The organism is Burkholderia cenocepacia, assembly GCF_014211915.1.
Taxonomy (GTDB): Bacteria; Pseudomonadota; Gammaproteobacteria; order Burkholderiales; family Burkholderiaceae; genus Burkholderia; species Burkholderia orbicola.
The window spans coordinates 1,729,354-1,844,696 of sequence record NZ_CP060040.1; the positions used below are offsets into that span (position 1 = coordinate 1,729,354).

The window sequence follows — 115,343 nt, forward strand, 5'->3', positions numbered from 1 at the left end:
CAGCGCGCGCCCGAGATCGCGCTCGCGCTGTCGCGCTCGCTGTCGGGCAACCTCTACATCCGCGACTGGACGCGGCAGAACCGCACGTGGTTCGAAGCCGAGCGGCTGCAGAAACGGATGCTGTCGCTGATCCTGATGCTGATCGTGGCGGTCGCCGCGTTCAACCTCGTGTCGTCGCTCGTGATGACGGTCACGCAGAAGCAGGGCGACATCGCGATCCTGCGCACGCTCGGCGCGCCGCCCCGCTCGATCATGAAGATCTTCGCGATCCAGGGGATGACGATCGGGCTCGCCGGCACGCTGGCAGGCGTCGCGCTCGGCTGCGCGATCGCGGTGAGCATCCCGGTGGTGCTGCCGGCAGTCGAGCAGTTGCTCGGCATCCGTTTCCTGACGCCGTCCGTGTACTTCCTCAGCGCACTGCCGTCGAAGCTGTCGGCAATCGACGTGATCGAGATCGCGTCGGCCGCGTTCCTGATGTCTTGCGTCGCGACGCTGTACCCGAGCTGGCGCGCCGCGCGGGTGCGGCCAGCCGAGGCGCTGCGCGACGAGTAGGCGCAATCGGCGCGAATGGCGCGGCGTTACGCGATCTCGTGGAAGCCGACGCTGTTGCCGCCGTCCGGCGTGTAGCCGGCGAGCACGTCGAAGCCGACGTTGACGAGTTCCGTGCGCATGCCGTAGGACTTGTTGCCGGACGAGTCGACGAAGATCGCCGCGCCCGACGATAGCTGGCGCGCGGTGTTCAGCAACGCAAGCGTGCCGCGCGCGGTGCCGGCCGACGGCTCGATCATCAGCGTCGTGCCGTCCTGCGTGGTGAAGTGCCCGCCGGGCGCCACGGGCGGCGGGTTGTCCGCGACCGACCGGTTGAGCAGGCTCATGAAATGAAAGCGCGCGTCGGCGCCCTGACTAGCCGCCGCGCGATCGCTGTCCGTGAACGTGTCGCCGCGCACGGCCGCACCCTGCGCGGCGATATCGACGGCCTGCTCGTGAAAATCGCGCGTCGCGAGCACGAGACCGGCGTTCGAATTCAGCGTCGACTCGATCCATGCGCGATCGCTGTCCGTCATCGTCTTCGACACGACCTTGATCCGGCCGGCGTCGGTCACGAAGTCGAACTGCGCATCGGCCAGATCCGGCCGCTTCGCGACGATGTCCTGCAGGCTCGTCGCGAGCGCGTCGGTCACGCCGCGCAGCTTCATCGACAGGTCACCCACCATCGACAACTGTTTCGTCATCGCCGCCTGCTGCGCTTGCGGATCGATTGCCCGGACGCTGATCGGCGCGTCTTGTGGTGCGCCGGACGCCGTCGCGTCCGTCGTCTGGCGCCCGTCCAGCGCCGCCTGCGCCATTTGTGCGAGCGTAAGGCCGCCCGCCGCCGTGACCGTAATCGTCATTGCCCTCTCACTCGTTTTAAGCGTGTTTTTCATTGTTTACGGACGGATTGCCGGGAAGTTGAGCGCGCATGTCACACACGCGTCGAAACTTTGTTTGATTTGAACTAAAAAAGTTTGACACGAACATTTCACTGAGATAACTTTTGCGCAAGCTTCCGGAAAGCAATCCGGCCGGCGTGCCGACTCGCGTCGCGCTTTCCTGCCGTTGCAGCACCGCCGTTCGCAACACTCCCGCCTCATCGCATCGCGCCGTTCCGTTTCATCCGAAACCTGAAGGAAGCCCGGGCATGCCCGCATTTGATTCGCAGTCCTGCATTCGTAGCGCACCGCCGCACTGACGATTTCCGTTCGGGGCGATCACTCGCCTCGACGCCGGCCGGATGCGCGCCGCCTGACGCGCGCCGGCACCGGGCGAGACGCTCATCCATCTCCCCCGCCGTTTTTGATGGTGCAGTTCCGCTTCAACCGACGCAGCACCCGGCCAGGCCGCAGGGGGCGTATCGCGAGCCGGCCGGTTCCAGACAAACACAAGAGACGAGGTCGATTCAATGAACATTCATCGAACCGGAGTGCGGCGCGCATGGCTGCCCGCGCTCGTGGCGGCCGCGACGCTCGCCGCGTGCGGCGGCGACGACGGCGGCAGCGTGGCGGGCGTGTCAGCGCTCGCGCAGGGCCAACAGGAGGGGGCCGCCGCCGCGGCCGATACAGCCGGTGGGCCATCGCTCGCGTCGCGCTTTTCGCCGTCCGGCGTGCCGTACGCGAACCCGGCGAGCGGCGGACGCTACAAGCCGGTGATCAGCAACGGCCAGGTGCAGCCATCGCTGTCGGGCGGCACGATCGAGGAAAACGCGTGGGTCGACACGCCGGTCGATTCCGACGGCGACGGCACGCGCGACCGCATCCACGTGCGCATCGTGCGGCCGTCCGAAACCGCGAACGGCGCGCGCACGCCCGTCATCGTGCTCGCGAGCCCGTATTACGCGGGGCTCGCCGACAGCCCCAACCACGACGTCGACGTCGAACTCGACGGCACGCCGCATCCGGCCGCGACCGCCGGTGCCGCGGCATCGGCGTCCACGCGCATCCTGGCCGCCGCGCCGCAGTCGCGGATGCTGCAGCAGGTCGAGGCGGCCGCCGCCGGCCGCTCGTGGATCGAAAGCTACTTCGTGCCGCGCGGCTTCACGATCGTCTACGCGGATTCGCTCGGTACCGCCGGCTCGGACGGCTGCCCGACGATCCTGACGCGCGACGAATCGGTCGCGATGGCGTCGGTGATCCGCTGGCTCGGGCGCGACGCGACCGCGAAGGACGCGAACGGCAAGACGGTCGTCGCGAACTGGTCGACCGGCCACGTCGGCATGTACGGCGTGTCGTACGACGGCACGCTGCCGAAGATGGTCGCGAGCCTGCGCACGCGCGGGCTCGACGCGATCGTGCCGATCGCCGGGCTGTCGAACATGTACGGCTACTACCGCTCGGGCGGCCTCGTGCGTGCGCCGGAAGGCTATCAGGGCGAGGATGTCGACGTGTACATCAAGGCGCTGCTGACCAACGCGCATCCGGAGCGCTGCACGCACCTGATCGACGAAGCGCTGCAGCAGGAAGACCGCAAGACCGGCGACTATTCGCCGTTCTGGGCCGCCCGCGACATCCCGACCGCATTCGCGGTCGCGCCGGCGCTCGTCGCGCAGGGTCTCACCGACGACAACGTGCGCGTCGACCAGTCGACGTCGTGGTATCTGGCGATGCGACGCCAGGGCGTGCCGACCCAGCTGTGGCTGCATCGCCTGAAGCACACCGATCCGACCCGGGTGCCCGGGATGGCCGACGCGTGGACCGCGGAGGTGAACCGCTGGTTCACGCGCTACCTGATCGGCTATGACAACGGCGTCGAGCAGGATCCGCGCGCGGTGGTCGCGCAGGCGGACGGCACGCTGCTGAAGGAAGCGGACTGGGCCGCGCGCCACGCGACGCCGGTCACGTACTTCGCGGGCGGCGACGGCGCGAGCACCGGCACGTTGCTGCGGCTGCCGAGCGGCGGCCCGCTCGCGCGCTTCACCGACGATGCGCGCATTCCCGCGCTCACGTTGGCGAACACGGCGACCGGCGAGAACCGCAGCCGCTTCGAGACGGCCCCGCTGACGGCCGCGGCACGCCTGTCCGGCGCCGCGACCGCACGCGTCAGGCTGACCTTCACGGGCGTCGCGAACGTGACGGCCTTGCTGGTCGACCGCGCGCCGGACGGCACGGCGACGATCGTCACGCGCGCATGGACCGACCCGCGCAACCGGCTGTCCGAGTGGGTGTCGCAACCGGTGCTGCCCGGCATGCCGTACGACCTGAAGCTGACCTTCATGCCGCGCGACTACAAGCTGGAAGCCGGCCACCGGCTCGGGCTCGTCGTCCTCTCCAGCGACTACGAGGCGACACTGCGGCCGACGCCCGGCACGGGCCTGACGCTCGATCCGGCCGGCACGTCGGTAACGGTGCCGCTGGCTTCGCCGTCGACCGGCGCGTAGTCGTGCGCCGGCTGCCGGCGTAACGGCGCCGCGTTCCCCGCCCGCATGCCCGTCGATGCGGGCGGGGAATCACTGCAAGAAGGGAACACCTGCGCTAGGCTGCAGAAATCGAATGCCCACGGTGAGCCCCCATGATTCCCCTCAGCGCCAAAGCCATCGTCCGCGATGGCCGTTCCGTCCTGTTCCTGCGCAATCCCCGCGACGAGTGGGAGCTGCCGGGCGGCTGGCCCGAAGCGGGCGAATCGCTCGAAGACGCCGTCACACGCGAAGTGCAGGAGGAATGCGGAATCGTCGCATCGGCGATCCGCTACGTGGGCAGCCGTTCGTGCGAGGTCGTGCCGGGCAAGCGCGTCCTGATCGTGTGCTTCCGGTGCGAGGTCGATCGCCGTGAAATCGTGCTGAGCGACGAGCACCACCAGTTCGGCTGGATCGACCTCGATGCCGCCAAGCCGGCGAACCTGCCGGATTTCTACTGGGCATTCTGCAAGCAGGCGGACTGATTCGACGCCGCCGCCCGGCGCTCACACCGGCGTCAACACCGGCTGCCCCGTGAAATGCCGCGCCGCGTTGTCGAGAAATTGCCGCACCGAGCGATCGAGCGCCTCGGGCGACCAGCCGCCCATGTGCGGCGTGAGCACGACGCTGTCGAGATCGGTCAGCGCACGCGGCGGCTCCGGTTCCCCTTCGTACACGTCGAGCCCCGCGCCCGCGATGCGCTCTTCGCGCAGTGCGTCTGCCAAAGCAGCGGTATCGACAACACTGCCGCGCGATACGTTGACGAGAAAGCCGCCCGGGCCGAGCGCATCGAGCACGGTGCGATCGATCAGATGCCGCGTGCCCGCGCCGCCAGGCGTCGCGACGATCAGGAAATCGGCCCACTGCGCGAGCGCGTCGACCCGGTCGAAATAGCGGTACGGCACGGGCTTCTCCGAGCGGTTGTGATAACCGATCTCGATGTCGAAGCCGGCCGCGCGGCGCGCGCACTTCTCGCCGATCTTGCCGAGCCCGACGATGCCGAGCTTCTTGCCCGACACGTTCGGCGGCATCGACAGCCCGTCGCGCCACACGCCCGCGCGGGTCTTCGCATCGAGCTGCACGACGTTGCGCACCGCCGCGAGCAGCAGCGCGAACGCGTGATCGGCGACGCAATCGTCGTTGGTGCCGGCGCCCGTGACCACGGTGATGCCGCGCGCCTTCGCGTGCGCGACGTCGATGTGCTCGTAGCCCGCGCCGAGCGCGCTGACGAACGTGAGCCGCGGCAGCCGGTCGATCTCGGCGGCGGTCAGCCCGGTGCTGCCGTTGGTCAGCACCGCACGAATCGTGCTGCCGTGTTCGGCGATCGCGCGTTCGCGCGCATCGGGCGTCGGGGCATAACGCACGTCGAACGACGCGGCGATCTCGCGATGCGCGTCGCCGCGCAGCGCGATGAGGACCAGCAGCTCGGGCTTCATGTCAGCAAATGTCCGCAGGCAGGGAACGAATTTCAGTGTAACAAGCCCGCATGACGGATGCGGGTTATCCCCACACCGGCTGTGGACACGCCGCCGCACGCGGTTTGCCAAAGCCGGCTCAGTCAAGTAACTTTCGGCGTACGCCCCCGTCCTGGAGATTGGCCCCGATGAAGCTCGCCCTGCCCGCCCGGATCCTGGGCCTCGCGTTCGCCGCCGCCATCGTGGCGCCCGGCGCGCACGCCGACACGCCCGTCGTGGTGTCGTCGAAGATCGACACCGAAGGCAACTTGCTCGGCAACCTCATTTCACAGGTGCTGAAGGCCCACGGCATTCCCGTCACCGAAAAGATCGCGCTCGGCACGACACCGATCGTGCGCAAGGCGCTCACGAGCGGCGAGATCGACGTCTACCCCGAATACACGGGCAACGCCGCATTCTTCTTCAACAAGGCCGACGACCCGGTCTGGAAGAACGCGAGCCAGGGCTACGACACCGCGAAGAAACTCGACTACGCGGCGAACCATCTCGTGTGGCTCGCCCCGGCGCCCGCGAACAACACGTGGGGCGTCGCGCTGCTCGCGCCCGTCGCGCAGTCGCAGCACCTGAAGACCTTCTCCGATTTCGGCAAGTGGGTGGCCGGCGGCGGCAAGGTGAAGCTCGCGGCCTCGGCCGAATTCGTGAACAGCGCGTCGGCGCTGCCGTCGTTCGAGAAAGCGTACGGCTTCAAGCTGAAGCCCGAGCAGCTCGTCGTGCTGTCCGGCGGCGACACGGCCGCGACGATCAAGGCCGCCGCGAACCAGACCGACGGCGTGAACGCCGCGATGGTCTACGGCACCGACGGCGGCATCGCATCGAGCGGCCTCGCGGTGCTCGACGACGACAAGCACGTGCAGCCCGTCTACGCGCCGGCGCCGGTGATCCGCGAAGCCGCGCTGAAAGCGCATCCGCAGATCGCCGACTTGCTCAAGCCCGTGTTCGCGAGCCTCGACCTGAAGACGCTGCAATCGCTGAACGCCCGCATCCAGCTCAACGGCGAGCCGGCGGCCGGCGTCGCGAAAAGCTACCTGAAAGCGAAGGGTTTCGTGAAATGACGGAGCGTGCGGCCGCGTCCGCGCGGCGCGTCACGCTCGACAAGGTCGGCATCCTGATCGGCATCCTGACGATCGTCGCCGTGTTCGGCCTGTCGTTCGCGGTGCTGCGGCCGAACCGGATCGCGGCCGGCACCGGGCTGTCGGTGTTCGCCGCGCTGCCGCCGATGCAGGGCGCCGCACTCGCCGCGCTATGGACCGTCGGCGCGCTATGGGCGATGACGGCGAGTCGCCCCGCGTGGCGGCTCGCGGCCGGCTGCGCGGGGCTCGCGACGCTCGCGTATGCGGTCGGCGCGGCCGCAACGCATGTCGTCGCGCCCGACGACATGCTGGCCCGCGTGTCGCCCGACGCCGGCGTCTGGCTGCTGCTGTTCGCGTGGGCCGTGCTGATCGCCGACGCGCTCGCGCGCCTCGCGTTCGGCCCGTGGCGGCGCCTCGCCGCGCTCGCCGTCGCGATAGCAGCGGTTTCCGTGCCGCTCGCGAGCGGCTGGTGGGACGGCCTCTCCGTGATGCGCGAATACGCGGTGCGTAGCGACGATTTCTGGCGCGAGGCGATCCGTCACGTGTCGCTCGCGGGCGGCTCGGTCGCCGCCGCGCTCGTCGCCGGCGTGCCGCTCGGCATCGCCTGCGCGCGCATCGCGGCGGTGCGCACCGTCGCGATGCCCGTGCTCAATATCGTGCAGACGATCCCCAGCATCGCGATGTACGGGCTGATGATGGCGCCGCTCGGCCTGCTCGCCGCGCACGTGCCGCTCGCGGCCGCGCTCGGCATTCGCGGGATCGGCGTCGCGCCGGCCGTGCTCGCGCTGTTCCTGTATTCGCTGCTGCCGATCGCCTCGAGCGTCGTGGTCGGGCTCGAACAGGTGCCGCCGCACGTGACCGAAGCGGCCCGCGCGATGGGCATGACGCGCGTGCAGCGGCTGCTGCGCGTCGATCTCGTGCTCGCGCTGCCGGTGATCCTGAGCGGCGTGCGCATCGTGCTCGTGCAGAACATCGGCCTGACCGCGGTGGCCGCGCTGATCGGCGGCGGCGGGTTCGGCACCTTCATCTTCCAGGGGATCGGGCAATCGGCCGCCGATCTCGTGCTGCTCGGCGCGATCCCGACGATCGCGCTCGCACTGGCGTCCGCGGTCGTGTTCGAAGCCGCGACGTCGCTCGCGAAAGGGCGTGCAGGATGATCGAGATCGAACGGATCGGCAAACGCTTCGGCGACGCGCTCGCCGTCGACGACGTATCGCTGACGGTGCAGCGCGGCACGATCACCGCGCTCGTCGGCGCATCGGGCAGCGGCAAGTCGACGCTCCTGCGCATGATCAACCGGCTGATCGCGCCCACCAGCGGCACGATCCGCATCGACGGCGTCGATACGGCAACCGTCGCGCCCGAGCAATTGCGGCGCGGCATCGGCTATGCGATCCAGGGGCATGGATTGTTTCCGCACTGGAGCGTCGCGCGCAACATCGCGACCGTGCCGCGCCTGCTCGGCTGGCCCGCCGAGCGCATCGACGCGCGCGTGAACGAACTGCTCGACCTGTTCCATCTCGCGCCGGCCGAGTTCGCGGGCAAGCTGCCGCACGAACTGTCGGGTGGCCAGCAGCAGCGTGTCGGCGTGGCGCGCGCACTCGCCGCCGAGCCCGCGATCCTGCTGATGGACGAACCGTTCGGCGCGCTCGATCCGATCATCCGCAACAAGGCGCAGGACGACCTGTTCGCGCTGCAGCGCCGCCTCGGCATCACGGTCGTGATCGTCACGCACGATATCGAGGAAGCGCTGAAGCTCGGCGACACGATCGCGGTGATGGACGGCGGGCGACTGCTGCAGGTCGCGTCGCCGGCCGAGATTCTCGGCGGCCCGGCACCGGGTGTGGTCGAACAGCTCGTCGCGGGCGTCGACCGGCCGCTGCGCCTGCTCGCGCTGACACCGATCGACACCGTGGCCGAAGCCGGCCACGTCGATGGCGAACCGATCGCCGCGACGCGCACGCTGCGCGATGCGGTGTCCGAATTGTTGTGGCGCGGCGTCGATGCGCTGCCCGTGGACGATACGGCCAACGGCACGCCCAACGCACGCGGCCCCCGCCACATCACGCTCGACGCGATCCGCGCACACGCGAGGAAGCCCGCATGACGACCCGCGGCAGCGTGCAGTTCAAGCAGTCGTCACTTTCCGCGTACGTCGCCCGCGCGGCCGCGCTCGCGCTGCTGCTCGTGCTGCTGTTGCGCCCCGCGTGGCTGCAGGGCCTGTTCGCGCCGTTCGCGGACAACGGCGCGCCGGTGATCTACGATCGCGCGAGCCTGCTCGATCTCACGCTCGCGCATCTCGGCACGGTCGCGCTGTCGAGCCTGATCGGCACGATCGTCGCGGTCGCGGCCGGCATCGCGGTCACGCGGCCGTTCGGCGCGGATTTCCTGCCGGTCGCGCGCAGCGTCGTCGATATCGGCCAGACCTTCCCGCCGGTCGCCGTGCTCGCGCTGGCCGTGCCGGCCGTCGGCTTCGGCTTGAAGCCGGTGCTGATCGCACTCGTGCTGTACGGGCTCCTGCCGATTTTCGAAAGCACGATCGCGGGGCTCGAGGACGTGCCGCGCGACGTCGTCGACGCCGCGCGCGGGATGGGCATGAGCGGCTGGCAGCAACTGGTGTCCGTCGAGCTGCCGCTCGCGTTCCCGGTGATCGTCAACGGCATCCGCCTCGCGGTCGTGATCAATCTCGGCACCGCGACGATCGGCTCGACGGTGGCCGCGCGCGGGCTCGGCGACGTGATCATCGCGGGCCTGCAGACGTCGAACACCGCGTTCGTGCTGCAAGGCGGCGTGATCGTCGGCTTGCTCGCGGTGCTCGTCAGCGATGCGATCGGCGCGATTGCGCGGGCGGCGAGCGCGCGGCGCGCGTAGAAGCCGTCACGGAATTTTTCGAAGGAGCAACCATGGCTGTGCTCGACACCGGCCCGTTTTTTCATGGCACGAAAGCGGATTTGCGGATCGGCGACTTGCTGACGGCAGGCTTCCGATCGAATTATCGGCATGACGTCGTGATGAATCACATTTATTTCACGGCCCTGCCCAAAGGCGCCGGCCTGGCTGCGGAAATGGCCAAAGGCGACGGCCGGCCGCGGGTCTACATCGTCGAGCCCACCGGCGAATTCGAAAACGACCCGAACGTCACGGACAAGAAATTCCCCGGCAATCCGACGCGATCGTATCGAAGCACATCGCCTTTGAAGATCGTTGGCGAACTCGATAGCTGGGAACCCTACGATCCGGAGTTCATCGAGCAGCTCAGAATCCGCATCGAAACCGGTATCGGCGAGATCATCAACTAGCGTTCATCCGGACTCCGATGCGTGTCCGCGCAACGATCGGCGCGTCGATCATCGCGAATGTGACAAGCCTACACGTCGCTTTCATTCGAACCCGCCCTCGACCACCCGCCGCGATTGGTCGATATACTATGCGCCTCCCATTTCCCTGCACTCCACCATGCGACGACGGTTCTTCTGGCTGATCGTGCTTTCGCTCGGCATTGCGCAGCACGCCGCGGCGCAGCAGGCGCCCGCCTTGCCTGCCTCTGCGCCCGAAGCAGCCGCATCCGCGCCAGGCGACGCATCCGCACCGCTCGCCAACGATCAGCCCAACGAAGCAAACCGCCGCATCACGTCCTACCTGACGAAGAAATTCGGCGTCGCGAAGGAACGCGCCGCGAAGCTCGCCGATATCGTGAGCGTCACTGCGACGAAATATTCGCTGCCGCCGGCACTCGTTTACGCGATTATTTCGATCGAATCGCGCTTCCAGGAAAAGGCGCGCGGCCAGCATGGCGCGACCGGGTTGATGCAGGTCGTGCCGTCCGCGCACCGCGGCATGCTGCGCAACGTGAAGGATCTGACGGAGCCGAATGCGAACGTCGAAGTCGGCTCGCGCATTCTGTCGGGCTACGTGAAGGCGGCCGGCGGCAACGTGCAGGCCGGGTTGAAGAGCTACAGCGGCGGATCGAGTGCGTATGCGGCGAAAGTGATGCAGCGGGTCGATTCGTTCCGGTTCGTACTCGAACCCGAGGACGATGCGAAAAGCGCGAATACCGCGAACGACGCGAACAACGCGAAGGCGCACATGGTGCCGGTCAGCGATCCGTCACCGGCGCCCACCGCGAACCGCAACGCGAAGTAAGCAATGGGCTCCCGCGTTCGCGCGGCTCCGGCCCGACGCTGTGCGGCCCGGCTGCTTGCCATGGCTGCGCTGTCGGCCAGCCCTGTATCGGCTTTCGCTGTCGTCGACTGCGAACGGGCCGACGATGGAAGCCGTGCGGCGCTGCGTGCTCGATCAGCAGCTGCAGCAAGTCGACAGCGCGTACCGGTCGCTTGCTCGCAAGCTGCGCCAACGCAACCCCGACGCTGCCGCCCAACTCGCGAAATCGCAGACGGGTTGGGCCGGTTTTGCCGGCGATACTTGTGACTACGTGAAGACCACCAATCCGCAGCAGATGATTCCGAGTGACGCCTGGCTCAACTGTTGGGTGGATTTCAGTCGGGCACGCGGGCGCATCCTGAAGAAGTGGGAAGCCCAGTTGACGCAGCCGAACTGAACTGCCGCCCATCCCATATCACCCGTCATTCCTGCACGCAACGCGGGCGCAGACGTGGCGTGCCGATGGTCGGTGAAGCACACGCTCAGAGCAGCGTAACGTCGACCTTGGGCACCATGGGCGCAATACGCGTGATGCGTTCCGCCTGCACTCGCACGTACTCGGCGATACGATGCACCCACGCACGCTCGTCGCCCATATAGACGCCCGACTCCGTCAACCCGGGAACCAGTTCCGCAGCCAGCGTCGCCATCCGCGTCATTTCACGCGCAACGAGCGCCGGCCGGATCTGCACGCGATGCGCGAAGTCCGCGAGCGCGAAAGCGGTCAGTTCCTCGGTCCGGAATACATCTCCGTACGCCATCGCCATGTCCTGCACGTAAGCGTCGCCGTACACGTTCACGCATACCAGATCGTAAAACGGCGCCGGCTCGAGCCCGGTGCTGCTGACAAAAAACGAAATGTTCTTGCCATGCGCGTCGCTGTTGCCGATCAGCAGTTGCAGCAACGCCCAGCGCAGCATGACTGTGCGCGCGACGGCCGGTGTCTCCAGAGACGATGTCAGCGAAAACAGCTTCTCGAAGCTCACGCCTTCGCGAATATTGCGCACGTCCGCGTTGTTGCCGAGATTGCGTTCGTATTTGAGCGTCGCCGGCAAGTCGAGGGCCTGGCATCCATCGATGACATGAAGCCGTCGCACAGCGCTCACGCGCTGCGGGTCGTCCGGGTCGGTCGTCACGAGCCGGTCGAATCGCTCGATCAGCAGAATCGGCTCGGGGATGCGTCGAATCTCGACATGCGCGACCGGCAAACCCATGCGGGCTGCCAACGTCATGCAGAAATGCTCGTTGGCGACCATGAATGGCGCGTTCGGGCTGCGCGACTCGGGCTTCAGAATATGCGAGCTGCTCAGTGCCCCGTCCACAAGCGCGATATGCTCGCCTTCGACGAGCACCTGCAGCTTGTCCTGATGGCCGGCGATCGACAGGCGCACCCGATCGTCCCAGACGGGAAACGGGATCGCATCGCGCTTGCGAATACGGTCGGCCAGTTCCTCCGCGGAGATCGGTCGGCGCACGGGTTCGAGAGGTTCGGATGCCCGCCCGGCCTCATCGTCGTCCGGAATGAAGCTCAACGCACCAACGGGCTCCTTGCCGAGCATCCGGATCAGGCCGAATACGTTGTCCTTCGATATCTGATACATCGATGCGGCCACGTCGAGTGCGCGGCCCTCGGGAAGCAGATTGCCCACGAAGCGCTGGATCGCGCCCGCCGGCGGCTTGCCGCCATCGAGCGGAATGCACGGCGACAACGCAAACGCGTCTGCCCGCGCGAGCCACGCCGGATCGTAGGAAAAACCGTAGTCGTCGCGGCGGGCATCATAGGTCAGTTGTCCGACCGGCAAGCCGTCAGCCGAAATCCGCAGGCGATGGATCATCACGCGCCCTCGGACGAACGGGACGTGCTAGGCGAAACGGCACGTATCGTCGCGTGATCGCGCACTGCCTTGCGCGCCACCTGAACGTCGCGTTTCGGCACGACGAGCAAATTCAGGCCAAAGCCGTCCAGCACCTTGAACAACTTGTCGAGACTCACCGCGCGCCCGTTTTCGAGGCGTGACAGTACGTCCTTGGAGACGCCGAGCATGTCGGCTGCATCGTCGATCCGCATCTGGTTCTGCGCGCGCCGGTTGCGCACGAGCGCCCCCAAGGTGGCGAGATCCGGTGCGAGCGGGTCAGGTATCGCGACGGGTTGCGGTAAGGTGCGGGCCATAATTCCGAAATTTCAGGAACAAAGCGCCATCGAAGGGCGATCGACAGCATAGTTACGAGAATATCGGAATTATAGTGATTCGTCGGCCGGATCGCCAATTATTCCGATATTTCAGGAACAAAAATACAAAGTCCGGCGACGACTCATTATTCTCATATTTCAGGAACTATAAACGAGTGCGGCGGCGCATTCGCGCCGCCGCCCCATGGAATCGCCGGATCACCTCCCTCGTGCCTTGATCCGGCCCCCTCCGATCAAAGCTGCCCCGCCGCCCCCGTCCACCGCAGGTAATCCCCGCGCGTCCAGTCGAGCGACACGCCGACGCGCTTCGTCCCCGGCCGGATCTTCGGCTTGTACATCGACAGCGTCAGCGATTCCAGCGCCGGCCATTCGCGGAACGACAGCACCGCGAGATCCGCGACGAGCGTCTCCAGCAGCCGCGTATGCGGCTTGTGCGACAGGAACGACGCCACGCGCGCGCAATAGCCGTCGTAGTCGATCCACTCGCCCTGCTCGCTCGGCTCGCACCGATACCCGAGCCGCGCGTCGATCACGACCGGCTGCGGCGCTTCATGCTCGTGCGCATGAATGCCGATCCGCGCGGGCACCTTCAGTTCGTCGACGAACACGCTCCAGCCGCGCCCGCGCAGGCGCGGCGCGTCGATCGCCACGAACGGTTCGTCGAACGGCTTCATGAGACGAGCGGCGCCGCGGCGTCGAGCATGATGCGCACGAAATAATCGGCGAAGCTGCGACGCAGGACGATCTCGAACGTGTCGTCGCCGGTCGGGATCAGCGTGATCGGCGACTTGAAGTAGTGCGACTGCGCGCACTGGCCCGGCTTGAACACGCGCGGATGCAGATCGAGCGGGCAGCCGCGCGCGATCACGTCGCGCACGCGTTCGCCGCTGATCTCGACCACCGTGTAGCCGCTGCCGACGTCGACGGCCGCCGCATACGAGCCCTGCACGGCCTCGGCCAGCTTCGCCTCGAGCACGCCGGCCTGGACCGGCCCGTTCGACCGCACGAGCCATTCGTCGGGGCCGAGCCACAGCACGTCGTATTCGGCACCACGCGCCACCGTGTTCGGCGCCGCGGGCGGCAGGCAGCCGACCACGCGCTCGAACGCGGCGACGAAGGCCGGATCGCTCAACTCGCCGCGCACGTTGACGAGATCGAGGAACGGCCGCTCGCGCAGCGTGAACTTCTTCGACGCGCGCGCCTGGTGCGCCTTCAGCACGTCGGCCGCGCCGACGAACGGCGATTCAAGCGTCACGCCGCCCGCACCCGCCACCTGCGTCTGGTTTCTCGTTTCATTCCACATGCTGACGCACCCCTTCGGTATCGTAGAAAACCGGGCTGGAGATCTTCGCGGTGATGCGCCGGCCGTTGGCCAGCGGAATCACGACGCTCTCGCCCATCTTGTTCAGGCCGCCCTTCACCACCGCGAGCGCGATCGAGCGCTTCAGGATCGGGCTGTAGTAGCTCGACGTCACGTGGCCGATCATCGGCGTCGGATCGGTGGCCGACACCTGCGTGTCCTTCGCGATGATCTGCGCGCCTTCCGGCAGCACGAACTGTTCGTCTTCGGTCAACAGGCCGACGAACTGCTTGCGGCCTTCCTTCGCGGTATCCGAACGCGACAGCGAACGCTTGCCGAGGAAGTCCTTCGACTTCGCGACGACGCCGCCCATCCCGAGGTCGAACGGCGTGATCGAGCCGTCGGTGTCCTGGCCGACGATGATGTAGCCCTTCTCCGCGCGCAGCACGTGCATCGTCTCGGTGCCGTACGGCGTGATGTCGAACTCGGCACCGGCCGCCATCAGCGCTTCCCACACCGCGCGGCCCGCATTCGCCGGCACGTTCACTTCATAGGCCAGCTCGCCCGAGAAGCTGATCCGCATCACGCGCGCCTTCGCGCCGGCAACCGTGCCGTTGCGGTAGCTCATGAACGGGAACGCTTCATTGCCGAAGTCGATGTCCTGGCACACCTTCTGCACGACCTTGCGGCTCTTCGGGCCGACCACCGCGAACGTCGCCCAGTGATCGGTGACGGACGCGAGCCGCACCTTCATGTCGGGCCATTCGGTCTGCAGCCAGCGCTCGAGCCACGTCAGCACGCGCGCCGCGCCGCCGGTGGTGGTCGTCATCATGAAATGCTGGTCGGCGAGGCGCACGGTCACGCCGTCGTCGAACACCATCCCGTTTTCGTCGAGCATCAGCCCGTAGCGGCACCTGCCCACTTCGAGCTTGTTCCATGGGTTCGTGTACATCCAGTTCAGCAGCTTCACCGCGTCCGGGCCCTGGATGTCGATCTTGCCGAGCGTCGACGCGTCGAGAATGCCGACGCCGTTGCGCACCGCGAGGCATTCGCGCTTCACGGCCGCATGCAGATCCTCGCCGTTCTTCGGGAAGTACCACGGGCGCTTCCAGTTGCCGACGTCCTCGAACATCGCGCCGTGCTCGACGTGCCATTCGTGCACGGCCGTCTTGCGGATCGGGTCGAGGAAATCGCCGGTCTCGCGGCCCGCGAACGTGCCGAACGACACGGGCGTGTAGTTCGGGCGGAACGTCGTCGTGCCCGTTTCCGGAATCGTCTTGCCGAGCGCACCCGCGAGGATCGCCATCCCGTTGATGTTGCCGAGCTTGCCCTGGTCGGTGCCGAAACCCATCGCCGTGTAGCGCTTCACGTGCTCGACCGACTCGAAGCCTTCACGCGCGGCGAGCAGGATGTCGGCCGCCGCGACGTCGTTCTGGAAATCGACGAACTGCTTCGGTCCGCGCGCGGCTGCCTCGCGGCTCCCGACGAGCCACAACGGTTGCAGCGCGCCCTCGACGGCTTCGGCGACCTGCGGTGCGGCCGGACGTTGCGCGGCCGTGAAGCCCGCGGCCTTCGCCGCTTCCACGCCCGCATCGACCGCGAGCCGCAGCGCACGAGCCAGCCCGAATTCGCCGGCCGCCGCACCGATGCTCGCTTCCGCCTGCACCGGCTTGCCCGGCAGGAAACACGCCTTCTCGTCGTTCCAGCACGCCTTGCCGCCCGATTGCGCGAACAGGTGCAACACCGGGCTGAAGCCGCCCGACATCGCGACGAGGTCGCACGGCAGCGTCTGCAGCTTGCCGCCAGTCTGGCCGTTCGAGTAGGACGCGACGTCGACCGACGATACGCGCCACTTGCCCGAAGCGGCCGTGACGACCGCACCGCTCATCACCGTCACGCCCTGCCGCTTGGCTGCGGCCGGCAGCGCGCCGTTCGACGATGCGCGGGAATCGACGACCGTCACCTTCGCGCCGCACGCCTTCAGGTCCAGCGCGGTCTGGTATGCACGATCGTTGTTCGTGAACACGACCACGTTGCGGCCCGGCAGCACGCCGAAGCGATGCACGTAGGTGGACACCGCGCCCGCCAGCATCACGCCCGGCAGGTCGTTGTTGCCGAACACGATCGGCCGCTCGTGCGCGCCGGTCGCGAGGATCACGCGCTTCGCGCGGACCTTCCACAGCAACTCGCGCGTGCCCTTGCGCATCGATACCGGCAGGTGATCGGTCAGGCGCTGCGTGACCGTCACGAGGTTGTGGTCCTGATAGCCGAACGCGGTGCTGCGCGACAGGATCGTCACGTCGGGCAGCTTGCGCAGTTCGGCCTCGATCTTCTCGACCCATTGCAGCGCGGGCTTCGCGTCGATCTCCGCGCGGCACGACAGCAGGCTGCCGCCGAGTTCGCGCTGGTCGTCGACGAGGATCACGCGCGCGCCGGCCGTGGCGGCCGCATGCGCGGCGGCGAGGCCCGACGGGCCACCGCCGACCACGAGCACGTCGCAGTGCGCGTAGCACTTGTCGTAGCGATCGGCGTCGAGCACTTCGGGCGCCTTGCCGAGGCCGGCCGCTTCACGGATCTTCTCTTCGTACTTCGGCCACATGTTGCGCGGCCACATGAAGGTCTTGTAGTAGAACCCGGCCGGCATGAAGCGCGAGAACTTCTGGTTGATCGCGTACTTGTCGTTCTCGAGCGTCGGCTCGGCGTTCACGCTCGTCGCGACGAGGCCCTGGTACAGCTCGATCTCGGTCGCGCGCGCGTTCGGCACCGTGTACGGGCCGGTTTCGAGCTGCACGACGGCATTCGGTTCGGCCACGTCCGCCGTGACGATCCCGCGCGGGCGGTGATACTTGAAGCTGCGCGCGACGAAATGCACGCCGTTCGCGAGCAGCGCGGACGCGAGCGTGTCGCCCTGGAAGCCCTGGTACGTGCGGCCGTTGAACGTGAACGTCAGCGGAATCGCGCGATTGATGCGGCCACCGGTGCCGAGGCGGTCTTTCTGGCTCATTTGCTCGTGCCCTCTTCGTGTGCGTTGCCGGCAGCGGCGCCACTGATGGCAGCCCCGCCGAACTTTTCGTAGCCCTTGATATCGTAGGTGACCGTGTCGCGCGTCACCTTGAACCAGCGGCGGCAGCCCTGCGTGTGCAGCCATTGCTCCTTGTGCAGCCCGCGCTTGTTCTCGCGCATGAACACGTATTCGCCCCATTCGCGGTCGGTCATGGTTTCGTTCGCCACCGGGCGCACGATGTCGGCTTCACCGCCGCACGTGAACTCGGATTCGGCGCGCGGCCCGCACCACGGACATTCGATCAGCAACATGTTTCTTTCTCCAATGGTGACTGGGTTAGTGCGCGACGGCGGCGGCGCCGTGCTCGTCGATCAGGTGGCCCGTATAGAAGCGGTCGAGTGCGAACGGCGCGTTCAGCGGATGCGGTTCGTCGCGGGCGATCGTGTGCGCGAACACCCAGCCCGAGCCGGGCGTCGCCTTGAAGCCGCCGGTGCCCCAGCCGCAGTTGAAATAGAGGCCCTTCACGTCGGTCTTGGTGATGATCGGGCATGCGTCCGGCGACACGTCGACGATGCCGCCCCACTGGCGGTTCATCCGCACCCGCGAGAACACCGGGAACATCTCGACGATCGCCTGCAGCGTGCTCTCGATGATGTGGAAGCTGCCGCGCTGGCCGAAGCCCGTGTACTGGTCGATACCGGCGCCGATCACGAGGTCGCCCTTGTCGGACTGGCTGATGTACGCGTGCACCGCGTTCGACATGATCACCGAGTTCACCACCGGCTTGATCGGCTCGGACACCAGCGCCTGCAGCGGATGGCTTTCGATCGGCAGACGCACGCCGGCCATGTCGGCGAGCGTCGTCGTGTTGCCGGCGGCCACCACCGCGACCTTCTTTGCCTTGATGAAGCCCTTCACCGTATCGACGCCGACCACCGCGCCGCCTTCGCGGCGAATGCCCGTGACCTGGCAGTTCTGGATGATGTCCACGCCGGCGCGATCCGCGCCGCGTGCGAAGCCCCAGGCCACCGCGTCGTGACGCGCGACACCCGCACGGCGCTGGATCGATGCGCCGAGCACCGGGTAGCGGCTGTTCAGGTTGATCGTCGGCTCGATTTCCTTGATCTGTGCGGGCGTCAGGAATTCGGCATCGACACCGTTCAGCCGGTTCGCGTTCACGCGGCGCTCGGTGTCGCGCACGTCCTGCAGCGTGTGGGCCAGGTTCATCACGCCGCGCTGGCTGAACATCACGTTGTAGTTCAGGTCCTGCGACAGCCCTTCCCACAGCTTCATCGCCTTCTCGTACAGCGCGGCCGATTCGTCCCACAGATAGTTCGAGCGCACGATCGTCGTGTTGCGCGCGGTATTGCCGCCGCCGATCCAGCCTTTCTCGAGGATCGCGACGTTCGTGATCCCGTGCTCCTTCGCGAGGTAGTACGCGGTCGCGAGGCCGTGGCCGCCGCCGCCGACGATCACGACGTCGTATTCCTTCTTCGGCTCCGGGCTCTTCCACTGCTTTTCCCAGTTCTCGTGATACGAGAGGCCGTTGCGGAACAGGCTGAATATCGAGTAGCGGCTCATGTTTGGATCCTTCGTTAGCATTCGATGACGTTCACGGCGAGGCCGCCGCGCGACGTTTCCTTGTATTTCGTCTTCATGTCGGCGCCGGTTTCGCGCATCGTCTTGATCACGGAATCGAGCGATACGTAGTGCTGGCCGTTGCCCTTGAGCGCCATGCGCGACGCGTTCAGCGCCTTGATCGCGCCCATCGCGTTGCGCTCGATGCACGGGATCTGCACGAGCCCGCCGACCGGGTCGCAGGTCATCCCGAGGTTGTGCTCCATGCCGATCTCGGCCGCGTTCTCGACCTGGTCGGGCGTGCCGCCCATCACGGCGGCGAGCGCGGCGGCGGCCATCGAGCACGCGACGCCCACTTCGCCCTGGCAGCCGACTTCCGCGCCGGAGATCGACGCGGTTTCCTTGTAGATGATCCCGATCGCCGCGGCCGTCAGCAGGAATTCGACGATGCCGGCTTCGTTCGAGCCCGGCACGAACTTCACGTAGTAGTGCAGCACCGCGGGGATCACGCCGGCCGCGCCGTTGGTGGGCGCGGTGACGACCCGGCCGCCGGCCGCGTTCTCTTCGTTGACGGCCATCGCATACAGGTTGACCCAGTCGAGCATCGACAGCGGGTCGCGCAGCGACTCTTCCGAACGCGAACGCAGGCGGCCGTTCAGCTCGGCCGCGCGGCGCTTCACGCGCATCGGCCCCGGCAGGTCGCCCTCGACCTTGCAGCCGCGCTCGACGCAGGAGGCCATCGTGCGCCAGATCGCGAGCAGCCCGGCGCGCACTTCGTCGGCGGGACGCAGCGCGCATTCGTTGCGCAGCATCAGTTCGGCGATCGACAGCCCGTGTTCGCGGCACTGGCGCATCAGGTCGTCGCCGGTACGGAACGGATACGGCACCTCGACCGCCGCACGCACGCCGTTCACGCGATCGCCGTCGCGGTTCACGACGAAGCCGCCGCCGACCGAGTAATACTCTTTCTCGACGAGCAGCTGGCCGTGTTCGTCGAATGCCTGGAAGCGCATCCCGTTCGGATGCACGATGCTCGTGCCGCTCATCAGCTTGCGATAGAAGCCGATGTGTTCCTTCTCGTCGAAGCGCACCGTCTGCTTGCCGAGCAGCGACAGCGACTTCTCCGCGCGGATCGCGGCGAGCCGCGGCTCGATCAGGTCCGGATCGATCGTGTCGGGCAGGTGGCCCTCGAGGCCGAGCAGCACCGCCTTGTCGGTGCCGTGGCCCTTGCCGGTCGCGCCGAGCGAGCCGTACAGCTCGACCCGCACGCGGCGCACGAAGCCGAGCAGGTTCGCGTCCTCCACGTGCGACGCGAAGCGGCACGCGGCGATCATCGGGCCGACCGTATGCGAACTGGACGGGCCGATGCCGATCTTGAACAGGTCGAACGCGCTGACGTTCATCTGGCTTCCTTTGGGTTGCATGCGTGAAATGTCGTTGGGCCCCAGTACATCAAAGCGTAAAATCGGCCGATAGAACAAAAACGGCATCGGCGTGGGATAGCGCCGCCAAGCGCCGCGCCGGCCGGCCCGAAAGTGCGTTTTGGCGATGGTTCGCGACGGAAAACCACAAGTCCGGCCACGGCCGATCGGCGACGCTGGCTGCATCCGCGCCGCCTCCGGCCGCCGCAACCCGCAAACCGAGTGAAACGAGTGAGACCGCCTGCCCGGCGTGAAGAGATTGGCCGCGATGACCCCCGACGTACCCGCTTCCCCCTCGCAGAACCCGCGCCGCGGCGCATCCGCTTCGGCATCGTGCTGCTGCCGAACTTCACGCTGACGGCCTTCTCCGGCTTCGTCGACATGCTGCGGCTGTCGGCCGACGACGGCGACTACAGCAAGCCGGTGCGCTGCGCATGGAGCGTGATCGGCGAGACGCTCGCGCCGGTGCGCGCGAGCTGCGGGATCCAGATCACGCCGTGGGAGACGTTCGACGCGGCCGAGCCGTTCGACTATGTGGTGGTGGTCGGCGGGCTGCTGCATTCGGGGCCGCAGGCCGGCCCTGAAACGCTCGACTTCATCCGCCGCGCGGCGACGGGCGGCGCGACGGTCGTCGGCATCTGCACCGGCGTGTTCACGCTGATGCGCGCCGGCGTGCTCGACGGCTACCGCACCTGCGTGAGCTGGTTTCATTACTGGGATTTCATCGAGCGCTTTCCGTCGGCCGATCCCGACCTGCTGATCGCCGACCGGCTGTTCGTGATCGACCGGCGCCGGATCACGTGCTCGGGCGGCCGCGCGTCGATCGACGTCGCCGCCGCGATCCTGCTGCGCCATTTCGATCATGCGACCGTGCAGAAGGCGCTGCGCATCCTGCTGGTCGGCGAGATGCAGAAAGGCAACGCGCCGCAGCCGCATCCGCCGGGCCTCGAGCCGGCGACGCATCCGAAGGTCAAGCGCGCGATTCTTCTGATGGAACAGCACGTCGGGCGTGCGCTGCCGCTCGAGGAACTGGCGTGCAAGCTCGACCTGTCGACACGGCAGCTCGAGCGGCTGTTCAAGGCGGAAACCGGCAAGAGTCCGCAGGCCTTCGCGAAACAGGTGCGGCTGCGCACGGCCGCCTGGCTGCTGACGAGTTCGGACCGCACGGTCGCCGATATCGCGTCGAGTTGCGGATTCGCCGATGCGTCGCACCTCGGGCGCGAATTCCGCAAGCAGTTCGGCGTGCCGCCGGCGACGTATCGCGAGCGCGGCGGCGACGTGGCCGAAGTCGATGCGGCGCTCGATGCGTCGGCCGACCCGGTCGAGGACATCGCCGACTGACGCCCCCGGGGCACTCGCCCCTTTCTTGGCCAACCGCAGGAACGGCGCACGTTCGCATCGGTTTCGAATCTTTTGGAACCGGTTCCAATCCACTTAGCCGACGTTGACTTCCGTAAACGAGGGTTATTCCGGATGCTGTCATTCGCTCAAATTTGTATGATGACCACATCACCTTACAAACCTGAGCATCATGTTCGAGAAAATTCCCGCCCGCGCGATGAGCGACCATGTCGCGCAGCAACTGCTCAAGCAGATCGAAGTGGGCAGCTTCTCGGCTACCGGCAAGCTGCCGACCGAAGCCGTGCTCGCGCAGGAATTCGGCGTGAGCCGCACCGTGATCCGCGAGGCGATCTCGCGGCTGAAGAACGAAGGCGTGGTCGAGCCGCGCCAGGGCAGCGGCGTATTCGTGAACCAGCACGGTGCGATCCGGCCGCTGCGGATCGACTACGCGGAAGCCGTCGAGGCGAGCTCGCTGCCGCACCTGCTCGCGGTGCGCCGCGCGATCGAAGCTGAAGTCGCGGCCGAAGCCGCGCTGCACCACACCGCCGACGACATGGCCGACATCGACGACGCGCTGCGCAAGATCGACGCAGCGGTGGCCGAAGGGCGCGACGGCGTCGCGGAAGACGTCGCGTTCCACCGCACGATCGCGGCCGTCACCGGCAACCCGTATTTCCTGAAGACGCTGCAATTCCTGAACCAGTACCTCGAAGCCGGCGTGAAGGTCACACGCAGCAACGAAGCGACGCGCGAGGATTTCTCGCGGCAGGTGCGCGAGGAGCACGCGGCGATCGCCGACGCGATCCGCGCACGCGACCCGATGGCCGCCCGCAACGCGGCGCGCACGCACATGTACAACGCCGCCCGCCGTCTCGCGGAAGCCGGCATCTGCTGAAGCCGGCGGCGCCCGCCGCCGTTGTCCAGAACCTCTCTCGAATCGATCAAGGTTGACCATGTCACGAAATGTTGGAGTCATCGGCCTCGGCGCGATGGGCCTCGGCGTCGCACGCTCGCTGCTGCGCGCCGGCCTGCGCGTGCACGCATGCGACGTGCGCGACACCGTGCTGCAGGCGTTCGCCGCCGAAGGCGGCATCGCGTGCGCGACGCCAGCCGAACTCGGCGCGCAGTGCGACGTCGTCGTCACGCTCGTCGTCAATGCCGCGCAAACGGAAACGGTGCTGTTCGGCGAACACGGCGCGGTCGCGGCGATGCAGCCGGGCGGTGTCGTGATCGCGAGCGCGACCGTCGCACCCGAATTCGCGGTCGCGCTCGGCGCACGCATCGAGGCCGCGGGCCTGCAGATGCTCGACGCGCCGGTGTCGGGCGGCGCCGCGCGCGCGGCCTCCGGCGAGATGACGATGATGACGTCGGGCCCGGCCGCCGCGTATGCGGGCTGCGAGGACGTGCTCGCCGCGATCGCCGGCAAGGTGTACCGCCTCGGCGACGCGCACGGCATCGGCTCGAAGGTGAAGATCATCAACCAGCTGCTGGCCGGCGTGCATATCGCGGCGGCCGCCGAAGCGATGGCGCTCGGCCTGCGCGAGGGCGTCGACGCCGATGCGCTGTACGACGTGATCACGCACAGCGCGGGCAATTCGTGGATGTTCGAGAACCGTGTGCCGCACATCCTGAGCGGCGACTACACGCCGTTGTCGGCCGTCGACATCTTCGTGAAGGATCTCGGCCTCGTGCTCGATACCGCGCGCCGCAGCAAATTCCCGCTGCCGCTGTCCGCCACCGCGCACCAGATGTTCATGAGCGCGTCGAGCGCCGGCCACGGCGGCGAGGACGATTCCGCCGTGATCAAGACTTTCCCCGGCATCACGCTGCCGCCCGCCCGCTGATTCGAACGACGTTCCCGCCATGACCGCTTCCGCTTCCCGTCCCCTGCTCGGCTGCATCGCCGACGATTTCACCGGCGCGACCGATCTCGCGAACATGCTCGTCAAGAGCGGCATGCGCACCGTGCAGACGATCGGCGTGCCCGCCGACGGCGCCGCTGCCGACACGATCGTCGACGCCGACGCGATCGTCGTCGCGCTGAAGTCGCGCACGATCCCCGCCGCCGACGCCGTCGCGCAATCGCTCGCCGCGTATGAATGGTTGCGCGCGCAAGGGTGCCGCCAGTTCTTCTTCAAGTACTGCTCGACGTTCGATTCGACCGACGCGGGCAACATCGGGCCGGTGGCCGACGCGCTGCTCGATGCGGCCGGCGGCGACTTCACGATCGCGTGCCCGGCGTTCCCCGAGAACGGCCGCACGATCTACCGCGGCCACCTGTTCGTCGGCGACGTGCTGCTGAACGAATCGGGGATGGAAAATCATCCGCTCACGCCGATGAAGGACGCGAACCTCGTGCGCGTGCTGCAACGGCAGACGAAGTCGCCGGTCGGCCTGATCCGCTACGACACGATCGCGCTCGGCGCGGCGGCCGTGCGCGCGCGGATCGACCAGCTGCGCGCGGAAGGCGCCCGTTTCGCGATCGCCGACGCGCTGTCGGACCGCGATCTCTACGTGCTCGGCGAAGCGTGCGCGGGCCTGCCGCTCGTCACCGGCGGCTCGGGCATCGCGCTCGGCCTGCCGGCGAATTTCCGCCGCGCGGAGCAATTGCCCGAGCGCGACAACGCGGCGTCGCTGCCGCGCATCGACGGCCTGTCGGCCGTGCTCGCCGGCAGCGCATCGAAGGCCACCAACGCGCAGGTCGCCGCATGGCGCGCGACGCGGCCGAGTTTCCGCATCGACCCGCTCGCGGCCTCGCGCGGCGAGCCCGTCGTCGATCAGGCGCTCGCGTTTGCGCGCTCGCACCTGCCTCAGCCCGTGCTGATCTACGCAACGGCCACGCCCGACGAAGTAAAGGCGGTGCAGCAGGCGCTCGGCGTCGACGCGGCCGGCCATCTCGTCGAAAGCACGCTCGCGGCGATCGCCCGCGGGCTGCGCGAACTCGGCGTGCGCAAGTTCGTCGTCGCCGGCGGCGAGACGTCCGGCGCAGTCGTGCAGGCGCTCGACGTGAAGTCACTGCAGATCGGCGCGCAGATCGATCCGGGCGTACCGGCCACGGCCACCATCGACGCGCAGCCGCTCGGCCTCGCGCTGAAATCCGGCAACTTCGGCACCACGGACTTTTTCGACAAGGCGCTGCGCGCGCTGGACGGAGCCGCACGATGAGCGACGAAGCGAAACTGCGCGAAGAGATCTGCGTGGTCGGCGCGAGCCTGTATGCGCGCGGCCATGCGGTCGGCAGCGCCGGCAACATCAGCGCGCGCCTGCATGACGGCTGGCTGATCACGCCGACCGACGCCTGCCTCGGCCGGCTCGACCCGAACGACATCGCGAAGGTCGGCACCGACGGCCAGCCCGTATCGGGCGGCAAGCCGTCGAAGACGCTCGCGCTGCATCGCGGCATCTACGCGCGCAACGCGGAAGCGAACGGCGTCGTCCACACGCATTCGACGCATCTCGTCGCGTTGACGCTCGCCGGCGTGTGGCGCGACACCGACGTGCTGCCGCCGATCACGCCGTACTACGTGATGAAGGTCGGCCACATCCCGCTGATCCGTTACCGCCGCCCCGGCGACCCGGCCGTCGCGGCCGAAGTCGCGGCGCTGGCCGACCGGGTGCGCGGCGTGCTGCTCGATCGGCTCGGCCCCGTGATGTGGGGGCCGTCGGTATCGCACGCGTCGTACGCGCTCGAGGAGCTCGAGGAAACGGCGCGGCTGTGGTTGATGACGCAGCCGAAGCCCGAACCGCTGACCGACGCGGCGCTCGACGAACTGCGCCAGACCTTCGGCGCGCGCTGGTAACGCGTCGCATCCTGATCGCACAGTAGTCCATACCGATTTCCATGCCCGCCGTGTGCGCGGGCCTTTCCGTCAGCACACACACGATCCGGCGGCGTACGCGCCGCCGGCACACCATAGTCCTGGAGACGACGATGACTGCTCTCGACGCGGCCGCAAGCCGCTCGCCCGCCGCGGCCGCCCAATCGGGCGAACTCGACCGCACCTACAAGAAAGTGTTCTGGCGCATCGTGCCGTTCCTGATGCTCTGCTATGTGGTCGCGTATCTCGACCGCGTGAACGTCGGCTTCGCCAAGCTGCAGATGTCGCAGGATCTCGCGTTCAGCGAAACCGTGTTCGGACTCGGCGCCGGCATCTTCTTCCTTGGCTACTTTCTGTTCGAACTGCCAAGCAACCTGCTGATGCACCGCATCGGCGCGCGCATCTGGATCGCGCGGATCATGATCACGTGGGGCCTGCTGTCCGCGCTGTTCGCGTTCGTGCAGACGCCGACGCAGTTCTACGTGCTGCGCTTCCTGCTCGGCCTCGCGGAAGCCGGCTTCTATCCGGGCGTGATCCTGTACCTGACGTACTGGTTCCCGTCGCATCGCCGCGCGAAGATCATCGCGGTGTTCATGTCCGCGATTCCAGTGTCGGGCATCTTCGGCAACCCGCTGTCGGGCTGGATCATGGAGCGCTTCCACGGCGGCTCGGGCTTTCACGGCTGGCAATGGATGTTCATGATCGAGGCCGTGCCGGCCGTGCTCATCGGCATAGCGACGATCCTGTATCTCGACAACAGCATCCGCGGCGCGAAGTGGCTCGACGAGCGCGAGAAGCAGCTACTCGAGGACGAAATCGCCGCGCAGCCGCAGGAACAGCAGCAGCATGGCCATTCGCTGAAGGCCGTGTTCTCCGACCCGCGCATGTGGTGGATGTCGCTGATCTACTTCGCGTTCGTCACCGGCCAGTACGGCCTCACGTTCTGGATGCCGACGCTCGTCAAATCGACCGGCATCACCGATACGCTGCAGATCGGCCTGCTGTCGGCGATTCCGTTCGTCGTCGCGATCGTCGTGATGAACCTGTTCGGCCACAGCGCGGACAAGCGGCGCGAACGCCGCTGGCACCTGATCGTGCCGGCGCTGATGGGCGCGATCGGGTTTGCGGTCGCCGCGTCGTACTCGCACAATACGGCGGTGTCGATCGTGTTCCTGTCGCTCGCGGCAGGCGGCGTGCTGACCTGCGCGCCGCTGTTCTGGTCGCTGCCGACCGCGTTCCTCGCGGGCTCCGCGGCCGCGGCCGGGATCGCGATCATCAACTCGGTCGGCAACCTCGCCGGTTTCGCGAGCCCGTACGTGATCGGCTACCTGAAGGACGCCACGCACAGCATCGCGTCCGGCATGTACGTGCTCGCGGCAATGCTCGTGATCGGCGCGATCGCCGTGTGGCTCACGCCCGCCAAACTCGTGAACCGCTGATTCACCGCTGGACGACTCATCATTCGACGCGGGGCGCACGGCGCCCCGCCCCATTCATGCACAGGACCCGCTGCCATGCCACGCTTCGCCGCCAACCTCTCGATGATGTACACCGAGCATGCGTTTCTCGAACGCTTCGCCGCTGCCGCCCATGACGGCTTCAAGGCCGTCGAGTACCTGTTCCCGTACGACTTCGCCGCCGAGGACATCCGCGCGCGCCTCGACGCGCACGGCCTCGAACAAGCGCTGTTCAACGCGCCGCCGGGCGACTGGGCCGCGGGCGAACGCGGCATCGCATCGCTGCCGGGCCGCGAGGACGAGTTCCGCCGCGGCATCGACCAGGCGCTCGACTATGCGCGCGTGATCGGCAACAAGAAGCTGCACGTGATGGCCGGCATGGTGCCGCCGGGCGCCGACCGCGCGCGCCATCGCGATACGTATCTGGCGAACCTGCGCCATGCGGCGCAGGCGGCCGCCGCGCACGGCATCACGCTCCTGATCGAGCCGATCAACCAGCGCGACATGCCCGGCTACTTCCTGAGCCGCCAGGACGACGCACAGGCGATCCGCGCGGAAGTCGGCGCGCCGAACCTGAAGGTGCAGTTCGACTGCTACCACTGCCAGATCGTCGAAGGCGATCTCGCGATGAAGCTCAAGCGCGATTTCGCGGGCATCGGCCATATCCAGATCGCGGGCGTGCCGGAACGCCACGAGCCGGATGTCGGCGAACTCAACTACCCGTACCTGTTCGCGCTGATCGACGCGCTCGGCTACGACGGCTGGATCGGCTGCGAATACCGGCCGAAGGCCGGTACGTCGGAAGGCCTCGGCTGGCTCAAGACATATCTGTAATTCCCGTATTTCCCAGAGGGTCAACAACATGAAAGTACTGATCACCGGCGGCGCCGGCTTTCTCGGCCAGCGTCTCGCGCGCAAGCTGCTCGAGCGCGGCGAACTGACCGGCCCCGACGGCCGTATCGAGAAGATCGACGAGCTGGTGCTGCTCGACGTCGTCAAGGGCAGCGATTTCGGCGATGCGCGCGTGACGTCGATCGTCGGCGACATCGCCGATCGCGCGGTGCTCGACAGCGCGATCGACACGCAGACGGGCGCGATCTTCCACCTCGCGGCGATCGTCAGCGGGCAGGCCGAAGCCGATTTCGATCTCGGCATGCGGATCAACCTCGATGCATCGCGCACCCTGCTCGAAGTGTGCCGCGCGCGCGGCCACCAGCCGCGCGTCGTGTTCACGAGCTCCGTCGCGGTGTACGGCGGCGCGCTGCCCGACGTCGTGCAGGACGACACCGCGCTCAACCCGCAGTCGTCGTACGGCGCCGAGAAGGCGATCGCCGAACTGCTGCTGTGCGACTACGCGCGGCGCGGTTTCGTCGACGGCCGTGTGCTGCGGCTGCCGACCATCAGCGTACGGCCCGGCCGCCCGAACGCGGCGGCGTCGTCGTTCGCGAGCGGCATCATCCGCGAGCCGCTGAACGGCGAGGAAAGCGTGTGCCCGGTGCCCGGCTCGACGCGGCTGTGGCTGCTGTCGCCGCGCGGCGCGATCGACGCGCTCGTCGCGGGGTGCGAGATCGACGGCGCGAAGCTCGGCAACAAGCGCGTGATCAACCTGCCGGGGCTGTCGGTATCGGTCGACGAGATGATCGCGGCGCTGCGCGAAGTCGCGGGCGACGAGGTCGTGAAGCTGATCCGTCATGCGCCCGACGAACGCGTCGAGAAGATCGTCGGCAGTTGGCCTGGCCGCTGGGATACGTCGCGCGCGGAAGCGCTCGGGCTGAAGGGCGACACGTCGTTCGTGGACGTGATCCGCAGCCATATCGCGGACGAACAGCGCTGATTTGAACCGGATCGGGCCGCGTCGACGCGGCCCGGCCGAATGTGGCCCGGCGTGGCCCGACCGATTCCCCGACGCGCAACGACGCGCGTTGCGTCCCGGCCACCTGCCTGAAGTGCGCATCGACGCCGGGACAACACCGCACCACCGCTCCACACGATTCGTCTCCGCGCGACACGCCGCGCGCGTGCCTCGCTCTGCCGCGATGCCGACGGTCGCGCGCAACACGGGTACATAACGGCACCTAGTTGCCGACCTGCGCCGGCATGCCGGGCTCGGCCGCCCGCGTCGCCGACGCCGCCATCCGCGCGCCATCCTGCTCGGCGAGCTTCGCTTCCGCGGCCTGGATATCGGCCGGATACTCGCCGTCATCGCCCTTCGCCGGGTCGTACCCGGCCGCTTCGAGGCGCATCAGTTCGTCGCGAACCTGCGCACGCGTCAACGGTGCGGCCGATTGTGCGAATGCCGACTGACCGACGATCGCAGCGATCATCGTCAGTAGTGCGATATATATTTTCATCATGAACTCCTTCAATGTGACGTATCGATCAACCACGGGATTTGCGTGACCTGAGAATGCAGGCCCGCGGCTCAGCTTCCGAAATAGACCGTGCAGAAGCTCGCGGGGCCGACGCATGCGGCTGCGCCTCGACGCGGCGACATCGAAGCCGGCTTGCCCGCGTCGGACGACACGGCCGGATCGCTGCCGACCGCCGTGCTGGCCTGCCGCTGCGGCATCCGCTCGGCCTGCTGCTGGAACAGCGGGCTCACGTCCGGATACGACGTATCGGTCACGAAGCGCAGCCCATTGTTTTGTGCATCGATCAGTTCCTGCCGGACCTGTTCGCGCGTGAGCGCCTGTGCCGACGCTTGCGTCGCGACACCTGCGAGAGACATCGCCGCCACCGTGGCGGCTACCAGCCAGTGCGTGTTCATGTTCCACTCCTTCATCAGTCAACGAGACGACGTGCTACACCCGTATGACGACGGAGGGGCCGGGTTTATTCCCGCCTTTCCATACGCGCCTGCCGAACGTTCATCGAACTGTCATTCATTCGTCAGCCGGCGTAACCTGACGTAACGCAATGCCCGCCGTGCTTCGGGCAGACTGACCCCCACTTCATCCGGGCCGCCCATCGATCGACATGTCCGCCGCTTACGACCATGCAGCCGCCCTGCTGCGCACGCTGTACGACCGCCATATCGACAGCGGTGCGGTGCTCGACGCGTCCGCATTCCCGGATGCCGAGCGTTTCGTGCGCGCGTGGCCGGCGATCCGCGCGGAGGCGCTGGAGGTAGCACGCGACATGCCGCGCATCCCGCGTTTTCACGAAATCATGCGCGAGCAGTACGACATCTCGGCCAACGATGCACGCGACTGGCGCATGTTCATCATGCAGGCGTACGGCCAGCCGTTTCCGCGCAACCTGTCGCGCTGCCCGACCGTCGCGTCGCTCGTCGCGGCGTCGCCGGACGTGCTGTCCGCGTCGCTGTCGTTCCTCGCGCCCGGCAAGCACATCCCGCCGCATCGCGGGCCGTTTCGCGGCATCCTGCGCGGTTATCTCGTGCTGTCGATGCCGAAGCGCGCCGACGGCACGCCGGCGGCCGTGCTGAAGGTCGACGGACACGAATACCGGCTCGACGAAGGCCGCTTCCTGCTGTGGGACGACACGTTCACACACGAGGTGTGGAACGACAGCGACGCCGTGCGGATCGTGCTGCTGCTCGATATCCGTCGGCGCGGAATGCCGCGCTGGCTCATGTGGCTGTCGAATGCGGTGATCGGGGTCGTGCGGCTCGGCATCCGGATCAGGGGGCGGTCGATTCCGGTTTAGCCGCCGCCAGCCCGCGCAGACGCCATGGCAAACGCCATCGCTTGCGGCCGCTCCGTTCCGCCTTTCGACACCCGCCGGATCGCCTAAACTACAAGCCGTCCCTTCGTGCGGCTCCTGCCAGCTACCGCCATGGCGCATCTCTTCTTCGCCGCGTCGATCCAGCGGCATGTCGAAACGCCCGAGCGCGACGTCGACGCGCATACGGTCGGCGAGGCATTCGACACCATTTTCAGCGAGCAGCCGCGGCTGCGCGGCTACATCGTCGACGACCAAGGTGCGCTGCGAAAGCACCTGTCGGTGTTCATCGACGGCCAGCCGATCCGCGACCGGCAGCGCCTGTCCGATGCGCTCGGGGCCACCAGCCGCGTGTATGTCGTGCAGGCGCTGACCGGCGGATAAAGGGACCGATGCCCGAGCACCTCCCCATACCAAGTGCCGTCGCACCAAGGCGGACCATCAGGAGACATTGCGCATGAACGATCGACTGCTCGTCGCCACCCGCAAGGGCCTGTTCGTCCTGCAACCCGACGGTCATGGCGGCTGGACGCCCGGCGAACCGCATTTCATCGGCGAGCCCGTCAGCATGGCGCTCGCCGACCCGCGCGACGGCACGCTGTATGCGGCACTCAATCTCGGCCATTTCGGCGTGAAGCTGCATCGCCTGCGCGCCGGCGCCACCGACTGGGAGGAATGCGCAGTCCCGGTTTATCCGCCCCAGCCCGCCGACGCGTCGCCCGCCCGCGCCGACACGCACGCAGGCAGCGGCGACACCGCCGACGCGCCTGCCGGATCGCCGCAGCCGCCGTGGACCCTTCAGCAAATCTGGTCGCTCGAAACCGGCGGCGCGGACGAACCGGGCGTACTGTGGGCCGGCACGATTCCCGGCGGCCTGTTCCGCTCCGACGATCACGGCGATTCGTGGGTACTCAACCGCGCGCTGTGGGATCGCCCCGAACGCGCCGAATGGGGCGGCGGCGGGTACGACGCGCCGGGCATCCATTCGGTGATGGTCGATCCGCGCGACAGCCGGCACGTCACCGTCGGCATCTCGTGCGGCGGCGTCTGGCAGACCACGGACGGCGGCGCGACGTGGCGCGTGACCGCGGAAGGCATGGAGGCCGACTACATGCCGCCCGAGCGGCGCGGCGAGCCGAACATGCAGGACCCGCACCGCGTCGTGCAGTGCGCGGCCAACCCGGACGTGCTATGGACGCAGCATCATTGCGCGATCTTCCGCTCGACGGATAGCGGTGAGCACTGGCGGCGCATCGAAGCCGAGCCGTCGAGCTTCGGTTTCGCGGTGGCCGTGCATCCGCACGAACCGGATACCGCGTGGTTCGTGCCGGCCGTGAAGGACGCGTGCCGGATTCCGGTGAACGGCCGGTTCGTCGTCACGCGCACGCGCGACGGCGGCCGCAGTTTCGAAACCCTGTCGAACGGGTTGCCGGCCGCGCCCGCGTACGACCTCGTGTACCGGCACGGGCTCGCGGTGGACGATTCCGGCACGCGCCTCGCGATGGCGTCGACGACCGGCGGGTTATGGACGTCCGCCGATGGCGGCGAGCACTGGCAACAGGTATCGGCGCACTTGCCGCCGGTGTATTGCGTGCGCTTCGGTTAATCACACGCGGACACCGAACGAAACGCAACCATCCGCACGTTGCCGAACGGAATTCGCGCGCCGGCGTAACCGACCGGCGCTTCACGCAGCCGGCGCTATCCGCCCGACCGACGCACGCGTCCGTGCGATTTCCGCTTCGAGCCAGTCGAGAAACCGCCTGACCTGCGGCTCGCGCTCCCGCCCCGGCCGGCACAGCGCGACGAAGCGCGCACCGGCGAGCCGCACCGCGGACTCGATCGGCTTCAACGCACCGCGCTCGACATGCTCGGCGGCCAGCACGGAGCTGAGCAGCGCGATACCCTGCCCGTGCAGCACGGCCTGCAACGCGTAATGCTCGTCGTCGTAATGGCGAAACACCGCGCGTTCGAGCCACGCTTCCCGGCCCGCCGCGCGGCACCACGAAGCCCAATCGACCGACACGGGCAGCGGCGTATCCCACATGGTCTCGATCAGGTCGAGCGGCTCGTCGGTACGATGCGCGTCGAACCCGACGGCCGCATACGCACCGAAATATTCGTCGATCAACGCAATCTCGTGCAGCGCGGGAAACTTTCGCGACGTCGCGCGAATCGCGAGATCGATCCGTGCATCCCGTTCGAGATCGACGAGCGCGTTGCCCGTTTCGACCTTGATGTGCAGATGCGGATCGACGCGCCGAAACGCGCCGAGACGCGGAATCAGCCACATCGCCGCAAAGGCGGGCGTGGTGGTCAGCACGAGCGGGCGCTCGTCGGCCGCATCCGGACGCACCGCATCGAGCCCGCGACTCAACGCCAGCAACGCATCGTGACTCGCGCGAAACAGCCGCTCGCCTTCTTCCGTCAGCCGCACGCCGCCCGCGCCGCGCTCGAACAGCAGCACGCCGACGCGGCTCTCGAGCGACTTGATCTGGTGCGACACGGCGGCCGGCGTCACGGACAGTTCATCGGCTGCGGCCTTGAACGTGCCGAGCCGTGCCGACGCTTCGAATACACGCAATGCGGTCAGGGGAATTTTCGAGAACACGGGGCCTCGCGCGCCAGATGCGGCCGGGTTGAATTCGATTCAATCGGGGTGAGATTAGGTGAATTGAAGCGGGTGCGCAACGCGGCTAGCCTTGCGGGACGTCGCGGCATGGCGCCGCGGCGGTTGCCCTCGAACCGGAGGAACCCGTGCAAGGCCTACCGCGCAGGATCACGCAGGCGGTGCTCTACGAAGCGATCGCCATTTCCTGCATTTCGCCCGTGATCGCGGCGATCTTCAAGCAGGATCTCGTCTATTCAGGCGCGCTGTCGGCGACGATGTCGGCGATCGCGATGCTGTGGAACCTGATCTTCAACGCGCTGTTCGAGCGCTGGGAAGCGTCGCGCCGGCAGCCGGCGCGTACGCTCGGGCGGCGCATACTGCACGCCACCGGATTCGAGGGCGGGCTGATCTTCATCCTCGTGCCGGTCGTGTCGGGGTGGCTCGACATCTCGTGGTTCGACGCGTTCGTCGTCGATATCGGGCTGTTCGCGTTCTTCTTCTGCTACGCGTTCGTGTTCCAGTGGGCGTTCGACCGCGTGTTCGACGTGCCGGCGGCGACGAAGCAGTCGTGAGCCGGGCGCCTATGCCCCCACGGCGATTTTAGGCAACTGCCAGCCGAAGCGTACCGCCGCCATCCGCAGCGCAAAGCACGCGATGCCGCCCAGCACGGCCGCGACGACGGGCGGGCAACCGAGCCGCCGGCACGACACGACGACGACCGCGCCGAGCAGTGCCGCGCTCGCGTAGATGTCCGTGACCAGCACGACGGGAATCCGCGCGAGCAGCAGATCGCGCACCACGCCGCCCCCGCAGCCGGTCACGGCGCCCATCAGCGTCGCGATGAACGGGTGGACGCGGAATTCGAGCGCCTTCACCGCGCCCGCAACCGCGAACAGCGCGAGGCCGGCCGCGTCGAGCGCCGTCAGCAGCGACGGCGAGAACGACGCGACCCGCGCATGAAACACGAAGGCGAACAGCCCGGCAGCGAACGCGAGCGCCGGATAACGCCAGTCGCTCACGGCGCTCGGCGGGCGCGCGCCGATCAACAGGTCGCGAATCACGCCGCCGCCGAGCGCGACGACGAGCGACAGCACCATCACCCCGAACAGGTCGAGGCCGGCGCCGATCGCCGCATTGGCGCCCTCGATCGCGAACACCGCCGTGCCCGCGAGATCGGCGGCGAGCACGACTTGCTCGATGCGCTTCATGCGAGTGAATGGCCGATGTTAAGCATCGTCCGGTTGCTGCGTGCGCCGACCGAAGCCGACGGGTTGTTCGGCCGCGTGCCGGCTGCGTGTTGCCGTCCGGATGCATCGAGCGGGTTGCGGGTCATCGTCGTCTCCTCGATCGGGGATCGAGCAGTCTAGCGTATCGTCCGGCGACCGTCGGGCCAAGCGTGAAGCGGGCAGCAAAAAGCCGGCGCAAGCAGGTCATCCTGCTTGCGCCGGCTCGAAAATTCACGTCAGGCTTCGCGCCGCATCCGCACGGCCCGACACGTCACGCTCAATGCACGCCGAGGTACGCCTTCACCGCCGGCAGGCCCGGCTTGCCGTCGAGCGTCGTCACGCCGGCCAGCCACTTGTCGAGCGCTTGCGGGTTCGCCTTCAGCCAGTCGGCGGCAGCCTTGTTCGGGTCCTGCTTGTTCATGATCGGCACCATCACGTGGTTCTCGATCGACGTCGTGAACTGCAGGTTCGACACGAACTTCGCGACGTTCGGGCAGCGTTGCGCGTAATCGGGCGGGGTCGCCGTCAGCACCTTCGCTTCGCCGTAGTTCGGGCCGAACACATCGTCGCCGCCGGTCAGGTAGTCGATCTTCATCTGCACGTTCATCGGATGCGGTTCCCACCCAAGGAACACGATCCACTGCTTGTCGCGGGCCGCGCGATTCACTTCGACCAGCATCCCGGCCTCGCTCGACTCGACCAGCTTGAACTTGCCGAGGCCGAACTGGTTGCCGTCGATCATCTTCTTGATCAGCGCATTGCCGTCGTTGCCCGGCTCGATCCCGTAGATCTTGCCGTTGAGCTTGTCCGCGTACTTCTGGATGTCCGCGAACGACTTCAGGCCGCCCTGGTACACGTAGTCGGGCACCGCGAGCGTGTATTTCGCGCCGGTCAGGTTCGGCGTCGCGAGCACCTTGATCGTGCCGGCCTTCGTGAACGGCTGGATGATCGGGTCCATCGTCGGCGACCAGTAGCCGAGGAACACGTCGATCTGCTTGCTCTTGATCCCCGCGAACGTGATCGGCACCGAGGCGATCGTCTTCGTCGGGTTGTAGCCGAGCCCCTGCAGCATCGTCGACGCGAGGCCCGTGGTCGCCGCGATGTCGGACCAGCCGACATCGGCGAAGCGCACGTTCTTGCATACGGGCGGATCGGCCGCATAAACGGCCGACATCGGCGCGGTCACCCCGATCCCGCACACCGCTGCGATCAATAGGCGCTTCATCTTGCTTCTCCTCAAAGTGATGTCGTTTGCTTGAATGCGGGATCGTTTATTGAAGCCGCGCGCCGCGATCCCGGCGACGTCGCGGACCGACGGATTGCCGCGGCTCAGCGCCCGGGCAGCCGGCGCTCGTAGCTCGGCGCATGGCCGAACTGCGCGCGGTATGCCTTGCTGAAATGACACGGCGAATGAAAGCCGCAGACCGTCGTCACGCGTGCGATCGATGCATCGGTCGTGCGCAGCAGGTCGCGGGCGCGTTTCAGGCGCAGCGTCAGGTAATAGTGGGTCGGCGATACGTTCAGGTACACCTTGAACATGCGCTGCAGATGCCGCTGCGACAGCCGCACGAGCCGCGCGAGCTCCTCGAGCGACAGCGGCTCCTCGATGTTCGCCTCCATCAGCCGCACGACCTCGATCAGCTCCGCGCGCGAGAAGCCGACCCGCGCATCGACCGGAATCGGCTGCGTATCGGTCGAGCTGCGAATGCGCTCCAGGATGAACTGCTCGGATACCTGCGCGGCCAGTTGCTGGCCGAACCGCATGCCGACGAGGTTCAGCATCAGGTCGAGCGGCGCGGTGCCGCCCGTGCAGGTCAGCCGGTCGCGATCGACGACGAACAGCTCGTCGGCGAAGCCCACTCGCGGAAATTCGGAATGCAGCGCGGACAGGTTTTCCCAGTGCACGGTGCAGCGATAGCCGTCGAGCAAGCCGGTCGACATCAGCGCATAGGCGCCCGTGCAGATGCCGCCGAGCGGCAGCCCGCGTTCGGCGAGCGCCGCGAGCGTATCGCGCGCGCCCTCGTCGACCACGTCGCGAATGCGGATGCCGCCGCACACGATCATCACGTCGGGCAGGTTGTCGTAGTCGAGCGCCTGCGTGGGCCGCACCGCAATGCCGTTGCTGGCATGCGCGGGCGCGCCGTCGAGCGAGTAGATCGACCACTTGTAGTGATCCGCCCGCCCGACGTAGTTCGCCATCCGAAGCACTTCGACCGCGCTCGAGAACGCGATCATCGAGAAGTTCGGCAGCGTCAGGAAGCCGAAATGGGCGAGGGACGAAACCGGTGAAACGCAGGCGGCGGGCGCGACAGCGACGGCGGACGTCACATCGGTCTCCTAGGGTCTGTTTCCAGATGGAACGCACATGCGTTGCCACGAGAACGGCCGCTCGCGAGGCGCGCGACGCCGCGAATACTCAGCGTATTCGCAAGGAGTGCAACGCGGCGAGCGGCCGTTCTCGTGGCAACCCCAAACTTGAAATGTATTCCACGGGAATGCCCGAAATCGCCCGCATGGCGGCGTCGCTCGTCGCTTGTTTGGCTAGGCCAAACGGCGCTCCTCACTTCTTGCCCTGCGAGCGATTTCGGGCATTCGCATGTGCGTTCCATCTGGAAACAGACCCTAGAGGAGGTTGCAGGGGGCCAGCCCCGCGGCCGAAGCCGCGGGAACCGTTATCCATTCAGGGTGTGCGGCCAGGTCGCTCCTGGCCGCCGAAGATCAGGCCTGCGCGGGCGCGGCCTTCACGCGAAACAGCTGCTTGAGGCCCGAGAACAGCGGCGCCTTCACGGTGCCCGGTGCGCGGCCGAAGCTTTCGGTGATGCGGTCCAGAATGATCGCGAGCAGCACGACCGACAGGCCGCTCTCGAAGCCGAGGCCGATGTCGAGGCGCTGGATACTCGCGAGCACGTCGTTGCCGAGGCCGCCCGCGCCGACCATCGACGCGATGATCACCATCGACAGCGCCATCATGATCGTCTGGTTCACGCCCTGCATGATCGACGGCAGCGCGTTCGGGAACTGCACCTTGTACAGCAGCTGCCACGGCGTGCAGCCGAACGCCTGGCCGGCTTCGACAATCTCGCGGTTCACGTGACGGATGCCGAGGCTCGTGAGACGCACCGCGGGCGGCATCGCGAAGATCACCGTCGACAGGATCCCCGGCACGCGGCCGAGACCGAACAGCATCGCGGCCGGAATCAGGTAGACGAACGCGGGCATCGTCTGCATCAGGTCGAGAATCGGGCGCACGATCGCGGCGACCCACTTGCTCTTCGCGGCCCAGATGCCGAGCGGAATGCCGAGCACGAGGCTGATGATCGTCGACGACAGCGTGAGGCCGAGCGTGATGACCGTCTGATCCCAGAAGCCCGTCGCGAAGATCAGCAGCAGCGAAAGCGTGGTGAACAGCGCGAAGCGCCAGCCCACCCGCCACAGCCCGACGCCGATGAAGATCGCCATCATCAGCCACATCGGGATCGCCTGCAGGCCATGCTCGACGAACGCCGCGAGCCCTTCGATCGCTTGACCGATCGCGTCGAACGTCTTCGCGTCGTGGTCGAGCAGGTAGTGAACGGACTGGTCGACCCAGGTACCGAGCGGAATCATTTCAGACATGGGAGCCTCGCGAACGCGTGATGGCCTTCAGGATGAGCGCACGATCGACCGAGCCGCAGTAGCAGCCGTCGTCGTCGACGACGGGCAGTGCATTCGGGCTCGCGACCACGCGCGCGACGACATGTTCGAGCGACGCATCGCGCCGGATGCTTTCGATCGGCCGCACGGACGGCGTGTCCTGGCCGAGCGCCTCGCGCGTGACGAAGCCGCGAATCTTGCGTGCGGCGTCGAGCACGAACGCGTATTCGGCGCTGCCGTTCAGCGAAGCCGCGACGTTCGCGGCATCGCACTTCGATACGAGCGGCACCGCGCCGGTCTGCATCAGGTCGCCGGCGGTGAGGTAGCGGCTGGTGTCGATGCCGTCGAAGAACGCGCGCACGTAATCGTCGGCCGGGTTCGCGATGATGTCCTGCGGCGTGCCGACCTGCACGAGGCGGCCGCCCTCCATGATCGCGATGCGGTTGCCGATGCGCAGCGCTTCCTCGAGATCGTGCGACACGAACATGATCGTGCGGCGCTGCTCCTTCTGCAGTTGCAGCAGCACGTCCTGCATTTCGCGGCGCTTGAGCGGATCGAGCGCGGAGAACGCCTCGTCCATGATCATCAGCGAAGGGTTCACGGCCAACGCGCGGGCGAGGCCGACGCGCTGCTGCATCCCGCCCGACAGCTCGGACGGCAGCTTGTGCGAGAACGGCGCGAGACCGACCTGCTCGAGCACTTCCATCGCACGGCGCTCGCGCTCCTTCTTGCCCATGCCGCCGACTTCGAGCCCGAACGCGGCATTCGACACGACGGTGCGATGCGGCATCAGCGCGAACGACTGGAACACCATGCTCATGTCCTTGCGGCGCAGCGCGGTCAGCGCCGAGCGGCGCGCCGACGCGACATCGAGCCCGTCGATCAGCACCTTGCCGGCGCTCGGATCGACCAGCCGGTTCACGAGGCGGATCAGCGTGGACTTGCCGGAACCGGACAGGCCCATCAGCACGAAAATTTCGCCTTCCTGCACATCGAAGGAGACGTTGTGCACGCCGACGACCTGGCCGGTGCGCTTGAGCACATCGTCCTTCGTCGCGCCGGCGGCGAGCATGTCGAGCGCCTGCTGCGGATTGCTTCCAAACACCTTGCACAGACCTTCGACCACAACCTTGGGGGCATCCATCGAAACCTTCTCCTCGTGTAGCGGGGACTCGCGCTTGTCATAGCGTGCCTACATAGTTGCCAGAAAAAACCCCGGCCTGCCGACGAATTACGACAAACGCTTGCGCAAATACGACACGGCCGGCAGCCCCGCCGGGCGGGCCGCGCAGCCGATTGCGGCGGCGCAAAACGCGCACGGCCAGCAACGACGGGCATCACCCGGCGGCCTTGTGCGCAGCAACGCGCCAAACGGCACATGAGGTTTTGCGCCAGGCCGCCTCCGGCACGCGTCGCTTTACGACAAGTTCACGTCCGTTCCGGCGCCGATCTATTCAGACGAAAGCGCGCGCCGCATTCGCCAATAAAAAGCATGACCGTGCAAAAAACCGGATGGCGACACCGGACGGCGCACGCCGCGATACCGCGTCAAACCCGGGAATCGGCGCACGGACGCTGTGATACATTCGCCGCAAACACGCCGATCGCGACGTTGCCGCGAGCCCTTCGCACGCAGGCTCAGCCGCACGACGCGCGCATGCCGGGTCGCCTGCCGGCCGTGCTGAAACCGCCTCGATCCGGTGCGAGCCGCGATCGAAGGACGATAACGACAGTGAGAGGGAGCAAGGCGTTGAACTGGGCATTCGCCGTAATCGGTTTCATCGTGGGCGGCATCGCCGCATTGATCGGGGATTTCTCGGCCGGGAGCGGCTCGCTGCTCGGGGCAGCCGTCGGATTCTGCATCGGGCACGCGCTGCGGCAACGCAAGCAGCAAAACCAGCGGGCCGCGGCCGACGCGTTCGCGATCTCCGCGACGCCGCCGCCGACCCCATTACCGCTCGCCGATCGCGTCGCCCGCCTCGAGGCAACCGTCGACACGCTCACGCGCGAACTCGACGTGCTGCGCGCCCAACTGGCGGGCGCGAAGGCCGGCGCGGCGACCTCCGGCGACATCGCGCAAACGGCTTCGGCCGGTGCCTCCGCCGCGCCGCTGCCAGCCCACGTTCCGGCCACGCCCACGCCACGACCTGTCGCCGCACGGGCCGACACACCGGCATCCACGTCGACGTCGGCACCTGCCGCGGCACCCGCACCGGCAACCGCAGCCCGCACCGCCGCTGCGTCCGCTCAGGCCAATACCACCGCCAGTCCACCCGCCACTCCGACCCGCCCTGCCCCGCCCGCACCACCCGCGCCACGCGAACCCGGTTTCGCCGAACGCGCGTTCGGCGCCGCGCGCGACTGGCTGCTCGGCGGCAATACGGTCGTGCGTGTCGGGATCATCGTGCTGTTCTTCGGCGTCGCGTTCCTGCTCAAGTACGCGGCCGACAACGACATGCTGCCGATCGAATTTCGCCTCGCGGGCACGGCGCTCGCCGCGGCCGCGCTGCTCGCGATCGGCTGGCGCGCGCGGGCGCGCCGCGCCGCATACGGCCTCGTGCTGCAAGGCGGCGGCGTCGGCATCCTGTACCTGACGATCTTCGCCGCGACCAAGCTGTATGCGCTGCTGCCCGTCGGCGCCGCGTTCCCGCTGATGGTCGCGGTCTGCGCGCTGGGCGCATTCCTCGCGGTGCGGCAGAACGCACTGCCGCTCGCGTTCATGGGCAGCGCGGGCGGCTTCCTCGCACCGATCCTGCTGTCCACCGGCCAGGGCAACCACGTCGCGCTGTTCAGCTACTACGCACTGCTGAACGCGGGCATCTTCGCAATCGCGTGGTTCAAGGCGTGGCGCCCGCTGAACCTGCTCGGCTTCGTGTTCACGTTCACGATCGGCTCCGCGTGGGGCGTGACCGCCTATCGTCCCGCGCTGTTCGCGAGCACCGAGCCGTTCCTCATCCTGTTCTTCCTGATGTATGTCGGCATCGCGCTGCTGTATGCGGTGAAACGCGAACTCGCGCTGCGGCACTATGTGGACGGCACGCTCGTGTTCGGCACGCCGATCGTCGCGACCGCGCTGCAGGCGTCGCTCGTGAAGGGCATGCCGTTCGTGCTCGCGTGGAGCGCGGTCGCGCTGTCGGCGTTCTACGTCGCGGTCGCCGCATGGCTCGCGGGGCGCCGCGATCGCCTCGGGCTGCTGTTCGAATCGATGCTCGCGCTCGCGGTCATCTTCGCGACGCTCGCGGTGCCGCTCGCGTTCTCGGGGCCGACGACCAGCGCCGCGTGGGCCATCGAAGGCGCCGCCGTCGTGTGGCTCGGCGTGCGCCAGAAGCGCCTGCTCGCGTTCGGCTTCGGGCTGCTGATGCAGGTCGCCGCGGCCGGCGCGTTCTTCACGAGCCTGCTCGGGCCGGCCGACCCGGCTGCGCTGCCGGTGCTCAACGGCCCGACTATCGCGATGCTGCTGATCGCGCTCGCCGGCCTGTTCACCGGCTGGTGGCTGCACGGGCGCGGTGAAGCCCGCGCATGGCACGCGTGGATGCCCGAGATCGGTGTCGCGGCCGCCGCGTGGGGCCTGCTGTGGTGGATCAGCGGCGGGCTGCACGAGATCCTCGTCCATGCGAGCCGTCACGTCGATCTGCATGCCGACCGCTTCGTCGTCGATACGACCGCGCTGTTCGCGGCCGGCACCGCGTGGCTCGCGCACGTCGCGCGCCGCCGGCTCGCGTGGCCGCTCGCCGAATGGCCCGCGCTCGCGCTCACGCCGGTGCTGGCGCTGCTCGCACTGCGCGCGTTCGATGCACACGAAGCGCCGCTGTCGGGCATGGGCGCGTTCGCGTGGCCGGTGGCCGTCGGCGCCGGGTTTGCACTGCTGTGGCGCCAGTCGCGCGGCACGACCGGCGCCACGGCAGCGATCGGCACGGCCCATTCCGTTGCAGCAGGCATCCTCGCGCCGCTGCATACGCTGGCGTTCTGGACCCTGTGCGGGCTGCTGTCGCTCGAAGGTTTCTGGCGCCTGCGCACGTTCGTCCCGGAAGGCGCCTGGAGCTGGAGCGCATGGGCGTACGGCTTCGGCGCGCTGCTCCTGCTCGTGTCGGGCCCCGGCTCGCGCCTGCGCTGGCCCGTCGCGGCGTTCCCGCGCGCCTACCAGGTGTGGGGGGCCGCGCCGCTCGCCGCGCTGCTGTGGCTGTGGAGCCTTGCCAGCACGGCAAGCGACGGCGACGCAGCGCCGCTCTTCTGGCTGCCGCTGCTCAATCCGCTCGACGTCGCGCAGGCTCTCGTGTTCGTCGCGTTCGCCGTGTGGCTGCGTCGCCTGAAGACGCTCGGCGTCGCGTGGCATCCTCGCGTCGTCGACTATCTGGCGATCGCGACCGTGTTCCTGTGGTTCAACGCGCTGCTGCTGCGCACGCTGCATCAGCGCTTCCACCTGGGCTACGACATCGATACCGTGCTGTCGTCGTTCGGTATCCAGCAAGTGTTCATGGTCGGCTGGAGCCTGTTCGCGTTCGCCGGGATGTGGCTCACGCGCCGCGACGGCATCGCCCGCCTCTGCGCGTTCGCGTCGCTGCCGCTGATCGTCGTGATGTGGGTGTGGACTTTCTACGCGAACTTCACGCAGGACGGCGGAAGCTGGGCGCGCGTGCCGCTGTTCAACCCGCTCGATCTCGTGCTCGCGGTCGTTTATGGGCTCGCCGCGTCGTGGTTCGTGCGCGCGCGCAGGCTCGGCTGGTCGTTCGGCAACTATCGCGTCGAACTGCTGGGTGCGGCCGGCGCGACCGGGTTCCTGTGGCTGAACGCGATCCTGCTGCGCACGCTGCATCACTGGGCCGGCGTGCCGTACGAATTCGGCGCGATGGCCGAATCGACGCTCGTGCAGGCGTCGGTATCCGTGTACTGGACGGTCTGCGCGCTCGCGATCACGATCTGGGCCACGCGCCGCGGGCTGCGACCGCTGTGGTTCGTCGGCGCCGCGCTGCTCGCGCTCACGGTCGTCAAGCTGTTCCTGTTCGACCTGTCGCACGTCACCGGCATCGAGCGGATCGTATCGTTCATCGGCATCGGCGTACTGCTGCTGTTGATCGGCTATTTCTCGCCGCTGCCGCCGAAAGCCGCCGCGCAACAGGACGGCCGGCCATGAAACGACTCGCCGCCCTGCTCGGGCTGAGCCTGCTCGCGTCGTTCGCGGCCGCCGACGGCGCGCCGAACGCCGGCCGCGTCACGCAGCGCTTCGCGCTCGACCTCGACGGCAGCGCCGCGTATTACCAGCTCACCGTGCCGCAGCCCGTGTATGCGGCGAGCCGGCGCGACGATCTCGGCGACGTGCGTATCTTCAACGGCGCGGGCGAGCCGGTGCCGTACTCGCTCGACGCACCCGCCGCGGCCGCGCCCGCCGTGCCGCCGTCCCGCGCGCCGGTGCACTGGTTCCCGCTGCCGCCCGCGCGCGCCGAGCACGGCAACGCGCCGCTCGGCGTGACGGTCGGCCCGGACGGCGCGCTGCGCGCGGCCGTCGCGTCGCCTTCGCGCCCTGGGCGCGGCGCGGACCTCGTCGACCTGTCGCATACCGACGGCAGCATCGACGCACTGCTCGTGCACGTGGACGACGACAGCTACCAGGGGCGCGTGGCCGTCGAAGCCAGCGACGACCTGCGCAGTTGGCGGCCGCTCGGCAGCACGCAGTTGCTGAAGGTCGGCCGCGGCAACGACATGCTGGTGCAGGAACGCATCGCGCTCGACGGCGCGGCGCCGCGCTACCTGCGACTCGACTGGCTCGACGGCGCGCCCGCGATCGCGTCGATCGACGTCGAGACGCATCCGCGCGACGCACGCGGCACCGATACGGCGTCCGTGCCGCGCCAGTGGCGCGGCGCCGTACGGATACGCGCCGGCGCCGCGCCGGGCGAGTATCTGTTCGACACCGACGGCGCGTATCCGGTCGATCGCGTGCGCATCGACCTGCCGCAGCCGAACACCGTCGCCCGCGCGACGCTGCAAAGCCGCGCCGATGCACGGGCGCCGTGGCGCGACGTCGCTGGCGCCGTGCTGTTCCGGCTGCAGGGCAAGGGCGGCGAGCAGCGCAATCCGCCGCTCGAGTTCATCGCGAACACGGATCGCGCGTGGCGCATCGTCGTCGACATGCGCAACGGCGGGCTCGGCAGCGGCCAGCCGGCCATCGCGATCGGGTGGCATCCGGCCGCGCTGACCTTCGTCGCGCGCGGCACGCCGCCGTTTACGCTCGGCGTGGGCGACGCGTCGCTCGTGTCGTCGGCCGTGAGCCGCGACGCACTGCTGGTCGGCATGGCGCCCGAAGTGCGGCCCGCCCGCGTCGGCGCGGCGCTGCCGGCATCGGCCGTCGCGCCGGCGGCAGCCGCCGATGCGGATGCCGGGCGCCGCTACGTGCTGTGGGGCGCGCTGGTGGTGGCGGTCGGTGTGCTCGGCGCGATCGCATGGCGCGTCGCGAAAGCCGGCAGCGACACGCGCAGCCGCGACGAGTGACGTCGACATGCGTTTGCGTGCCGCTTGACGCGGCGTTCACGTTCATCGAGCAGGTGCGTTCTTTGGGACATCGCCACGCGTGACCGCACCGATTCATCGAGTGGCTCGCCTTCCACCTTTGCGTGAAGGCCGCACGACGCGCCAGCGGCCCGAGCCGGCGTCCGTCAGCCGCTATCGAGCCATGAAGCGGCCGTGCTGACGCGGTCGCCACGGCGACGACCGGCAACTGGCCGCGCCAGCCGCGCGGCGCGCCGCGAAACGTCCGGCGCGACGCACGCCCGACTCGCGCCGCGCCACCGCGACGATGCGCGGCGCCCACGCCAGCATGACACGCCGCACGGCCGCCACGCGCGCGGCCAGCCGCGATACCGGAGACACGCGGCGCACGGCATGGGCAACGGGCCGCTTGCACAGGATCGCGCTGTCGTAGCGCTTGCCGGCGAAGCGCATCACGTCGACCACCTCGAAGCCCTGCGCGCCGTAAAACGCCAGCAGGTGCGCAGCAGGATGCGGCGTATCCAGCGCGAGCAGCGCATAGCCGCGCAACGCGGCCCACTGCTCGGCGAACGACAGCAGCAACGCGCCGATCCCGCGGCTCTGGCAAGCCGGGTCCACCGCCACCTGGCGCACGCTCGCGACGCCTTCGCGCCGGTACAGCGAGCAGGCCGACGACGGATCGGTCGCATACAGCGTGGCCGTACCGACGACACGCCCGCCGCACACTGCGACATAGCACTCGCCCGCTTCCGCGCGGCAGCGCGTGACGTCTTCGTCCTGATCGACGCACGTGCAGTTGAGCCCCATCGCACCGAGCCGCGCGAACGCGCGGTGCAGCATCGGCGTCAGTTGTGCATAGCTGTCGATTGCCGGATCGAAACGCCGGACGATCACCCGATCGACGCACCGTGAAGGCGGCGCGGCAGGGGTGGGGTCGGCGATCGCGTTCCAGGGTATCGACATGGCCATGCTCCGTGGTGAAGATGCACGAAGTCTAGGAGCGCGCCGGTTGCCGTCGCAAGAAAAAATGTCGTAAAAATTCCGGGCTAAGACGGCGGGCGGAGGTCGCGAATACGGTGCGTTCCGATGCTGCGTGCACGTCGTGGCGAACGCATCGAAGCACCGATCGTTGTTCGCGCAAGCAACGCGCCATGCAATGAAGTCGCGTGGTGATGTCCACATCCGCGCGCATGCCGTTGACACGTACCGCCCCGCGCTCCAGACTCGCTGCTCCGTCACCGCCCCGCGAGCGCCCATGATCACCTGCTTCCTTCGCTACGTCGTCGATCCGTACAAACTCGTCGAATTCGAAACCTACGGCAAGATGTGGATTCCGCTCGTCGAGCAGTTCGGCGGCACGCATCACGGCTACTTCCTGCCGTCCGAAGGCGCGAGCAACATCGCGCTCGCGATGTTCTCGTTCCCGAGCCTCGCCGAATACGAACGCTACCGCGAACGCTCGAAGGACGATCCGGCCTGCCAGGCCGCGTTCCGCTACGCGGAGGAAACGCGCTGCATCGTCAGCTACGAGCGCAACTTCTTCCGGCCGGTGTTCGAGTAACGGGCGGCGTCGCCGCGCATCGCGCCCCGTTTTCCAGCGGCGGACGAAAAAAAGCCCCGCCTGCATCCGCGCGGCGGGGCCAACCCATGTCAGTAGAGACATCATGGAGGAGACGAGCCCATCTTATCGACCGTGGCGCACCGTCTCAACCAAGCATTTCTGCTATCGATCTGCGGGGCCGCGCACACGATTGCCCCCGCCACGCGGCATATCGATAGAACGAAAAGTCGTTTTCAGAGTGGCGACGGGGTCGTTACCATCTGGTTTTAAGCCTGTGCTTAGCCGGGCAAGCCAATCCCAGGAGCGCCCCTTGACTGCATTCGATCAACACCGCCGCCCGTTCGTCGTCGGCATCGGCGGGACCACCCGAGCCGCATCGTCCACCGAACGCGCGCTGTCGTTCGCACTGCGCGGCGCGCAGGCCGCCGGCGCACGCACACGCCTGTTCGACGGCCCGTTCCTGCATACGCTGCCGCACTACGCCCCCGAACACAAAACGCTGACCGACGCGCAGCGCGAGCTGATCGACGCCGTGCGCCAGGCCGACGCGATCATCATCGCGACGCCCGGCTATCACGGCGGCGTGTCCGGTCTCGTGAAGAACGCCCTCGACACGCTCGAGGAGCTGCGCGCGGACGAACGCCCGTATCTCGACGGCCGCGCGGTCGGCCTGATCGTCACCGCGTACGGCTGGCAGGCGGCCGGCACCGTGCTGACGTCGCTGCGCTCGATCGTCCATGCGCTGCGCGGCTGGCCGACGCCGTTCGGCGCCACCGTCAACACGCTGGAAACGCGCTTCGAAAGCGCCGACAGCTGCTCGGACCCGAAGGTCGTCGCGCAACTCGAGACGGTCGGCACGCAAGCCGCCGAATTCGCGCTCGCGTTCGCGTCGCATCGCGCGGCCTCGCACGCGGCATCGGTCGATGCGCTTGCGCCCGTACTGAAGGTCGCCAACCAGTAACTCCCGCATTCCGCCGCGCGCCTCCGATCGACGAGATTCGACGGGGCGCGCGGCGCGTCTTCCAGCGCGTGGCGATATGCTGGGCGCGTCGCCTCGCCGCTCGAACATACCGTTTCCGCGTACCACCCCGATAACGATTCAGCCCGCCGCGTGATTTGCATTGGCCGAAAGATTGGTTCACGCAGCCGGCAGGTTTTCGTACGCTGAAAGTCCGAACTTTTTCCGCGCACGCCATGAACCGTACGATCCGCTACAAGGGCTATGAAGTCGCTCCCGCTGCCGCCCGGTTGCCGAACGGGCTGTTCGCCGCCAACCTGACGATCGAACGCGCGAGCGGCGGCCCGTCGCCGCGCTCCGTGTCGTTCGACGCAATCGATTTCTTCTTCGAGGAAGAGCACGCCCTCGCCTACGCATCACGCTGGGGCCGCCTCTGGGTCGACACGAACGCGTGACGCGCGCCGGGCCGGCGTGCACATGGCCGCTCGAAAATACGCGATGACGGAAGCTGTGCAAGAATCTTTCGATCCGTAATCGCATAACAATAGCCATGACCGACACGCTGCAGGAAGAGCATGCAGCCGCAGATCACGCGATGCGCAACTGGACCTTCGAGAGGCAAGGCCCCGTCCGGATCGGTTCCGACGCGCACAAGCAGATGTTCTGTCGGATGCTGCTCGATACACACAATCCGTACAAGCCGGCCGTGATCGACTGGCCGGCGCTCCAGCCGGCCGAACTCAGACGGCTCACGTCACTGCCGATCTGGGACATCGCCGTGCAAACCGAAGGCCGCGCGTCGATCCGCGTGGCCACCTACGCCGCGACGGTCGACGATCCGCTGCTGCGCCGCGCGCTCGAAATGGACGGCGGCGAGGAAGCCCGCCACAAGGTCGTGCTGTCGAAGCTGGTCGAGGCGTACGGCATCCGGCTCGCGCCCGAACCGGCCTACCCGGCGCCGACCGATCCCGAATGGTCGTGGATGATGACGGGCTTCAGCGAATGCATCGACAGCTTTTTCGCGTTCGGCCTGTTCCGCTCCGCGCAGCGCTCCGGCTATTTCCCGCCTGAGCTGGTCGAGACCTTCGAGCCCGTGATCCAGGAAGAAGGCCGCCACATCCTGTTCTTCGTGAACTGGTACGCGTGGTACTGGCGCACGATGCCGTGGTGGCGCCGGCCGTGGTTCTTCGCACGGGTGGCGGCCGTGTGGGTGCAACTGATCCGCGACCGCATGAGCATCGCGCGCGGCATCGATGCCGACGGCGCCGCGCGTGACGCGAATTTCCCGGCGACCGGCACCGCCGACATCGGCGATGCGCTGAACCCGCGCGAGCTGATCGAGCTGTGTCTCGTGGAGAACGACCGGCGGATGGCCGGTTACGACAAGCGCCTGCTGCGCCCGATGTTCGTGCCGCGGATGGCGCGGTTCGCGCTGCGGTTTCTGAAGAAGTGAAGTCGGGCGCTTGCCGCGGGTCAGGCGGCAAGCGCCCGGTTCGGTCCACGCCTGAGGGCCGACTGTGGCGCGTTCGATACATTCGATCCATCCCTCTTTTTCTTCGGCACGTCGCGCCGTCGTCGGCATGACTGACAAATTGCCGCACCCCGGATCTGTCATTTCGACCGCCTCCGGCTCGACGCCGACCCGCGGTCTTTGACGGCCTGTCGGCACCCCGTGCCCCCCCGCCGCGAGCGCGTCCGCTCAGCTTCCCGCATGCGTGCCGATTCCGTACTGGCACAGATGTCCGCGCAATCATCAATAGGACGAATCCGATAAATTGATGCGGACCGTTTCATTTTTCTCCCTGTAGCACTTTTTTACAACTTCGCAGAGCTGGGCGGCCCGGAACGCCCGTCACACGGGCGCCCGCGCCGGACACGATGCGCAAATCAGCACAATCCAACGTTCCCCGCATCAGATAAATTCAATTAATTGATAATCCATAAATAGAAAAACAAACTCAACAAAAGAAAATTTATTAACAGGTTAACAATACGGAATATGCATTATCAACCAACGCACCAATAAACATTACAATCATGAAAGAATTGAGCTGCTCGCAAACGTTTGCTATTTCATTTGTCTTACTTTTGGAGCGGCCCGATGTGTAACCTGGCGCACAAAACCAATGTAAATTATTGATTTTTATATGAAAACAAAGAGCGCCCAAGAAAAAATCAAACCCGACATGACACATTCTTACAGCTTTCAAATTCATTCTACCCCGGTACATCAAAACACGGCTCATTAACCATTCTTTAACTTTCCAATCCCTTCATTTATCACTGTTTGTCAATCTCTAAAATCCACCTCCAATAAACTCCGCCCATCAATTTTGAGATTCGCGCGAGCGCACGGAGTAATCCTCTAACAAAAGAGACCGGTGTGTGGCGTGCACATTTGGAGGTAGCAGGACATGAACCGCACATACCGCTCGATCTGGAACGAAGCCCTTGGCGCCTGGGTCGCGGCATCGGAAATCGATTCGGCACGGGGCAAGCCGAACAAGTCGGCCGTCGTGGTGGCAGCAGTCGCGGCCCTGGCGATCAGCCTGCCCGGCTTGGCCGAGGCCAACACGCTCAACACACAGCAGACCTGCTTCACGGGCAGCAACGGCGCGGTCGGCCGCATCAACCCGGGTGGCACGCAAAACCAGGCCGGCGATGGCTCCGGAACGTATTCGGTCGTAGCCGGGTGTAACTCCAACGGCAATGGCTGGACCGGTGTCACGGTATACGGCTCGTTCGCGCAGGCGACCGGCAACGGCGCCGTCGCCACCGGCATGCAATCGTCGGCCGGCCTCTGGGGTGTCGCGGCCGGTCTCGAAACCACCGCCAGCGGCGCTGGCGCGACCGCACTCGGCTTCGGCTCGACGGCGAACGCACTGAACTCCGTCGCGATCGGCGGCGCGGGCGGCAACGGAACGACGCCGCTGTCGCAGGCAAACTCGACCATCGCATCGGGCGCGGGCGCAGTAGCCATCGGCAGCAACGCAACGAAGGGCGCGCAGTCCGCTGCGTCGGACGGCATCGCGATCGGCGGGCAGTCGTCCGTCGCATCGACCGCCACGTCAGGTATTGCAGTCGGCCGCGGCGCGACCGTCAACGGTGCGTACGGCATCGCCCAAGGCGACGGCGCGGTTGCGGGCGTCGCGGGGAACACCTCGATAACGAATAACGTCGCAGTCGGGGCTGCAGCATCTTCGACAGGCGCCAATGCAATTGCACTGGGTGGCAGCGCCAAGGCATCCGGGGCCAACAGCATGGCAACCGGCTTCAACGCAAGCGCCACCGGAGCCACAAGTTACGCGGGCGGCTTCGGTGCGGTTGCGTCGAACACGGATGCAACGGCTATCGGCAATCAAGCCACTGCCAGTGGTGCGCAAGACACCGCCATCGGTGTGACGGCCATTGCGACGGGGGGGAACGGGGTCGCGCTCGGCAACAAGGCGGCCGCAACGGCCGGTAATGCAACCGCCGTTGGCGCGTCAGCCAGCGCGTCGGCCGGACAAGCATCGGCATTTGGCCTCGGCGCGAATGCAAGCGGCACGAACGCAACGGCGCTGGGTATCGGAACTGTCGCGTCGAATTTCGCGACGCTGGCTGCCGGCAATCAGTCGACCGCCGCAGGTTCCGCCGCTGTGGCACTGGGAAGTACTTCAACAGCGGGGGCGAATTCGTCGGTTGCAATCGGCGACACCTCGAGCGTTTCGTCGACGGCCGGTTTGGGTTCGACTGCGATTGGTTACCGTTCAACGGTCAAGTCCGGGGTCGGCGCCGTTGCGATCGGCAGTCAACAGACCGCGAGCGGTAACGGCGCGGTGGCGATCGGCGATCCGAACATTGCGAACGGCACGGGCGCCGTGACGCTGGGTGCAAATAACATCGCCGCAGGCAATGCGGCGGGAACGACAGCCGCGAACGGTGCCGTGGCGATCGGCAACAGCAACAGTGCGATCGGCCAGGGCTCGGTTGCGCTGGGCAATAGCAGCACGACGACGGCGGCCGGGGGCATCGCGATCGGCGATACCGCGGTATCCGGTGCGACGAATGCACTGGCCTTCGGGGCCGGCGCCAACGCGAACGTGACGGGCTCGGTCGCGCTCGGCTCGGGTGCGACCACGACCGGTACCGCGAATACGGCGACGGGCGGCACCGGCGCTGTCAGCAGCACGACGATCGGAAGTCAGACATTCGGTACCTATGCTGGCGCGAATTCGGCCGCGGGTGTCGTGAGCGTGGGCGCCGCGGGCTCCGAGCGCCGCATCCAGAATGTGGCGGCCGGCTTGATCAGTGCAACCAGCACGGACGCAATCAACGGTAGCCAGCTTTACGCGGTGGCTAGCACCACGACGTCGAACATCGTCAGCTTGTCGACTTCCACGTCGACGGGCCTGTCGTCGGCAAACAGCTCGGTTGCGTCGCTTTCGACCTCGACGTCGACGGGCCTGTCATCGGCCAACAGCTCGATCACCTCGCTGTCCACATCGACCTCGACCGGCATCAATTCGTTATCCACCGGCCTGAGCTCTGCTAACAGCTCGGTTACGTCGCTTTCGACTTCCTCGTCGACGGGTCTGTCGTCGGCCAACAGCTCGATCACTTCGCTGTCCACGTCGACCTCGACCGGCATCAACTCGCTGTCCACCGGCCTCAGCTCGGCTAACAGCTCGGTTGCGTCGCTTTCGACTTCCACGTCGACGGGCCTGTCGTCGGCCAACAGCTCGATCACCTCGCTGTCCACGTCGACTTCGACCGGCATCAATTCGTTGTCCACCGGACTGAGCTCGGCTAACAGCTCGGTTGCGTCGCTTTCGACTTCCACGTCGACGGGCCTGTCATCGGCCAACAGCTCGATCACCTCGCTGTCCACGTCGACTTCGACCGGCATCAATTCGCTGTCCACCGGCCTCAGCTCGGCTAACAGCTCGGTTGCGTCGCTTTCGACTTCCACGTCGACGGGCCTGTCATCGGCCAACAGCTCGATCACCTCGCTGTCCACGTCGACTTCGACCGGCATCAATTCGTTGTCCACCGGCCTGAGCTCGGCTAACAGCTCGGTTACGTCGCTTTCGACTTCCACGTCGACGGGCCTGTCATCGGCCAACAGCTCGATCACCTCGCTGTCCACGTCGACCTCGACCGGCATCAACTCGCTGTCCACCGGAATCAGCACGGTCTCGACGAAGACCGACAACCTCGGTAGCAGCACCGCGTCGGCACTTGGCGGCGGGTCGACGTACGACCCGACGACCGGCAAGGTCTCGGCGCCGTCGTACACCACGTACAACGCGAACGGTACGACCTCGACCGCCAACAGCGTCGGCTCGGCGATCAACAACATCAACAGCCAGGGCATCAAGTATTTCCACGCGAACTCGACCGGCCCCGACAGCACCGCGACGGGTACCGACGCCGTCGCCATCGGCTCCGGCGCCGTCTCCAGCGGGAACGATGCGGTCGCGCTTGGCATCGGCTCCACCGCCAGCACGAACAATTCCGTCGCGCTCGGTGCCAACTCGAAGGCCACCACCCCGGCCGTCGGCACGAGCAGCGCAACTGTCGGCGGCGTGACGTTCGGCGGATTCGCTGGCTCTGCGCCGGTCGGCACCGTAAGCGTGGGCAGCGCCGGCAACGAACGACAAATCACCAACGTCGCCGCAGGCCAAGTCACCTCGACGAGTACCGATGCGATCAACGGCAGCCAGCTTTATTCGGTCGCCCAGCAGGTCGGTACTGCGACCAGCGCCATTTCGTCGCTGTCCACAGGCCTGAGCTCCACCAACAGCTCAGTCACCTCGCTGTCGACTTCGACTTCGACTGGCCTGTCCTCGGCTAACAGCTCAATCACTTCGCTGTCGACCTCGACCTCGACCGGCCTGTCGTCCGCCAACAGCTCGATCACCTCGCTCTCGACTTCGACTTCGACGGGCCTCTCATCGGCCAACAGCTCGATCACGTCCTTGTCGACCTCGACCTCGACGGGCCTGTCCTCGGCTAACAGCTCGATCACTTCGTTGTCGACTTCGACCTCGACCGGCCTGTCGTCCGCTAACAGCTCCATCACGTCGCTCTCGACCTCCACTTCGACGGGCTTGTCGTCGGCTAACAGCTCGATCACGTCGCTGTCGACCTCGACCTCGACCGGCCTGTCGTCCGCTAACAGCTCGATCACGTCGTTGTCGACCTCGACCTCGACCGGCCTCTCGTCGGCTAACAGCTCGATCACTTCGCTCTCGACCTCGACCTCGACCGGCCTGTCCTCGGCTAACAGCTCGATCACTTCGTTGTCGACCTCGACTTCGACGGGTTTGTCCTCGGCCAACAGCTCGATCACGTCGCTGTCGACCTCGACCTCGACCGGCCTGTCGTCCGCCAACAGCTCGATCACCTCGCTCTCGACTTCCACGTCGACCGGCCTGTCGTCGGCTAACAGCTCGATCACGTCGCTCTCGACTTCGACCTCGACGGGTCTGTCGTCCGCAAACAGCTCGATCACGTCGCTGTCGACCTCGACCTCGACCGGCCTGTCGTCCGCTAACAGCTCGATCACGTCGCTCTCGACTTCGACCTCGACGGGCCTGTCTTCGGCCAACAGCTCGATCACCTCGCTGTCGACTTCGACCTCGACCGGCCTGTCGTCGGCTAACAGCTCGATCACCTCGCTGTCGACTTCCACGTCGACCGGCTTGTCGTCGGCTAACAGCTCGATCACCTCGCTGTCGACTTCCACGTCGACCGGCTTGTCGTCGGCTAATAGCTCGATCACCTCGCTCTCGACCTCGACTTCGACCGGCCTCTCGTCGGCCAACAGCTCGATCACGTCGCTCTCGACCTCGACTTCGACTGGCCTGTCGTCGGCCAACAGCTCAATCACGTCCTTGTCGACCTCGACTTCGACGGGCCTGTCCTCGGCTAACAGCTCCATCACTTCGCTGTCGACCTCGACCTCGACCGGCCTCTCGTCGGCTAACAGCTCGATCACGTCCCTGTCGACTTCGACTTCGACCGGCCTCTCGTCGGCTAACAGCTCGATCACTTCGCTGTCGACTTCGACCTCGACGGGTCTGTCGTCCGCAAACAGTTCGATCACGTCGCTGTCGACTTCGACTTCGACGGGCCTCTCATCGGCCAACAGCTCAATCACGTCCTTGTCGACCTCGACTTCGACGGGCCTGTCCTCGGCTAACAGCTCCATCACGTCGCTCTCGACTTCGACCTCGACCGGCCTGTCGTCGGCTAACAGCTCGATCACCTCGCTGTCGACCTCGACTTCGACCGGCCTCTCGTCCGCCAACAGCTCGATCACCTCGCTCTCGACTTCGACCTCGACGGGTCTGTCCTCGGCTAATAGCTCGATCACTTCGCTGTCGACCTCGACCTCGACCGGCCTCTCGTCGGCTAACAGCTCGATCACGTCCCTGTCGACTTCGACTTCGACCGGCCTCTCGTCGGCTAACAGTTCGATCACTTCGCTGTCGACTTCGACCTCGACCGGCCTGTCGTCGGCCAACAGCTCGATCACGTCCTTGTCGACCTCGACCTCGACGGGTCTGTCGTCGGCTAACAGCTCGATCACGTCCCTGTCGACTTCGACTTCGACCGGCCTCTCGTCGGCTAACAGCTCGATCACTTCGTTGTCGACCTCGACTTCGACGGGCCTGTCGTCGGCTAACAGCTCGATCACTTCGCTCTCGACCTCGACCTCGACTGGTCTCTCGTCGGCCAACAGCTCGATCACGTCCCTGTCGACTTCGACTTCGACCGGCCTCTCGTCGGCTAACAGCTCGATCACTTCGTTGTCGACCTCGACTTCGACGGGCCTGTCGTCGGCTAACAGCTCGATCACTTCGTTGTCGACCTCGACTTCGACTGGTCTCTCGTCGGCCAACAGCTCGATCACGTCCCTGTCGACCTCGACCTCGACGGGCTTGTCGTCGGCTAACAGTTCGATCACCTCGCTGTCGACATCGACTTCGACGGGTCTGTCCTCGGCTAACAGCTCGATCGATTCGCTGTCCACGTCGACCTCGACGGGTCTGTCTTCGGCTAATAGCTCGATCACTTCGCTGTCGACCTCGACCTCGACCGGCCTCTCGTCGGCCAACAGCTCGATCACGTCCCTGTCGACTTCGACTTCGACCGGCCTGTCGTCGGCTAACAGCTCGATCACTTCGCTGTCGACCTCGACCTCGACGGGTCTGTCCTCGGCTAACAGCTCGATCGATTCGCTGTCCACGTCGACCTCGACGGGTCTGTCTTCGGCTAATAGCTCGATCACTTCGCTGTCGACCTCGACCTCGACCGGCCTGTCGTCGGCTAACAGCTCGATCACGTCGCTCTCGACCTCGACCTCGACGGGTCTGTCCTCGGCTAACAGCTCGATCACGTCCCTGTCGACTTCGACTTCGACCGGCCTCTCGTCGGCTAACAGCTCGATCACTTCGTTGTCGACCTCGACTTCGACGGGCCTGTCGTCGGCTAACAGCTCGATCACTTCGCTCTCGACCTCGACCTCGACTGGTCTCTCGTCGGCCAACAGCTCGATCACGTCCCTGTCGACCTCCACCTCGACCGGTTTGTCGTCGGCCACCAGCTCCATCGGTTCGCTGTCCACCGGCCTGAGTTCGACCAACAGCTCGGTTACCTCGCTGTCCACGTCGGCTTCGACGGGCCTCTCGTCCGCGAACAGCTCGATCAGCTCCCTGTCGACCTCGACCTCGACGGGCCTGTCGTCGGCCACCAGCTCGATCACGTCCCTGTCGACTTCGACCTCGACCGGCATCAGCTCGCTGTCCACCGGCTTGAGCAGCACGGACAGCACGATCCTGTCGCTGTCCACCTCGACCTCGACCGGCATCGGCTCGCTGTCCACCGGCCTGAGCAGCACGAACAGCTCGGTGTCGTCACTCTCGACGTCCACCTCGACCGCGATCAACGCCGCGAAGACGCACTACTACAGCGTCAACGACAACGGCGTGCAGCAAGCCAACTACGCGAACGACGGCGCCACGGGCACCAACGCCCTCGCCGCCGGCGTGAACGCCAGCGCGGCGGGCGCGAGCAGCGTGGCAGTCGGCGACGGCTCGAACGCGCAGACGGCAGGCGCAGTCGCGATCGGCCAGAACGCGTCGGCAACGGGCGGCAAGGCGGTATCGATCGGCTCCGGCAACACGGCGTCGGGCGACGGCGCGGTCGCGATCGGCGATCCGAACGTGGCGACGGGTACCGGCGCCGTGGCGATGGGTGCGAACAACACGGCGACCGGCGACGGCGCGGTGTCCCTCGGCAACCAGAACACGGCAACCGGCGCCAGCGCGCTGGCCCTCGGCAGCTCGAACCAGGCCACCGCGGACAACACGATCGCGCTGGGCAGCCAGGCCACGGCCAGCGCCACCGGCGCACAGGCCTACGGCTCGGCCGCCAAGGCCACGGCCGCGGACGCGCTCGCCTTCGGCACGAACGCGCAAGCGAACGTCGCGAACTCGATCGCACTCGGCGCGAACTCGGTCACGGCTGCTGCGGTCGGCACCTCGAGCGCCACGATCGGCGGCGTCACGTACCCGTTCGCGGGCGGCTCGCCGGTCGGCGTGGTGAGCGTCGGTGCACCGGGCCAGGAACGCCAGATCACGAACGTCGCCGCGGGCCGGATCTCGGCCACGAGCACGGACGCGATCAACGGCAGCCAGCTGAACGCGACGAACAACGCGATCAACACGCTGTCGACGTCCACCGCGTCGAACGTCGCATCGCTGTCGACCGGCATCAACTCGCTGTCGACCGGCCTGAGCACGACGAACAGCAACGTGGCGTCGCTGTCGACGTCGACCTCGACTGCGATCAACTCGTTGTCGACGGGCCTCAGCACGACGAACAGCAACGTCAACTCGCTGTCGACGTCGACGTCGACCGGCATCGGTTCGCTGTCCACCGGCCTGAGCACGACGAACAGCAACGTGGCGTCGCTGTCGACCGGCGTGACGAACATCAACAACCAGTTGAACCAGCTGTCGACGACGCTCAACAACAACACGACGCGTGCGGCGAACAACAACGGCGTCGCCGCCGACCTGAACGGCAAGGGCAACGACCTTCCGGTGGTCACGGCCGGCTCGAACTCGGTGGCGATCGGCGCGGGTTCGAACGACGGCGGCCGCTCGAACGTGGTGTCGGTCGGCAGCGACACGCAGCAGCGCCAGATCACGAACGTCGCGCCGGGTACGCAAGGCACCGACGCGGTGAACGTGAACCAGCTGACGCAGGTGCAGACGACGCTGTCGACGGCACTGTCGGGCCAGCAGGCGCAGATCAACTCGCTGGGCTCGCAACTGCAGCAGACCGACCAGATGGCGAAGCAGGGTATCGCGGCCGTCGGCGCGATGGCGTCGATCCCGCAGCTCGATCGCGACGCCAACTTCGGGATGGGCGTGGGCACGTCGACCTTCCTCGGCCAGAAGGCGATGGCGGTCAACATGCAGGCGCGTATCACGGAGAACCTGAAGGCGTCGATCAACGGCGGTTTCAGCGGCGGTCAGAAGGTGATCGGCGCCGGCATGCTGTATCAGTGGAAGTAACGCGTCGCGCCGCCCGGCCGTCCGGCTCGCCAGCCGGACGACCCGCGGCTCCGACGGCAGGACGAGCCCGCTGCGCACCGCGCGGCGGGCCTCGGTCAACCCAAGCTTTAAGGACGTCACCGTGAACAAACTCGCTCTTGCGCTCGCGCTTTCCGCAACGGCCCTCGCCGCGTGCTCGACCGCATCCGGCCCGACCTTCAGCGCCTCCGAACTGCAGCCGCGCGACGGCGTGCGCACCTTCCAGGTGGACTGCCACGGCCTGCTGTCGGGCCCGCAGACCTGCATGAAGGCCGCCCGCAAGATCTGCGGCGACGAGCCCGTGCGCGCCGTCGACTCGGCCCGCGCGCTGCGCGACAAATCCGATCCGGCCACGCTGGTGTTCCAGTGCGGCGCCGCACCAGCCGAAGCGGCTTCGGCCGCCACACCCGCACCCGCCGCCGTGATCGAACGCGTGAACCTGTCCGGCGACGCGCTGTTCGCCACCGACCACGCGACGCTCGCGCCGACCGCGCGCGAATCGCTGGACCGGCTGCTGAGCGAGCGCGCCGACCGCACGTACTCGCAAGTGACGGTCACCGGCTTCACCGATTCGGTGGGCAGCGACGACTACAACCTCGCGCTGTCGAAGCGCCGCGCCGAAGCGGTCGCCGCCTATCTGAAGGCGCACGGGCTGAAGACCGACTCGATGACGGTCTCGGGCCGCGGCAAGGCCGATCCGGTCGCATCCAACGCGACGCCGGAAGGCCGCGCCAGCAACCGCCGCGTCGAAATCCGGCTGCAGCACTGAGGCGCCGGCGGCCGCCCATGCGGCCGCGCGATCCGGCAGGCCAGCCGCGCCACGCCGGCACGCCGCGGGACGACCGGGCGCCGCAACGCCTGCGCCCGCTTCCGTTGGCCGGCGGCTATGTCAAAGTTCGTCACGTCCTGCCAAAACCGGCGGTTTCCATGCCACAATCGCCGCAAATAGTCGCCGGGGCAGCCCGCCCGATGCGCGCCGTCCCAGGCGTGCCCGGCGACACGCCGGAATCCGGCTGCCGCCCTCGCGAATCCCGTCGCCCGGTTCGCGCGCCGCGGTGCCACCGGCGCGAATCCAACCATGACGATCCACGGCGCGCCGCTGCCGGCCAGACGCTCGACGCGAGGCCCGGACGCACGACGCCGCAGAGGAAACCAACCGGTGACGGACATCAATGAAGCCGCCGCGGGCGGCACTCGCAAGCAACGGCCGGCGGTCGGCATCTCGCTGTTTGCGCGCGACGGCCAGGCGATCTGGGAAAACGGCATTCACCAGAACATCGCGTTCCTCGCGATGATGCTCAAGCGCTCGGATCGCGTCGGTCCCGTCTATTTCCTGAACGGCGGCGACGCCAACGCACTGCCGGCCGGCCTCGAGCTCGACGGCCTCGACATCCCGCTCGTGAAACCCGCCGACGTCACGCACGAACTCGACGTCGTGATCGAAATGGGCGCGCAGTTGCCGGTCGAATGGCTCCGGCACATGAAGGCGCTCGGCAAGAAGATCGCCGCGTTCTTCTGCGGGCACGTGTATGCCGGCCTGTGCGAAACGCCGATCTTCGGGAAACCGTCGGGGCACGTGTTCAACGGCGCACCGTTCGACGAAGTATGGCTGCTGCCGCAATACGACAAGACCGCCGCGCCGATGCTCAGGACGATCCTGCGCGCGCCCGTCCACCTGATGCCGCACATCTGGTCGCCGTACTTCCTCGAGCGCCGCGTGGCCACGCTCGCCGACGAAGGCGCGACGTTCGGCTATCAGCCCGGCCAGCGGCCGTGGAAGCTCGCGATGCTCGAGCCGAACATCTCGGTCGCGAAGTCCTGCCACTACCCGATGCTCGCGTGCGACGCGTTCTACCGCGCGCGGCCTGATGCGGTGCAACACATGTTCGTCGTCAACTCGATGCACATGAAGGAACATCCGACCTTCGTGCACTTCGCGAACAGCCTCGATCTCGTGCGCCAGCACAAGGCGACGTTCGAGCCGCGACTCGACCTGCCGGGCTTCATGGCGCGTCACGCGGATGCGGTCGTGTCGCACCACTGGGAAAACGGGCAGAACTATCTGTATTACGACGTGCTGTACGGCGGCTATCCGCTGATCCACAACTCGACGCTGATCGGCGACGCCGGCTATTACTACCCGGACTTCGACTCGGCTGCCGGCGGCCGCGCGCTGCTCGAAGCGTGGCTGCATCACGACGAACGCCTCGACGACTACCGCGCGAAGGCGGGCCGGCTGCTGCAGTCGGTCTCGATCGACAACCCGCGAACCTCGACGCGTTCGTCTCGCGTCTGGTCGCCTGAACCGGAGCATACGCATGTCGGACTCCAATGCCCGTCAAGCGCCCGGCGAGGGCAAGCGTCTCGTCGTCGGCGTGTCGCTGTTCGTGCGCGGCGCCGGCCAGTCGCTGTGGGAAAACGGCATTTTCCAGAACTGCCTGCTGCTGATCCTGCTGCTGCGTCAGTCGCCGCTCGTCGCGGATGCCGTGATGGTGAACGGCGGCGAACAGGTCGCCGATCCGCAGATGATGCTCGGCGAGTGGAACGTGCCATTGCTGTCGATGGATGAGGCGCTCGAGCGCTGCGACGTGCTGATCGAGATGAGCGCACAGTTCGGCGCGGACTACCTGCGCGCGTTCCGCGAGCGCGGCGGCAAGGTCGTCACGATGCGGGTCGGCAACGACTACGTGATCGACATCGAACGCGCGATGTTCGACAAGCCGTCGGGTTTCCTGTTCTCCGGAGCGCCATACGACGCGGTGTGGACGATTCCCGAGTTCGAGCGCTCGTGCCTGCACTACTACCAGACGGGCCTGCGCGCGCCGGTCACGATCGTCCCGCACATCTGGCATCCGATGCTGTTCGACAAGGCGCGCGCGACGCTCGGCGCCGGTTTGTCGTTCGGCTATCAGCCGGGCAAGCCGCGCTGGCGCGTGACGATGTTCGAGCCGAACATCTGCATGGTGAAGACGAGCATCATTCCGATGCTCGTGACCGAGGAAGCGTATCGCGCGAAGCCGGCGTTCCTCGAGTTCGTGCGCGTGTGCAACACGATTCACCTGAAGGAACATCCGACGTTCGTGCACTTCGCGAAGAGCCTCGACATCGTGAACCACGGGATCACGACGTTCGAGAGCCGCTATGCGGTGTACGAGTTCATGGCCGCGTACGGCGATGCGGTGGTGTCGCACACGTGGGAGAACGCGCAGAACTACCTGTATTACGAGCTGCTGTACGGCGACTATCCGCTGATCCACAACTCGCCGTTCCTCGGCAAGGCCGGGTATTTCTATCCGGATTTCGACTGTCAGGCCGGCGGCCGCGCGCTGCTGCAGGCGTTCGCCGAGCACGACGCGAATCTCGACGCCTACCGCGAGCAGTCGAAGCACGTGCTCGACTCGGTCAGCATCTACAACCCCGAGAACGTCGCGGCCTATACGGATGCGATCGCCACCCTCTATCGCGACGCGTGACGCGCCGCCCTTTCCGGACCCCGACCGTGAACGCACGCCCGACCCTCACCCGCGCAAAATGGCTGATCGGCTGCGCCGCCGCATCGATCGCGATCGGCGCGCACGCGCAAGCCGCCGGCGAATCGGCCGACACGCTGCTGCGCGACTCCGATGCGGTGTTCAAGCAGCTCGACGCCGGCCAGTACGGCGCGGTATGGAGCGACGCCGCACCGTTCGTCAAGGCGCGCTTCAAGCAGGACCAGTTCACGGCGCAAATGCAGCAGGCACGCCAGTCGGTCGGCGCGGTCAGCCATCGCGGCTGGGCGCAGGTCACGCGCATCCGCTACGAGCGGACGACCGGAATGCCCGACGGGCTCTACGCGAACGTCGATTACGCGACGACGCTCGCGAGCGGCGCCACGATGTTCGAGAAGCTAAGCTTCCGCCTCGAAACCGACGGCCGCTGGCATCTGACGGGCTACGTGCCGCGTCAGACGCAAAACGCCGCGCAGTAAGCCGCGCACTACCCGCCCCACGGAGCCGATCCGATGAAACTCAATGTCGCGATAACGATGAACGTGCAGCGCGACGCGACGCAGTCGATCTGGTACAACGGTGCGAACCAGCACTGCGTGTACCTGTACATGCTGCTGAAGCAGTCGCCTTTGATCGGCGAGGTCTGGCTCGCGCACGACAACGGCATCACCGAGTATCCGCAGGCGCTGATGATGGACGCGTTCGGCGACGCGCTGCGGCCGCTGTCGGCCGTCGTTCACCAGACCGACCTGCTGATCGAGATGAACGCGTTCATCGACCCGTCGCACACGGACGTCGTGCGCCAGCGCGGCGGCAAGTGCGTGTCGTATCGCTTCGGCAACGACTACGTGATCGCGGTCGAGACGATCAACTTCGAGAAGAACGACTGGCGGCCGAACCCGCACCGCGTGCAGTTCGACGAGATCTGGACCAATCCGCAGCACATGCACACGTGCGCCGCGTATTTCCAGGCCGTGTACCGTGCCCCGGTGATCGAGCTGCCGCATATCTGGTCGCCGTATTTCATCGAGCGCAGCCTCGACGCCGATCCCGAGCTGAAGGCCCGCTTCGGCTATCGCAACCACGGCCCGGCCAAGCGCATCGCGTTCTTCGAGCCGAACCTGAACGTCGTGAAGAGCTCGATCGTGCCGATGCTCGCCGCGAACGCGTGCTACGTCGAACATCCGGAGCTCGTCGAGCACGTGTACATGACCAACACGTTCGACAAGAAGGAAAACGTCGCCTTCAAGCATCTCGCGCTCGGGCTCGAGATGGTGCGCGACGGCAAGGCCACCGCCGACGTGCGCGCGCCGTTCGTCGCATGGGCCGCGCATCACACCGACATCGTCGTGTCGCACCACTGGGAAAACGGCCTGAACTACCTGCTGTACGACGCGCTGTACGGCAACTACCCGCTCGTGCACAACTCGCCGTTCCTGCGCGACGTCGGCTACTACTATCCGGACTTCGAGATCTTCGATGCGGCGCGCGCGATCGCGACCGCCGCGCAGACGCACGACGCGCGGCTCGACGACTACGCGGCCGCCGCCCGCCGCTGCCTGCATCAGGTCGACACGCTCGCCGAGCACAACGTGCGCGCGTATTCCTCGCAGATTCAGCACCTGTTCGCCGGCCGCCCGCTCGGCTGATTGCCTTCGCACGCGCCCCAGCCCATGAATCAGACCGTCCGCAATTTCGTCGTGATCGATTCGATCCACGGCCCGTTCGTCATCAACCGGCATTGCGCGTTGCAGGCCGAGGCGCTGATCAAGACCGGCCGGCCGCATATCCAGGGCGAACTCGACACGATCCTGCAGGTGATCGACCAGTTGCCCGACGGCGCGATCGCGGTGGACGGCGGCGCGAACGCGGGGCTGGTGTCCGTGCCGCTCGCGCACCGGCTGCGCGAGCGCGGCGGCCGCGTCTATGCGTTCGAGCCGCAACGCACGCTGTTTCACGCGCTCGGCGGCACCGTCGCGCTCAACCAGCTCGACAATCTCCATCTGCTGAACATGGGGCTGGCCGCCGCCAACGGCACGATGAAAGTGCCCGACGTCGACTACGGACAGGATGCCGACTTCGGGCAGGTCTCGCTCGTCGATACGCAAGCCTCCGGCGGCACGCCGACGCCGGTCGTCCGGCTCGATTCGCTTGGCCTGCCGCGGCTGGATTTCCTGAAACTCGACATCGAAGGAATGGAGATCGACGCGCTGCGCGGCGCGCGGCGGCTGATCGAGACGCATCTGCCGTGGTGCTGGATCGAATACTGGAAAGTCGGCGAGGCGCCGATCATCGACACGTTCGCCGGTCTCGACTACACGTTCTACCGGATCGACGGGCTGAACATGCTGTGCGTGCCGAACCCGCGCTGGGACCGGCAGCGCCTGTTCATCACCGGCGAACCGCTCGCCGCCGGCTCGACGGCCGAACGCGGCACGGATTCCGCGACGGCCGCGCCCACCGACGCCGACACCCCCGAAACGAACTGGAACCGCGCGCTCGACCACGAATCGCGCGGCGAGTGGGGGCATGCGATCGACCGCTGGCAACGCGCACGCGGCCGCGGGCTCGACGACGATGCGATCGCGCTGCAACTCGCGTCGTGCTACGGCTTCGCCGGCGCACCCGAGGCCGGGCTCGCAACGCTCGGCCATTTCGGCGATCCGGCCGCGCTGCCCGACGCGGCCCGCGGGCGCATCCAGCTGGCGCGCTCGGCACTGCTGCTGCGCGCCGGCCGGCGCGACGAGGCCGCACGCGCGACCATCGACAGCGAAAACGTGCTGACGGCCGCGCAATTCGGGCTGCCGACGGAACGGCTCTACCAGGGTCAGCCGCTGCACGGCAAGCGGCTGCTGATCCTCAGCTACGGCGGGGTCGGCGATCAGCTTCAGTACGCGCGCTATCTGCATGCGCTCGACGCGCTCGGCTGCGCCGGCGTGACCGTGGTCGTAGCCGACGCGCTGACGGGCCTGCTGCGCGAGACGTTCCCGCGCATCGAATTCGTCGGCGCGCACGGCGCGTGGGTCGACACGTCACAGCTCGCCCACGACTACTGGTGCTCGTTCCTGATGCTCGCCGCGCTGTTCGGTTACGCGCCGACGACGGAAGGCATGCCGGCCCCGTACCTGATGTGCCCGCCCGCGCATGCGGCCGCGTGGCGCGAGCGCGTATCGCACGACGGCCATGCACCCGGTACGCGTCGCATCGGGCTGAACTGGCGCGGACGCGACGAAAGCGATGCGCGCTTCCATCGCGCGGCCAGCCTGCGCGATTTCGCGCCGCTCGCGCGGATGCACGGCTACGCCGCGTACTGTCTCAATCGCGATCTGTCCGCGCAATCCGAGCAATCGGACCTGCCGGTCACCTTCCCGCATCACGCGATCGGCGATTTCGGCGATCTTGCCGCGCTGATGCTCGCGATGGACGCCGTCGTGACCACCTGCACCGCCCACATCCATCTCGCCGGCGCACTCGGCGTGCCGGCCGTGCTGCTGCTCAGCCCGAAAGCGGACGCGCGCTGGGAAACCGGCTCGCGCACCGCGCTCTACCCCGGCATCCGGATCGTGCGCGCCGCGCACGTCGGTCGATGGGACGATGCGATCGACCGCGCGATGGCGCTGGTGCTCGGCGGTTTCGGGAAGGATTGAGATTCGACGGCCGCGCGAGCGGGCCGCGGTACCGGGCCCGCACCCGCGCCGGTTGCGTTACACCAGTACCCGATCGCCGCTTTGCGCGGCGAACGCGCGGCCATGCCGCCGCCCCATGCGCGCCAGCAGCACGAAGCAACGGGCCGCCGGCCGGCCTGCGCCGCCCGATTGCCTGACGAGGCTGTCGGATACGCCGCGCGCGATCGCCGACTCGTCGCCGCACGCACCGGCGATGACGCCCGCGTAATAGTGCCGGGCCGCCAGCTCGCGGCCGCCCGCGTCGAGCGGGCTCATCCGCTGAATGCGGCGCGCGACGGTCGTCAGGCCATCGAGATAGGGCGCGACATCGATCGGCGCATCGGTCGACTCGGCGCCCAGTTGCCACAGCATGTCGGCCAGCTCGGCGAGCGCGACCAGGTCGCGCACATCGGTCGCCTGCGTGCCCGTTCCGCCTCCGGCTTTCGTCCCCGCCATGCCCACGTCCCCTTTGCGATTCGTCCCAACCGCGACACGCACCCGGCGCGCCGCCCTGCCCGCTTCCGCACTCACGCCGCCGCCGGCGACCGCCATGAAAAGCGGATGCCCTGCGCCCACGCGACGCCGGCATCCACGATGATCTGCCGGTCGGTCTCGCTTTCCACGCCTTCGACGACGACGTGCCGCGCCCCTTCATGCGCAAACGCGATCAGCCGGCGAAACTGGTAACGCCCGATCGCGTTGCGCTTGATCAGCGACAGGACCGACCGGTCGAGCTTCACGATGTCGGGGTTGCCGACCACCAGATTGTTCAACGCGCTGAAACCGACGCCGAAATCGTCGATCGCGATCCGGCATCCGGCCTGCCGGAAGCGGTTCACGAACGACCGGCCCGCGACGGGGTTCAGCGGCCCCGTCTCCGTGATCTCGATCACCAGCCGCGCCGCCACCGACGGCTCGCGCTCGAGCCGCCTGAAAATCGCCAGCCACGCGTCGTCGACCACCGCGCTTGCCGCCGCGACGTTGCAACCGTACACGGCAGCCGGATCGGCGCGTAGCGCATCGATCGTGCGGCCGACCACCAGCCGGTCGAACCAGCGCATCAGCCCGAGCGCTTCCAGCCGCGGCAGGAAGACGAGCGGCGGCAGTGCATCGCGCTCGCCCCACCGCAGCCGCGCGAGGCATTCCTGGTACAGCACGCCGCCCGACAGATCGGCGCGGCACACGGGCTCGTGCGCGAATCCGAGCCGGCTTTCGACGAAACTGCGTACCGACGCAAGATCGCGATGTTCGTCCGGCGCGCCGAACACGAGATCGATTTCGTCGCGATTCGTTTTCCGATTCGCCTCCTGGCGAGCTTCGACCGCATTCATCCGGCGCTCCGGCAAATGGCGAGCCGCCGATCACGGCTCGACCTCAATACATATGCGGAACGAGCCCACCTCGACGCGCTCCGCCGCCTACCCGGCCCATCCTGTCATGTCGATTTTTTCCGGGGGCGTACTGTTCGCTTCGGCGCGCCGTCAAATTCGATATTTTTACGATATTCGGTTACTTGAAATACACCATGCGCGCGCGGTGCCGACAGTGCGACAGGTTACACAACGCAAATTGCGAAAACCACCAATCCGAATCGTTTATCTTTTTCATCTAAACAGTTTTATCTGAATCGTCTCCTCCCGGATTTGCTGGTCGCGCGAATCGGGATACCGCCAATTGATCAGATAAATACCACGCCGCAAAGTGCCGTACGCACTCGATATGCCGGGTTGAAACACCGGCCCTCCACACATGCCGTCACCTGCGGAAAACCTGCTGCCGCGCGTGATTCGATCACCGCAGCATTCAATTTTCTCGTTTCAAACGATATTATGAAATTCCGAAACGGAATCAAGCCTCATTTAATCAATAATACCAACTTCAATTATATGAAGATTATAAATTGAACCATATTTAACAATCTTTCCGACTTGTTAACCTATAAACTTGTTTTTGACGGACTTCCCTCGGAGCCGTCAATTTCGTGCCTTCCAAAACCGTCGAGCTCATCGGGTTCGGCGGTTTCTTTTTTAACGGCATGATTTCGTCAGACATGAGGGCGGGACAAACCCGACGGCGGCCGGCGGCGCACCGAACGTGCGCCGCGGAACATCGACCTCAGGCGGCCGTCGCGCCGATCAGGTTCGCGAGCAGCGCGTCGTACTCGGCGACGAGCGCCGGATTCGACGACGTGTAACGGCCGAGAATTTCGCGCTGGCGCCGCGCATACCCTTGCCAGTCGTCGTCGTGCGTGTGCAGCGCGCGCAGCAGCGCATCGGCGCCCTGCTGCACGTCGTTGTCCGGATAGTAGTAGCCGAGATCGGGCGCGAGGCTCGCGTTGTGCACGAGCGGATAGCCCTGCCAGCACACGTCGAAATAGAAATAGTTCAGCGGGTTCGACCATTGGTGCGACACGACGATATCGGTCAGGTCGGCCAGGAACAGCGGCGTATCGAAGCGCCCGACGAAGCTGGCCTTGCCCGCGCGCACGATGTCCAGGTAGTTCATCAGCATCACGAACTCGGGGCTGTCGTGCGCGAGGCGATCGGCGTTCGTCACGTGCGTGAAGCAGATCGCGTCGGGGTCGCGGCGATACGCTTCGTCGATGATCAGCATCGGATACACGCAGAACTTCACGACGTCGTGGTTCGGCTCCATCACCGTGAGCCGCTTGCCGGGCTCGCCGCGCGGCCGGTATTCGCCGTGCTCGGGCAGCGACCGCGCGCGTTCGGTGAGGAACATCGGGTCCCACACGAACGGCACGACGCGCCCCGGGCAGCGGCGCAGCGACTGCAGGAACGGCAGCGACGACGGCGCGATCTGCGGAATCGCCCACACCTCGTCGTAGCCGCGGTTGATGAACAGCGAATCCCACAGCCGGCGGCCGAACAGCATCGACTCCATCGCGTTGATGTACTCGACACCGCAGCAATAGCTGACCAGCTTCACGCCGCGCGCTTTCAGGTAGGCCGTCTGCTCGCCGTCGATCTGGCCGCCGAGCTCGATCACCACGTCGAGCGCGTCCTTCATGTCGGCGAACGCGCGCGTGTCGAACACGTTGCGATCCCACGGCAGGGCATCGGTCAGCGGCACGTCGGTCGTGTTGACCAGCGTCACGCGGTAGCCGTGCGGCGACGCCACCAGCAGCTTCGCGAGGAACAGCGCGTTCTGCTTGATGCCGTTGATCCACAGGCTTTCGTCGGGGGCACGCAATCCGATCGTGATACCGATGCGCAGGCCGGTCAGGACAGGAGACGTCATCGTCGGCAGGATGGAAGGTTGAACGGGAATGGCATGGCGCAGTGTAGCGCTTGACGCGCCGCCCGCGTCAAGCGGCGGCGATCCGGCATTCTAGCGGAGCGCCGGCCGCACACTGTCAGGGATGGTCAGCGGCCGCCCCGGCCGGGCCAATCCGCCCGATCGTTATGCGATACTCGTGCCGCCCGGCGGCCGATTTTCTCGGGGCATTCGAGCGGGCAGCATGCCACCTCGCCACACCACGATCAAAACCAGGGCACTCCGCATGGAACATGATGCCGCGCAAGGCTTCCAGACCCTCCACGACGAACCGGGGCGGCGCTCGCGGGTCAGCGTATCCGGATGGCATGCCGAGCCGACGCGTACCGCGCGGATCGTGTGCGCGCTTCCCGGCATTCGGAGCGCGCGATGATCGTCCTCAGTCATTTCAGCCAGCACGCGCCCGCGAGCCTCGATAACCACCACTGGTACGCGCAGGGGCACGGCTATCGTCACGAGATCGTCGATGCATCCTGCATGCCGCAGGCGCTGCCGCTGCGCCCGCTGCATCGCTACGAATCGCTGCTTCACGTGCTGCGCGGCGCGCAACCCGACGAACTCGTGCTGCTGCTCAGCGAAGATGCGGCGATCATCGAGCCCGTCGCGCTCGACCGCCTGATGACCGGGCGCGACATGCTGCTGGTCGACGCGTTCGCGTCGCCGCTGCCGCAAGTCGACGTGCAGATCTGGCGCAACACGCCGGACGTGCGTGCGATCGTGATGCGGCTCGTGCAGCGCTGCAAGCTCGGCAGCGAGCCGAGGCTGACGTCGGAAGCCGCGCTGTTCGCGGAGCTCGATACGCATCGCTACATGACGCCGATCGACGGGCTGTACGCGGTCATGCCGTCCGGCCCCGACCTCGATCCGATGTGGAGCCGCGAACCGACGTTCGCGATCAGCCTCGACGACACGCCGCACGATCCCGAACGCAAAGGCGCGACGCCGCGCTTTCGCGACACGCTCGTCGCGTACGTCAATCGTTGCCGCGCCGCCGGCCGACCGCTGTTCGCGTTCGATCACGCGGCCGCAGCACCGGACGAAACCGCCGAGCGCAGCACGTACAACCCCGGCCGGCCGATCGCATTGATGATGCTGTACACGCCGAACATCGGCAGCTATGCACGCGTCGCCGAACGGAATTTCCGGCGCTACTGCGACGCGCACGGCTACACGCTGTACGTGCATCGCGACATCCCCGCCGAGATCGGGCTGAACGCCACGGGCAACTGGTTCAAGCCGTGGCTGCTGCACGCCTACCTGCAGCACCATGAATGGGTCGTGTGGCTCGATGCCGACGTGCTGATCGCGAACCAGCAGCAACCGCTGGCGCCGCTGTTCGAAGGACGCGACTGGCTGCTCGCGCAGGATATCGGCCAATGGGCGTTCAATTCCGGCGTGATGGCGTTTCGCCGCACCGAACGCAACGACGCGATGCTGCGCGACCTGATGACGACGATCGCCGCGCTGCACGACCGCTCGAGCGTCTATGCGAGCGACGGCGACCAGCTGCATTTCATTCGCGCGATGGAGCGCGACGGGCAGTTGCAACGCGAAGGCGTGACCGACCTCGTCAGCCTCAACACGCCCTGGCTGTTTCGCCGCGCGGACAGCTACATCGTGCATTACTACGGCATGTGGTCCGCGATGCGTGCGCTGATGATGGCGCATGACGACGGGCTGCTGCCCTGACACAAGCGCCGCCATACCCTCGACGTACAAACACGACGCGCCGGCCGGATTCGACCGGACGGCGCGTCGTCGCATCAGGTGCCGTCGTCAGATCGCCGCGATCGTCGGCGCCACGGCCGCCGGGTCGGTGATGCTCGGCTTGCCGGTCTCGACGTGCCCCGCGATGCGGCGCGTCCAGCCGGCATTGCCCGCCACCGCGAACTGCAGGTCGTACCAGTGGCTGCTGCACGACAGGTCCCAATGCGCTTCGATGCGCTGCCCGGCCGGGACCGTCAGCGTGCGCGCCGCGCCGCCGTACGCGACATCGGTCGCCGTGACCGTGAGCGGGCCGGTGCCCGCATTGGCGATCGTCACGTACACGTCGCCGTTCGCGGTGTCGTAGCACGGCGTGATTTCAGGCTTGGCCGCGGCATCCGCCGCCGCCGACCCCGCGAAGCGCCGGAAATAGCCGTTCGGCCCCCACACGCTCACCAGATAGTTGCCGTTCGCATCGAGCGCCCACGTATCGGTCAGCTGCTTGCCGGCTTCGACCGTATAGCGGCGCGGCATCGCGGTCGGGTCGCCCGTATAGACCCAGAAGTGCGCGCCCTGCGTACCGGTATTCGCGAACGTCAGCGCATAGCCTTGCGCCTGAAGCTGGCCGGTGACGTGCAGTTCGTACGGCAGCGCGCGCGCCGGCCGCGTACCGGGTTCCTGCGCGGTCACGACCTGCTGCGCGGTGCTGGCCGGCGCGGTCTGCGACGACGCACGCGAGCATTGCAGGTCCGCCTGCGCGACGTACGCCTGCGTGTTCGGCAGGGTCGGCAGCGTCGCATCCGATTTCGAGAAGTCGAGCGCCGACGTCAGGTCGCCGCAGATCGCGCGGCGCCACGGCGAGATGTTGGTCTCCATCACGCCGAAGCGCTTTTCGATGAATTGCAGCACCGACGTGTGATCGAACACCTGCGAGCACACGAAGCCGCCCTTCGACCACGGCGACACGACGAACATCGGCACGCGCGGGCCGAGGCCGTAAGGCAGATTGTCGGCCGTATAGGTGCCGGCTTGCGTCGCGGTCACGACGTTGTGCCGCTCGAGCGACACGTCGACGGTACTCATGCCCGAGCCCGGCAGCGTCGGCGCCGACGGCGGCACGACATGGTCGAAGAAGCCGTCGTTCTCGTCGTACATGATCAGCAGGACGGTCTTGCTCCACACGTCCGGGTTGGACGTCAGCGCATCGAGGATCGTCGACAGGTAGTACGCGCCGTACAGCGGCGTGAACTTCGGATGCTCCGAATACGCGGCGGGCGGCAGCAGCCACGACACCTGCGGCAGCGCATTCGCCTGTACGTCGGCCTTCAACTGCGTGATCGGACGCGTGCTCATCCCGCGCGTCTGCAGCGACGAACCGGCCGGCGCATTCACGAAGTTGTTGAAGCACGCCAGCATGTTCGTGCCGTAGTTGCCGGTGAAGTTGTCGAACCCGGTGCCCTGCTGGTAGATCTGCCACGAGATGCCGGCTTGTTCGAGCCGTTCCGGGTATGTCGTCCAGCTGAAAGGCGGCAACTGGATCTTGTCGAACTGGTTGTCGATGTAGTCGGTGTTGTCGAGCAGCGGGCCGCCGCCCGTGCCGAGCGGATCGACCATGCCCGTCATCAGGTACATGCGGTTCGGGTGCGTGTTGCCGGGGATCGAGCAGAAGTAGTTGTCGCACACCGTGAACGCATCCGCGAGCGCGTAGTGGAACGGGATGTCGTCGCGAACGTGATAGCCCATCGTCATGTTCGACTTCTGCACGGCCCACTGATCCGCGCGGCCGTTGTCGATCGCGCCGTGCGTCGTCGCCCACGTATGCGGCAAGCCGCCGATACATTGCGCGTTGACGCCCGGATTGGTCGTGTCGTAGCGGAACGGTGCGATCACGCTCGACTTGTCCTCCTGGCGCGGCTGGAACCACACCGGCTTGCCGTTCGGCAGCGTGACCGGGAAGCGGTCGTTGTAGCCGCGCACGCCGCTCAGGTGACCAAGGTAGTGGTCGAACGAGCGGTTCTCCTGCATGAACACGACGATGTGCTGCACGTCCTGGATCGTGCCCGTCACGGTGTTCGGCTCGATCGCCAGCGCCTTGCGGATCGATTCCGGCAGCAGTGCGGTGGCGGCGGTCGCGCCGGCGAGGCCGGCCGAGAACTTCAGAAAATCGCGTCGCGAATGAGTGGCCATGCTGGTTGCTCTTGATGGGTTTTCTGGTGGAAACGGCCGGTATCAGGAAGCGGGCGACGACGCAGGCGCGGTGAAGCCCGGCGGGCAGCGCATCTGCGCGGTGGCGACCACCGCGCCGCCGCACGCGGCCTTCTGCTGCGCGACGGGCGCGGCGGGTGCGGTCAGGTCGTCGTTGCAGGCGCCGAGGACGGCGGTCAGCGCGATCAGGCCGACGACCGCGAAAGGCCGTAGGGCCGACGTTCGCATAACGGTTCTCCGTGAGGATGATGACGTGACGCGGACGCGAACCCGCGCCGGTCATATCGACGCCGAGATGCTATGTTCGACTTGTTACACGACGGTGTCGAGGGGCGGGAAGATGGAGGTGCGCACTGCGCGTGGCACGCGATGGTGTGGCAGGAACGGCGAAGATCGTAAGGCCTTCGAAAGATGTATGTTGCTTAGGCGTATAGCTTCTTCGCGTGTTGTCGATATCGAAGCCGCATCGCCGCGGCCACGGGCGTACGGAAAATTACGAAGCGCTTTCTTGCGGGCCGGCCGCCACGGCAACCGGCCCACGTACAGCAACAAGGTCTGCTCAGCCTTCCGCCATCATCAGCAACTGCGCGCCGTCCGCGACCTGATCGCCGACGCCGTACAGCACTTCAGCGACGACGCCCGCGCTCGGCGCGCCGATCGTGTGCTCCATCTTCATCGCCTCCATCACGATCAGCGGCGTACCGGCTTCGACCTTCTGCCCCGGCTCGACCAGCACCGCGATCACCTTGCCGGGCATCGGCGCGGTCAGGCGGCCACCGCCCTGCTCCGCGTCGCCCGCATGCGCGAGCAGGTTGCGCCATTCGAACGTTTCGGCCGCACCCTGCGTGAACACATGGAACGTGTCACCGTCCGCATACACGCGGCCGCTGCTGCGCACGCCGCCAAGCGTCACGTCGAAATCGAGCGGCGTGGCGCCGCGCGTCCACGCGAACGGTTGCGCGGCCGCGTCGCCGATCGCGATGCGCATGCCCGCGCCGTCGTCCTCGTACGTGACCGTCACGTCGGCTTCGCGATCGGTCGCATGCCATTCGAGCGTGCGGCGATAGCCGCCGTTCAGCCGCCAGTCCGGCAGCGAACTCCACGGCGACGCGTTTTCCTGCGCGGCGGCGCCCCGTTCGCGCGCGAGCAGCGCCGCGCAGGCGAGTGCAAGCGTCGCACGCGGCGGCTGTTGCGGCGCGAACAACGCATCGTGGTTGCGCTCGATCAGGCCCGTGTCGAGATCGGCGATCGCGAACGGCTCGCACGCAACGATCCGCTGCAGGAACGCGGCGTTGGTATGCAGGCCGACCACTTCGCATGCCCGCAGCGCACGCAGCATCAGGCCCAGCGCTTCCGCACGATCCGCGCCGTGGACGATCAGCTTCGCGATCATCGGATCGTAGAACGGCGTGATCGCATCGCCTTCACGCACGCCGCTGTCGACGCGCACCGCCGCCCCGATGTCGAACTCGACGCCTGCCGGCAACCGCAAATGCTTCAGCGTGCCCGTCGACGGCAGGAAGCCGCGCGCCGGGTTCTCCGCGTAAAGGCGCGCTTCGAGCGCATGGCCCTGCACGCGCAGTTCCTCCTGCTTCAGCGGCAGCGGCTCGCCCGCCGCGACGCGCAGTTGCCATTCGACGAGATCCAGCCCCGTGACCATCTCGGTCACCGGGTGCTCGACCTGCAGGCGCGTGTTCATTTCCATGAAGTAGAACGCTTCGCCCGTCATGATGAATTCGACGGTGCCCGCGCCGACATAGCCGACCGCGCGCGCGGCCGCGACGGCCGCTTCGCCCATCGCCTGGCGCACGTCCTCATGCAGGCCCGGCGCCGGCGCTTCCTCGAGCACCTTCTGGTGACGGCGCTGCACCGAGCAGTCGCGATCGAACAGGTACACGGTATTGCCGTGCGTGTCGCCGAACACCTGCACTTCGACGTGACGCGGGCGCGTCAGGTATTTCTCGATCAGCACACGATCGTTGCCGAAGCTGCTTGCCGCTTCGCGCTGGCACGACGCGAGCGCCGCGGGAAAGTCCTCGGAGCGCTCGACCACGCGCATCCCCTTGCCGCCGCCGCCCGCGCTGGCTTTCAGCAGCACCGGATAGCCGATCTGATCGGCCTCGCGATGCAGGTTGGCCGCGTCCTGGTCGTCGCCGTGATAGCCGGGCACGAGCGGCACGGCGGCCGCGTGCATCAGCGCCTTCGCGGCGGCCTTCGATCCCATCGCCGCGATCGCGTCGACCGGCGGCCCGATGAACACGATGCCGGCCGCTTCGCACGCTTGCGCGAAATCTTCGTTCTCCGACAGAAAACCGTAGCCGGGGTGAATCGCCTGCGCGCCGGTCGCACGCGCGGCGTCGACGATGAGCTCGATGCGCAGGTAGCTGTCTGCCGCGGCCGAGCCGCCGATATGTACGGCCTCGTCGCACGCGGCCACGTGTTTCGCGTTCGCATCCGCGTCGGAATAGACGGCGACGCTCGCGATCCCGAGACGTTTGCACGTCGCGGCAACGCGGCACGCGATTTCGCCGCGGTTGGCAATCAGAATCTTGTCGAACATGGCTTCGATGTCGTCCGGAAGGTTGAGGTCACGCGATCATTCACGCCACGACGGCGTGCGCTTTTCGAGGAAGGACGCGATCCCTTCACGCGCTTCCGCGCCGGCACGGGTCTTCGCGATCCACTCGGCGGTCTGCTCGATCAGCGTCGCGTCGAGCGCGCGGCCGGCCACATCGGCGACGAGCCGCTTGCAGGCCTTCACCGCGTCGGGGCCATTCGCGACGAGCGTCGCCGCCAGCTTCGCGACCGTTTCGTCGAGCGCGTCGGGCGGCACCGCATCGTGAATGAAGCCGAGCGACGCGGCACGCGTGCTGTCGAACACCTCGGCCGTCGTGAAGTAGCGGCGCGCCGCACGCTCGCCCATCGCCCGCACGACATACGGCGCGATCGTCGCGGGAATCAGCCCGAGCCGCGCTTCCGACAGGCAGAACTTCACGCCGTCGGCGGCAATCGCGATGTCGGCCGCCGCGACGAGGCCCACGCCGCCCGCATACGCGTCGCCATGCACGCGCGCGATCACCGGCTTGCCGCAGCGATAAATCGCTTCGAGCATGCGCGCGAGCTTGCGCGCATCGGCGCGGTTCTCGTCGTCCGAGTAACCGGCCATCTTCTTCATCCAGTTCAGGTCCGCGCCCGCGCAGAATGCGGCGCCTTCCGCGGCCAGCACGATCGCGCGCACGCCTTCGTGCGCATCGAGCCATTCGAACGCGGTGGTCAGCTCGGCGATCGTCGTCTCGTTGAACGCGTTGCGCACGTCGGGACGCGCGAGCGTGACGGTCGCCACGCGGCCGGCCTCGCTTACCTTGATCGTTTCGTATCGCATCGGTCAGTCCTCCCGGGCGTTACATGCGGAACACGCCGAAGCGCGTGTCGTCGATCGGCGCGTTCATCGACGCGGCCAGGCCGAGGCCGAGCACGTCGCGCGTCTGCGCGGGGTCGATCACGCCGTCGTCCCACAGCCGCGCGCTCGCATAATACGGATGGCCCTGGCGCTCGTACTGATCGCGAATCGGCTGCTTGAACGCATCCTCTTCCTCGGCCGACCACGACCCGCCCTTCGCCTCGATGCCATCGCGACGCACGGTCGCGAGCACCGATGCGGCCTGCTCGCCGCCCATCACCGAAATGCGGGCATTCGGCCACATCCACAGGAAACGCGGGCCGAACGCGCGGCCGCACATCCCGTAGTTGCCGGCGCCGAACGAGCCGCCGATGATCACCGTGAACTTCGGCACCTTCGCGTTCGACACGGCCGTCACCATCTTCGCGCCATGCCGCGCGATGCCTTCGTTCTCGTACTTGCGACCGACCATGAAGCCCGTGATGTTCTGCAGGAACACGAGCGGGATCTTGCGCTGGCAGCACAGCTCGATGAAATGCGCGCCCTTCACCGCCGATTCGGAAAACAGGATGCCGTTGTTCGCGACGATCCCGACCGGATGGCCCCAGATGTGCGCGAAGCCCGTGACGAGCGTCGTGCCGAAGCGCGCCTTGAATTCGTCGAATTCCGAATCGTCGACGATGCGCGCGATCACCTCGCGCACGTCGAACGGCTTGCGCGTGTCGACCGGAATCACGCCGTACAGGCTCTTCGCGTCGTAGCGCGGCGGCTTCGGCTCGCGCAGCGCGAGCGGCGGCGCGATCTTCGGCGCGAGGTGACTGACGATGTTGCGCGCGATCGACAGCGCATGCGCGTCGTTCTGCGCGAGATGGTCGGCCACGCCCGACAGGCGCGTATGCACGTCGCCGCCGCCGAGATCCTCGGCGCTCACTTCCTCGCCGGTCGCGGCCTTCACGAGCGGCGGCCCGCCGAGGAAAATCGTGCCCTGGTCCTTCACGATGATCGACTCGTCGCTCATCGCCGGCACGTACGCGCCGCCGGCCGTGCATGAGCCCATCACGACGGCGATCTGCGCGATCCCCGCCGCCGACATCGTTGCCTGGTTGAAGAAGATGCGGCCGAAGTGGTCGCGATCGGGAAACACGTCGTCCTGGTTCGGCAGGTTCGCGCCGCCCGAATCGACGAGGTACACGCACGGCAGCCGGTTTTCCGCGGCGATTTCCTGCGCGCGCACGTGCTTCTTCACGGTGACCGGGTAGTAGGTGCCGCCCTTGACCGTCGCGTCGTTGCACACGATCACGCATTCGCGGCCGGCGATGCGCCCGATCCCTGTGATGACGCCCGCGCCCGGCGCGTCGTCGTTGTACATGCCGTTCGCCGCGAGTTGCGAGAACTCGAGGAACGGCGCGCCCGGATCGAGCAGTTGCGCGATGCGGTCGCGCGGCAGCAGCTTGCCGCGCGACAGGTGCTTGTCGCGCGCGGCCTGGCCGCCGCCCTGCGCGAGCTGTTCGATCTTCGCGCGCAGGTCGGCGACGACCGCCTCGAGCGCCGCGGCATTCGCGCGGAAGTCTTCCGAACGCGGGTTCAGTTTCGATTCGATGATCGGCATCGACGGGGCTCCGTTCGCGTGACGTGGGGCGTTACATCGTTTCCGCGAACAGCTCGCGGCCGATCAGCATCCGGCGGATCTCGCTCGTGCCGGCGCCGATCTCGTAGAGCTTCGCATCGCGCCACAGCCGACCGACCGGGTATTCGTTGATGTAGCCGTTGCCGCCGAGGATCTGGATCGCCTCGCCGGCCATCCACGTCGCCTTCTCGGCCGTGTAGAGGATCACGCCCGCGCAGTCCTTGCGCACCTGGCGAATATGGTCGCTGCCCGCCGAGTCGAGATGGCGGCCGACCGCATACAGGTACGCGCGACACGCCTGGAACGTCGTGTACATGTCGGCGACCTTGCCCTGGATCAGCTGGAATTCGCCGATCGCCTGGCCGAACTGCTTGCGGTCGTGGATATATGGCACGACCGCGTCGAGACACGCGGCCATGATGCCCGTCGGGCCGCCCGACAGCACCGCGCGCTCGTAGTCGAGGCCGCTCATCAGCACCATCACGCCGCCGTTCAGCTGGCCGAGGATGTTCTCTTCCGGCACCTCGACGTCCTGGAACACCAGCTCGCCCGTGTGCGAGCCGCGCATGCCGAGCTTGTCGAGCTTCTGCGCGACCGAGAAGCCCTTCATCCCCTTCTCGACGATGAATGCGGTGATGCCGCGCGGGCCGGCTTCGATATCGGTCTTCGCGTAGACGACCAGCGTGTCGCAATCGGGCCCGTTGGTGATCCACATCTTCGTGCCGTTCAGCACGTAGCGGTCGCCGCGCTTGTCCGCGCGCAGCTTCATGCTGACGACGTCGGAGCCGGCGTTCGGCTCGCTCATCGCGAGCGCGCCGATGTGTTCGCCCGACACGAGCTTCGGCAGGTACTTCTGCTTTTGCGCTTCGGTGCCGTTGCGGTGGATCTGGTTCACGCACAGGTTCGAGTGCGCGCCGTACGACAGGCCGATCGACGCCGATGCGCGCGAGATCTCTTCCATCGCGACCATGTGCGCGGTGTAGCCCATGTTCGCGCCGCCGTATTCCTCGGAGACGGTCATGCCGAGCACGCCGAGATCGCCGAACTTCTTCCACAGATCCATCGGGAACTGGTCGGTACGGTCGACCTCCGCCGCGCGCGGCGTGATTTCCTTCGCCGCAAACGTCGCGACGGCGTCGCGCAGCATCTCGATGTCTTCACCGAGCATGAATTGCACGCCGGGCAGGTTGATCATGTCTCCTCCGTCTTCAGAAAGTGTGTCGTACTCACCGATTTCTGAGTTTCGCTCAAATCGAATGAATACGTCGATTCATTGACCAATACAGCGGAAATTTTGCACAGTTTCGCGCCTCGCCGGGTTCGCCGTCAATAGTTTTCTGAGTGATACTCAGATATGATGCAAGGATGACAGCCGCTCCCGCCGACACCATGACCGCCACCGCCAAAGCCGACCGCGCCGACTCGTCGCGCGCACCCGCCGGGCGCAAATCCCAGCAGCGCGTGCAGGACATCCTGCGCGCCGGCCGTGAAGTGTTCGCCGAAAAAGGTTACGAGCATGCGACGGCCGCCGAGATCGCCCAGCGGGTGGGGTGTCGGAGGCGACGGTGTTCAGCTATTTCCGCGGCAAACGCGAGCTGTGCGCGCGCGTGATCGCCGACTGGTACGACGAAATCATCGCCGCGTTCGAACACGGGATGCCGCGGGACGCGTCGGTACAGCAGCAGTTCGCGTTCATCGTGCGGACCCACCTGCGGCTGATGCTCGTGAACGGCACGGGATTGTGCGCACTGGTGCTGTCGGAAGGCCGCGCGAAGCAGCATGCGCTGAGCGACGAGCTCACCGCGCTGCAGCGCCGCTACACGGCGCCGCTGATGGACGTGCTCGCACGCGGCCAGGCGGCCGGGCAGGTTCGCGCGGATCTGCCGCTGAGCCTGCTGCGCTCGATGGTGTTCGGGCCGATGGAGCACGTGCTGTGGGACGCGATCCTCGGGCACCGCAAGCTCGATACGGAAACGACGGCCACGCAGTTGATCGACATGCTGTGGGCCGCCGTGCAGCCGCCGGCGCCGGAGCAGGCGGCGCTGGTGCGCTTCAGGAACGAAGTCGCGGAAGCGGTGCGGCGGCTGGAAGGCGAAGCGTCACGCGGATGACGGCCGAAGCGGCGCACGCCGCCCTTCTGCGCCATCGCTCCGGGCGCCGCGCCGTTACGAATCCTCGCTCACCCGCAGCGGCGCGCGGCTCTGCTCGTTGTTCAAATGCACGAACTTGCGTAGCAGACGCATCAGTTCCTGCGAATCGTCCTCGCCCATCCCGTCGAACAGCCCGGCCCGCAATTCCGTCACCGACGGAATCAGGTGGGTGAGCAGCTCGACGCCCGCCGGCGTCAACAGCAGGCGCCGCTGACGCCGCGGCAGCACTTCGCGGACGATCAAACCTTTCGCTTCGAGCCGGACCGCGAGATCGGCCGTGGTCGACGTGTCGAGCGCGACCCGCTGCGCGAGCGTCACCTGATCGAGCCCCGGATTCTCGTACAGCATCCGCAGCACCGCGTACTGCACGGGCGTCACGTCCCGGCCCAGCTTCTCGTAGAACATCGCGACCGCGATCTGGTGCGCGCGCCGGATCAGATGCCCGGGTTCGTCGTACAGGTCGATCGGGAAAGCCGGCAGGTCGGCGGGAGTCGTTTTTTCCATGAATGAGTCGATGACATAGGCGGCACGCACCGGTTGCGCGCACCGTCGGCATGGCGCTGCTTCGCGCCATTTCCCGGGAAAACCAGTATACCGCCCGCCTTGCCCCGGCCCATATCGATGAGTACACTGAATCTCATTCAGTACACGGAATGAAGATCGGGCCGCCTCCCCGGCGGCACCGCCCCGAAGGAGACAAGGAACATGTTTCTCAAGAACGCGTGGTACGTGGCATGCACGCCCGACGAGATCGACGGCAAGCCGCTGGGCCGCAAGATCTGCAACGAATCGATGGTGCTGTACCGCGCGGCGGACGGCCAGGTCGCGGCGCTCGAGGATTTCTGCCCGCACCGCGGCGCGCCGCTGTCGCTCGGGTTCGTGCGCGACGGCGTGCTCGTGTGCGGCTATCACGGGCTCGAAATGGGCTGCAACGGCAAGCCGGCCGGCATGCCGGGCCAGCGCGTCGGCGGGTTTCCGTCGATTCGCAGCTTCCCGGCGGTCGAGCGGTACGGCTTCGTGTGGGTCTGGCCGGGCGATGCGTCCGAAGCCGATCCCGCCAAACTGCCGGCGCTCGCCTGGGCCGAGGACCCGGCCTGGGCGCACGGCGGCGGCCTGTATCACATCCGCTGCGATTACCGGCTGATGATCGACAACCTGATGGACCTCACGCACGAAACCTACGTGCATGCGTCGAGCATCGGCCAGAAGGAAATCGACGAAGCGCCGCCGAAGACCACCAGCCATGGCGACGAAGTCGTCACGAGCCGCTTCATGGAAAACGTGATGCCGCCGCCGTTCTGGCGAATGGCGCTGCGCGGCAACGGCCTCGCCGACGACATCCCGGTCGACCGCTGGCAGATCTGCCGCTTCACGCCGCCGAGCCACGTGATGATCGAAGTAGGCGTCGCGCATGCGGGCCACGGCGGCTACGATGCGCCGCCGAACAAGAAGGCGTCGTCGATCGTGGTCGACTTCATCACGCCCGAGACCGACACGTCGATCTGGTACTTCTGGGGATGGCGCGCAACTTCCGGCCCGACGACGCCGCGCTGACCGCCGAGATCCGCGAAGGCCAGGGCAAGATCTTCGCGGAGGATCTCGAGATGCTCGAGCGCCAGCAGCGCAATCTCGAGCAATGGCCCGAGCGCACGCTCCTCAAGCTCAACATCGATGCCGGCGGCGTGCTGTCGCGCAAGGTGATCGACCGGCTGCTCGCCGCCGAACACGCGGCGAGCCCGCAGCGGCCCGTGATTCCGGTCGCGCAGGTCAAGGCGGCGTCATGAGCGGCGCGACCTTGACGGTTCGGGTCGCGCGCAAGTGGCAGGAAGCGCGCGACATCTGCGGCTTCGAACTCGTCAGCGATGACGGCTCGCCCTTGCCGCGCTTTGACGCCGGCGCCCATATCGACGTGCATCTGCCCGGCGGGCTCGTGCGCCAGTACTCGCTGTGCAACCATCCGGAGCAACGCGATCGCTACCAGATCGCGGTACTGCGCGAGGCCGACGGCCGCGGCGGGTCGCGCGCGATTCACGACGAAGTCCGGCAAGGCGATACCGTGCGGATTGGCCTGCCGCGCAATCAATTCCCGCTCGCGCCCGACGCGCCGCACCATCTGCTGCTCGCCGGCGGGATCGGTGTCACGCCGATTCTGAGCATGGCGGAACGGCTGTGTTCGGCCGGCATGCCGTTCGACATGCATTACTGCGCGCGTTCGACCGATCGCATGGCCTTCGTCGAGCGGATCAACACGGCGGGGTTTCACGATCGCGTCCGCTTCCACGTCGACGACGGCGATCCCGCGCAACGCTTCGATCTGGCTGCCGTGCTCGCCGGCGCGCCCGACGGCACGCATCTGTACGTATGCGGCCCGCGCGGCTTCATGGATGCGGTGCTGAACGCCGCGCGCGAGCGCGACTGGAGCGAAGCCCGGCTGCACTACGAGTTCTTCGGCGGTGCGGTCGTGCCGTCCGGCGCCGACCGCGCATTCCAGGTGCAAATCGCGAGCAGCGGCAAGGTGATCGACGTGCCGGCCGAATGCACGGTGATCGCGGCGCTGGCGGCGAACGGCGTCGACGTGCTGACGTCGTGCGAGCAAGGCGTGTGCGGTACCTGCCTGACCCGCGTGCTCGAAGGCGAGCCCGATCATCGCGATACGTACTTGACCGACGACGAAAAGGCGGCCGGCGACCAGTTCATGCCGTGCTGCTCACGATCGCGCACCGACCTGCTGGTACTCGATCTGTAGATCGGCAGGCGGTAGACGGACCGCCCGACACGCGGCGGCTGACCACCCTACGGGAGACGATCGATGGCGCATCCTGTCCGGCCGTCAATCAAGATCGCGCGCGGCGCGTGATCGAGCGGCTGCTGCTGCACCCGAGCCGGCTTGGCCCTCGCACGCCGGCGCCTGCTCATCGCTCGGCTCAATCGGCCAGCCGGCAATGCGCGAGCTTCAACCCCGGCAGCACCGGCGCATCGATATAGCCTTCGTTCACGCAGTTGAACCGGAACGCCGACGACGTGACGAACGGCTTGATCTCGCCGCCGGGGAATTTCGGCTTCAGCGCATCCTGGTCAGGCACGTCGAAATGCGTGTCGAACTGCTCACCGTCGGCCGTCAGCGCGCCGAAGTACGTGCCACCCGGGTCGCTGCCCATCCGGATCACGGCGCCGACGAACGTGAGGCGCTTGCCGTCGTACTTCGTCTTCGCGGCGGCCATGTCCTGCGTATAGGCCTCGATCACGGCGCCGTAGTGCGCGTCGATCGCGGGTTCGGCGTTCGAAGCCGCACAGGCGGCCTGCTGAACGCCCGCCAACAGCGCGCAGGCCGCCAGCGCGGCCGCCGCGAACGGTGCGGAAATCTTCTTCATGCGTGGTCTCCCGTCTAGCGTGGTGGTTGAAATGATCGAAGCCCGGCGCGATGCCGATTGAATGCGCTTGCGTCGCTTTAATCGTTCGAATGGCGGTACACGGCTGCGATCACTTCATCGCCCGCACGCGCGTGCGCGGTGCGTGGCGTCGCGCCGAACGCGACGGGACAGGAAGATGACATGGTGCGGCCCCCGGCTCTCTCGTTGAATTTCACTGCGTCTGATTTTGGCCGCTACGGTAGCAGACGGCCGACAGCCCGGCAACCGAGCGCCGCGCATGGCCGGCCGCCCCATTACAATTGAAAACGATTCTCATTACATATATAATGCGCACGCTGATCCCACCGCAACGCTGCCACCCGCCACACGATCCTTAGCATTCCTCTTCCTGCATCGATTCATGCCATCCCGTCGAACGCCCTGCCGCGCCCGGACCTTGCATCCGTGGCGCATGCCCCTGCCTGCCCTGCTCACCCTGTGCGTCGCGAGCGGCGCGCACGCGGCCGGCGCCGAACCCGTGGCGCCCGCGCCCGCCGCTGCATCGACCACCGAACACGAACTCCCGGCCATCAGCATCAACGCCTCGGCCGCCGTCGATCCGACGATCGGCTATCAGCCGCGCACGACGAGCATCGCGGGCGGCGACGCCCGGGCGCTGAAGGAGATCCCGCAATCGGTCGCGGTGGTCAGCAGCAGCGTGATGCAGGACCAGCAGGCGCGCTCGCTCGACGACGTGCTCGGCAACATCAGCGGCGTCACGCAGACCAACACGCTCGGCGGCACGCGCGACGCGTTCATCAAGCGCGGCTTCGGATCGAACAACGACGGCTCGGTGCTGGTCGACGGCGTGCGCACGCCGGTGCTGCACAGCTATCTCGCGACGATCGATCGCGTCGAAGTGCTGAAGGGCCCCGCTTCGCTGCTGTACGGGATGCAGGACCCGGGCGGCGTGATCAACCTCGTCACGCGCAAGCCGGAAGACACGTTCGGCGGCTCGATCTCCGCGTCGCGCACGAACCACGGCGGCAGCAACGCACAGTTCGATCTCACGGGGCCGCTCGGCAAGCCCGGCCAGGTCGCGGGTGGCACGCTCGCCTTCCGGCTGACCGGCGAATACGACACGAGCCGCTACTGGCGCAGCTTCGGCCGCGAACGCAACGCGCTGATCGCGCCCGCGCTGTCGTGGCACGACGCGAACACGTCGATCGACGTCAGCTACCAGTACGTCGACTACACGATGCCGTTCGACCGCGGCACCGTGCTCGTGAACGGCCAGCTCGACGAGGCACTGCGCTATCGCCGCTACGAGGAAGCGTGGTCGCAAAGCAGCGGCATCCAGGAAACGCTGCGCACGCGCATCGAGCACCGCTTCTCCGATGCATGGCGCGTGCGCGCGACCTACGGCTGGGGCCGCGACCGCTACGACCAATACATCACCCGCGCCACCGCGTTCAACAGCAGAACCGGCGCGCTGACGCGCTCGTCCGACGCGAACCTCGGGCGCAACGATTCCGACCAGATCGCGACGCTCGGGCTGCTCGGCAACGTGACGCTCGCGGGCATGCAGCACGCGATCTACGTCGGCGGCGAATACGAGCGGCAGCGCAGCTTCCGCGGCGACACGATCCGCGGCAAGGCGACGACGGGCTTCAATCTCTACGATCCCGTGTACGGCCTGCTCGCGCCGGGCGGCATGCCCAACGCGAAGCAGAGCGATTCGCGCTCGGTCGTGCATGCGTATTCGACGATCGTGCAGGATTCGGTGAAGATCACCGACCGCCTCACCGCGGTGGGCGGGCTGCGCTGGGAAAACTGGCAGCAGGAATCGGGGATGGGCCGGCCGTTCGCGTTCGCCGACCGCTCGCGCGGCAGCGTCTGGCTGCCGCAGTTCGGGCTCGCGTATGCGCTCACGCCGGCGCTCACCGCCTATGCGAACGTGAGCCGCTCGTTCAAGCCGAACGTCGCGTCGAACGTCGCGGCGCCGCTCGCGCCGGAATACGGCCGCGTGCTCGAGGCCGGGCTGAAGTTCAGCTTGAAGCCCGCGATCACGGGCACGCTCGCCGTGTACCAGATCGACAAGCGCAACGTCGCGGTCACGGTCGGCGACATCACGTCGACGATCGGCACCGCGCGCTCGCGCGGGATCGAGCTCGACGTGGCCGGGCAGATCACGCGCCACCTGAGCGTGATCGGCAGCTATGCGTATACGAACGCGAACGATCGTGACGGCAACACGCCACTCGTCAACGTCGCGCGCCACACGGGCAGCCTGTTCGCGGTATACGACACGGCCATCGCCAACCTGCCCGGGCGCTGGCGCTTCGGCGGCGGCGCGCGTCTCGTCGGCGCCCGCTCCGGCGACACGGCGAACAGCTTCACGCTGCCCGGCTACGTGAGCGTCGACGCGTTCGCGGCGTACGAAACGACGATCGGCAAGTTTCCGACCCGCTTCCAGCTCAACGTGAAAAACCTGCTCGACAAGACCTACTATCCGTCGAGCAACAGCAACCTGATCGTCGCGGTCGGCGAGCCGCGGCTCGTCACGCTGACGACGACGGTATCGTTCTGACGCCCCGGCGTGCTCACGGACGCCAGCGATACACGACGATGCTCGACCCGTTGTAGTTGTCCTTCGTGATCACGTACTCGCCGGTCGAACGCAGGTACGCGCGCACGCCGTACATCGAGTCAACGTCGTTGCCGACGTCCATCGCCGACGGGTTCGAATTCGTCAGCGTCGTGACGAGCGCGCCGGTGTTCAGGTCGAATATGTCGATGTTCGGCACCGTGTGCACATAGCCGACGAACAGGTAGTGGCCGGCCGCCGCGATCGATTTCGGGTTCGCGCTCGTCAGGTTGATCACCGGGTTCGGCGCGCTCGTGTTGCCGTTCTTCCAGCCGTGATAAACCTCGATGTGCCCGTTCATCGCGGTCCAGTCCCAGTTGCCTGCCAGGCCTTGCGCCAGGATCATCGTGTCGCTGTCGGCCTGATAGATGATGCGCGTGACGGGCGCCACGCTGCTCGGCACGGCCGTCGTCACCGGCTTGCCCCACGACGGCTTGCCGGTCGCGTCGAAGCCCGTCATCGGGTAGCGCGTGATCACGTTGGAGCCGTTCAGGCCGGCCCACACGTCGCCGTTGCCGTCGATGTCGAAACCGGCCGTCACCTGCAGCGTCGTGTTGAACGGCTTGCCGGGCAGCGAACCGGCCGGAATCGCGATGTAGCCGCTCGCGGTGTTGAAGTAGTAGAAGTTGAAGTTACCCGGGTTCTGGCCCGACGCGACGAGGATCCGGTTGCCGCCGACGCTCACGAGCTGCCCGAAGTGCTGGCCGCGCTGATAGTCGTTCATGTCGAGGCGCGGGTCCTTCGGATAGGTGAACGGGTCGACCGTGTTCGCGACGAACGTGCCGCCCGCGGTGCCCGTATATATGTTGTTGCCGCTGTAGAACAACGTCCCGTCCGTCACCGGATCGGGCGCGGCGATTCCCTCGAAGTTCAGCGCCTGCAGCTTCCATTGCAGCGTGCCGACCGGGCTGTACGCATGCAGATCGGTGCTGCCGTTGCGGCCGAGATCCCAGCCGCCGCCCCAGGCGTTGTTCAGCACGTACAGGTTGCCGGCCGCATCCTTGCCGAGCGCCGCGACGCGCGTGAAGCGCTTGTCGCCGACCTGCCCCTTGATGCCCGTCGTCGTGTCGAGATAGCCGCCCTGCACGCCGAACGTGCCGACCTGCACCGGCAGCCCGGGCAGCCCGCCGTATAGCTTGATGTTCATGTCGGGCCCTTCGTCGCCGACCATCAACCGGCCCATCGACGCATCGAAGTACAGCGACGCCGGCCGCGCGCCGGCCGCCATCTGGAGCGTGTTCATCGCCGTACCGGTCGGGCTGAACTGCGCGACGACGCCTGCGCTCTTGCGCGCGACCCACAGGTTGCCGGCCGCATCGAGCGCCAGCGCGCCGGGGCCCGTGACGCCGATGTCGCGCTGCCACACGCCATCGGTCGTATAGACGCGCACGCGGTTGCCGTAGAAATCGCTCACGTACAGCAGGTTGCCGCCCGTCGCGAGGCCCGTGATCACGTCCGCATACTGGATGCCCGTCCACGTGCTGACCGGAATGCGCAGGTCGCGCTGGTTCGTGCTCCGGTTGTAGCGGCCCACCGAGCCGCTGCCGAACGTGCGGTTGTAGCCGAGCGCGACGAACAGCGACGTCGAATTGCCGGTGATCGCGCCGCCATGGAATTCGTCGTGGATGCCGATCGTGCCGAGCGGCTGGCCGTTCTGGTAGATCGCGACGCCGCCTGCGTTCTCGTCCCAGCGCGACGCCGTGTAGATCACGCCTTCGGGCGCGACCCACATCGAGCGCGCGCCGTTGCCGACGTGCGAGGCCAGCGTGCCGTACGTGTTCGCGAGCCAGTCGGTCGAGTATTGCGCCTGCGCGTGGCTAGCCGGCGCCAGCATTGCCATGCACATGATCAGCAACGCCGCGCGGATTTGTTTCATTGACATGAATAATGCTCCCAGACGAACAATGATCGACACTGTAAATCGCGGCGCGTGAAATATTGGTGATTCCGGTAAATCCGCATTCGCCGTTCCCCCGAATTATTCACTCCACGCGCTTTGCCGTACGGCGCTTTTTCGTCAACGATCGCAAAATCTCGGAAACCGCGCCACGACGGCCTGCCAGCCATGCTGTTTCAGCGCATTTACCGGCATTTTGTTCCGGGTCATTCAATGCGAATACGTCATTTTTTCTGATATGACCGCATTGCATTTTCATTCCCCGGAAGTCACTTTGATTATTACAAATCGAAATCAAAATGAAAGAGAAAAAATATTGTCCGGCGCGATCGGTTTTTTGCGATTTCGCGCACGGAAGGCGGAGCGGGAGGGAAAGGGGGAATACGGAGGGGAAAACCGCGCACCGTACCGGCACGCGGCGGCGATCGTTCAGCTCGCCGGATCGCGCGTCGGGCCGGGCCGGCCGTCGAGTATTTCGGCAGCGCATCGACGACGTCGATCACGCGTGGCCGGTGGAACAGTGCATCGTCGGCTGCGGACGAGCATGCCGACAACGCGGCCCGCATCGGCTGCGGGCCCCGTTGCACGCGCAACGACTGCTGCGTCAGAACTTCTGGCGCAGCCCGAGGCTCACGATCGCCTGCGACCGCGAATCGGACGAATGGCCGTTCGCCTTGTCGGACACCGACGCGGTCGCGTCCACCGGCCGGCCGAGCGCGTCGAGCGTCGTGCCGGACGCATGCTGGTACGCGCCGAGCAGGTACACGCTGGTGCGCTTCGACAGGTCGTAGACCGCGCCGAGCGTGACGTTGTGATACTGCGCGCGGTTGTCGATACCGTCGACGTCGCTGCCGCGCGTGTAGCTGTAGCCGGCGAACAGCTGCGTCTGCGGCTGCACGTTCCAGCGCGTGAACACGCCCGCGACGTTGAACGTCGCATGGCCGCTGAACAGCGACTGCGCGCCGCCGCGGTACTGCACGTTGCTGTAGTTCACGCCGACGACGGCCGGGCCGAAGTCGTACGTCGCGCCGGTCGCAATCACCTGCTGCGACTGCGCGCTCGCATAGCCTTCGTTGATCGACGAATTGAACAACCCGTCGTCGGTGCTCTGCCACTTGCCCGCCGTCGGGTCGGTCGCGCCCTTCTTGCTGTTGTCCGAGCGCTCGTAGCCGACGCCCACACGCAGCGGGCCGGCCGCGTATGCGGCGCCGACGCTCCACGTGTTGCGCTGCTTCATGCTGCCCGGCTGGCCGCCGAAGCCGTACAGCGCGCCGAACGTGAAGCCCGAGTAGTTCGCGCTCGTGTACTTGATCGAGCTGTCGACGCGCGCGGTCTGGTCGAGATCGTCGATGTCGCCCGGGTGCGCGCCGAAGCCGCCGATGAACGACGACGGGCCGACCGGGCTCACGAAATCGTCGAGCGACGTGTACTGGCGGCCGAGCGTGACCGTGCCGTAGCGGTCGCTGCCGACGCCGACGAACGCCTGCCGGCCGAACTGGCGGCCGCCCTGGCCGGACGTGCCGTTGGTGATGTCGAAGCCGTTCTCGAGAACGAACAGCGCACGCATCCCGCCGCCGAGATCCTCGGAACCCTTGATGCCCCAGCGGCTGCCGGACAGGTTGCCGGTCGTGAGCCCGACGCTCGAATGCCCGGTGTACGCGCCGGCCGAGCCGACCCGTTCGTTGCTGCGATAGGTCACGCCCGCATCGACGATGCCGTACAGCGTGACGGAGCTTTGCGCGGCGGCGACACCCGCGAGCGAGAGCAGCAGCGGCGCTGCGATCAGTTGCTTGTTCATGGTTGTATGTCTCCGGGCGGTGAACCCGTTGTTCTGGCTGGCTGTTTGCGAGTGGCGCGCGCGGGCGCCGACATCCGCCGACGGTGCGAGGCCGGCGACGTCCGCGCGCGACGACGCGGCGGGCATGCCCGCTGCGGCCGGTATGGTAGTTGGAACCGGTTCCGTTCCAAAGCGGAATAATGACAACAGTTTCTTGTCAAAATTGAGATAGTCGGAGCGCGGCCATAGCCACGGCTGCCGCGCCTGTACAGCGCGGGGCGACGCGGACGATAATCGGCTGCGCGCTTTCCTCCGGGAGTTCCTTCATGCATGAAACGACCCTGCTGATCTTCGCCGCCGTCGCGTTCGTCGGCATCGCGACACCCGGCCCGACCGTGCTGCTCGCGCTGACCAACGGCTCGCGCTACGGCGTGCGCCGCGCGGCCTACGGTTTCGCGGGCGCGATGCTGTCCGACTTCGTGCTGATCGTCGCGGTCACGCTCGGCCTCGGCGCGCTGCTGATGGCGTCGGCGTTCTGGTTCTCGGTCGTGAAGTGGCTCGGCGCCGCGTACCTCGCGTATGTCGGCATCCGGCTGCTGACGTCGAAAGGGGCGCTCGACGTAGCGGTCGCGCAGCGCGGCACGGCCTCCGGACGCAACGCATCGATCTTCGCGAAAAGCTTCCTGACCGCGGTGACGAATCCGAAGGGCTATCTGTTCTTCTCCGCGTTCCTGCCGCAGTTCCTCGATCCGCTGGCGCCGCTCGCGCCGCAGTACGTCGCGCTCGCGGTCACGTTCGCGCTGCTCGACGGCGCGGTGATGTTCGGCTACGCGCTGCTCGGCGCACGCGCGGTGCGGCTGCTGAAGCGCTCGGGCGCGCTGTGGCTCGAACGCACATGCGGCGCGATGCTGCTCGCGCTCGCCGGTTCGCTGGCGCTGTACCGGCGCCATGCCGCGTAGGCGCCGGGCTCGATGAAAATCGCCACACCGCCCCGCGCCGGTTTCCCCGGCCTGTCGCTCAGGCAACTCGAACGCGCGGATCTCGACGCGTGGTACGCGTACCTGTCGAACCCCGACGTTTTCCGTCACACGAGCTGGAACCTGCGCTCGCCCGACGATCTGCTGCCGATGTTCGACAACATCGAATCGACCGATCCGGATTCGATCCGGCGTCTCGCGATCGTCGACACCGCGTCGGGCGCGCTCGCCGGGACGATCGGGCTGCATACGGTGTCCACCGTCAACCGCTCGGCGGAGATCGCGTACGACCTCGCGCCGTCGCACTGGGGGCGCGGCATCGCGAGCGCGGTGTGCGACGCCGTCACCGCGTGGGCGTTCACGCACGGCGGCTTCATGCGCATGCAGGCGGTCGTGCTGACCAGCAACGCCGGCTCCGCGCGCGTGCTGCAAAAGTGCGGCTACCGCTACGAGGGGTTGCTGCGCGCCTACAAGATGGTGCGCGGCACGCCGGGCGATTTCGCGATGTACGCACGCCTCGCGACCGACTGACGTGCCCGCCGCGGCATCGCGTGCCGATGCCGTGAAGCGATTGCACGACCCGATTGCACGACCCGCGCCGAATTGGCGACAATCGCCACTCCCCTCATCGACTTGCCGCCATGAAAATCGCCGCGCTCTCCGACATCCACGGCAACCTCGCCGCGCTCGACGCGGTGCTCGACGATGTCCGCCGCCGCGGCGCCGACGTGATCGTCAATCTCGGCGACATCGTGTCCGGCGCACTCCATCCGGCCGAAACGGCCGACCGCCTGATCGCGCTCGACCTGCCGACCATCAAGGGCAATCACGAGCGGCAACTGCTGACGCTCGATCGCGACGCGATGCGGCTGTCCGATCGCTGGGCGCACGACACGCTGCGCGCCGACCATCGCGCCTGGATCGCCGCGCTGCCCGAACGCCTGACGCTCGACGGCGACGTGCTGATGGTGCACGGCACGCCCGCCAGCGATCTCGTCTATTTCCTCGAAACGGTCACGCCCGACGGCTGCCGCGCGGCCACGCCCGATGAAGTCGCGCAGCGCGCGGGCGACACGGCGGCCTCGCTGATCCTGTGCGGCCACACGCACGTGCCACGTACCGCGAAGCTCGACGACGGCCGGCTGATCGTCAATCCGGGCAGCGTCGGGTTGCAGGCGTATGCGGACGACCTGCCGCATCCGCACCGAATCGAGACGGGCTCGCCGCACGCCCGCTACGCGATGGTGTCGCGCACCGCCGCCGGCTGGAGCGTCGAATTCCATGCGGTCGAATACGACTGGCATACGGCCGCCGCCATCGCGGCGTCGCGCGGCCGCGACGACTGGACCATCGCGCTGCGCACGGGCCGCTGCTGACGCGCTCGCGCCGCCCTGCCACCCTGCTTCGCCTCAACTACAGAAACATCAACACGCCATGCCCGTTCCGTCGCAACTACTCTTCCTGCCCGGCGCATCGGGCAGCACCGCGTTCTGGCAACCGCTGGCCGGCATGCTCACGCATCCGGCCGAGCGGCGAATCGTCGCCTACCCGGGCTTCGGCGACACGCCGCGCGATCCGGCCGTCGACGATTTCGACGGTCTCGTGCGTCATGTACTGGCAATCGTCGACCGGCCGACCGCCGTGATCGCGCAATCGATGGGCGGCGTGATCGCGATGCGCGCGGCGCTCGACAAGCCGGGTCTCGTCACGCATCTCGTGCTGACGGTCACGTCCGGCGGCCTCGACATGGCCGGGCTCGGCGCGCAGGACTGGCGCGCCGGTTTCGCCGAAGCGAACCCGCGGTTGCCGGACTGGTTCATGACGTTTCGTGCGGACCTGTCGCAGGACATCGGCCGTATCGCGCAGCCGACGCTGCTGCTGTGGGGCGACGACGATCCGATCAGCCCCGTGGCGGCCGGCCGGCGCCTGCTCGAACGGCTGCCCGATGCGCGGTTGCACGTCGTGCCGGGTGGCCGGCACGATCTCGCGGCCGTGCATGCGCAAGCGCTCGCGCCGCTCGTCGACGCGCATCTGCAACGCGTGTGACGCAGCACCCATCGCATACGTCACACGGTTCGGCACGCACCTGAAGCCGCGACGCGCGCGCGCCGCGTCGCATCATCCCGCGTTCCTCAGCGTCAGCCTCGCTTCGAGGCCGCCGCCGTCGGGCCGGTTGTTCAGCGTGAGCGTGCCGCCCATCGCGAGCGCGAGCTGCTTCGCGATCGCAAGCCCGAGCCCCGTGCCGCCCGTCTCGCGATTGCGCGACGTCTCCACGCGCCGGAACGGCTCGAACACCGCGTCGAGCTGATCGTCCGGAATGCCGGGCCCGCGGTCGAGCACCGCGATCACCGCGCCGCCGTCCGGCGCCGCCTGCACGTCGATCTCGGCCGCACCCGCGAACTTCAGCGCGTTGTCGACGAGGTTGCCGACGATGCGGCGCAGCGCCTTCGGCCGCGTGACGAGCGCGAGCGGCGCGCGGCTGTGCAGCGCGACGTCCTGCCCCGCATCCGTGTAGTCGTACACGATGCTGTCGAGCAGCGCATCGAGATCGATGCGACGCGCGGCTTCCTCGGTGCCGTGCAGCGTGCGCGCATACGCGACGCCCTCCTTCACCAGATGCTCCATCTCGAGCAGGTCCTGGCGCAGCTTCGCGCCCTGCGTGTCGTCGTCCATCACGTCGACGCGCAGCCGCATCCGCGTGATCGGCGTCTGCAGATCGTGCGAGATCGACGCGAGAATCTGCATGCGCTCGGCCATGTACTGCGCGATACGGTCCTGCATCGCGTTGAAGGCCCGCGCGGCGCGCGCGACTTCCGACGGCCCGTCTTCGTTCAGCCGCTCGCCCTTCAGGTCGGGGCCGAGCGCGTCGGCCGCCTGCGCGAGCTGCTTGAGCGGCCGCGTCGCGAGCCGCACCGCGAGCCAGCAGCACGCGGCCAGCACCGCGAGCTGCACCACGAGCACGGCCGGCAGCCAGCCCGACAGCGGCACCGTCGACATCGGATGGATGTCGATCGTCAGCGGCGACCCGTCGGTCAGCCGCAGATGCACCTGCAGATGTTCGCGGTCGCCGGGGATCGAATTCGCGGTCAGCGGATAGTCGCCGCCGATGCCGTCCGAAATCGAGCGCTCGACGCGCGCCGACAGCCGCGCTTCCGGCGGCGTGCCGGTTTGGCCCGGCCCGAGGATGAACGCATAGCTGCGCCTCGCGAGACGCGGCAGCCATGCGGTGCGCTCGGCGGGCGGCAGATGGTCGAGCAACGCGACCGAGCTGGCGACCTCGCGCTCGATGTAGCCCATCATCAGGTTCGTGGTCGCCTGGTCGCGCTCGGTCACGGTGAGCCAGAACGACAGCGTCTGCGCGAGCGCGAGGCCCACGCACAGGATCAGCGCGAGCCGCGCGAACAGCGAACGCGGCCAGTGCCACGGCGCGCGCGCGCTCATGGCGTACCGTCGACGGCGGTCACGGCCGACGAGAACACGTAGCCCTCGTTGCGCAGCGTCTTGATGTAGCGCGGCTCGCGCGCGCCGTCGCGCAGGCGCTGGCGCAGCCGGCTCACGAGCAGGTCGATCGAGCGGTCGAACGGGTCGGACTGGCGCCCTTGCGTGAGGTTGAGCAACTGGTCGCGCGTCAGCACGCGCTGCGGGTTGTCGAGGAACACGCGCAGCAGCCGGTATTCGGCGCCGCTCAGCGCGACCAGCGTGCCTTCGGTGTCCAGCAGATGGCGCCCGGTCGTGTCGAGCTGCCATTCGCCGAACGCAAGCAGCGCGGCCGTTTCCGTCACCTGCATGCCGGGCGGCAGCATGCGCGCGCGGCGCAGCACCGAGCGGATTCGCGCGAGCAGCTCGCGCACCGCGAACGGCTTGGCCAGGTAGTCGTCGGCGCCCATCTCGAGGCCGATGATGCGATCGGTTTCCTCGCCGCGCGCGGTCAGCATCAGCACCGGCACCGTGCGGAACTTGCCGGCGCGCAGGTCGCGGCACAGCGTCAGGCCGTCCTCGCCGGGCAGCATCAGGTCGAGGACGATCAGGTCGGGCGCGCCGTCATCCAGCGCGTTGCGCATCTCGCGGCCGTTCGCGGCCAGCGACACGCGCATGCCGTTCTTCTCCAGGTAGTCCGCGATCAGTTCGCGAATCGCGCGATCGTCGTCGACGATCAGCACGTGGTCGATCTTGTCCATGAGTCGTTGCCGGTATCGGTGTCGGGGTTCGGGCGGGTCGATGTCCGCTGTTATACCGCACGGCGGGCACGCGTTTGTATCCCAATGTATCGCGCCAGCGTGGCGACACACAACGTTGCACACGCGCGGCGGGCCGGACACATCGCAGATACGTCGGCGCCGCCTAATGGGGCCTGTCGAAACCCGTCGGGCCGCCGCCCTCGCGCCGCGGCCCCAAAGATCAGGAGAACGCCATGCTGCCCCGCCTCAAGACCGCCGCCCTCGTCATCGCCCTCGCCGCCACGGCCGGGCTCGCCGCCTTCGCCGGCACCCGCGACGACGCGGGCGTGCAGGCATCGCCGGCCGGCATGGCGGCGCCCGCTTTCACCGGCATCGACCGCTGGCACAACAGCGCGCCGCTGACGCTCGACCAGTTGCGCGGCAAGGTCGTGCTCGTCGATTTCTGGACGTACTCGTGCATCAACTGCATTCATACGATTCCGTACGTGAACGACTGGTATCGGAAATATCGCGACCAGGGGCTCGTCGTGGTCGGCGTGCATACACCGGAATATCCGTTCGAACGCGACGCGAAGAACGTGGCCGATGCGATCAGGCGCTTCGATATCCGCTATCCGGTCGCGCAGGACAACCGCTACGACACGTGGCGCGCGTACGGCAACCAGTACTGGCCCGCGCTGTACCTGATCGATGCGAACGGCAAGATCGTCTATACGCGGTATGGCGAAGGCGGGTACGACAAGACGGAGGCGGCGATTCGGGGGGCGCTCGCGCAGGCGGGGGAAGAGGCGAAGGGCTCGACGCGCACGCAGTGACCTGGGCGGCGAGCGGGCTCGATACTGGCCCGCGCCCGCTCGCGTCACGCGCTCATTCGCGCTTCGCGTCGGCCTCCGCCAGCATCGCTTCCCCGATCGCGAGCTTCCCGTCCGCGACCAGCGCTTCGCCTGCGCCCCGGATATCGGCCTCGGCCTTGTTCTGCCCGAGCTTGCGCTTGCCGACGAGCCGCGTGATCTCGATCTGCAGCCCGACGATCGCTTGCAGCATCGTGTCGATGTAGTCGGGCGGCGCGTCGCCCATTTTCCACGGCACCGGCTGCGACGCCTCGTGCGTACGCGTCAGCCGTGCGACCACGCCGCGCACGAACTTCTCGTCGTCGCGCACCGTGATGCGGCCGTGCGCATGCACGACCCGGTAGTTCCACGTCGGCACCTGCCGATGCGCGACGTGCTTGCTCGGATACCAGTTCGGCGAGATGTATGCGTCGCCGGCGCGGAAAATCACGAGCACCTCGTCGCCGTCCGCGACGTCCTGCCAGACCGGATTCGCCCGCGCGACGTGCGCGTGCAGTTCGCCGAGCCCGCCGTCGCCGGGCATCAGTTCGAACGGAATGTGGTTCGCATCGAGTCCGCTCTTGCCGTGCGTGATCAGGCTGCCGAACGGATGCTGGACGATCAGTTCGCGCAGCGCGTCGGGGTTGGGTTCGTTGAAATCGGCGGGGACGTACATGTCGGCTCCACGGTCGTGCGGGGTGGGAAATGGCGCGGGTGCTAGCCCGTCATGGTTCAATTGTGATCTCAAACTGGTTTATCCTGTAGAGCCGGTTTGAAACAATTTCAGCAGACCAGAATCATGGCAAGAACGGCCCGGATCGTCGAAATCCCGTCGCTCGGCGTGCTCGATCGCGCGGCCGGCGACCTGAGCCGCCAGCTCGCGCAGGCACTGCGCGACGCGGTGCGCCGCGGCGACGTCCAGCCCGGCGATACGCTGCCTTCCACACGGCTGCTGGCGGCGTCGCTGCAGGTGGCGCGCGGCACCGTCGTCGACGCGTACGCGCAGCTCATCGCCGAAGGTTTTCTCGAATCGCGCGGCGGCGCGGGTACGCGGGTCGCGAATGCGCTCGCGGAACCATCGCCCGGCAACATTCCGGAATCGCCCACGCAGCGCCTGGACCCGGCGCGCGACGCCCTGCCCGAACCCGCCGCCGCCTTCGCGCGGCTCGCCCGCGAATTCAGCCCGCTGCCGGCGATGCCGTTCGCGATCTCGGTGCCGCTCGGCCTCACCGCGCCCGACGACATCTGGCGCCGGCTCGGCAACCGCCTGCGCGCCCGCGGCGCCGGCGCGCCGTCCGGCTATGCCGATCCGCAAGGCGCGCTGCCGCTGCGCGAAGCGATCGCCGACTACGTGCGCCGGTCGCGCTCGGTGCGCTGCGATGCCGGCCAGGTCGTGATCACGAGCGGCACGCAGCAGGGGCTGCATCTCGCGAGCCAGGTGCTGCTCGGCGCAAACGACCGCGCATGGGTCGAGAATCCGGCCTATCGCGGCATCACCGCGCTGCTCGAAAGCACCGGGCGGCGCGATGCGATGGTGCGCGTGCCGGTCGACGCCGACGGCCTCGACGTCGACGCCGGCATCCGGCTCGCGCCCGATGCGCGCGCCGCATTCGTCACGCCGTCGCACCAGTACCCGCTCGGCATGCCGCTGAGCATGGCGCGGCGCAATGCGCTGCTGGCATGGGCGCGCGCCCACCGCGCATGGATCGTCGAGGACGACTACGACAGCGAGCTACGCTACGAAGGCTACCCATTCCCGTCGCTGCAGGGCCTCGCGCCTGATCGCGTGATCTATCTCGGCACCTTCAGCAAGATCCTGTTTCCGTCGCTGCGGCTCGGCTACGTGATCGCGCCCGACGATCTCGTGCCCGCGTTCTGCGGCGCGCGCGTGCTGATGGACCGCCACGCGCCGACCGCCGACCAGCACGTGCTCGCCGCGTTCATCGCCGAGGGTCATCTCGATCGCCACATCCGCCGCGTGCGCGGCGTCTATGCGGAACAGCGCGCGGCGCTGATCGACACGCTCGGCGCGCGGCTGCCGCGCGAGCGCGCATGGGTGCAGCCGGGCGACCAGGGGATGCACGTCGTGCTGTGGCTCGCGCAAGGCATCGACGATCTCGACGTCGTCGCGCGCGCCGCCCGGGCCGGTGTCGCGGTGCGTGCGGTGTCGCCAATGTTCGCGCCCGGCACGGCGCGCCCCGGCCTCGTGCTGGGCTTCGGCGGGTTCGGCCGCGCGCAGATGGAAGCGGCCGCGCAGCGGCTCGCGGACGTGGTTTCGTCGGTGGAATCGCGGCCCCGCGCACGGTAAAAGGTTGGCGGCGGGCAACAAACGTAATCGTCTGTAAATCCTGCAAGCAAACGGCCGTTTCCACGGCCGGCACGCGGGTTCCGTTTGCTAGGATCGCGCGTCTTCCCTCCGCGCTCCTGCCGCCTTGAACCGCTTCGTGCCGTTTCTCCGAGACGCGTGGCTCCATTGCCGCGCCCGTGTCACGCCGCCCGCCGCCGCGTGCCGCATGCGCGTCCGCGCGCTGGGCGCGGGCATGCTCCACCGCCTGCGCCATCCGACCTGGCGCGGCGCGGCGCTGACGCTCGCCGCGATCCCGGTGCTGGGCCTGCTGCTCCTGCTCGCGTTCGTTCCGTTCACGCCGAGCATCGGCGACATCCGCAAGGCGCGCATCGACCGCCCCGCGCGCGTGCTGTCGGCCGACGGCCAGTTGATCGCCGAATTCCGTCCCGTGAACCGCGAATGGGTGCCGCTCAAGCAGATCTCGCCGCACATGATCGATGCGCTGATCGCGACCGAGGACCACCGCTTCTACGCGCATCACGGCATCGACTGGCGCCGCACGCTCGCGGCCGGCCTGCATACGTTCTCCGGCGACCGGCAGGGCGGCTCGACGATCACGCAGCAGCTGGCGCGCAACCTGTATCCCGACGAAGTCGGCCGCGCGCCGACGCTCACGCGCAAGGTGAAGGAGTTGATCACCGCGTTCAAGATCGAAGCGGTGTACAGCAAGGACGAGATTCTCGAAACGTACCTGAACACGGTGCCGTTCCTGTACAACGCGTACGGCGTCGAAATGGCCGCGCGCACCTACTTCGGCAAGTCGGCGGACCAGCTCGATCTCACGGAAAGCGCGACGCTCGTCGGGATGCTGAAGGGCAACAGCTACTACAACCCGGTGCTGAATCCGGAACGCGCGGTCCAGCGGCGCAACGTCGTGCTCGGCCGGATGGCGCAGATGGGCATGCTGTCGCCGCAGCAGTTCGCGAAACTGCAGCGCCAGCCGCTGCGCGTCGACTTCGAACCGCAGACGTCACAGCCCGGTCTCGCGCCGCATTTCGCGGTGCAACTGCGCAAGTGGCTGATCGCGTGGGCCGACCGCAACAACTACGATCTCTACTCCGACGGCCTCGTCGTGCGCACGACGCTCGATGCGCGGCTGCAGGACATGGCCACGCAGGCGCTGACGCGGCAGACCGAACGGCTGCAGGCGATCGCCGACGGCGCATGGCGCGGGCCGTCCGGCTGCGGGCTGCGCAACGACCTGTTCCGCGGCTTCATGCGTCAGACACCGGAGTATCGGCAGGCCCGCGACACCGGGCTCGCCGACGTGGTTGCGCTGAAGCAGCTCGGCGCGAATCGCGAATTCGTGCGGGCGCTGTGCGAGCGCAAGACGCAGGTGCAGGCCGGCTTCGTCGCGATCGATCCGCGCAACGGCGCGATCCGTGCGTGGGTCGGCAGCCCCGATTTCGGCAGCGAGCCGTTCGATCATGTGGTACAGGCACGGCGTCAGCCGGGTTCGACGTTCAAGCCGTTCGTCTATGGCGCCGCGTTCGCGGACGGCATGCGGCCGGGCGACACGTTCGTCGACGGCCCCGTCGCGATCCCGATCGACGGCCGCGCCGTGTGGCGGCCGACCGATGCGGAGCCGCCGACCGGCGCGCCGATGACGCTGCGCGACGGGCTGGCGCTGTCGCGCAACCGCATCACCGCGCAGGTCATGCAGCGGGAAGGCGCGGCGAAGGTCGCGCAGCTTGCCCGCGCGATGGGCGTGCGCGACAGCCCGCTCGACGCGGTGCCGTCGCTCGCGCTCGGCACGAGCCCGGTCACGCTGAAAGAGATGGTGTCCGCGTACGGCACGATCGCGAATCGCGGCGTGTACGTCGCACCGCAGATGATCACGCGCATCGAGGATCGCGACGGCAAGGTGCTCGCCGCATTCGGCAGCGCGCCGCCGGAACGCGCGCTGTCGGCGCCCGCCGCACTGACGCTCGTCGACGCGATGCGCGGCGTCGTCGATTACGGGACCGGCGCGGACATCCGCTCGCGCTACGGGATTCGCATCGACGTCGCGGGCAAGACCGGCACGACGCAGGACAACACCGACGGCTGGTTCATCCTGATGCATCCGCAACTGGTGGCCGGCGCGTGGGTCGGCTTCGACGACGGCAGCGTGACGCTGCGCAGCGACTACTGGGGCGCGGGCGCGCACAGTGCGCTGCCGATCGTCGGGTCGTTCTACGACGCGGCGCTGCGCGCGCGGGCAATCGATCCGCATGTGCAGTTCTCGCCCGATTTCCGGCCACGCAGCGCGCCAGCGCCGAAGCGGCGCGCGCCGCAGCATTCAGGCCTGTTCGACTGGCTGCGCTTCTTCCGATGATCGTGCCGGCGGCGGGCTGAGCCAGGAAACGCGTTCAGCCCGCCGCGAGCGTTGCGGCGAGCGCATCGAACTCCGGCGCCCATGCCGCACGCCACGCGGCTTTCGTCGCGTCGTCGACCCACGCGCCGTCGATCCCGTTCAGCATGAACTGCTTCAGGTCGGCCACGGCGAAGCCGAAATGGCTGAACATCAACTCCCACGCTTCCGACGGGTTCACCTTGTGCAGCGTCGGATCGTCGGTGTTCGGATGGATCTTCAACCCGAGCCCCGGCATCTTGCGCATCGGATGCAGCTCCGCCCATTGCTCCGGCGGCAGCGTACGCAGGTAGTACGAATTCGTCGGCACGACGGTGAAGACGATCCCGCGCTCCGCATAGCGCGCGCACAGCTCGGGGTTGTCGACGATCGTATAGCCGTGATCGACGCGGTCGACCTGCAACAGATCGACGGCCGTCTCGACGTTGCGCCACGGCATCCCGAACTCGCCCGCATGCGCGGTCGTGCGGAAGCCGGCCGCGCGCGCGTTGCGGTACGCCTTCCAGAACAGTTCCGGCGGCCGGTCGTTCTCGCGATAGTCGATGCCGAGCCCCGCGACTTCGTCCGCGCGATTCGCCTTCATCCATTCGACGATCGCAACCGCTTCGTCGGGGTCCTGCTCACGGTCGATGCTCGGAATCAGGCGCGCGCCGATCCCGAAATCGCGTGCGGCGTCCCGGATCGCCGTCACGATCGCGGCCTGCGCGTCCGGATACGCGATGCCGGATACGCGCACCGTTCCCGTCGGATTCCAGAAGAATTCCGCATGCCGCACGTTGTGCGCGGCCGCGTCCTCCAGATATTCGTATGCGATCCGCCGCAGGTCGTCGGGTTGCGTCAGCAGATATTTATCCAGCGCGCGCAGCACGTGCAGCACGCCGACCGGTTTCTCGCCGCGCGCATAGAACGCGTCGATCTCCGCGCGCTCGATCGGCGCGCCGCTGCGTTCGGCGAGCGCGACGAACGTGTCGTGCCGCACCGCGCCGAGCAGGTGGCAATGCAGCTCGACCTTCGGCAGCGCGCGGAAGAAGGCCCGATGCGCGGGCGTGATCTCGATGCCCGTGCGCGCGGCCGGGACATTGCCTGGTGTTCCCTTCATGTCAGTCTCTTTTTCGGTAGTGCGATGCGTCGCGCAAGCCGTCTCTCAGTGCGGCTTCACGACGGTCCAGAAGTAATAGCCGAGCGGAATCGCGAGCACGACGAGCCCCCACGACACGTCGCGCCAGCGGCCGGCCAGCAGCTTGACGAGCACGTAGCACAGCAGCCCGCCCGCGATGCCGGTGCCGAAGCTGTTCGACATCAGCGTGAGCAGCACCATCGACATCACGGGCAGCGCATCGGTGAAGTCGTCGAAATGCGTATGGCGGATCGTCGCGAACATCGACAGTCCGATCAGGATCAGCGCCGGCGCCGTCGCCTCCTTCGGAATCGCAAGCGCGACCGGCACGAACAGCAGCATCGCGGCGAACAGCACGGCCGCGGCCAGCGACGACAGCCCGCTGCGGCCGCCCGCCTCGACGCCGGCCGCCGATTCGATCAGCGCGGTCAGCGCCGGAATGCCGAACACCGGCCCGAGCGTCGCGGCGAGCGAATCGACGAGGAACGGCCGGTTGATGTCCGGCAGGTTGCCCTGTTCGTCGAGCAGGTTCGCCTTCGCACCCACCGCGAGCGCGGTGCCGAGCGTCGAGAAGAATTCCGCCGCGAAGAACGCGAACAGGTACGGCGCGGCGGCCAGGCTCAACGCGCTGCCGATATCGAGCTTGAACGCGATCGGCGCGATGCTGTGCGGCAGCGACATGAACGACGCAGGCAGGTGCGTGACGCCGAGCGGCACGCCGGCCGCGGCCGCGACGAGGATCGCGATCAGGATCGCGCCGGGCACCTTGCGCGCCTGCAGCACGATCGCGACCGCGAGACCGATCAGCGCGACCAGCGCGCCCGGCCGCGAGAAGTCGCCGAGCGCGAACGCGTTGGTCTTCGCATTTGCGACGACCATCCCCGCATTGCGCAGCCCGAGCATCGTGACGAACAGCCCGATCGACGCACCGAGCCCGAGCTTGATCTGCACCGGAATCAGCCGCACCACGACGCCGCGCGCGCCGAGGATCGTCAGCAGGAAGAACAGCACGCCCGACACGCACGCGATGCCGAGGCCCGTCTGCCAGCCGACGTGCTCGGTCGTCGCGAGCGTCACGCCGATGATCACCGAGCCGCCGATACCGGGGCCGACGAGGAACGGCAGATTCGCGTAGAGCCCCATCAGCGTGGTGAACAGCACGAATACGACGATCGTCGCGGTCGTCGCCGCGCCGCGCTCCATGCCGCCCGTCGCGAGCAGCGACGGGATCACGACGAGCAGGTATGCGGCCGCGAGAAACGACGTGACGCCCGCGATCGTCTCGGTGCGCACGCTCGTGCCGCGCGCGGCGAGCGCGAAGCGTCGTTCGAGCCAGTTGGCCGGCGTGCGCGCCGGCATCGTGTCAGTCGCTGACATGGTGGTTCTCCCGTGATTCCGAATATTGTCCTGTGTCGGTTCGTGCAGCGCGGTCTTATACTGCCGCGTACCGCATCCCGACCGCTATTACCCGATGTCCGACCGCTCGTCGCTGCTCCCCGCGCTCACGCTGCGGCAGGTCCAGCACTTCGTCGTCCTTGCGCATGCGCGCAGCTTCACGCAGGCCGCGCAGGCGCTGTCGCTCACGCAGCCCGCGCTCACCGCGTCGATCCGCCAGATCGAATTCCTGCTCGGCGGCCGCCTGTTCGCCCGCAGCGCGCACCGGCTCACGCTCACCACTGCCGGCGAAGCCGTGCTGCCGCTCGCCGAACGCCTGCTCAACCAGGCGCGCGGCACCTTCGACGACATGACGCGCCTCATCGGCGAACGCATCCAGACCGTGCGCATCGCGTTCATCCCGTCGGTCGCGGGCCGCCTGCTGCCCGCGCTCAACGCACTGCGCGGCACCCATCCGACGCTGCGCTTCACGCTCACCGATCTGCCGAACAGCGCACTCGTCGAAGCGGTGCGCGACGGCGTCGCGGATCTCGGCATCGGCGTGCGCGAACCGGACGGCGACGACGGCACGCTGCGCTACCAGCAGCTGTTCGAGGACGAGATCGTGATCGTCGTGCGGCACGACGATCCGCTCGCCCGCGCGAAGAGCGTCACGTGGGCGAAGCTGGTCGATCGCGAACTCGCGGTGTTCGTGCGCGGCAGCGTCAGCGAATCGCTGCATCGCACCGGCGGTGCCGAAAAGCTGCGCCTGAACGTCACGTACCGGATGGAATACACCGAGCCGCTCTACGCGCTCGCGCGCAACGGCCTCGCGACCGCCGTGCTGCCGAGTCTCTACACGATGCATCTGCACGATCCCGAACTCGTCGCGCTGCGCGTCGACAAACCGCGCGTCACGCGTGCGATCTCGCTGATCTCGCTCGCCGCCGACGATCGCGGCCCGCACGTGCGCGCGTGCCGCGAATGGATTGCGAAGCAGATCTGATTACGTTCGCGGTCCGCCGGGTGGCTGCCCATGTTCAGGGCAGCTTCGCAATCCGTTCGACGAGTGCTGCGTAGAACCGGTCCGCATCGACCTCGTTGATCCATGTCGCATTCGCCGCACGGCCGCTGCGCCCGTTCCAGTCGACGACGGTCTCGCCAAGCGTCCACTGCCCGGTCGTCTCGACCACCACGTTCACCTTGCGGCCGCCGAACAGCGTCGGATCGACGAGATAGCCGACGGCCGTCGGGTCGTACATCGGCGCGTCTTCAACGCCGCGCCGCTTCTTGTTGTAGGCGAGCTCGGCCTCCATGATGTCCGCGACGATCGCGCCGCAGCGGTTGCCGAGCGCGCGGAACGGCGCGACGCGGGCCGGCGTGATCGGCGCCTTCACCGCGACGTCGCGCGGCAGCACGACGATCGGCACGCCGCTGCCGAACACCACGTCGGCCGCCTGCGGATCGACGTAGATGTTGAACTCGGCGGCCGGCGTGATGTTGCCGCGCTCGAAGAACGCACCGCCCATCAGCACGATCTCGCGCAGCGCGGCGCGAATCTGCGGCGCTTCGACCAGCGCGGTCGCGATGTTCGTCAGCGGGCCGAGCGCGCACAGCGTCACGCTGTTCGGCGCCGCGCGGCTCAGCGTATCGATGAGGTACGACACCGCGTGGCCGGCGGCGAGCGGCGCGCGCGGCGCGTGCAGTTCGACGCCTTCCAGCCCCGTCTTGCCGTGCACGTTCGCGGCCGTCACGAGCTCGCGCACGAGCGGGCGCGGGCAGCCCGCATACACCGGCAGCGCGTTCGTGCGGCCGGCCCAGTCGCGGATGATCCGCGCATTGCGTTCGGTGAGATCGAGCGGCACGTTGCCGGCCACGGCCGTCAACGCGCGCACGTCGAGCCGGTCCTGCGCGCCGAGCGCGAACAGGATCGCGATGGCGTCGTCCTGCCCCGGATCGGTATCGATGATCACCGTGCGGCGCGCGGCGTCGCCGCCAGCCGCGAATGCGCCCGTTTCGGGCAGCAGCGCGGTGCCGGCCAGCGCGGCGGACAGTTTCAGGAACGTGCGGCGGGATGCGATCGGATGGGTCATGGTCGGGGGCTCAGAACACGTGCCGCACGCCGAGCGTCGCCATCATCTGGCGCGTGCCGGTCGAACGCGCATACGCGAAGATCTGCGCATGATCCGCGTCGCCGGCCGCCTGCTGCGCGATCACCGTCAGCGCGACGTCGGTGCGTTTGGACAGGAAGTAGTCGGCCTGCAGGTTCACCTGATGCCATTTCGGACGCTTGTCGATCACGTCGTACTTGCCGTTCGTGAACGCGTACGCGGCGCCGAGAAAGAGCTGCGGCGTCATCGTGTAGACGACGTTCACGCCGAGGTTCTGCAGGTGCAGATGCGAATTGTCGAGGTAATCGTAGCGTACGTCGGTAAACATCGCCGCGAACTGCGCGCGGCCGATCGTGTAGAAGCCGCCCGTGCCCGCGATCCGCTGCCGGCTCGCGTACGCGGCCGGCGACATCGCGCTCTTGCTGAAGATCAGCAGCGGCGACGCATAGTCGTTCGCGATCGCGCCGTCCTGGTTCGTCGCGCTGTACGGATGGTTGTACTGCGCATAGACCACGCTCCAGCGCAGCGGGCCACGCTCATAGCCGAGCCCGAAGCTGTACGCGCTGTTGTTCGCGAAACCGGTCGTATTGCTGAAGCCGTACAGCGCGGTGAACTTCAGCCCGTAGTAGACGGGGCTCACGTACTTCACCGAGTTCTGCACGCGGATGTCGTTGTAGCCGTTGTCGTTGTCGCCGATGTTCACGCCGTTGCTCGCGATGATCACCGGCCCGATGTAGTCGTGGATCGCGTCGTACTGGCGGCCGAGCGTCAGCGCGCCGTAGGTGCGGTCGGCCAGGCCGACGTACGCCATGCGCCCGAACTCGCGGCCGTTCTGCGCGGCCGTGCCCGTCATCACGTTGAAGCCGTTCTCGAGCTGGAACACCGCGGACAGCCCCTGCCCGAGATCTTCCTTGCCCTTCAGCCCCCAGCGCGGGTTCTGGTTCGTGCCGGACAGCGCCTGCCACGCGTTCTTGCCGCCCTGGTTCGTCGCGAACCCGACACCGGCCGAGATGAGACCGTACAGCGTGATGCTGCTTTGCGCACCGGCATGGGTCGCGAAGGCGCCGAGCATCGCGAGCGGGGCGAGCTTGTAGAGAGTTTTCATGCGGGTCGTTTGGTCGGTGGTGGTCCAGGCGCGGCAGGGTTCCGCGAAACTGGACTCGACTATACGAACCCGGATCGGATAATAAAAGTTTGCTTTCCTTATATCTCAATAAAACGGATTTATTCTCATCTCTACACCGCCCGCGCCCGGCGAACCGGCGCTCAGTCCGCCGTGTCGCCGCCCTTCGGCAGCTTCGACCACGCGCCGCGCCCCGGCAGCGGCGACCAGGCCGGGCGGGTCTTGCGGGCACTGTCGATCACGACCAGATAGCGACCGGCGATCGGCGTGATGTCGCGATCGCGACGCAGCACCCATAGCGACTTGCCGGCCTCGACGCGTGCCTGGTAGTCGTCGTCGAGCAGCCCGTGCTGGTCGAGGAACGTGTTCAGCGACGCGGGAATCCGCACGCAGCCCTTCGAGTGCCGGATGCCGAGCAGCGCTTCGAGCCGGTCGGGATCGGTCGCATGCATCTGGAAACGCATCGGTGACACGCCGCCCTTGCCCCAGCCGCGCTCGCCGTCCACCCAGCCGAAATCGTAGATGCGCATGTCGCGGTGACCGTAGCCGCGAATGCCGTTCTCGTTCGTCGTGCCTTCCGCGCGGAAATCCATCGTGTCGGGCGAGTGATGGAACACGCCGAGCGGCGTCAGGAAATGGTCGTACTGGCCCGGCAGCCCGGTGCCGACCGGCGATGCGCCGATCATCAGCCACGCATTGGCCGGCGTCGCGCGAAAGTAGATGAACAGTGCCTGCACGTTCGGCGCGCGGTCCACCATCGCGACGTATTCGCCGGCGAGATCGCCGAGATCCGCATCGGCGAGCGCTTTCTGGAGACGGTCGCCGTACGCGCGCTGCTCGCTCGCGGGCACGTTCAGGCGCCGCGTGACTTCCTGCGTGAAGCGCTTGCGCATGTCGAGCGCGCGCGCCGTCGCGTTTTGCGCCGCCTCGGCCGACAGCGGCGGATGCCGACGCGGCGGCGTGGGCGGAGGCGGCTCGGCTTCGCTCGCGGACGGGCCGGATGCGGCCGATGCAGGTGCGGCGGCCGATGCTGCCGATGCCGCGGAAGCCGAGGAAGCGGCCGACGCACCGGATGCCGCGCTCGCGGAATCCGCGTGATTCGCGTGTGACGCCCCGGATGTCGGCGCTGCGGCCGATGCACCCGACACCGCATGCGCGGACGAAGCCGGATGCGTGCGAGAGGCCGCCGAAGCAGGCGACGCGACAGACGAGGATTGCACAGCAGACGACGGCGCATCGGACGCGGCAAAGGCAGGCCGTTCGGCGACAACGGAAATCGACACCGCGGCAGCGAGCCCCACGTATGCGGCGATTGCGCGGTTGAGGCAACGCGGCTGCGCAAAGCGCCGCGCCAGGTGGGAAAGAATCATAGGTTCGAAGCCATCGGCCGATCCGGCCGCCGCATGGTGCTGCTGCGAGCGGCGCATCTTCCGCGCAAGCCATCGACACGTCCGGCGCATCGCATGCGCCAGGCGCCGACGCCTCTTCGCGGTGGAGCCGTTCGCTGATGCAACGCGGGCACTCCGATGGCGGCTAATGAGTCGTCAGGCCCCCTATTTTACTCGTCGATACGCGAATCGGCCGCGGCCCGAAGCACGCTTTTACGGGGAATTGCGCTTCGTCACGCTTTGTTTCAACTCGTTTCCGCTTGCGTGTTCGCTGCGTGGCAGGCTGGCGTGTTGCGCGGTTTCGTCACACGTCCGAAGGCACGCAGGTTTCATCCGGTTCGAGCGTGCCGCCCTGTTTATGATCTGCATGACGAAGCATTTTTTGCGATCCGGCGCTCGGAAACTAGGGCCTCGCCCGCATCGCACGCATGCCGCACGAACCATGCGACACGCGTGCACGCCGCGCCGACTACTTCGAGATGGTTTCGAGCGCGATGCCCTTCGTGCGCGGCCCCATCCATCCGATTGCAGCCATCACGACCACCATCGCGCCCGCAATGAACGCGAACACGCCGAACGTGCCGAAGCCCCGCAGCACGGCCGCGATCACGAACGACGAGAAGATCGCGGAGAAGCGGCTCCACGAATAGACGAAGCCGACGGCCCGCGCGCGAATCGACGTCGGGAACAACTCGGCCTGGTAGGCGTGGAAGCTGTACGACATGATGTTGCTCGCGAGCGTGAGGCCGATGCCGAGCACGATCAGGAACGCGCCCACCGTCGTCTGGCTGAACAGCAGCCCGCAGACGACGATCGCCGCCGCCATCGCGACGATCACCGACTTGCGCTCGAAGCGATCGGCGATCACGAGGCCGATCAGCGGGCCGATCGGCGCCGCGAGCGCGATCACGCTCGAATACATCAGGCTCGACGTGATCGTGATGCCCTGCTTGATCAGCAGCGTCGGCACCCAGTTCGCGAAGCCGTAGAAGCCGACCGTCTGGAACACGTTGAAGATCGTCATCATGATCGTGCGGCTGCGATACGGCGGCACCCACATGTCGCGGAAGCTGCCGCGCGGCGGCACGGGTTCGGCCGGTGCCGGCGGCGGCAACGGCCGCCCGTATTCGGCTTCGACCTTCGCCTCGAGCGCGCGCATGATGCGGTCGGCCTCGTCGACCCGGCCCTGCTGCGCGAGCCAGCGCGGGCTTTCCGGCAGTTCACGGCGAATCCACCACACGAACAGCGCGCCATGCGCGCCGATCAGCACGACCCAGCGCCAGCCGTCGAGGCCGAGCGGCGCGTGCGGCACCAGCAGGTAAGCGAGGAACGCGACCACCGGCACCGCGACGAACCCCACCGCCTGCTCGCACGCGAACGCGCGGCCGCGGATCTGCTTCGGTACGAGTTCGGAGATGTAGGTGCCGATCGTCACCATCTCGACGCCCAGCCCGAGACCGACGACGAAGCGCCAGAAGTTCAGCCCGGTCGCGGTGTCCTGGAACGCCATCACGACGTTCGCGGCCGTGTACCACAGCAGCGACCACGTGAAGATCGCGCGGCGGCCGAAGCGGTCCGCGAGGAAGCCGCACGCGATCGTGCCGATGAAAAGGCCGGAGAACAGCGCGGCGATGAAGCTCGCGACGCCCGTGGTGCCGAACAGGCCGTGCGTCGTCGCGGACAGGATGCCGCTTTTCACGAGGCCCGGTGCGACGTAGCCGCTGTAGAGCAGATCGTAGAGTTCGAAGAAGAAGCCGAGGCTCAGCAGCACGACGAGCTTCCAGACGCTGCGCGTCGGCGGCAGGCGGTCGAGACGGGCCGAGATGGAGCCGGGATCGATCGCTGTGGGGCGGGCGGCGCCTGCTGCCGTGAGCGGGTCGGGCTGGGTGGATGCCATGGTGGCGAGTCTCCGGATTCTTGATTGTCGTTGGCGCCAGCAGAGGGGAACTGGCGAGCGGCTTCGCGCATTTTAGCGAGGCGCGTGCTTGAGCACATCAATCGGGTGATGCGCAGGGGCGGGCCAAAGGCCTTCGGAGCGGTTCAATGGGCGGTTTCGCGATGAATGTCTGAACGAGCACTGGTTCATCTCGCCCCTGCCCTCACTGCCACACCACTTACATCCCGGCCAAATATTTCGAAACTCCCGGATACTCAGACAAGAACTCTTCCGATTTTATAAACGAAATAAATGCACGCCTTACGCTCTCCGGGGCCTTGTTCACATAACTCAACAACAACCTGAAGTCTCCGTAATCAACCTCGATTCCAAGCAAAGTGACCGCCCATTGCTTTTCAGGAGATCGTTCAATCACCCCTCTAACTCTTGCACAAGGGCCGGATAAAACACGTGCCGATCAGCGGCCTCAAGTATATTGCGCGTGCGCTCCTGAATGCCGAAATCGTCGGCATCAGAGAAGGTCCTAAGAAGCTCCACCGCTACCTCGTAGACCATATTTTTCTCGGACTCGGTCAAGAGATCCAAGAACTCGTCGGATTTGCTCTCGTCTGCGAAGTCTTCACATGCGTGCAAGCGTTCACGCCAGTGATCGAAATTGAAACCATTTGGCATTCCTTCACCTCACTTTTTCAACAAGCCTCGACATTTTGCGTATGCAAGCATCTCTTGCATTGCAGTATTGTATCGAATCGGGTCACCGGCAGTACGTGCAACACGGCGAATATCGAGAATTTCGGTGGCCATTGCACCGCGATAGTTCCCGGACGCAATCATCCCAGCCAACTTATCTCGGTACTGCCGCGCTGCTGTAGAGTTCTTATAACTTGAGGTTCCCTTATGGTCATTGGGATCCATAGCAATGGCCGGACCATCTCTATATCCCAAATAGCCATCCTGCGAACTTGTTACTGCATCAGCAGGCATGTGATGGCCGTCCACGCCCGGGCGAGATACCCCTCCCTTTGATCCCCCGCGATACGGTCCATTGCCTTCAGGGTTTCCCTTTTTCAAGCAGTCGCAAGGGCAACGAGCCAGCCCAAGTGGATCGATCCAGCCTGTGGGATTGGGGGCGTACTGATAGACATTGATCCCGCCGTCGAGCCCGATCGGATCTTTGGATACGAATCGCCCGCTAGTCGGATCATAGTACCGATACCGGTTATACCTCAGCCCCGTCTCCGCATCCTCCTGCTGTCCCTGAAACCGAATCGGGTTCCTCGGCTCCACGCCCGCGGCCTTCGACACCCGCGCGATCACGTCCCGCGCCTCGCCCCAGGCCCGATACGACGCCTCCCACACCACCTCTCCCACCTCGTCCGTCATCAGCAACGGCGTACCAATCTGGTCACAGTGGTAATAGAACAAATGCGCATCCGACTGTCTTTCCGGCATACGTTGCAGCGGGTCCTTCTCCGGCACATACGGTTCGCCCTCCTGCCACACCGGCGTCTGGATCCCCGCGACCGGTTGCGCCGTCACATATTGGGCAAGCGGAACGAACGTTTCCGGCTCGTACACGTACTGCGTCGCACCGCCTTCGTTGCTCTCGTACGCCAACTGGTCACCATCCCAGCCGAACACCGTCCGCACGCCATCCACGTCCTTGCCGATCCGGCGCCCAAAGGAATCGTAGAAATACCGCGCTTCATGCCACCGGCCGGTCTCCTCGACACGCGCCACTCTCAACCGTTGAATCCGTCCCACTCGTATTCCTGCCGACCCGACGGCGATCGCTTGCCGATCAGGTTCCCGCGCGCGTCGTATTCGAAGTGGGTACCCGCGTATTCTTTCAACAGATTCCCGAGCACGCGCGGCACTTCCGCCGGCAATGTGCTGTCCACGCTGTCCGGCACAACCGGGCTTGCTTTCACCGCCCCCGGAGTACGAGCGTGTCGGGGACTGCCGGGGTCAATGATGTTGCTTGCCGGGTCGAAGGCGAAAGTCTCGGTACCGAGCGGCCCGATCGCCGCGATGAGGCGGCCGACCGGGTCATAACGATAGTTGATCACCCCCTTGCGACTGTCCTCGATATGCTCGAGCTGCCCCACGGCATCGTACCGATACCGGCGCTCGGCCAATGCGGCCGGCGCATTCGAGCGCCGAATGGCCTGCCGGGTGATTCGGCCAGCCGGATCGTACTGCGTCTGCTGTCCCACCTTGCTCGACAGCATCCGCCCGGTTTCGCGATGCAAATCGTCGCGCTCGAACTGGATTCGCTCCTCACCATCGAGCACGAGCCCATGCACGTGACCCGACCCGTAGATCAACCAGTCCAGCACATGACCATCGGGGCGGACAGTCTTGATCCGCGTGCCGATTTCATCGTACTCGTGATGCCACAAATAGCTGCGCGACTCCCCGAACAGCCGATAAGCATGATGTTCGCACACCAGATTGCCGACCGGATCGAAAAACATCTGCGTCCGGCTGTGGCTGTTAAGCGCCTCGACGAGTCGTCCACTGGCGTCGTACGCGAATCGCTCTGTGCTCGCACCCGAGGTCCGGCATACGATGCGGCCGGCCTGATCGAATTCGAGTTCGGTCGCTTGCCCGCCCTCGTCGATCTTCACCGGCTGCAGCGTGCCCTCGCTGTATCCGTATGTGGTCCGCTTGCCGTCGAACCCGATCTCTTCCAGCAATCGCCCCGCTGGATCATAGTGAAATTGATAGGTCGCGCGATTCGCATCGATCAACGCGGTCAAGCGACCGAGGCGATCGTAACGGTAGGCGAGCGTGTAGCCGAGCGCATCGACGCGGCTGGCCACACGCCCCGCGACGTCGTACGAAAAACGCGTCACGCGCTCCATCGGATCGGTATGGGACAGCAGACGGCCTTCGGCATCGTGCGTGTATCGATAGGTGCCTGCTGGAGACGAGATCTCGCTGACCGCGCCATTCCTGCCATACCGGTAAACCGTGGCATTGCCCGCTGCATCGATCGACTGCGCAAGTCGCCCGTCGCCATCGTAGCGCCACTTCGTCACCTTGCCCGAGCAGTCGGTGTACTGAAGCAATTGTTCCGCGTCATCGTAGACAAGTACCGTCGCACCGCCCTTCGCATCGACCATCTTGACCGGCATCCCGGCGGCGTTGTACGCATACTTCGTCTCGTGCCCGAGCGGGTCCTTCTGCACGACCAGGTTACCCGCGTCATCGTACGAGCGCTCCCACACGTATCCTTCGGAATCCTTGAGACGAACGAGTTGATCGCGGTCGTCGTAACCCATCTCGATCACGGCCCCGTCGACGCGGTAATGCTTCGTCATGTTCCCGCGCGCGTCGTAGTCCATCTCCTCGATGCCGCCGTCGCGATGAACATGCATGACCAGGTTGTTGTCCTGGTCGCGCCGCATCCACTCCTCGGTGCCATCCGGATACGCGATCCGGTACATGTATCCGCGGATGTTGTAGTAGTACCGCGTGACGTTGCCCAGTGCATCGGTGACATAGGTCAGGCGGATGTTCGGATGCCACATGAGACGAATGTCATGGCTGCCATCGTCGGCATATTCGCGCACGCACCGCGCATGCGTGTTGTCGTCGCGCTCCGCCCCTTCCCACTCGAGGTTCATGCCGCGGCCGGTGCGATCGGTATAGCGCGTGATCAGATGACGGTCGTACGCATACTGGCGCACGTTGCCGTAACGATCCGCTGCACGCACGAGATCGCCGTTGTCGTCGTACTGGTATTGGGCAAGCGTCGTGCGCGTGTTCGCGTCGACGATCTGCTCGATCGTTGCGATACGTCCGCGGCTGTCGTGATGAAACGCGAGCGTATGACCGGCCGAACTGACGAGCCGCGCCAGACGATTCGCGTCATCGTAATCGAGCGCAATCGTATTGCCCGCGCGATCCTTCTGCAACGCGAGACGGAACGAATCGCCGCGCTTCTCGTACACGTGCAGCAAATCGTGACCGTACGCGACAGTCGTCCACGTGTCGTCGAGACGGCTCAGCGTCACACCTTCCACGCGGTCGTCGTGAACCGCACCCGCCGCGAGCGCCGGATATTCGATGTTGCGGCCGGTCGAATCGCTGTAGATCCATTTGTCGTCCCGAACATCGATGCGCGTCATGTACGGCGAGAGCCAGCGCGCGCCCAGTTCGCCGGCATCGTATCCGGCCAGCCGGGAGCGATAGACGCGTATCCAGACGACGGGCATCGCACCCGGCAATTCGAAATCGGCATGAGAAAACGTCTCATCACCGAACGCGTAGCTGATCGAACCGCCCGACGCCCCGAGCCCGCACTCTTCGCAGTGGTCGACACCGGAGCCCTTCGCTCTCGCCTCCTTCTTCGTCGCGGCGACGGGCACCTGCGGCCGCCGGGCCGTTGCTTCCGTCGTGCCCTGCGATTTGATCGATGCGGCCCGCATCGTCTCACGCTTGTGCCGCAACGCATTGATCAGCTTCAGCAGCAGCCACATCAGCTTGCCTTCGTCGCTGCCCTTCAGCTCGTTGATCTTGTCGACCACCACTGGGGCCAGCGTGCGCAATGACACGGCAATCTGGCGAATCGGTGCGACGTATTCTTCGGGAACAAGCCCGGTCGCCGTGCCGGTCACGGCGTTGGCGCCGCGCTTGACGAGCGCCGTCCTCGACTCGGCCAGATATCCCCAAGCCCCCGTTACCAGATCCGTGCTGAACCATCCGCTCTTCTTCATCTGCTGACGATACTCGGCGGCCCGCCGCTCGTTCTCCGCGGGATCGAAGAGTTGCCCCGCCAACACTGCGTCGATGCCGTCCGCGAGACTCGTGAGGATCTCCCGTGCTTTCGCTGCGCAGTGATCGATCACGTCGTTGAGCACGGCCTGCAGCTTCGTCAGGAAATCCTCGATCTCGGTCGCGCATGACGCCTGAACATGCGTGACGACGACCGATATGAGCGCGGCGCCGATGTCGCGCTTGTGAATCAGTATTTCATTGCGAATCAGCGCCAGAAGCGGCCGCGCCGTGAGACGCATCGGCGCCAGTACCGGCGGAAATGGAATCACGCCGATCAGATTGATCGCGAGTCCGAGATAGTCGAGCAGTTCGCCGCCGCGCTTGCGGATGATCGAGACGATGTCGGTGAGCGCATCGGCCAGCGCCATCAGGTTGTTGAGCACCGGAATCATGCTCGCGACCGTTTTCAGTCGATCGACGTCCACGTAGCCGTGCGTCACGCTGATCAGCCACGCGTTGAAGCCTTCGCCGGATGCAACGACATCGTCCGGATGAACATCGGTCAACCACGGGGTGGCCTGCTCATACTCCGCGCCCGGAGGGAGTTTTTGATCTGCCATGCTCTCAGGATTCTTCTGGTTGTTCGGTTTTCGACGTGCGGCGGCGGCCTCGCCTTCTCGTGTTCCGGATGGCCGGCCAACGTCTCGCGGCATTGTACTGACGATTGGCGAAGGGAAAATGAAAGGTCCGGTTTTCCGGCAGCCGCCCAATCCTTTGCGCCCCATTTATCACGGGTCGCGGTCGCACCGACTTTATGTAAATTTCGTAACCGTCTGTCCGGGTGACAACGGCCGCCGGACGTTGAAAACGGCGCCCTTCCGGCAGGCAGCTCGATCGACACGGCCCCGATGCGACGGGATGAACAGGCCTTGCGCCGGTCCGTCACCCATGTCCGTGTCGCAGACACCCCGGACGCAGATTCGGAAGTCGTTCACCTCCGCGCCCCGGTAACATGCTACCGGGCCAACTACCGGCTTCCGGCTGCCTTTCGGCAACCGGCATTGTCGGCAAAACGTAAGCATTCCATGTCCATACAACGACTTTCCACGTACGCTCGCCGGATCGCGCTGATCGCGCTGCTGCAGTTCGCGGCGATCGCGACCGCGTCGGCGTTTCCGGCGGCCGCTTCCGCGCCCGTCGCGAGCGGCGTCGGCGCCGCCGCGCCGGCCATTTCCCTGCCCGACGCCATCGCGCAGCTCAAGCAGATGCAGGCCGAGCTGGATCGCATCAAGCAGCAGACCTCGACCGCGTCCAACAGCAAGGAGCTGGACGCGCTCGACGACTCGGCGCAGGAACTGAGCACCGATGTCGCGAAACTGCAGAGCGACCTCACGCCGCAACGTGCGCAGGTTCAGGCGCAGCTCGACGTGCTCGGGCCGGCGCCGGCCGAGGGCGCCGCGCCGGAAGCGCCAGCCGTCGCGAAGCAGCGCGCCGCGCTGGACGCGCGCAAGACCCAGATCGACGCCGCGCTGAAGCAGGCCGCCGACCAGAAGACGAGCCTCGCGAACCTGACCGAGCAGTTCGCGAAGCTGCACCGCAGCCTCCTGAAGAACCAGCTCGCGTTCCGTTCGGGCAGCATCTTCAGCGCGCAGTTCTGGTTGCCGCTGTTCCACCTGTCGCCGGACGATCGCCAGCGGCTCGAGGATTTCGACGACGAACTGTTCGACATGCTGCGCTCGTCGTGGGTGCCGGGGCAGCGTGCGATCACCACCGTGCTGCTGATCGCAGCATTCGCCGCCTGGCTCGGCGGCCGCCGGCTCATCGAGCGCGGGCTCGCGTGGATCGCGCTGAACCGCCTGCCGCCCACCCGCTTGCGCCGCAGTGCGCTGGCGCTGTCGACCGCCCTGTCGACCTTCCTCGCGACGGCCATCGCGATCCAGATCCTCTATCTCGCCGTTGCACGCCACTACGAGCTCACGCCGTCGCTGACCGACCTGTGGGACCAGTTCGCAAAGCTCGCCGCGACCTGCGCACTGATCGCCGGGCTCGGCCGCGCCCTGCTCTGCACGAAGCATCCGTCGTGGCGCCTGCCCGCGCTCGCCGATCCCGTCGCGCTCGCGATGAAGCCGTTCCCCAGCATCCTGGCCGGGCTGCTGCTGGTATCCGGCACGCTCGAATCGATCAACCGGATCGTCGACACCAGCCTGTCGGTCACGCTGTTCGGTCGCGGCATCGT

At 67.0% G+C, this 115,343-nt stretch carries 87 protein-coding genes and 6 pseudogenes (2 of these 93 only partly in view); 49 read left to right on the forward strand and 44 right to left on the reverse strand.

All coding sequences use genetic code 11. The annotated features are described in order from the left end of the window. Nucleotides 1–552 carry the 3' portion of a lipoprotein-releasing ABC transporter permease subunit gene (locus SY91_RS24185; protein ID WP_124592458.1) on the forward strand. It extends 717 nt beyond the left edge of the window, so only the last 552 of its 1,269 coding nucleotides appear in the window; its start codon lies off the left edge, out of view; the stop codon is at nucleotides 550–552. Between the two features lie 26 nt (nucleotides 553–578). Here the strand turns inward: SY91_RS24185 and SY91_RS24190 are convergent, their stop codons facing one another. Next, nucleotides 579–1,391, reverse strand: a complete 813-nt coding sequence (locus SY91_RS24190) for a hypothetical protein (RefSeq protein ID WP_023476378.1) — start codon at nucleotides 1,389–1,391, stop codon at nucleotides 579–581. A gap of 548 nt (nucleotides 1,392–1,939) precedes the next feature. Here SY91_RS24190 and SY91_RS24195 point away from each other — a divergent pair. Together SY91_RS24195 and SY91_RS24200 are read left to right on the forward strand one after the other, a co-directional pair. Continuing rightward, entirely contained in the window at nucleotides 1,940–3,910 is a 1,971-nt protein-coding gene (locus tag SY91_RS24195) for a Xaa-Pro dipeptidyl-peptidase (RefSeq protein ID WP_023476377.1), read from the forward strand. Between the two features lie 131 nt (nucleotides 3,911–4,041). Continuing rightward, a complete protein-coding gene (locus SY91_RS24200) occupies nucleotides 4,042–4,410 on the forward strand; it encodes an NUDIX hydrolase (protein ID WP_023476376.1) in 369 nt (122 codons plus the stop codon). Nucleotides 4,411–4,431: 21 nt separating this feature from the next. Here SY91_RS24200 and SY91_RS24205 read toward each other — a convergent pair whose 3' ends face one another. Then, nucleotides 4,432–5,361, reverse strand: coding sequence for a 2-hydroxyacid dehydrogenase (locus tag SY91_RS24205; protein WP_023476375.1), 930 nt, complete (start codon nucleotides 5,359–5,361; stop codon nucleotides 4,432–4,434). Between the two features lie 167 nt (nucleotides 5,362–5,528). Here SY91_RS24205 and SY91_RS24210 point away from each other — a divergent pair, with 167 nt between their 5' ends. The 7 genes from SY91_RS24210 to SY91_RS24240 all read left to right on the forward strand — a co-directional run bounded on the left by SY91_RS24210 (nucleotide 5,529) and on the right by SY91_RS24240 (nucleotide 11,028). Then, a complete protein-coding gene (locus tag SY91_RS24210) occupies nucleotides 5,529–6,452 on the forward strand; it encodes an ABC transporter substrate-binding protein (RefSeq protein WP_006493662.1) in 924 nt (307 codons plus the stop codon). Then, a complete protein-coding gene (locus SY91_RS24215) occupies nucleotides 6,449–7,627 on the forward strand; it encodes an ABC transporter permease (RefSeq protein ID WP_023476374.1) in 1,179 nt (392 codons plus the stop codon). The genes SY91_RS24210 and SY91_RS24215 overlap by 4 nt, the downstream gene beginning before the upstream one ends. Next, the gene (locus tag SY91_RS24220) at nucleotides 7,624–8,577 is read left to right on the forward strand and encodes an ABC transporter ATP-binding protein (protein ID WP_006480602.1); all 954 of its coding nucleotides are present in this window, start codon (nucleotides 7,624–7,626) and stop codon (nucleotides 8,575–8,577) included. The genes SY91_RS24215 and SY91_RS24220 overlap by 4 nt, the downstream gene beginning before the upstream one ends. Further along, a complete protein-coding gene (locus tag SY91_RS24225) occupies nucleotides 8,574–9,341 on the forward strand; it encodes an ABC transporter permease (protein ID WP_023476373.1) in 768 nt (255 codons plus the stop codon). Before SY91_RS24220 ends, SY91_RS24225 begins: the two co-directional genes overlap by 4 nt. A gap of 32 nt (nucleotides 9,342–9,373) precedes the next feature. Further along, complete coding sequence (gene arr / locus SY91_RS24230; protein WP_023476372.1) at nucleotides 9,374–9,769, forward strand: NAD(+)--rifampin ADP-ribosyltransferase; 396 nt, start codon at nucleotides 9,374–9,376, stop codon at nucleotides 9,767–9,769. A gap of 157 nt (nucleotides 9,770–9,926) precedes the next feature. Beyond that, nucleotides 9,927–10,613, forward strand: a complete 687-nt coding sequence (locus SY91_RS24235) for a lytic transglycosylase domain-containing protein (RefSeq protein ID WP_023476371.1) — start codon at nucleotides 9,927–9,929, stop codon at nucleotides 10,611–10,613. A gap of 124 nt (nucleotides 10,614–10,737) precedes the next feature. Then, nucleotides 10,738–11,028 (forward strand): hypothetical protein, encoded by a 291-nt coding sequence (locus tag SY91_RS24240; protein ID WP_023476370.1) that lies wholly within the window; start codon nucleotides 10,738–10,740, stop codon nucleotides 11,026–11,028. Nucleotides 11,029–11,113: 85 nt separating this feature from the next. Here SY91_RS24240 and SY91_RS24245 read toward each other — a convergent pair whose 3' ends face one another. The 8 genes from SY91_RS24245 to SY91_RS24280 all read right to left on the reverse strand — a co-directional run bounded on the left by SY91_RS24245 (nucleotide 11,114) and on the right by SY91_RS24280 (nucleotide 20,107). After that, nucleotides 11,114–12,466 carry a HipA domain-containing protein gene (locus tag SY91_RS24245; RefSeq protein ID WP_023476369.1) on the reverse strand — a complete coding sequence of 451 codons (1,353 nt, stop codon included), beginning with the start codon at nucleotides 12,464–12,466 and terminating at the stop codon, nucleotides 11,114–11,116. Beyond that, nucleotides 12,466–12,801, reverse strand: coding sequence for a helix-turn-helix domain-containing protein (locus SY91_RS24250; RefSeq protein WP_043887612.1), 336 nt, complete (start codon nucleotides 12,799–12,801; stop codon nucleotides 12,466–12,468). The genes SY91_RS24245 and SY91_RS24250 overlap by 1 nt, the downstream gene beginning before the upstream one ends. Nucleotides 12,802–13,055: 254 nt before the next feature. Then, on the reverse strand, nucleotides 13,056–13,496 hold the full coding sequence (locus SY91_RS24255; RefSeq protein WP_023476367.1) for a dihydroneopterin aldolase: 441 nt from the start codon (nucleotides 13,494–13,496) through the stop codon (nucleotides 13,056–13,058). Continuing rightward, a complete protein-coding gene (locus SY91_RS24260) occupies nucleotides 13,493–14,125 on the reverse strand; it encodes a sarcosine oxidase subunit gamma (protein WP_012339473.1) in 633 nt (210 codons plus the stop codon). Before SY91_RS24260 ends, SY91_RS24255 begins: the two co-directional genes overlap by 4 nt. Then, nucleotides 14,115–17,126: a sarcosine oxidase subunit alpha family protein gene (locus tag SY91_RS24265; RefSeq protein WP_023476366.1), complete on the reverse strand. Its 3,012-nt coding sequence runs from the start codon at nucleotides 17,124–17,126 to the stop codon at nucleotides 14,115–14,117. The genes SY91_RS24260 and SY91_RS24265 overlap by 11 nt, the downstream gene beginning before the upstream one ends. Further along, nucleotides 17,123–17,437, reverse strand: coding sequence for a sarcosine oxidase subunit delta (locus SY91_RS24270; RefSeq protein ID WP_023476365.1), 315 nt, complete (start codon nucleotides 17,435–17,437; stop codon nucleotides 17,123–17,125). Before SY91_RS24270 ends, SY91_RS24265 begins: the two co-directional genes overlap by 4 nt. 25 nt (nucleotides 17,438–17,462) lie before the next feature. After that, nucleotides 17,463–18,707 (reverse strand): sarcosine oxidase subunit beta family protein, encoded by a 1,245-nt coding sequence (locus tag SY91_RS24275; RefSeq protein ID WP_006480591.1) that lies wholly within the window; start codon nucleotides 18,705–18,707, stop codon nucleotides 17,463–17,465. A gap of 14 nt (nucleotides 18,708–18,721) precedes the next feature. Beyond that, a complete protein-coding gene (locus tag SY91_RS24280; RefSeq protein WP_185921409.1) occupies nucleotides 18,722–20,107 on the reverse strand; it encodes an L-serine ammonia-lyase in 1,386 nt (461 codons plus the stop codon). A gap of 286 nt (nucleotides 20,108–20,393) precedes the next feature. Here SY91_RS24280 and SY91_RS24285 point away from each other — a divergent pair. The 8 genes and pseudogenes from SY91_RS24285 to denD all read left to right on the forward strand — a co-directional run bounded on the left by SY91_RS24285 (nucleotide 20,394) and on the right by denD (nucleotide 28,575). Next, nucleotides 20,394–21,466 (forward strand): annotated as a pseudogene (locus SY91_RS24285) (GlxA family transcriptional regulator). A 190-nt stretch (nucleotides 21,467–21,656) separates the two neighbouring features. Further along, nucleotides 21,657–22,361: a FadR/GntR family transcriptional regulator gene (locus tag SY91_RS24290; protein ID WP_006480587.1), complete on the forward strand. Its 705-nt coding sequence runs from the start codon at nucleotides 21,657–21,659 to the stop codon at nucleotides 22,359–22,361. A 52-nt stretch (nucleotides 22,362–22,413) separates the two neighbouring features. Next, nucleotides 22,414–23,310, forward strand: coding sequence for an L-threonate dehydrogenase (gene ltnD / locus SY91_RS24295; protein WP_404990018.1), 897 nt, complete (start codon nucleotides 22,414–22,416; stop codon nucleotides 23,308–23,310). Between the two features lie 19 nt (nucleotides 23,311–23,329). Then, nucleotides 23,330–24,631 (forward strand): 3-oxo-tetronate kinase, encoded by a 1,302-nt coding sequence (gene otnK, locus SY91_RS24300; RefSeq protein ID WP_006480585.1) that lies wholly within the window; start codon nucleotides 23,330–23,332, stop codon nucleotides 24,629–24,631. Beyond that, a complete protein-coding gene (locus tag SY91_RS24305; protein ID WP_011547029.1) occupies nucleotides 24,628–25,266 on the forward strand; it encodes an aldolase in 639 nt (212 codons plus the stop codon). Before otnK ends, SY91_RS24305 begins: the two co-directional genes overlap by 4 nt. A 131-nt stretch (nucleotides 25,267–25,397) precedes the next feature. After that, nucleotides 25,398–26,723, forward strand: a complete 1,326-nt coding sequence (locus SY91_RS24310) for an MFS transporter (protein ID WP_023476361.1) — start codon at nucleotides 25,398–25,400, stop codon at nucleotides 26,721–26,723. 75 nt (nucleotides 26,724–26,798) lie between these two features. Continuing rightward, nucleotides 26,799–27,575: a 2-oxo-tetronate isomerase gene (gene otnI / locus SY91_RS24315; RefSeq protein WP_023476360.1), complete on the forward strand. Its 777-nt coding sequence runs from the start codon at nucleotides 26,799–26,801 to the stop codon at nucleotides 27,573–27,575. A 28-nt stretch (nucleotides 27,576–27,603) separates the two neighbouring features. Then, complete coding sequence (denD, locus tag SY91_RS24320; RefSeq protein WP_023476359.1) at nucleotides 27,604–28,575, forward strand: D-erythronate dehydrogenase; 972 nt, start codon at nucleotides 27,604–27,606, stop codon at nucleotides 28,573–28,575. Between the two features lie 241 nt (nucleotides 28,576–28,816). Here the strand turns inward: denD and SY91_RS24325 are convergent, their stop codons facing one another. Continuing rightward, a complete protein-coding gene (locus tag SY91_RS24325) occupies nucleotides 28,817–29,092 on the reverse strand; it encodes a DUF4148 domain-containing protein (protein WP_043887610.1) in 276 nt (91 codons plus the stop codon). A 71-nt stretch (nucleotides 29,093–29,163) separates the two neighbouring features. After that, nucleotides 29,164–29,508, reverse strand: coding sequence for a DUF4148 domain-containing protein (locus SY91_RS24330; protein ID WP_023476357.1), 345 nt, complete (start codon nucleotides 29,506–29,508; stop codon nucleotides 29,164–29,166). A gap of 209 nt (nucleotides 29,509–29,717) precedes the next feature. On the opposite strand from SY91_RS24330, the gene SY91_RS24335 reads away from it, so the two are divergent. The 3 genes from SY91_RS24335 (at nucleotide 29,718) to SY91_RS24345 (ending at nucleotide 32,028) form a co-directional block, all read left to right on the forward strand. Beyond that, a complete protein-coding gene (locus tag SY91_RS24335) occupies nucleotides 29,718–30,407 on the forward strand; it encodes an aspartyl/asparaginyl beta-hydroxylase domain-containing protein (protein WP_011547023.1) in 690 nt (229 codons plus the stop codon). A 129-nt stretch (nucleotides 30,408–30,536) separates the two neighbouring features. After that, on the forward strand, nucleotides 30,537–30,806 hold the full coding sequence (locus tag SY91_RS24340; RefSeq protein WP_006480577.1) for a MoaD/ThiS family protein: 270 nt from the start codon (nucleotides 30,537–30,539) through the stop codon (nucleotides 30,804–30,806). Between the two features lie 73 nt (nucleotides 30,807–30,879). Further along, complete coding sequence (locus SY91_RS24345; RefSeq protein ID WP_023476356.1) at nucleotides 30,880–32,028, forward strand: WD40/YVTN/BNR-like repeat-containing protein; 1,149 nt, start codon at nucleotides 30,880–30,882, stop codon at nucleotides 32,026–32,028. Between the two features lie 81 nt (nucleotides 32,029–32,109). Here the strand turns inward: SY91_RS24345 and SY91_RS24350 are convergent, their stop codons facing one another. After that, nucleotides 32,110–33,033 carry a LysR substrate-binding domain-containing protein gene (locus SY91_RS24350; protein ID WP_023476355.1) on the reverse strand — a complete coding sequence of 308 codons (924 nt, stop codon included), beginning with the start codon at nucleotides 33,031–33,033 and terminating at the stop codon, nucleotides 32,110–32,112. 146 nt (nucleotides 33,034–33,179) lie between these two features. On the opposite strand from SY91_RS24350, the gene SY91_RS24355 reads away from it, so the two are divergent. Then, nucleotides 33,180–33,605: a PACE efflux transporter gene (locus SY91_RS24355; RefSeq protein WP_011547019.1), complete on the forward strand. Its 426-nt coding sequence runs from the start codon at nucleotides 33,180–33,182 to the stop codon at nucleotides 33,603–33,605. 9 nt (nucleotides 33,606–33,614) lie between these two features. On the opposite strand, the gene SY91_RS24360 is transcribed toward SY91_RS24355, so the two are convergent. The 6 genes and pseudogenes from SY91_RS24360 to SY91_RS24380 all read right to left on the reverse strand — a co-directional run. Beyond that, nucleotides 33,615–34,241 (reverse strand): trimeric intracellular cation channel family protein, encoded by a 627-nt coding sequence (locus SY91_RS24360; RefSeq protein ID WP_023476354.1) that lies wholly within the window; start codon nucleotides 34,239–34,241, stop codon nucleotides 33,615–33,617. Further along, entirely contained in the window at nucleotides 34,238–34,366 is a 129-nt protein-coding gene (locus SY91_RS35170) for a hypothetical protein (RefSeq protein WP_260632437.1), read from the reverse strand. The genes SY91_RS24360 and SY91_RS35170 overlap by 4 nt, the downstream gene beginning before the upstream one ends. A 170-nt stretch (nucleotides 34,367–34,536) precedes the next feature. Further along, entirely contained in the window at nucleotides 34,537–35,484 is a 948-nt protein-coding gene (locus SY91_RS24365; RefSeq protein ID WP_006480573.1) for a choline ABC transporter substrate-binding protein, read from the reverse strand. Nucleotides 35,485–35,588: 104 nt separating this feature from the next. Then, complete coding sequence (locus tag SY91_RS24370; protein WP_006480572.1) at nucleotides 35,589–36,587, reverse strand: GlxA family transcriptional regulator; 999 nt, start codon at nucleotides 36,585–36,587, stop codon at nucleotides 35,589–35,591. A gap of 390 nt (nucleotides 36,588–36,977) precedes the next feature. After that, the gene (choW, locus tag SY91_RS24375) at nucleotides 36,978–37,874 is read right to left on the reverse strand and encodes a choline ABC transporter permease subunit (RefSeq protein ID WP_006480571.1); all 897 of its coding nucleotides are present in this window, start codon (nucleotides 37,872–37,874) and stop codon (nucleotides 36,978–36,980) included. Next, a pseudogene (locus SY91_RS24380) lies at nucleotides 37,867–39,158 on the reverse strand (glycine betaine/L-proline ABC transporter ATP-binding protein); the annotation flags it as partial. The pseudogene SY91_RS24380 and the gene choW, both read right to left, overlap by 8 nt. A 484-nt stretch (nucleotides 39,159–39,642) precedes the next feature. Between SY91_RS24380 and SY91_RS24385 the strand changes: the two are divergent. Next, the gene (locus SY91_RS24385; protein WP_185921193.1) at nucleotides 39,643–43,023 is read left to right on the forward strand and encodes a DUF2339 domain-containing protein; all 3,381 of its coding nucleotides are present in this window, start codon (nucleotides 39,643–39,645) and stop codon (nucleotides 43,021–43,023) included. Beyond that, complete coding sequence (locus SY91_RS24390) at nucleotides 43,020–44,378, forward strand: DUF3999 domain-containing protein (RefSeq protein ID WP_185921194.1); 1,359 nt, start codon at nucleotides 43,020–43,022, stop codon at nucleotides 44,376–44,378. Before SY91_RS24385 ends, SY91_RS24390 begins: the two co-directional genes overlap by 4 nt. Nucleotides 44,379–44,549: 171 nt before the next feature. Here the strand turns inward: SY91_RS24390 and SY91_RS24395 are convergent, their stop codons facing one another. Further along, entirely contained in the window at nucleotides 44,550–45,338 is a 789-nt protein-coding gene (locus SY91_RS24395) for a GNAT family N-acetyltransferase (protein ID WP_023475677.1), read from the reverse strand. Between the two features lie 292 nt (nucleotides 45,339–45,630). Here SY91_RS24395 and SY91_RS24400 point away from each other — a divergent pair, with 292 nt between their 5' ends. The 11 genes and pseudogenes from SY91_RS24400 to SY91_RS24450 all read left to right on the forward strand — a co-directional run bounded on the left by SY91_RS24400 (nucleotide 45,631) and on the right by SY91_RS24450 (nucleotide 64,618). After that, nucleotides 45,631–45,936, forward strand: coding sequence for an NIPSNAP family protein (locus tag SY91_RS24400; RefSeq protein ID WP_023475678.1), 306 nt, complete (start codon nucleotides 45,631–45,633; stop codon nucleotides 45,934–45,936). Between the two features lie 310 nt (nucleotides 45,937–46,246). Further along, nucleotides 46,247–46,897, forward strand: a complete 651-nt coding sequence (locus SY91_RS24405) for an NADPH-dependent FMN reductase (protein ID WP_012339459.1) — start codon at nucleotides 46,247–46,249, stop codon at nucleotides 46,895–46,897. Between the two features lie 233 nt (nucleotides 46,898–47,130). After that, a complete protein-coding gene (locus SY91_RS24410) occupies nucleotides 47,131–47,349 on the forward strand; it encodes a hypothetical protein (RefSeq protein ID WP_006480563.1) in 219 nt (72 codons plus the stop codon). A 95-nt stretch (nucleotides 47,350–47,444) separates the two neighbouring features. Beyond that, nucleotides 47,445–48,347, forward strand: a complete 903-nt coding sequence (locus tag SY91_RS24415; RefSeq protein WP_012339443.1) for a hypothetical protein — start codon at nucleotides 47,445–47,447, stop codon at nucleotides 48,345–48,347. A gap of 961 nt (nucleotides 48,348–49,308) precedes the next feature. Then, nucleotides 49,309–57,465 (forward strand): ESPR-type extended signal peptide-containing protein, encoded by an 8,157-nt coding sequence (locus SY91_RS24420; RefSeq protein ID WP_185921410.1) that lies wholly within the window; start codon nucleotides 49,309–49,311, stop codon nucleotides 57,463–57,465. A gap of 121 nt (nucleotides 57,466–57,586) precedes the next feature. Continuing rightward, on the forward strand, nucleotides 57,587–58,252 hold the full coding sequence (locus SY91_RS24425; protein WP_006480561.1) for an OmpA family protein: 666 nt from the start codon (nucleotides 57,587–57,589) through the stop codon (nucleotides 58,250–58,252). A 390-nt stretch (nucleotides 58,253–58,642) separates the two neighbouring features. Then, nucleotides 58,643–59,787 (forward strand): annotated as a pseudogene (locus SY91_RS24430) (DUF2827 domain-containing protein). Between the two features lie 14 nt (nucleotides 59,788–59,801). Then, on the forward strand, nucleotides 59,802–60,956 hold the full coding sequence (locus SY91_RS24435) for a DUF2827 domain-containing protein (RefSeq protein ID WP_023475685.1): 1,155 nt from the start codon (nucleotides 59,802–59,804) through the stop codon (nucleotides 60,954–60,956). Between the two features lie 26 nt (nucleotides 60,957–60,982). Beyond that, nucleotides 60,983–61,450: a DUF4019 domain-containing protein gene (locus SY91_RS24440; RefSeq protein WP_023475686.1), complete on the forward strand. Its 468-nt coding sequence runs from the start codon at nucleotides 60,983–60,985 to the stop codon at nucleotides 61,448–61,450. A gap of 33 nt (nucleotides 61,451–61,483) precedes the next feature. Next, nucleotides 61,484–62,620 carry a DUF2827 family protein gene (locus tag SY91_RS24445; RefSeq protein ID WP_023475687.1) on the forward strand — a complete coding sequence of 379 codons (1,137 nt, stop codon included), beginning with the start codon at nucleotides 61,484–61,486 and terminating at the stop codon, nucleotides 62,618–62,620. Between the two features lie 24 nt (nucleotides 62,621–62,644). Further along, the gene (locus tag SY91_RS24450; protein ID WP_023475688.1) at nucleotides 62,645–64,618 is read left to right on the forward strand and encodes an FkbM family methyltransferase; all 1,974 of its coding nucleotides are present in this window, start codon (nucleotides 62,645–62,647) and stop codon (nucleotides 64,616–64,618) included. Between the two features lie 57 nt (nucleotides 64,619–64,675). On the opposite strand, the gene SY91_RS24455 is transcribed toward SY91_RS24450, so the two are convergent. The 3 genes from SY91_RS24455 to SY91_RS24465 all read right to left on the reverse strand — a co-directional run bounded on the left by SY91_RS24455 (nucleotide 64,676) and on the right by SY91_RS24465 (nucleotide 67,894). After that, the gene (locus tag SY91_RS24455) at nucleotides 64,676–65,092 is read right to left on the reverse strand and encodes a hypothetical protein (RefSeq protein ID WP_041489353.1); all 417 of its coding nucleotides are present in this window, start codon (nucleotides 65,090–65,092) and stop codon (nucleotides 64,676–64,678) included. Between the two features lie 71 nt (nucleotides 65,093–65,163). Next, a complete protein-coding gene (locus SY91_RS24460; RefSeq protein WP_023475690.1) occupies nucleotides 65,164–65,967 on the reverse strand; it encodes an EAL domain-containing protein in 804 nt (267 codons plus the stop codon). 784 nt (nucleotides 65,968–66,751) lie between these two features. After that, complete coding sequence (locus SY91_RS24465) at nucleotides 66,752–67,894, reverse strand: DUF2827 domain-containing protein (RefSeq protein WP_023475691.1); 1,143 nt, start codon at nucleotides 67,892–67,894, stop codon at nucleotides 66,752–66,754. 405 nt (nucleotides 67,895–68,299) lie between these two features. Between SY91_RS24465 and SY91_RS24470 the strand changes: the two genes are divergently transcribed. Next, complete coding sequence (locus SY91_RS24470; protein ID WP_185714711.1) at nucleotides 68,300–69,619, forward strand: galactosyl transferase GMA12/MNN10 domain protein; 1,320 nt, start codon at nucleotides 68,300–68,302, stop codon at nucleotides 69,617–69,619. An 87-nt stretch (nucleotides 69,620–69,706) separates the two neighbouring features. Here the strand turns inward: SY91_RS24470 and SY91_RS24475 are convergent, their stop codons facing one another. The 6 genes from SY91_RS24475 to SY91_RS24500 form a co-directional block, all read right to left on the reverse strand. Beyond that, complete coding sequence (locus tag SY91_RS24475; protein ID WP_023475694.1) at nucleotides 69,707–71,821, reverse strand: phosphocholine-specific phospholipase C; 2,115 nt, start codon at nucleotides 71,819–71,821, stop codon at nucleotides 69,707–69,709. Nucleotides 71,822–71,863: 42 nt separating this feature from the next. Further along, complete coding sequence (locus SY91_RS24480; RefSeq protein ID WP_011694854.1) at nucleotides 71,864–72,067, reverse strand: hypothetical protein; 204 nt, start codon at nucleotides 72,065–72,067, stop codon at nucleotides 71,864–71,866. Between the two features lie 331 nt (nucleotides 72,068–72,398). After that, a complete protein-coding gene (locus tag SY91_RS24485) occupies nucleotides 72,399–74,399 on the reverse strand; it encodes an acetyl/propionyl/methylcrotonyl-CoA carboxylase subunit alpha (protein ID WP_023475695.1) in 2,001 nt (666 codons plus the stop codon). Between the two features lie 36 nt (nucleotides 74,400–74,435). Further along, nucleotides 74,436–75,221, reverse strand: coding sequence for an enoyl-CoA hydratase/isomerase family protein (locus SY91_RS24490; protein WP_006480549.1), 786 nt, complete (start codon nucleotides 75,219–75,221; stop codon nucleotides 74,436–74,438). A gap of 19 nt (nucleotides 75,222–75,240) precedes the next feature. Continuing rightward, the gene (locus tag SY91_RS24495) at nucleotides 75,241–76,848 is read right to left on the reverse strand and encodes a carboxyl transferase domain-containing protein (protein WP_006480548.1); all 1,608 of its coding nucleotides are present in this window, start codon (nucleotides 76,846–76,848) and stop codon (nucleotides 75,241–75,243) included. 31 nt (nucleotides 76,849–76,879) lie between these two features. Beyond that, the gene (locus tag SY91_RS24500) at nucleotides 76,880–78,061 is read right to left on the reverse strand and encodes an isovaleryl-CoA dehydrogenase (RefSeq protein WP_023475696.1); all 1,182 of its coding nucleotides are present in this window, start codon (nucleotides 78,059–78,061) and stop codon (nucleotides 76,880–76,882) included. A 170-nt stretch (nucleotides 78,062–78,231) separates the two neighbouring features. On the opposite strand from SY91_RS24500, the pseudogene SY91_RS24505 reads away from it, so the two are divergent. After that, nucleotides 78,232–78,977, forward strand: a pseudogene (locus tag SY91_RS24505) (TetR/AcrR family transcriptional regulator). A gap of 54 nt (nucleotides 78,978–79,031) precedes the next feature. On the opposite strand, the gene SY91_RS24510 reads toward SY91_RS24505, so the two are convergent. Further along, nucleotides 79,032–79,520, reverse strand: coding sequence for a MarR family winged helix-turn-helix transcriptional regulator (locus SY91_RS24510; protein ID WP_006480545.1), 489 nt, complete (start codon nucleotides 79,518–79,520; stop codon nucleotides 79,032–79,034). A gap of 201 nt (nucleotides 79,521–79,721) precedes the next feature. Here SY91_RS24510 and SY91_RS24515 point away from each other — a divergent pair. Both SY91_RS24515 and SY91_RS24520 read left to right on the forward strand, forming a co-directional pair. Then, nucleotides 79,722–80,800: pseudogene (locus SY91_RS24515) on the forward strand (Rieske 2Fe-2S domain-containing protein). Next, complete coding sequence (locus SY91_RS24520) at nucleotides 80,797–81,762, forward strand: PDR/VanB family oxidoreductase (RefSeq protein WP_006480543.1); 966 nt, start codon at nucleotides 80,797–80,799, stop codon at nucleotides 81,760–81,762. The pseudogene SY91_RS24515 and the gene SY91_RS24520 overlap by 4 nt, the downstream one beginning before the upstream one ends. A 178-nt stretch (nucleotides 81,763–81,940) precedes the next feature. Here SY91_RS24520 and SY91_RS24525 read toward each other — a convergent pair whose 3' ends face one another. Further along, nucleotides 81,941–82,387 (reverse strand): hypothetical protein, encoded by a 447-nt coding sequence (locus tag SY91_RS24525; RefSeq protein WP_023475699.1) that lies wholly within the window; start codon nucleotides 82,385–82,387, stop codon nucleotides 81,941–81,943. Between the two features lie 400 nt (nucleotides 82,388–82,787). On the opposite strand from SY91_RS24525, the gene SY91_RS24530 reads away from it, so the two are divergent. Continuing rightward, on the forward strand, nucleotides 82,788–84,956 hold the full coding sequence (locus tag SY91_RS24530) for a TonB-dependent siderophore receptor (RefSeq protein ID WP_043887220.1): 2,169 nt from the start codon (nucleotides 82,788–82,790) through the stop codon (nucleotides 84,954–84,956). Nucleotides 84,957–84,969: 13 nt separating this feature from the next. Here SY91_RS24530 and SY91_RS24535 read toward each other — a convergent pair whose 3' ends face one another. Further along, the gene (locus SY91_RS24535; protein WP_023475703.1) at nucleotides 84,970–86,895 is read right to left on the reverse strand and encodes a hypothetical protein; all 1,926 of its coding nucleotides are present in this window, start codon (nucleotides 86,893–86,895) and stop codon (nucleotides 84,970–84,972) included. 619 nt (nucleotides 86,896–87,514) lie between these two features. Further along, complete coding sequence (locus SY91_RS24540) at nucleotides 87,515–88,708, reverse strand: porin (protein ID WP_023475705.1); 1,194 nt, start codon at nucleotides 88,706–88,708, stop codon at nucleotides 87,515–87,517. A 305-nt stretch (nucleotides 88,709–89,013) separates the two neighbouring features. Between SY91_RS24540 and SY91_RS24545 the strand changes: the two genes are divergently transcribed. The 4 genes from SY91_RS24545 to SY91_RS24560 all read left to right on the forward strand — a co-directional run bounded on the left by SY91_RS24545 (nucleotide 89,014) and on the right by SY91_RS24560 (nucleotide 91,710). Further along, nucleotides 89,014–89,646 carry a LysE family translocator gene (locus SY91_RS24545; RefSeq protein WP_185921195.1) on the forward strand — a complete coding sequence of 211 codons (633 nt, stop codon included), beginning with the start codon at nucleotides 89,014–89,016 and terminating at the stop codon, nucleotides 89,644–89,646. A 12-nt stretch (nucleotides 89,647–89,658) separates the two neighbouring features. Next, nucleotides 89,659–90,195 carry a GNAT family N-acetyltransferase gene (locus tag SY91_RS24550; RefSeq protein WP_011546941.1) on the forward strand — a complete coding sequence of 179 codons (537 nt, stop codon included), beginning with the start codon at nucleotides 89,659–89,661 and terminating at the stop codon, nucleotides 90,193–90,195. A 110-nt stretch (nucleotides 90,196–90,305) separates the two neighbouring features. Then, nucleotides 90,306–91,040, forward strand: coding sequence for a metallophosphoesterase family protein (locus tag SY91_RS24555; protein WP_006480537.1), 735 nt, complete (start codon nucleotides 90,306–90,308; stop codon nucleotides 91,038–91,040). Between the two features lie 58 nt (nucleotides 91,041–91,098). Beyond that, nucleotides 91,099–91,710 (forward strand): alpha/beta fold hydrolase, encoded by a 612-nt coding sequence (locus SY91_RS24560; RefSeq protein ID WP_185921196.1) that lies wholly within the window; start codon nucleotides 91,099–91,101, stop codon nucleotides 91,708–91,710. Nucleotides 91,711–91,782: 72 nt separating this feature from the next. Here SY91_RS24560 and SY91_RS24565 read toward each other — a convergent pair whose 3' ends face one another. Together SY91_RS24565 and SY91_RS24570 are read right to left on the reverse strand one after the other, a co-directional pair. After that, the gene (locus SY91_RS24565; RefSeq protein ID WP_006480535.1) at nucleotides 91,783–93,105 is read right to left on the reverse strand and encodes an ATP-binding protein; all 1,323 of its coding nucleotides are present in this window, start codon (nucleotides 93,103–93,105) and stop codon (nucleotides 91,783–91,785) included. Then, nucleotides 93,102–93,842: a response regulator gene (locus SY91_RS24570; RefSeq protein ID WP_006480534.1), complete on the reverse strand. Its 741-nt coding sequence runs from the start codon at nucleotides 93,840–93,842 to the stop codon at nucleotides 93,102–93,104. The genes SY91_RS24565 and SY91_RS24570 overlap by 4 nt, the downstream gene beginning before the upstream one ends. A 233-nt stretch (nucleotides 93,843–94,075) precedes the next feature. Between SY91_RS24570 and SY91_RS24575 the strand changes: the two genes are divergently transcribed. Further along, a complete protein-coding gene (locus SY91_RS24575) occupies nucleotides 94,076–94,657 on the forward strand; it encodes a thioredoxin family protein (protein ID WP_006480533.1) in 582 nt (193 codons plus the stop codon). A gap of 52 nt (nucleotides 94,658–94,709) precedes the next feature. Here the strand turns inward: SY91_RS24575 and SY91_RS24580 are convergent, their stop codons facing one another. Then, nucleotides 94,710–95,348 carry an FMN-binding negative transcriptional regulator gene (locus tag SY91_RS24580; RefSeq protein ID WP_124624769.1) on the reverse strand — a complete coding sequence of 213 codons (639 nt, stop codon included), beginning with the start codon at nucleotides 95,346–95,348 and terminating at the stop codon, nucleotides 94,710–94,712. A 123-nt stretch (nucleotides 95,349–95,471) separates the two neighbouring features. On the opposite strand from SY91_RS24580, the gene SY91_RS24585 reads away from it, so the two are divergent. Continuing rightward, on the forward strand, nucleotides 95,472–96,980 hold the full coding sequence (locus SY91_RS24585) for a PLP-dependent aminotransferase family protein (protein ID WP_034175150.1): 1,509 nt from the start codon (nucleotides 95,472–95,474) through the stop codon (nucleotides 96,978–96,980). A gap of 124 nt (nucleotides 96,981–97,104) precedes the next feature. Then, nucleotides 97,105–99,336: a penicillin-binding protein 1A gene (locus SY91_RS24590; protein WP_185921197.1), complete on the forward strand. Its 2,232-nt coding sequence runs from the start codon at nucleotides 97,105–97,107 to the stop codon at nucleotides 99,334–99,336. A 34-nt stretch (nucleotides 99,337–99,370) separates the two neighbouring features. Here the strand turns inward: SY91_RS24590 and add are convergent, their stop codons facing one another. Both add and SY91_RS24600 read right to left on the reverse strand, forming a co-directional pair. Next, entirely contained in the window at nucleotides 99,371–100,471 is a 1,101-nt protein-coding gene (gene add, locus SY91_RS24595) for an adenosine deaminase (RefSeq protein WP_185921198.1), read from the reverse strand. Nucleotides 100,472–100,516: 45 nt separating this feature from the next. Further along, entirely contained in the window at nucleotides 100,517–101,866 is a 1,350-nt protein-coding gene (locus SY91_RS24600; protein WP_124592373.1) for an NCS2 family permease, read from the reverse strand. Between the two features lie 94 nt (nucleotides 101,867–101,960). On the opposite strand from SY91_RS24600, the gene SY91_RS24605 reads away from it, so the two are divergent. Beyond that, nucleotides 101,961–102,869: a LysR family transcriptional regulator gene (locus SY91_RS24605; protein ID WP_006480527.1), complete on the forward strand. Its 909-nt coding sequence runs from the start codon at nucleotides 101,961–101,963 to the stop codon at nucleotides 102,867–102,869. 34 nt (nucleotides 102,870–102,903) lie between these two features. Here the strand turns inward: SY91_RS24605 and SY91_RS24610 are convergent, their stop codons facing one another. From SY91_RS24610 to SY91_RS24635, 6 genes and pseudogenes are all read right to left on the reverse strand, one after another. After that, entirely contained in the window at nucleotides 102,904–103,956 is a 1,053-nt protein-coding gene (locus SY91_RS24610) for a nucleoside hydrolase (RefSeq protein WP_006480526.1), read from the reverse strand. Nucleotides 103,957–103,966: 10 nt separating this feature from the next. Beyond that, nucleotides 103,967–105,079 carry a porin gene (locus SY91_RS24615; protein WP_006480525.1) on the reverse strand — a complete coding sequence of 371 codons (1,113 nt, stop codon included), beginning with the start codon at nucleotides 105,077–105,079 and terminating at the stop codon, nucleotides 103,967–103,969. 161 nt (nucleotides 105,080–105,240) lie between these two features. Continuing rightward, on the reverse strand, nucleotides 105,241–106,557 hold the full coding sequence (locus tag SY91_RS24620; RefSeq protein WP_006480524.1) for a hypothetical protein: 1,317 nt from the start codon (nucleotides 106,555–106,557) through the stop codon (nucleotides 105,241–105,243). A gap of 397 nt (nucleotides 106,558–106,954) precedes the next feature. Then, entirely contained in the window at nucleotides 106,955–108,382 is a 1,428-nt protein-coding gene (locus SY91_RS24625; protein ID WP_175785671.1) for an MFS transporter, read from the reverse strand. 411 nt (nucleotides 108,383–108,793) lie between these two features. Then, nucleotides 108,794–109,054, reverse strand: coding sequence for a hypothetical protein (locus SY91_RS35175; protein WP_260632438.1), 261 nt, complete (start codon nucleotides 109,052–109,054; stop codon nucleotides 108,794–108,796). Nucleotides 109,055–109,063: 9 nt separating this feature from the next. Further along, nucleotides 109,064–113,727 (reverse strand): annotated as a pseudogene (locus tag SY91_RS24635) (RHS repeat-associated core domain-containing protein). A 465-nt stretch (nucleotides 113,728–114,192) separates the two neighbouring features. Here SY91_RS24635 and SY91_RS24640 point away from each other — a divergent pair. After that, nucleotides 114,193–115,343, forward strand: partial view of a DUF3772 domain-containing protein gene (locus tag SY91_RS24640; protein WP_034175148.1) — the 5' end (the start) only. The gene runs 1,312 nt beyond the window's last position; 1,151 of the gene's 2,463 nt are visible here — the first part of the coding sequence; it begins with the start codon at nucleotides 114,193–114,195; the stop codon falls past the right edge of the window.

Coding starts and splice junctions, on each gene's coding strand:
- SY91_RS24190 (WP_023476378.1), bottom strand. CDS start 1,391: ATGACGATTACGGTCACGGCGGCGGGCGGCCTTACGCTCGCACAAATG.
- SY91_RS24195 (WP_023476377.1), top strand. CDS start 1,940: ATGAACATTCATCGAACCGGAGTGCGGCGCGCATGGCTGCCCGCGCTC.
- SY91_RS24200 (WP_023476376.1), top strand. CDS start 4,042: ATGATTCCCCTCAGCGCCAAAGCCATCGTCCGCGATGGCCGTTCCGTC.
- SY91_RS24205 (WP_023476375.1), bottom strand. CDS start 5,361: ATGAAGCCCGAGCTGCTGGTCCTCATCGCGCTGCGCGGCGACGCGCAT.
- SY91_RS24210 (WP_006493662.1), top strand. CDS start 5,529: ATGAAGCTCGCCCTGCCCGCCCGGATCCTGGGCCTCGCGTTCGCCGCC.
- SY91_RS24215 (WP_023476374.1), top strand. CDS start 6,449: ATGACGGAGCGTGCGGCCGCGTCCGCGCGGCGCGTCACGCTCGACAAG.
- SY91_RS24220 (WP_006480602.1), top strand. CDS start 7,624: ATGATCGAGATCGAACGGATCGGCAAACGCTTCGGCGACGCGCTCGCC.
- SY91_RS24225 (WP_023476373.1), top strand. CDS start 8,574: ATGACGACCCGCGGCAGCGTGCAGTTCAAGCAGTCGTCACTTTCCGCG.
- arr (WP_023476372.1), top strand. CDS start 9,374: ATGGCTGTGCTCGACACCGGCCCGTTTTTTCATGGCACGAAAGCGGAT.
- SY91_RS24235 (WP_023476371.1), top strand. CDS start 9,927: ATGCGACGACGGTTCTTCTGGCTGATCGTGCTTTCGCTCGGCATTGCG.
- SY91_RS24240 (WP_023476370.1), top strand. CDS start 10,738: ATGGAAGCCGTGCGGCGCTGCGTGCTCGATCAGCAGCTGCAGCAAGTC.
- SY91_RS24245 (WP_023476369.1), bottom strand. CDS start 12,466: ATGATCCATCGCCTGCGGATTTCGGCTGACGGCTTGCCGGTCGGACAA.
- SY91_RS24250 (WP_043887612.1), bottom strand. CDS start 12,801: ATGGCCCGCACCTTACCGCAACCCGTCGCGATACCTGACCCGCTCGCA.
- SY91_RS24255 (WP_023476367.1), bottom strand. CDS start 13,496: ATGAAGCCGTTCGACGAACCGTTCGTGGCGATCGACGCGCCGCGCCTG.
- SY91_RS24260 (WP_012339473.1), bottom strand. CDS start 14,125: ATGTGGAATGAAACGAGAAACCAGACGCAGGTGGCGGGTGCGGGCGGC.
- SY91_RS24265 (WP_023476366.1), bottom strand. CDS start 17,126: ATGAGCCAGAAAGACCGCCTCGGCACCGGTGGCCGCATCAATCGCGCG.
- SY91_RS24270 (WP_023476365.1), bottom strand. CDS start 17,437: ATGTTGCTGATCGAATGTCCGTGGTGCGGGCCGCGCGCCGAATCCGAG.
- SY91_RS24275 (WP_006480591.1), bottom strand. CDS start 18,707: ATGAGCCGCTACTCGATATTCAGCCTGTTCCGCAACGGCCTCTCGTAT.
- SY91_RS24280 (WP_185921409.1), bottom strand. CDS start 20,107: ATGAACGTCAGCGCGTTCGACCTGTTCAAGATCGGCATCGGCCCGTCC.
- SY91_RS24290 (WP_006480587.1), top strand. CDS start 21,657: ATGTTCGAGAAAATTCCCGCCCGCGCGATGAGCGACCATGTCGCGCAG.
- otnK (WP_006480585.1), top strand. CDS start 23,330: ATGACCGCTTCCGCTTCCCGTCCCCTGCTCGGCTGCATCGCCGACGAT.
- SY91_RS24305 (WP_011547029.1), top strand. CDS start 24,628: ATGAGCGACGAAGCGAAACTGCGCGAAGAGATCTGCGTGGTCGGCGCG.
- SY91_RS24310 (WP_023476361.1), top strand. CDS start 25,398: ATGACTGCTCTCGACGCGGCCGCAAGCCGCTCGCCCGCCGCGGCCGCC.
- otnI (WP_023476360.1), top strand. CDS start 26,799: ATGCCACGCTTCGCCGCCAACCTCTCGATGATGTACACCGAGCATGCG.
- denD (WP_023476359.1), top strand. CDS start 27,604: ATGAAAGTACTGATCACCGGCGGCGCCGGCTTTCTCGGCCAGCGTCTC.
- SY91_RS24325 (WP_043887610.1), bottom strand. CDS start 29,092: ATGAAAATATATATCGCACTACTGACGATGATCGCTGCGATCGTCGGT.
- SY91_RS24330 (WP_023476357.1), bottom strand. CDS start 29,508: ATGAACACGCACTGGCTGGTAGCCGCCACGGTGGCGGCGATGTCTCTC.
- SY91_RS24335 (WP_011547023.1), top strand. CDS start 29,718: ATGTCCGCCGCTTACGACCATGCAGCCGCCCTGCTGCGCACGCTGTAC.
- SY91_RS24340 (WP_006480577.1), top strand. CDS start 30,537: ATGGCGCATCTCTTCTTCGCCGCGTCGATCCAGCGGCATGTCGAAACG.
- SY91_RS24345 (WP_023476356.1), top strand. CDS start 30,880: ATGAACGATCGACTGCTCGTCGCCACCCGCAAGGGCCTGTTCGTCCTG.
- SY91_RS24360 (WP_023476354.1), bottom strand. CDS start 34,241: ATGAAGCGCATCGAGCAAGTCGTGCTCGCCGCCGATCTCGCGGGCACG.
- SY91_RS35170 (WP_260632437.1), bottom strand. CDS start 34,366: ATGACCCGCAACCCGCTCGATGCATCCGGACGGCAACACGCAGCCGGC.
- SY91_RS24365 (WP_006480573.1), bottom strand. CDS start 35,484: ATGAAGCGCCTATTGATCGCAGCGGTGTGCGGGATCGGGGTGACCGCG.
- choW (WP_006480571.1), bottom strand. CDS start 37,874: ATGTCTGAAATGATTCCGCTCGGTACCTGGGTCGACCAGTCCGTTCAC.
- SY91_RS24390 (WP_185921194.1), top strand. CDS start 43,020: ATGAAACGACTCGCCGCCCTGCTCGGGCTGAGCCTGCTCGCGTCGTTC.
- SY91_RS24395 (WP_023475677.1), bottom strand. CDS start 45,338: ATGTCGATACCCTGGAACGCGATCGCCGACCCCACCCCTGCCGCGCCG.
- SY91_RS24400 (WP_023475678.1), top strand. CDS start 45,631: ATGATCACCTGCTTCCTTCGCTACGTCGTCGATCCGTACAAACTCGTC.
- SY91_RS24410 (WP_006480563.1), top strand. CDS start 47,131: ATGAACCGTACGATCCGCTACAAGGGCTATGAAGTCGCTCCCGCTGCC.
- SY91_RS24415 (WP_012339443.1), top strand. CDS start 47,445: ATGACCGACACGCTGCAGGAAGAGCATGCAGCCGCAGATCACGCGATG.
- SY91_RS24420 (WP_185921410.1), top strand. CDS start 49,309: ATGAACCGCACATACCGCTCGATCTGGAACGAAGCCCTTGGCGCCTGG.
- SY91_RS24435 (WP_023475685.1), top strand. CDS start 59,802: ATGTCGGACTCCAATGCCCGTCAAGCGCCCGGCGAGGGCAAGCGTCTC.
- SY91_RS24445 (WP_023475687.1), top strand. CDS start 61,484: ATGAAACTCAATGTCGCGATAACGATGAACGTGCAGCGCGACGCGACG.
- SY91_RS24450 (WP_023475688.1), top strand. CDS start 62,645: ATGAATCAGACCGTCCGCAATTTCGTCGTGATCGATTCGATCCACGGC.
- SY91_RS24455 (WP_041489353.1), bottom strand. CDS start 65,092: ATGGCGGGGACGAAAGCCGGAGGCGGAACGGGCACGCAGGCGACCGAT.
- SY91_RS24460 (WP_023475690.1), bottom strand. CDS start 65,967: ATGAATGCGGTCGAAGCTCGCCAGGAGGCGAATCGGAAAACGAATCGC.
- SY91_RS24465 (WP_023475691.1), bottom strand. CDS start 67,894: ATGACGTCTCCTGTCCTGACCGGCCTGCGCATCGGTATCACGATCGGA.
- SY91_RS24470 (WP_185714711.1), top strand. CDS start 68,300: ATGATCGTCCTCAGTCATTTCAGCCAGCACGCGCCCGCGAGCCTCGAT.
- SY91_RS24475 (WP_023475694.1), bottom strand. CDS start 71,821: ATGGCCACTCATTCGCGACGCGATTTTCTGAAGTTCTCGGCCGGCCTC.
- SY91_RS24480 (WP_011694854.1), bottom strand. CDS start 72,067: ATGCGAACGTCGGCCCTACGGCCTTTCGCGGTCGTCGGCCTGATCGCG.
- SY91_RS24485 (WP_023475695.1), bottom strand. CDS start 74,399: ATGTTCGACAAGATTCTGATTGCCAACCGCGGCGAAATCGCGTGCCGC.
- SY91_RS24490 (WP_006480549.1), bottom strand. CDS start 75,221: ATGCGATACGAAACGATCAAGGTAAGCGAGGCCGGCCGCGTGGCGACC.
- SY91_RS24495 (WP_006480548.1), bottom strand. CDS start 76,848: ATGCCGATCATCGAATCGAAACTGAACCCGCGTTCGGAAGACTTCCGC.
- SY91_RS24500 (WP_023475696.1), bottom strand. CDS start 78,061: ATGATCAACCTGCCCGGCGTGCAATTCATGCTCGGTGAAGACATCGAG.
- SY91_RS24510 (WP_006480545.1), bottom strand. CDS start 79,520: ATGGAAAAAACGACTCCCGCCGACCTGCCGGCTTTCCCGATCGACCTG.
- SY91_RS24520 (WP_006480543.1), top strand. CDS start 80,797: ATGAGCGGCGCGACCTTGACGGTTCGGGTCGCGCGCAAGTGGCAGGAA.
- SY91_RS24525 (WP_023475699.1), bottom strand. CDS start 82,387: ATGAAGAAGATTTCCGCACCGTTCGCGGCGGCCGCGCTGGCGGCCTGC.
- SY91_RS24530 (WP_043887220.1), top strand. CDS start 82,788: ATGCCATCCCGTCGAACGCCCTGCCGCGCCCGGACCTTGCATCCGTGG.
- SY91_RS24535 (WP_023475703.1), bottom strand. CDS start 86,895: ATGTCAATGAAACAAATCCGCGCGGCGTTGCTGATCATGTGCATGGCA.
- SY91_RS24540 (WP_023475705.1), bottom strand. CDS start 88,708: ATGAACAAGCAACTGATCGCAGCGCCGCTGCTGCTCTCGCTCGCGGGT.
- SY91_RS24545 (WP_185921195.1), top strand. CDS start 89,014: ATGCATGAAACGACCCTGCTGATCTTCGCCGCCGTCGCGTTCGTCGGC.
- SY91_RS24550 (WP_011546941.1), top strand. CDS start 89,659: ATGAAAATCGCCACACCGCCCCGCGCCGGTTTCCCCGGCCTGTCGCTC.
- SY91_RS24555 (WP_006480537.1), top strand. CDS start 90,306: ATGAAAATCGCCGCGCTCTCCGACATCCACGGCAACCTCGCCGCGCTC.
- SY91_RS24560 (WP_185921196.1), top strand. CDS start 91,099: ATGCCCGTTCCGTCGCAACTACTCTTCCTGCCCGGCGCATCGGGCAGC.
- SY91_RS24565 (WP_006480535.1), bottom strand. CDS start 93,105: ATGAGCGCGCGCGCGCCGTGGCACTGGCCGCGTTCGCTGTTCGCGCGG.
- SY91_RS24570 (WP_006480534.1), bottom strand. CDS start 93,842: ATGGACAAGATCGACCACGTGCTGATCGTCGACGACGATCGCGCGATT.
- SY91_RS24575 (WP_006480533.1), top strand. CDS start 94,076: ATGCTGCCCCGCCTCAAGACCGCCGCCCTCGTCATCGCCCTCGCCGCC.
- SY91_RS24580 (WP_124624769.1), bottom strand. CDS start 95,348: ATGTACGTCCCCGCCGATTTCAACGAACCCAACCCCGACGCGCTGCGC.
- SY91_RS24585 (WP_034175150.1), top strand. CDS start 95,472: ATGGCAAGAACGGCCCGGATCGTCGAAATCCCGTCGCTCGGCGTGCTC.
- add (WP_185921198.1), bottom strand. CDS start 100,471: ATGAAGGGAACACCAGGCAATGTCCCGGCCGCGCGCACGGGCATCGAG.
- SY91_RS24600 (WP_124592373.1), bottom strand. CDS start 101,866: ATGTCAGCGACTGACACGATGCCGGCGCGCACGCCGGCCAACTGGCTC.
- SY91_RS24605 (WP_006480527.1), top strand. CDS start 101,961: ATGTCCGACCGCTCGTCGCTGCTCCCCGCGCTCACGCTGCGGCAGGTC.
- SY91_RS24610 (WP_006480526.1), bottom strand. CDS start 103,956: ATGACCCATCCGATCGCATCCCGCCGCACGTTCCTGAAACTGTCCGCC.
- SY91_RS24615 (WP_006480525.1), bottom strand. CDS start 105,079: ATGAAAACTCTCTACAAGCTCGCCCCGCTCGCGATGCTCGGCGCCTTC.
- SY91_RS24620 (WP_006480524.1), bottom strand. CDS start 106,557: ATGCGCCGGACGTGTCGATGGCTTGCGCGGAAGATGCGCCGCTCGCAG.
- SY91_RS24625 (WP_175785671.1), bottom strand. CDS start 108,382: ATGGCATCCACCCAGCCCGACCCGCTCACGGCAGCAGGCGCCGCCCGC.
- SY91_RS35175 (WP_260632438.1), bottom strand. CDS start 109,054: ATGCCAAATGGTTTCAATTTCGATCACTGGCGTGAACGCTTGCACGCA.